Origin of the sequence: Frankia casuarinae (assembly GCF_000013345.1) — a bacterium.
Taxonomy (GTDB): domain Bacteria; phylum Actinomycetota; class Actinomycetes; order Frankiales; family Frankiaceae; genus Frankia; species Frankia casuarinae.
The window spans coordinates 1951929-2065154 of the sequence record NC_007777.1; the positions used below are offsets into that span (position 1 = coordinate 1951929).

Here is a 113226-nt window from a genome sequence, read left to right on the forward strand (position 1 = left end):
GAGGGCCGAGGACAGCAGGGAGCCGGGAACCAGGAAGCGCAGGAACCGGCGCAGCGGGACGTCGCCGGCGCCGAGCGCCGCGTCCACCGCCGCGTTGGTGTTCAGCAGGCAGAACCACAGCAGCGGGCGCTGGGTGCCGCGGCGGGACAGCGCCGCCACGACGCGGCCGGTGCTGATGCGCCGTAGGAGCACCGAGCGGATGTTGTTGCGGGCCAGACCGAAGTAGCCGACGTCGATCAGCCCGCGGAAGAACGCGGCGATCAGTAGGGCGGGAACGAACGGCACCGTGCCGCCGACCAGCAGCAGGATCGCCCACGTGGGTCGCAGCGCAACGAGCAGCAACGGTGCCGAACCGGCGAGCGCCGGTGCCAGCGCGAGGCCGAGGGCACCGAGACCGAGCAGCGTGCCGGTGAGCAGGGCCGGCCAGAGCCGGTGCGCGACCGGGGCAACCTCCATCCGCACAGTCTGCCAAGTACGCGAGCTGCCAAGTACGCGAGCTGCCAAGTACGCGAGCTGCCAAGTACGCGAGGGCGCAGCCGGGCGGACCGGCTGGGTGGCTGGCTCCGGGAGCTGGCAGACTCGGCGATGTGTTCACAGTAGGTCTGACGGGTGGCATTGGTTCGGGCAAGAGCGCGGTGTCAGCGTGCCTCGCGGCCCGGGGCGCCTTGCTGATCGACGCCGACCAGGTCGCCCGGGACGTGGTGGCGCCCGGCACCCCGGGGCTCGCCGCGGTCCTGGCGGAGTTCGGCACCGAACTGGCGAACGCGGACGGCGGCCTGGACCGCGAGGCGCTCGGCCGGATCGTGTTCGCCGATCCCGCCGCCCGCGGCCGGCTCGAAGCGATCGTCCATCCGCTGATCCGCGAGGAGACGGCGCGGCGCATGGGGGAGGTGTCACCGAGCGGAATCGCCGTGCACGACATCCCGCTGCTCGTCGAGGTGCACGCCGAGGGCACCTACGACGTGGTGCTGGTCGTCGAGGCGCCGCGGGAGCTGCGGCTGCACCGCCTCGAGGGCCGCGGCCTGCCCCGCGACCAGGCGCTGGCGCGGATGGCGAACCAGGCCACGGACTCCCAGCGCCGGGCCGCTGCCGACATCGTGGTGGACAACGGCGGGAGCCTGGACGACCTCGACGCCCGCATCGAGGAGGTCTGGCAGGACCTGCTGGCCCGCCGCGACGCCAAGGCCACCGCCAAGGCCACCGCCAAGGCCGAGACCGTCGCCAGCGGCACGGATACTGCCGCCAGCGGCACGGACACCGCCGCCCCAGCCGGCTGATCGTGGCAGGCCGGCGCTCACGGCATCACTGCACGCCGGCGGCGCCCATGCCACGCAGCTCCTTCTTCAGCTCGGCGATCTCGTCGCGCAGCCGGGCGGCCAGCTCGAACTGCAGCTCCTTCGCCGCCTCGTGCATCTGGTCGTCGAGCTGGCGGATAAGCTGCGCGAGTTCGTGGGAGGGCAGGCCGGCGAGTTCGGCGGCGTACCGGCCGACGGCGCCCTCCCTGCCGGCGCGCGACTTCATCCCCGGAACCGGGGCCTTGCCGCGGGACTGCGATCGGCCGCCGCCGCCAATCAGCTCGCCGTCGGCCGACTGGCGAACCATGTCGTCGAGGATGTCGACGACCTTCTTGCGCAGGGGCTGGGGATCCAGCCCGCGCTCGGTGTTGTAGGCGATCTGCTTCTCGCGCCGCCGGTTCGTCTCGTCGATGGCGCGGCGCATCGACGGGGTGATCGCATCCGCGTACATGTGGACCTGCCCGGACACGTTACGGGCGGCCCGGCCGATCGTCTGGATCAGTGACTTGTCCGAGCGCAGGAAGCCCTCCTTGTCGGCGTCGAGGATGCTCACCAGCGACACCTCTGGCAGGTCGAGACCCTCGCGGAGCAGGTTGATCCCGACGAGCACGTCGAACTCGCCGCGGCGCAGCTCGGTGAGCAGCTCCACCCGGCGCAGGGTGTCCACCTCGCTGTGCAGGTACCGCACCCGGATGCCGAGTTCGAGCAGGTAGTCGGTGAGATCCTCGGCCATCTTCTTGGTCAGCGTGGTGACCAGGACCCGTTCGTCCCGCTCGGCGCGCAGCCGGATCTCGTGGACGAGATCGTCGATCTGCCCCTTCGTCGGCTTGAGCACGACCTCGGGGTCGAGCAGGCCGGTAGGCCGGATGATCTGCTCGACGACGCCGACGGACCGGCCCAGCTCGTAGGGGCCCGGGGTCGCCGACAGGTAGACCGTCTGGCCGATGCGCTCGAGGAACTCCTCCCACCGCAGCGGGCGGTTGTCCATGGCACTGGGCAGCCGGAACCCGTGCTCGACGAGGTTGCGCTTGCGGGACATGTCGCCCTCGTACATCCCGCCGATCTGCGGGACGGTGTTGTGCGACTCGTCGATCACCAACAGGAAGTCGTCGGGGAAGTAGTCGAGCAGGGTGTGCGGCGGGCTCCCGGCCTCGCGGCCGTCGATGTGCCGGGAGTAGTTCTCGATGCCCGAGCAGAACCCGACCTGGCGCATCATCTCGATGTCGTAGGTGGTGCGCATCCGCAGCCGCTGTGCCTCCAGCAGCCTGCCCTGCCGCTCCATGGTGGCCAGCCGCTCGGCGAGCTCCGCCTCGATGCCGGCGATCGCCCGCTCCATCCGCTCCGGCCCGGCGACGTAGTGCGTGGCCGGGAAGACGTAGATCTCCTCCGCCTCGCTGACGACCTCCCCGGTCAGTGGATGCAGGTAGGTGAGCCGCTCGATCTCGTCGCCGAACATCTCGACTCGGACGGCGAGCTCCTCGTAGACCGGGAAGATCTCCACCGTGTCCCCCCGGACCCGAAACGTCCCGCGGGTGAAGGCGAGGTCGTTGCGGGTGTACTGCACGTCAACGAAGCGGCGCAGCAGCAGGTCCCGCTCGATCTCGTCGCCGACCCTCAGCCGCACCATCCGGTCGATGTACTCCTGCGGTGTGCCGAGGCCGTAGATACAGCTGACGCTCGCGACCACGACGACGTCCCGACGGGTGAGCAGGTTCATCGTCGCCGAGTGCCGTAGCCGCTCCACCTCCTCGTTGATCGAGGAGTCCTTCTCGATGTAGGTGTCCGTCTGCGCGATGTACGCCTCGGGCTGGTAGTAGTCGTAGTACGAGACGAAGTACTCGACGGCGTTGTGCGGCAGCAGCTCCCGGAACTCGTTGGCGAGCTGCGCGGCGAGCGTCTTGTTCGGGGCCATCACCAACGTCGGCCGCTGCAGGCGCTCGACCAGCCACGCGGTGGTCGCGGACTTTCCGGTGCCGGTGGCGCCGAGGAGGACGACGTCGGACTCGCCGGCCCCGACCCGCCGGGCCAGCTCGTCGATGGCGGCAGGCTGGTCGCCCGACGGGGAGAAGTCGGACACGACCTGAAACGGCGCCCGCGTCCGCTCGATGTCGATGGTGGGCCGTTCGAACGTTGTGCTCACGGCTTCTAGCACACCACAGGCCTCCGACAGTTTCCGAATCTCGATGTTGCCGAACTTCGATGTTGCCGAACCTCGGCAACGAAATCGTCGGCAAAGTCGCGGACTCCCTGCGGTGTCTGCCGGGACGTTGACGGGCAGGCTATGCGTTGAGCATGTATGACACCCGGTCGTGACCGCGGCCCGGTGAAGGCGAAAGGAGCTCTGAGCGGACATGACCACCCACGACGCCACCCGACGGGGACATCTCCCGCCGATCACGGTGCGTCCGGGACTGGCTGTCTCGGTGGCGATCGTCACTGTCCTCCTCTCCGCGATCACGCTGCCGGCCACCGTGCCCGGCCGGCCCGGATTCGCCTACCTGTCCGGCGGTCTGATCGGGGCGGGCTTGCTCGTGGGCGTCCTGCTGGCCGCCGATCTGATGCGGGCCCGGTCGGCCCGTCGGTCGGGGGTGACCGTTCTCGGCATCACCCTCGGCGCCTTCGGAAGCCGGCTGGTCCTGGCCGGTGCGCCCGACCGCTCCGCGGGCGTGGCGGTCGCCCCTCACCCGACAACCCCTCACCCGGCCGCCCACCAGCCGGCACTCCACGGTATCGATCTCGCGCCGCCGCCCGTGGCGGCCCTCGATCCCACGCCGGGGACGGGCACCCAGGTCGGCACCCAGGTCGAGGCGCGGATCGCGCGGGCCGGCCTGCTCGTCACCGCTGCCGCCGGGGCCCTGCTTGTCGTGCTCGGTGCCCTGGCACCCGCCGGCACCTGGGAACTGGCCGGCGAGGTGGCCCTGTGGGTGGGTACCTTCGCGCTGCTGGTGACCCTCGTTGACGTCCTTCCCTCCCCGCGCAGCTCCGGCGGCCGGCTGATCGCAGCCCGGGTGGAGCGCCGCACTGGCAGTCGTGCGCGCGCCGAGCAGGCCGCGGCCCGCGCCGGCGTGATCACTGGCTGGTCACTGATCGCCGTCGGGTTGGTCGGGTCGTTCCTGGTCGGGTTCGTCGCGCTGTGGGCTGTCCTGCTGGGTTGGTTGGCGCTGGGCACCTCCCGGTTCGCCCAGGCGCAGCAGCGGACCTACGTCGCGCTGGAGGGTCTGACCGTCCGGGACGTGATGAGCCCGCCGCCGCCGCCGTTGTCCGCCTGGACGACCGTCGCAAGCGCGCTGGACGAGGTTGTACTGCCGTCGCGGAGGGCGGTGTTCGGAGTCGAGGACTTCGACGGATCCCTCGCCGGGGTGGCGCTGTTGCGTGACCTCGCCGCCGTGCCGATGGACGATCGAGGTCTCGCCCGGATCAACCGGGTCATGATTCCGCTGGAGATGGTTGCCACCGCCCGTCCGGACGAGCAGCTGACGGACGTCACCGGCCGGCTTCTGGAGCGGCCGGCCGCGGGCTGCGTCGCCGTCATTGGCGCCGCCCCGGATGACGGTCGCCTTCGCCTGATCGGAACGGTGGGCCCGGTGGAGCTGAAGCAGGCGGTGGAGACCGCCCCGCTGCGCGGGCGCGCCACCACGGTCCGCCCCGCCCATCCCGGCGGCTTCTGGCGCTGACCGCCCGCCGTGGCGGGCACCCGACTCCGCTGGAGATCATCTGTGTACGTGCCCCCCTGGGCTTGGGCCGCCTTCGTCGGCGTCCTGCTCACACTCCTGACCATCGACCTGCTGGCACATCGTCGGGCTCACGTCATCGGCTTTCGCGAGGCCGCGTGGTGGAGCGTTCTGTGGGTCTCGCTGGGCATCGGATTCGCCGGTGTCATCTGGGCCTGGCAGGGCCCGGGGCCCGCCGGCGAGTACGCCGCCGCGTGGCTGCTGGAAAAGAGCCTGTCCGTCGACAACCTCTTCGTCTTCGCGCTGATCTTCTCTTATTTCAAGGTGCCTCGCGCCTACCAGCACCGCGTCCTGTTCTACGGTGTGCTGGGAGCGCTTGTGCTCCGTTTCCTGTTCATTGCGGCCGGCATCGCGCTGCTCGAACGGTTCAGCTTTGTCATCTACGTCTTCGGGGCTTTTCTGCTCTACACGGCGGTCACGATGCTCCGGGGCGACGGCGTCGAGATGGATCCGGGCCGAAGCAGGGCGGTCGCGCTGCTTCGCAAGGTCATTCCGGTCACCGACGACTATCAGGGGCAGCGTTTCGTGTTTCGGCGTGCCGGGAAGCTGGTCGCCACGCCGCTACTGGCCGTCCTCGTCGTGATCGAGACCGCCGACGTCCTGTTCGCGTTCGACTCGGTGCCCGCCGCGCTCGGTGTGACCGACAAGGTGTTCCTGGTCTACACGAGCAACGCCCTGGCCATCCTGGGGCTGCGGTCGTTGTTCTTCCTGCTCTCCGGTCTGATGGAACGTTTCCACCACCTGGCGACGGGGCTCGCGTTCATCCTGGCCTTCATCGGCGTGAAGATGTTGCTCACCGACGTGTGGCACCCGCCGATCGCGCTGTCGCTCGGTGTCATTGTGGTGACATTGATCGTGGCCATCGTCTGGTCGCTGCGCACCACCCCGCCGGCCCCGCGGTCCGTGGCCGAGCCGGAGGGGGTAACCAAGCCGGAGGGGGTAGCCGAGCCGGGGGGCGTGGCCGAAGGCTCCCAGGAGGTGCCCCGATGACCGGTGGGCGGGTGGCGAACCGGGCCCGGTTCGCCACTTGCCCGGAAACATATCGAGGAATGGTGTCGCGACGCGCCGGGAACGAGGATGCCTGACAGTCCTGGCTCAGCGGTTATGCTGGCTCCGGCGGGTACTGCGGTACATTCGGTGCACATCCAGCCGCCGGAACGTATCTCTCTGACGTGGGCGAGGAGACGCGCGGGCGGGAATACTCGACGTTCCGGGACCGATCGTGTGTACTCGTTCGGTGTGAGTCGTGGTCCTTTCTTGCCGATTCTTCCCGAAATTTCGCAGCTCGTTGCGGGCGTACTAGCCGAAGGCGGATGATGCACAGGCTGTTGGCGGTCGTCGTTTCTCACGGGGGATCGACGTCTCTGTACCGGTTGCTGACCACACTGGATGCCATGGCGGAATGTCGGGTGTTTCTGGTAGAAAATGATGGGAAATCCCGACATGATGCGTTGCCGGACGGTGTGCGCGTGGTCCAGGGGCACGGGAACGTCGGATACGGCACCGCGGTGAACCTCGCTGTCCGCCGTGCCCTGGAGGACGGGCTGCGGCCGGAGTGGATCCTGGTGGTCAACAGTGACGTGACGGTCCCTGCCGACACCGCGACGATGATCCCGAAGCTGCTCGCCTGGGCCCCGTCGTCCGCCGACGTGGTCGGCTTCCCGATCCGCGGCACGGCGGGCGAGCGGGGACGGGCGAGTGCCGTCCTGCCGCGCCCGCGGACGAACGCCTACACGGCGGTACGGGGCGAGATCGCCGCGGTGGAGAGGTGGCCGGAACTGCGCTATCCGGTCGGCGCCTTCTTCGCCGTCCGCTCGGAGATTTTCCTACGGCTGGGCGGATTCGACCCGTCGTACTGGATGTACTACGAGGAGACGGATCTGTTCGCCCGGTTGCACGCCGCGGGTGGGCGCATCGTCTGGGCGGACGACGCCTGGCCGGTCGTTCATGTGGGCGGGGAGACCGTCGGGCGGTCCGGGCTGCTGTACGCCGAACTCGGCCGGTCGGCAGCCACCTATGCCCGGCGGCACCGTCACGACGTGGGCCGGTCGTGGACCGCGGTGCACGCGGCCCAGTTGACCGTCCTCGCCGCGCGCAAATTGGCCGTGGGCCGGTCGCACGACGCGTTGCGCGCGGTCCGGATCCTCTCCGGGCTGGTGAGCGGGCTGGCCCGGCCAGGCTGGGAGCCCGCGGTCAGCTCACGGTGGCACGCCGTCCCGGCCGAGACGCGGCTGCGTCTCGGCCATCTCCGCCCGGTCCCGCGGACGCCGCGGCAGCGGCAGGACGATCTGATCGATGATCTCGCCGACGGCTCCCCCGGCTCCTCTGGCCAGCGGACGTAGCGCCAGCATCACCTCGTGCCGGAGGGGGTCTCGGGGGAGTGAGCGTATCCGGTGGCGTGAGTGCGCGAGCTCGCCGCAGCCGGCCTCACCCCCACCGTCACCAGCCGCGGGCGCGCCATTCCGCCAGGTGCGGGCGTTCGGCGCCGAGGGTGGTGTCGTGTCCGTGGCCGGGGTAGATCCAGGTGGTGTCCGGCAGTGGGCCGAAGATCTTGCGTTCGAGATCGTCCATCAGCGTCGTGAAGGCCTGTTCGTCACCGAACGTGTTTCCAGGGCCGCCAGGGAACAGGCAGTCTCCGGTGAAGAGGTGGGGAGCGGCGGGATCGGCGTCGTAGAGCAGGGCGATGGATCCGGGTGTGTGCCCGACCAGGTGGATCACCCGAAGGGCCGCCGTCCCGACGGCGATCTCGTCCCCCTCGCGCACCTGCCGCGCGGTGGGCACCGGAATGGCCGGGGCGTCGTCCGGATGGGCGACCGTGCTGGCCCCGGTGGTGGTGACCACATCTGCGAGGGCCTGCACATGATCATCGTGCCGATGGCTGGTGACCACCGTTGCCAGCCCCGCGTCCCCGACAAGCCGCAGCAGCGTGTCGGCCTCGTTCGCCGCGTCGACGAGCAGCTGCTCCCCGGTGACCGGGCAGTGCAACAGGTAGGCGTTGTTGTTCATCGGGCCGACGGCGACCTTGGTGATCGTCAGGCCTGGCAGGGTCCGCACGTCGGCCGGACCGCCGACCGTGACTTTCCCGGTGTACTCGGTGTAGCCGGTGCGGCTGGTGTCGCCGCCGTTGGCGTCGCTCATGACGATCCTCTCCGGAGTGGATGGCGCGGATGGGACGGGAACAGGGGATAGCTGCCGGTCGTTACGGTCCGTCGGGTGGCACCGGGAGATCTGACGCCTCTGACGCCTCTGAGGTCTCTGCCGGATGCGACGGATTCGTCCGGCTGATGGTTAGGTGGCCGCCCCCGGAAAAGTGTCGGTCCTCATCCGTAGCATGGCCACACTCGCCCAGGTCCGGTCTTACTGAAGATCATGAGGGTTTGTCGATGGCCGATCGTCTTGTCGTGCGTGGCGCGCGTGAACACAATCTCCGTGACGTCGACCTCGACCTGCCCCGCGACGGGCTGATCGTCTTCACCGGTATGTCCGGGTCCGGCAAGTCCAGCCTCGCCTTCGACACAATCTTCGCCGAGGGGCAGCGGCGCTACGTGGAGTCGCTGTCGGCCTATGCGCGGCAGTTCCTCGGGCAGATGGACAAGCCCGACGTCGACTTCATCGAGGGGCTGTCTCCGGCCGTCTCCATCGATCAGAAGTCGACCTCGCGCAACCCGCGGTCCACCGTCGGCACGATCACCGAGGTCTACGACTACCTGCGGCTGCTCTTCGCCCGCGCCGGCCGTCCGCACTGCCCGAAGTGCGGGCGGCTGATCTCCCGGCAGACCCCGCAGCAGATCGTCGACCGGCTGCTGGAGTTGCCCGAAGGCACCCGCTTCCAGGTGCTGGCCCCGGTGGTGCGTGGCCGCAAGGGCGAGTACGTCGACCTGTTCGCCGAGCTGCAGAGCTCCGGGTTCGCACGGGCCCGCGTCGACGGCACGGTGGTGCCGCTCACCGATCCGCCGAAGCTGGAGAAGCAGCGCAAGCATACGATCGAGGTCGTCGTCGATCGGCTCGCGATCAAGTCGTCAGCGAAGCGGCGGCTCACCGACTCGGTGGAGACGGCCCTGAAGCTGGGCGGCGGGCTCGTCCTGGTTGACTTCGTCGACCGCGACGCCGACGATCCCGAGCGCGAGCGGATGTACTCCGAGCATCTGGCCTGCCTCTACGACGACCTCTCCTTTGAGGAGCTGGAGCCGCGGTCGTTCTCGTTCAACTCGCCGTACGGCGCCTGCCCCGAGTGCACCGGGATCGGGACCCGCAAGGAGGTCGACCCGGAGCTCGTCGTGCCCGACCCCACCCTGTCGCTGGCGCAGGGCGCGGTGGCCCCCTGGTCGGGCGGCCACAACAAGGAGTACTTCGAACGGTTGCTCACGGCCCTCGCCGAGGACCTCAGCTTCAGGATGGACACCCCGTGGGAGGGGCTGCCCGAGCGGGCCCGCAAGGCCGTGCTGTACGGCAGCGGCGACACCGAGATCCACGTCGGCTACACCAACCGCTACGGCCGCAAGCGTTCCTACCACACCTCCTTCGAGGGCGTGATCGGTTTCCTGGGCCGCCGGCACCGCGAGGCCGAGTCGGACAGCAGCCGGGAGCGGTACGAGGGCTACATGCGCGACATCCCCTGCCCGGCCTGCCGCGGCGCGCGGCTAAAGCCGGAGTCACTCGCGGTGACGCTGGGTGGCCGGTCGATCGCCGAGGTTTCGGGTCTGGCGATCGGCGAGTGCGCCGTGTTCCTGCGCGGGCTCGACCTCACCGAACGGGAGCGGACCATTGCCGGTCGGGTGCTCAAGGAGGTCGACGCGCGGCTGACATTCCTGCTGGACGTGGGGCTGGACTACCTCTCCCTCGACCGGGCCGCCGGCACCCTGGCGGGCGGCGAGGCACAGCGCATCCGGCTGGCCACCCAGATCGGTTCCGGGCTCGTCGGGGTGCTGTACGTGCTCGACGAGCCGTCGATCGGCCTGCACCAGCGGGACAACCGCCGGCTCATCCAGACCCTGCTGCGGCTGCGCGACCTGGGTAACACGCTCATCGTCGTCGAGCACGACGAGGACACGATTCGCGCCTCCGACTGGGTGGTCGACATCGGCCCCGGCGCCGGCGAGCACGGCGGTCGGGTCGTCGTCTCCGGGCCGGTCGAGAAGCTGCTCGCCAGCGAGGAGTCGATGACCGGCGCCTACCTGTCCGGGCGGCGGCGGATCCCGGTGCCCGACATCCGCCGGGTGCCGGCCAAGGGCCGGGCACTGACCGTGCACGGGGCCCGGCAGCACAACCTGCGCGACGTCACCGTGTCGTTCCCGCTGGGCTGTTTCGTGGCCGTCACCGGGGTGTCGGGCTCGGGGAAGTCCACCCTCGTCAACGACATCCTCGCCGCCGTCCTGGCGAACAAGCTCAACGGCGCCCGGCAGGTGCCGGGCCGGCACCGCACTGTCAGCGGGCTCGACAATCTCGACAAGGCGGTCCGGGTCGACCAGTCCCCGATCGGACGCACGCCGCGGTCCAACCCCGCCACCTACACCGGCGTGTTCGACCACATCCGCCGGCTGTTCGCCGAGACGACCGAGGCGAAGGTCCGTGGCTATCTGCCGGGCCGGTTCTCGTTCAACGTCAAGGGCGGGCGGTGCGAGGCGTGTTCCGGTGACGGCACCCTCAAGATTGAGATGAACTTCCTGCCAGACGTGTACGTGCCGTGCGAGGTCTGCCACGGCGACCGGTACAACCGGGAGACGCTGGAGGTGCACTACAAGGGCAGGAACATCGCCGAGGTGCTCGACATGCCGATTGAGGAGGCGGCGGAGTTCTTCGCCGCGGTGCCGGCCATCGCCCGCCACCTGCGGACGCTGAACGACGTCGGCCTGGGGTACGTCCGGCTCGGCCAGTCGGCGCCGACCCTCTCCGGCGGCGAGGCGCAGCGGGTCAAGCTCGCCTCGGAGCTGCAGCGGCGCTCCACCGGCCGGACGGTCTACGTGCTCGACGAGCCGACGACCGGTCTGCACTTCGAGGACATCCGCAAGCTGCTCGGCGTGCTCGGCCGGCTGGTCGACGCCGGGAACACGGTCATCGTGATCGAGCACAACCTCGATGTCATCAAGACGGCGGACTGGATCATTGACCTGGGTCCGGAGGGGGGCACGGGAGGCGGCCGTGTCGTCGCGCAGGGGTCGCCCGAGGCCGTGGCTGCGGTCGAGGAGAGCCACACCGCGGTCTTCCTCCGGGAGATCCTCAGTGACCGGGTCGCCGAGGTGGGACCGCTCCCGCCCTCTCAGGTCCGCAGCAGGTCCGCGAGGACGGCGTCCAGCTCCTGTTCGGTGTGCTCCTGACCGGTCGGGACAAGCCGCTCGGTGCGGTCCAGGAAGCTGCGCAGCGACGACGCCGCGACCACTACCACGGACTGGCGGTCGCCGTGCACCAGGTCGAGCCGCACGCCGCGCCGATCCGCGTCGGGACCGATCCGGACGTCCCCGTCGCCCACCGCCGTCTCCAGGCCGGCGCGCAGGGTGTCGCGTGGTGCGACCCAGCTGCCCTGCGGCAGCGCGGGATGCTCCGGCCTGGACACCAGCGTCATGGACACGGCCAACGGGTCGCGGGCGCCCCAGCAGATCTGGAACACGGTGATCCGCCCACGGCTGGACGCGTCGTCCACGACGAACTCCGCCGTGACGTCCTTACCAAGCACGCGCTGGCTCCCTCGGTTCGCTTGCCCGATGTCTCGAGGGTCGCAGCCCTCCGCCCCGGACGCCAACGGGGGCCCCCGAAACAGCGGAAGGTGTGTAATCGGTCACGATGCTGCCGGGTGGCCGTCGCCGCTCGTCACCCTACCGCCACCACCGGAGGGAACCCGCCGCCAAGCCCGCGCGCTATGCGTGATGAAATGGTTACGTGCAGGTGCTGCTTGCTCGGGATGAAGGTCGCCGTAGGCTCGGTTCATGGCTGATCCGGCGTCCTACCGGCCCGCGCCGGGCTCGATCCCCGAGACACCCGGTGTCTATCGTTTCCGTGACGAGCACGGTCGCGTGCTCTATGTCGGCAAGGCCAAGAACCTGCGGGCCCGGCTGGCCAACTACTTCGCCGAGTTGCACACCCTCCATCCGCGTACGCAGCACATGGTCTCCTCGGCGAGCTCGGTCGACTGGACCGTCGTCTCGACCGAGGTCGAGGCCCTCCAGCTCGAGTACACGTGGATCAAGCAGTTCGACCCGCGCTTCAACGTCCGCTACCGCGACGACAAGAGCTACCCGAGTCTCGCCGTGACCCTCCACGAGGAGTTCCCGCGCCTGCAGGTCATGCGGGGACCCAAGCGCAAGGGCGTCCGGTACTTCGGCCCGTACGCGCATGCCTGGGCCATCCGGGAGACCCTCGATCTGCTCCTGCGGGTCTTCCCCGCCCGCACATGCTCGGGCGGGGTCTTCAAACGGGCCGCGCAGGTCGGACGGCCGTGCCTGCTCGGGTACATCGACCGGTGCTCGGCACCCTGCGTGGGACGGGTCGACGCGGCCACCCATCGGGAGATAGTCGAGGACTTCTGCGACTTCATGTCCGGGCAGACGGGCCGTTACCTGCGTCGGCTCGAACGGGAGATGCAGCAGGCGGCGCAGGCCCAGGAGTACGAACGCGCCGCGCGGCTGCGCGACGACATCGGCGCCCTGCGCCGTGCGGTTGAGAAGCAGGCCGTGGTCCTGCCCGACGGCACCGACGCCGACGTCATCGCCTTCGCCGAGGACGAGCTGGAGGCCGCCGTCGCGGTGTTCTACGTGCGTGGCGGGCGGGTACGCGGCCAGCGGGGCTGGGTCGTCGACAAGCTCGACGAGGTCACGACCGCGGACCTCGTCGAGCAGTTCCTCACCCAGGAGTACCTCGACGGCACGGGAGCGGCCTCGACCGGGACCGCCGGTTCGACGGTGCCCACGACCACCGCGGGATCCCAGGGGGAAGGCATCCCCCGCGAGATCCTGGTGCCCGCCCTGCCGCCCGATGTCGAGGCGGTCACCGAACTGCTCGGCGCGGCCCGGGGTAGCCGCGTCGAGGTCCGCGTGCCCCGCCGTGGGGACAAGCGCACCCTGCTCGAAACGGTGGAGCGCAACGCCAAGCAGGCGTTCGCGCTGCACCGGACGAAGCGGGCCAGTGACCTCACCGCCCGCAGCCGTGCCCTCGCCGAGCTTCAGGAGGCCCTGGAGCTGCCCGACGCGCCGCTGCGCATCGAGTGCTTCGACGTCTCGAACACCCAGGGCACGAACGTCGTGGCGAGCATGGTCGTGTTCGAGGACGGCCTGCCGCGCAAGTCCGAGTACCGCAGGTTCGCGATCCGCGGCATCGCCGGCCGGGAGGGTGCCGGCCGGGAGGGTGCCGGGGACGACGTGGCGAGCATGTACGAAACCATCCACCGGAGGTTCTCGCGCTACCTCGCCGAGCGGTCCCGCATCGCCGACATCGCCGACATCGCCGAGCTTGGCGACATCGCCGGCGCGCCGGGTGCCGCGCAGCCGATCGATCCGGGGACCGGGCGGCCGCGCCGGTTCGCCTACCCGCCGAACCTCGTCGTGGTGGACGGCGGGGCGCCCCAGGTGGCTGCGGCGGCCCGGGCGCTCGACGAGCTCGGCATCGACGCCGGCCCCGGCGGGGTGGCGCTGTGCGGGCTGGCGAAGCGGCTGGAGGAGGTCTGGCTGCCGGACACCGCGGACCCGGTCATCCTCCCGCGGACGTCCGAGGCGCTCTACCTGCTGCAACGGGTGCGCGACGAGGCGCACCGCTTCGCCATCGCCTACCACCGGCAGAAGCGGTCCACGGCCATGGTGGCCTCCGCCCTCGACGAGGTCCCCGGCCTGGGTGACACCCGGCGCAAGGCCCTGCTGCGCCACTTCGGTTCGGTGGCGAAGATACGGGCGGCGAGTGCCGAGCAGATCGCGCAGGTGTCCGGCATCGGCCCGCGGACGGCGGCGGCGATCGTCACCGCGCTGGCCCGGTCGGCGCCGGGCCGCGCCGACGCGCCCGCCCCCGTCGTCGACCCGCGCACCGGAGAGATTCTCGACACGGAGACCGTCTCATGACCACCCCGACCCTGGATCTGGCGATCATCACCGGGCTGTCCGGCGCCGGGCGCAGCACCGCGGCGAAGTGTCTGGAGGACCTGGGCTGGTTCGTCGTCGACAACCTTCCCCCGGAGCTGCTGTCCACCATGGCTGAGCTGGGCCGTCGTTCCGGTGGGGCAATCAGCCGCATCGCCGTCGTGGTGGACGTGCGGGGCCGGCCGTTTTTCTCTGACCTGCGCGCCGCGATCGCGGCGCTCGACGCGCGGGGCATGCATCCCCGGATGCTGTTCCTCGAGGCCAGCGACGACGCGCTGATCCGCCGGTTCGAGCACGTCCGCCGGCCGCATCCGCTGCAGCGCGACGAGCGGGTGGTCGACGGCATCGGCCGGGAACGGATTCTGCTCGCCGAGCTGCGCGGCGAGGCCGACCTGGTCCTCGACACCACCGACCTGAACGTCCACGAGTTGCGGTCGAAGATCGACGCCGCGTTCGGGCAGCCGAACGCCAACCGGCTCAACGCCACGGTGGTGTCGTTCGGGTACAAGTACGGACTTCCGCTGGATGCGGATCTCGTCGCCGACTGCCGGTTCCTGCCCAACCCGCACTGGGTGGAGGCGCTGCGCCCGTTCACCGGCCGCGATCCGCAGGTGCGCGACTATGTGCTGGCCCAGCCGGGAGCGCAGGACTTCCTCGACCAGTACTCGGCGCTGCTCCGCCTGGTCGGCGAGGGTTACGCCCGTGAGGGCAAGCGGTATCTCACGCTGGCCGTCGGGTGCACCGGCGGCAAGCACCGTAGCGTCGCGATCGCCGAGCAGCTCGGCATCCGGCTCGCCGCGGGCGGCGTGGGAGTCCGGGTGGTGCACCGTGACCTGGGACGGGAGTGAACCATCCGTGAACCTCAAGGGCGTAGCCGCGCGCTCCGACGGTCCGGACCGGGCACCGGCGGTCGTCGCCTTCGGCGGCGGCCACGGGCTCGCCGCCTCGCTCGCCGCGCTCCGGCAGATCACCTCGGCGCTTACCGCCGTGGTGACCGTCGGTGACGACGGTGGATCCTCCGGGCGGCTGCGCGCGGAGCTCGGCGCGCTCCCCATGGGCGATCTGCGAATGGCCCTGGCCGCGCTGGCCGGACCGGACGGATGGTCGACCACCTGGGCGGACGTGTTCCAGCACCGGTTCGGCGGCGACGGGCCGCTCGCCGGGCACGCGGTCGGCAACCTCGTGCTGACCGCGCTCGCCGAGCGCACCGGATCACCGGTGGCCGCGCTCGACTTGGCCGCCACCCTCCTCGGCGTGCGGGGGCGGGTGCTGCCGCTGTCGACCAGGGGCATCGATATCGTCGCCGACGTCGTGGGGCTGGATCCGGCGGCGCCCACCGCCGAGGTCGAGGTGCGCGGGCAGGCCGCGGTGGCCACGACCGGTGGACGGGTCGCGGGTGTCCGGCTGTCGCCGGCGGCACCGCCGGCCTGTCCGGAGGCGGTGACCGCGGCGGGCGCGGCCGACTGGATCATCCTTGGACCGGGATCGCACTACACGAGCATGCTGCCGCATCTGCTGGTTCCTGAGATGAACCGGGCGATCGCGACGTCCCGGGCGAACCGGGTGATGGTGTTGAACCTGACCGCCCAGCCGGGGGAGACCGAGGGATACACCCCCCAGGCCCATCTCCACTCCCTCGGCCGGCACGTTCCCGGCCTGCGGCTGGACGTGGTGATCGCCGATCCGACCGCCGTGCCCGACCCCGATCTGCTCGCCCGGGCGGCGGCGGACGTCGGTGCCCGGCTCCATCTGGCGCCGGTGCGGATCCCCGGCGCGCCCGTGCACGATCCGGTCCGGCTCGCCGCGGCCTTCCGTGCGGTGTTCGCGGGACTCCCGGAGGCGACCTGCCCGACGCCCGCGTCCCGGCGGCCGGTCACGCAGTACTCATCGTCCGGCGGACCGGTCCGCCGGACCCCATCCGGTGAAGCCAAGGAGTGATCGGTGTGGCGGCGATGACGGCCACCGTCAAGGACGAACTGAGCCGGCTGCGGGTCGCGAAGCCCTGTTGCCGGCGGGCCGAGATGGCGGCCCTGCTGCGCTTCGGTGGGGGGCTGCACATCGTCGGTGGTCGCATCGTGGTCGAGGCGGAACTCGATACTGGCGCGACCGCCCGCCGGTTGCGTCGTGAGGTCGCCGAGGTCTTCGGCTTCCCCTCGACGGTGGCCGTGCTGGCCGCCGGTGGGCTGCGCCGCTCGGTGCGCTACATCGTGCGCGTCGAGCGAGACGGCGAGCAGCTCGCGCGGTCCACCGGCCTGCTCGACCAGCGTGGCCGTCCGGTGCGCGGGCTGCCGCCGCAGGTGGTCACGGGCTCCGCCTGTGACGCCGCGGCGGCCTGGCGGGGCGCGTTCCTCGCCCACGGTTCGCTGACCGAGCCGGGTCGGTCCTGCTCGCTGGAGGTGACCTCGCCTGGTCCAGAGGCCGCGCTCGCCCTGGTCGGCGCGGCGCGTCGGCTGGGGGTCCAGGCCAAAAGCCGGGACGTGCGCGGCGTCGATCGCGTCGTCATCCGCGACGGCGACGCGATCGGCGCGCTGCTGACCAGGATCGGTGCGCACGACAGCCTGCTCGCCTGGGAGGAACGGCGGATGCGCCGGGAGGTCCGGGCGACCGCCAACCGGCTGGCGAACTTCGACGACGCCAACCTGCGCCGCTCCGCCCGGGCCGCGGTGGCCGCCGGCGCCCGGGTGCAGGCCGCGATGCGCATCCTCGGCGACGACGCCCCGGAGCACCTGCTGGCGGCCGGCCGGTTGCGCATCGAGCACGCGCAGGCCTCCCTGGAGGAGCTGGGCGCGCTCGCGGACCCGCCGCTGACCAAGGATGCGGTCGCCGGCCGGATCCGCCGGCTGCTGGCGCTCGCCGACAAGAGGGCCAACGCGCTCGGTATCCCCAACACCGAGGCGAGCGTCTCCCCGGATCTCCTTGAGAACGCCTGAGCAACAGCGGCCCAGGTCAGGCCCAGACATTTCATACCTGCAAGTCATACCCGCAAGTGGACTACTGGCCCAGTAGCACCATCGGGATCGGATGGCTCTTCGGGGCTCTTCGGGGTGGGACCCGCCCTGTGGGGCGCCCGCCTGGGCGGTTCGGCCGGCGTCAGCGCGGGTCCACGGGATCTGCCGGCCCCCGGCCCTGCGCGGAGGCGCACCGGCGGTGCGGCAGCGCAGCCATGTGATGGGATGTAGTTTCCGGGTGGGGCGTGCCCGCACCGTGTGAGGAGACCAACATCGCACGGTTCGGATTCCCGCCGATGATGTGCAAACTCGTTAGGCTCCTGCCTCGACAGCGCCACACGAACGACAGCGCCACACGAACGAGAACGTCACAACCGAACGACGACGTCGCGATGGAACGACGGCGTGACTATCGAAACGACGAGACAAGACGGTAGGGAGTCCTGGACGTGGCTACGCGGGTGGGTGTCAACGGCTTCGGGCGAATCGGTCGTAACTTCTGGCGGGCGCTCGCGGCGAGCAACCGGAACGATCTCGAGATCGTCGCGGTCAACGACCTGACCGACAACAAGACTCTCGCGCATCTGCTCAAGTACGACACCACGCTGGGTACGCTTTCCGCTGCGGTCGGTGTCGTTGACGAGGGTATCCGCGTCGGTGATACCGTGATCAAGGTGCTGGCCGAGCGCGACCCGGCGGCGCTGCCCTGGGCCGATCTGGGCGTGGACGTCGTCATCGAGTCCACCGGCCGCTTCACCAAGGCGGCGGATGCGGGCAAGCACCTGCAGGCGGGTGCCAAGAAGGTCATCATCTCGGCGCCGGCCAAGGACGAGGACATCACTGTGGTGATAGGCGTGAACGACGACGCCTACGACCCGGCCAGGCACCACATCCTGTCCAACGCATCCTGCACGACGAACTGCGTCGCGCCGATGGCGAAGGTGCTCGACGAGGCCTTCGGTATCAGCCAGGGGCTGATGACCACCATCCACGCCTACACCAACGACCAGGTCATCCTGGACTTCCCGCACTCGGACCTGCGGCGGGCGCGGGCTGCGGCGCAGAACATCATCCCGACCACCACGGGTGCGGCGAAGGCCACCGCGCTGGTCCTGCCCCACCTCAAGGGCAAGCTCGACGGACTGGCGATGCGGGTGCCGGTCCTCGACGGCTCGGTCACCGACCTGGTGGCCACCCTGGACAAGAAGGCCAGCAAGGAAGAGGTCAACGCGGCGTTCAAAGCGGCGGCGGAGGGCCCGCTGAAGGGCTACCTTGTCTACACCGAGGACCCGATCGTCTCCTCTGACATCGTCAACACCCCGGCGTCCTGCACGTTTGACTCGCTGCTGACGATGTCCGCCGGCAATCAGGTGAAGGTCGTCGGCTGGTACGACAACGAGTGGGGCTACTCCAACCGGCTGGTCGACCTGACCGCGCTGGTCGCCGCGCGTCTCTAGGCCCGCGCGCCGCTGGTCGCCGCGCGCCGCTGGGCCCGCGCGCCGCCGGCAGGCGAAACCCGTCGGGCGGCGCCGGTCCTCCCCGGCCGTTCCTCCCGACCGGGCCGGAGAGGATCCTCTCCGGCTCTTCCTCGACAATTTCTCTCCCCAATGGAGTAACGAAGCGTGAGGACGATCGACGACCTGCAGGTCGCCGGGCACCGAGTGCTGGTCCGCAGTGACCTGAACGTGCCGCTGGATCGTTCCGGTGACACCCCGCGCATCACCGACGACGGCCGGGTCCGCGCCAGCGTCCCGACCATCTCCGCGCTGCTGGACCGGGGCGCCCGGGTGGTCGTGAGCTCGCACCTGGGCCGGCCGAAGGGCGAACCGGACCCGAAGTACTCCTTGGAGCCGGTGGCGGGTCGGCTCGCCGAGCTGCTGGGCCGGCCGGTGGCGTTCGCCGGCGACGGCAGCGGTGACATCGCCGGTGCGCATGCCCGCGAGGTGGTCGCCGGACTCGGGGACGGCGAGGTGGCCCTGCTGGAGAACCTGCGCTTCGCCGCCGGGGAGACCAGCAAGGACGCGGCGATCCGCGCGGCTTTCGCCGACGAGCTGTCGGCGCTCGCCGAGTTCTACGTCGGGGACGCCTTCGGCGCGGTCCACCGGGCCCATGCCAGCGTCGCCGACGTCCCGAAGCGGCTGCCGCACGCCGCGGGTCGGCTCGTGCTTACCGAGCTGGAAGTGCTCCGCCGGCTCAGCAGCGACCCGGCGCGTCCCTACAGTGTCGTGCTCGGCGGGTCCAAGGTGTCCGACAAGCTCGGCGTGATCCGCGCGCTGCTGCCCAAGGTCGACGCGTTGCTCGTCGGCGGGGGGATGTGCTTCACCTTCCTGGCGGCGCTCGGTCACGGGGTCGGCGGGTCGCTGCTGGAGACCGAGATGATCGAAACGTGCAAGGAGCTGCTCGCCGAGGGCGGGGAGCGGATCGTGCTGCCGACCGACGTCGTCGTCGCGGACAGGTTCGCCGCCGACGCGGACACCGCCGTCGTCGCGGCTGACGCCATCCCCGCCGGCTGGCTCGGGCTCGACATCGGCCCGGCGTCGACGGAGCTGTTCGCCGCGCGGCTGGCCGGAGCGGCCACGGTCTTCTGGAACGGGCCGATGGGCGTGTTCGAGCTCGCGCCGTTCGCCGCGGGCACCCGGGGGGTGGCCGAGGCGGTCGCCGCCGGCAAGGGGTTCTCCGTCGTGGGTGGCGGCGACTCCGCCGCGGCGGTCCGCACGCTCGGCATCCCGGAGGATGCCTTCAGTCACATCTCGACCGGCGGCGGCGCGAGCCTGGAATACCTGGAGGGCAAGACGCTGCCCGGGCTCGCGGCCCTCGATGTCTGATTTCCGCGGGACGTCCGGCCTCCGCGGGACGTCCGGCGTCCGCGGGACCTCCGGGGCCGGGGCCGGCTGATGGCCCTGCTGGGCCGGGGAAGATCTGAGCGAGGTTCCGACAGGGGATCCGGGAAGAACAGGGGATCCGGGAAGGACGAGGACGGCGTGGGCAAGGACAGGTCGGTGAAGGGCGCTGCCGGTTCAAAGGGCGCCGCCGGCGTCAAGGGCACCGGCCGACGGACGCTGGTAGCCGGCAACTGGAAGATGAACCTCAATCACCTCGAGGCGATCGCGCTGGTGCAGAAGATCGCCTTCGATCTCAAGCCCGCCGAGCTGGAGACCGTCGAGGTCGTCGTTCTCCCGCCGTTCACCGATCTGCGCAGCGTGCAGACCCTGGTGGACGGGGACAAGCTCGCCATCGCCTACGGCGGGCAGGACCTCTCCCCCTACGCGTCGGGTGCGCACACCGGTGACATCAGCGGGGCGATGCTGGCCAAGCTCGGCTGCGACTACGTCGTCGTCGGGCACTCCGAGCGCCGGGCCGACCACCACGAGGACGACGCGCTGGTGGCGGCCAAGGCGAAGGCGGCCTTCTCCGTGGGGCTCACCCCTATCCTGTGCGTGGGGGAGCCCGAGGAGATCCGGGCCGCCGGCACCCAGGTCGAGCACGTGCTGCGTCAGCTCGAGCGGTCGCTGGCTGGCATCACCGCCGAGCAGGCCGCGACGATCGTCATCGCCTACGAGCCGGTGTGGGCGATCGGCACTGGCCGCACCGCCTCCGCGCAGGACGCCCAGGACATGTGCGCGGCGGTCCGCGGCCAGCTGGCCAGTCAGTACGGCGATGAGATCGCCGCGGGGATCCGTGTCCTCTACGGCGGCTCGGTGAAGGCAGCGAACGCCGGCGAGCTGTTCACCATGCCGGACGTGGACGGCGGGCTGGTCGGCGGGGCGAGCCTGGTCGCCGAGGAGTTCGTCGGCATCGTGCGCAGCGGGCCGCCGGCCTGACGGCGGACGCGTCCGTACACTCGCCTACCGCGCACTCGCCCTGCCGCCGGCCGTCCCGGTGCCGGACCACCGGACCAGGCGAAGCACTGTCGGTGAGAGCGGATACTGTTGCGTGGCGACGTGTCCGGCCCGCCCGATCCCCTCAAGGCGTGCCGGTTCCACCCACGTTGCTGGAAGGCCGAGGAGGTGTGTAGGACGGTGGAACCGCCCTTGTCGGAGGTTCGGCCTGGGCACCGAGCGGCCTGCCACTTCCCCGAGGAGCGGGAGCTGGTCTAGATGACGATCGGTCTGTCGATCGCCCTGATTGTCGCGAGTATTCTGATGATCATGCTTGTGCTGTTGCACCGAGCCAAGGGAGGCGGGCTGTCCACCCTGTTCGGCGGCGGCGTGTCCTCGTCGCTGGGTGGGTCCTCGGTCGTGGAGAAGAACCTCGACCGGTTGACCATCGCTGTTGGGATCATCTGGTTCACCTGCATCGTCGGTCTCGGTCTGCTGCTGAAGAATTGAACGCCCAGTTCGGCCCGCGCCCTGGTCCCGGCCGCGGGAGTGGTCGCGGCCGTGGAGGCCGGCTGCCTCGCCTCGTGTCCGTGCTCGCCACGATCCTGCTCGCCACGGTCCTGGCTGCCACGGTGACCGCCTGCAGCGGTGGCTCGGGGGACGGATCGCGTGAGCTCGCTGCCAGTCCCACCCCGGCGACGACCACCACGCCCCCTCCGTCCGGCAAGCCGGGCGGCACGCTGCGGATCGTCACCCAGTGGATGCCCAGTGGCGATCCGGGCTGGGCCGACCAGCCCGGCGAGCGGGCGGTCAGCCGGCTCGTGACCCGCCAGCTGTACAGCTATCCCTCCGACGAGGACACGACGAAGTCGACCATCCCGCGGCCGGACCTCGCCGTCGGCGCGCCGGTCGTCACCGAGAACGGGCTGGTCTACACGGTGCGGCTGCGTCCCGCGGCGCGCTGGGACACCCCCAACCAGCGCCGGATCACCGCCAACGACGTCGCCCGCGGCATCAAGCGACTGTGCACGCCCCCGAACCCGTCACCGCTGCGCGGCTACTTCACGGCGACCATCGTCGGATTCCGGGAGTTCTGTGCCCAGCTGGCGGCGACCCCGGTCGCCGACGCCGCGGCCTTCGTCGAGAGCAGCACCGTGGAGGGCATCGAGATCGTCGGCGACGACACGCTCGCGTTCCACCTACTGGCCCCGGTGAACGACTTCGTGGACGTGCTGGCGCTGCCGGCGGCCTCCCCGGTGCCGCTGGAGGCCCTGGCCTACCCGCCGGACTCGCTGGAGTACCTGCACAACCTGGTCTCGGCCGGGCCGTACCGGTTCACGGTCGCCCCCGGCGAGGGGTACCGGCTGTCGCGCAGCCCATCGTGGAGCGCGTCCTCGGACGGGATCCGCCGCGCCCTGCCCGACCATATAACGATCTTCGACGGCCTGAGTCCGGAGGCCATGCAGCAGGAGCTGGAGAGCGGCGACGCGGACATGTCGCTCGACGGGAAGATACCCGACAGCCGGGCCGTGGAGCTCGCCAGGGCGAACGACCCCCGTCTCGTGGTCGACGGGGTCGGGGTCACCCTGGCGCTCACCGTCGGATTCAATGGGCCCTCCGCGGCCGCGCTGCGTGAGCTGTCGGTCCGCCGGGCGCTGCCCTACTGCATCGACCGGGTGAGCCTCGCGGCGGCGCTCGGCGGCCCCGAGTTCGCCGCTGCCGCCACCGGGTTGCTGCAGGAGACGATGACCGGCTACACCGACGCGGATCCCTTCCCGAGCCCGGCGGGACTCGGCGACGCGGCCCGTTGCCGGGAGGCGCTGAGCCATACCCCCGGCGGACCCGTCACGGCGCTGTCCCTGCTCACCACGGACAGCGCCACCGACGTGGCGGCCGCCGAAGCACTGCGGACCGCCTTCGCCCGTTCCGGTATCCGCCTCGACATCCGGATCCGGACCGGCGAGCGCTACCGTGCGGCAGCCGTCCACCCGACCGGGCAGTTCTGGGACCTGGCGCTCACTACTATCGCCCCGGACTGGTACGGCGACGCGGGCCGCACCGTCTTCCAGCCGTTGCTGGACGAGACGTGGGCCGGCCCCAGGCCGGCCGACGGCGGCTACCGGGATCCGGGCGCCCTGCATCTGCTCGCCACGGCGCTGCGGGCCACCAGCGAGGCGACCGCCGCGAGCAACTGGGCCGACCTGGAGCACACGCTGGTCGAGCAGGTCGCGGTGATCCCGCTGGCCGTCGTGCACACCCCGCAGTTCCACAGCACGAACGTCACCGCGTTCACGATCGTGCCGTCGATCGGCACCGCCGATCCGACCGCGGTCTCGCTGGGGTCCGGATGACAGCCGACCTGAACACGCTCCTCCCACCGGGGGTAACGCCAGGGGTAACCAGGCGGGGGTGGCCGGTGCATCCATGGGTGGCTCTCGCGGCCTACACTCCCTCCAGGACGTACCCGGAGGAACATCTGGGGAAAAGCGCCGGGAACGTCAGGTTTACGAAACCGGGTACGAGGTTTCGCGGCACTCGAGGCAGCGAAATCGGCAGGCACGGTTTCCGTGCTACCACCCATGGGACGAGACGAAGGAGCACGCGGGCCGTGGCAGGTGGCAACGCCATCCGGGGGAGCCGGGTCGGGGCAGGACCGATGGGAGAGGCGGAACGGGGCGAGACCGCGCCCCGGCAACGTATCTCCTTCTGGTGCGCTAACGCGCACGAGACGAGACCGTCGTTCGCCGCGGACGCGGCGATCCCCGACACGTGGGATTGTCCGAGCTGTGGTTTTCCGGCGGGACGGGATCGGGACAACACCCCGGCCCCGCCGCGCACCGAGCCGTACAAGACCCATCTCGCCTACGTGCGGGAACGACGGAACGAAAAGGACGGCGAGGCGATCCTCGCCGAGGCGCTCGCCAAGCTTCGGGGCGCATCCTAGCCCGGCCCCGGCCCCGGCCCCGGCCGACGGTCGCCGCCGGCGGCGACCGTCGGCGCACGCGCGCCCCGCCCCCGCTCCCGCAGCCGTTGCGCCGTCGCCGAGGATGCCCCTGTGACTGTGGATGGTGTCGGCATCGGCCCGCTCGTCGCCGGGCGGTACCGGCTCGTCGAACGGATTGGCTCCGGTGGGATGGGCACCGTGTGGCGGGCCCACGACGACGTGCTCCGGGTCGAGGTGGCGATCAAGGAGATCCGGGTCTCCGCCGACCTCGACGACGACGAGCGTGCCGCCGGAGTGGAGACGGCGATGCGCGAGGCCCGCAACGCCGCCCGGCTGCGGGGGAACCCACACGTGGTCACCGTCCATGACGCCGTGGAACACGACGGCCTGCCGTGGATCGTGATGGAGCTGGTCCGGGCCGGCACACTCGCCACGACGGTCAACCGGGACGGTCCCCTGCCGCCCGAGCGTGCCATCCAGGTCGGGCTCGCGGTCCTCGACGCCCTGGTCGCGGGTCAGCGGATGGGCGTGCTGCACCGGGACGTCAAACCATCGAACATCCTGCTGGCCGACGACGGCCGGGTGCTGCTGACCGACTTCGGCATCGCCACCCACGCCGCCGACCCGACCCTCACCGGCGGCATCGGCAGCGGCGGGACGCCCGCTTACATGGCGCCCGAACGCCTCCTCGGCGGCCCCGCGACCCTGGCCGGCGACCTGTTCGCCCTCGGCGCCACCCTCTACTTTGCCGTCGAGGGGGTCTCACCGTTCCAGCGCGACACGCTGCCCACCACTATCGGCGCCGTGCTGCACGCCGATCCGCCACCCTTCCTCCGGGGCGGCAGGCTGTCGGCAGCGATCGCCGGGCTGCTGGCCAAGAACCCGGCGAGCCGGCTGCGCGCGGAGGGAGCGCAGGCGTTGCTGACCTGGGCCGCGTCCCACCCAGCCGATTCCGCCCCGGCATCCCTGGTATCCCCGGCATCCCTGGTATCCCCGGTATCTCCGGCATCTCCGGCATCCCCGGCCGCGTCATTGCCGCCGTCCCCGGCGCCGGACGCGGTGATCCGGCGCCGGCACGGGTCGCGACCCGTGCCGTTCCCGCCGGCCTGGCCAGGGACGGCGCGGCCCCCCGGCGCGGTCGGGTGGGTCCGGTCGTGGCGGGCACCCCGGCTGATGGCCGGGGCGATGATCCTCCTGGTGCTGCTCGCCGCCGTGGCCGCCGGGGCGTACCAGCTGTTCGGCGCGGACGACGGCGGCGACGGCGACCGGCGTCGTGCCTCGCCGCCGACGGTCGCCACGCGGGATCCGGCGGGGGTCGGGTCGCAACCGGGCGCCGAGGCTGGCGAGGCGCTGCCCCCGGGCATGATCGGCAGTTGGAGCGGATCGGTGACGCAGGCGTTCGTGCACTTCAACGCCGAGCTGGTGCTGCGGGGCGGCCGGATCGGCGAGGTGATCGGCACGAGTGCCTACCCGGAGAGTGGATGCGCCGGCGAGCTCGTGCTGCGGGGGGTGTCCGGCGCCTCGGTCCGGCTCGAGGAACGTCTCACCCGGGTCGGGGCGTTGTGCTTCGCCGCCACCTGGCTGGACCTCGTGCTCCACGGCGACGGCACGCTCGACTGCTCGTATCCGGCGACCGAGATCAGTTCGGCGGGGCAGGCGACCATGCGCCGCTCGGCGCCCCCCATGTCCCCATCGTCCCCCGCGCCTCCGGGCTGACCGGGACTGCCGGCTGACCGGACTGCCGGGTGAGCGGGTGAGCGCGCTGGGCGGTCCACCCCCGGCGGGTGAGGCGGCGAGACGGGGGGAACGGCCCGGCGCGGGTATGAACGGACCGGGTCAGAAACCGGGTCCGGGCCGGAACCGGGGCCCAGGACGCCGGGACGGCCGTGGCCCGTCCAGGCCACCGCCCGACCACGGCGTGGACAGGTGGACAGGAGGTACTCCGTGGATCCCGATTTTCCGCTACTCAGTGTCTTCCTCTATATGCTGTGGTTTTTTGCTTTCATCCTGTGGCTGTGGCTGCTGTTTGCGGTGATCATGGATGTGTTCCGCAGCCAGGATCTGTCCGGATGGGCGAAGGCCGCCTGGACGGTCGCGATCGTGGTGCTGCCCTGGCTCGGCGTGATCGCCTACCTGATCGTGCGGGGTGGCAGCATGCACGAGCGCAGCCGCGCCGCGGCGCAGCGCGACGAACAGGCCTGGCGCGCCTACCTCCAGGAGGCCGCCGGGACAACGAGCGACGCCGACGAACTCGGCAAGCTCGCGCACCTGCGCGACCGGGGGATCATCAGCGAGGCCGAGTTCGAGCGGGGCAAGACCAAGATCCTGACCTGATCCGCCGGTGCCGTCCCGTGGGCCCGGCCCACGGGACAGGTCTACGGGACAGGTCGTCCACGGACCGTGTCACTGCCAGCCGGGCAGCCGGGAGGCGGCGGCCCGGTCGGCGAGCCACAGGCTGCGGTCGCGGCCGACGGCTCCCGTCGCCGGGATCGTGATCGGTCCCGCTCCGGAGAACGACGCCGCGACCGCATCGGCCTTCTCCTCCCCGGCGACGATCACCCAGACCTCGTGGGCGGACTGAATGGCCGGCAGGGTCAGCGTGACGCGTTCCGGCGGTGGTTTGGGGCAGTCATGCACGGCCACCACCGGTTCGGTCGCGACGACCGCGGGGGAGTCCGGGAACAGCGAGGCGACATGGCCCTCCGGGCCGAGCCCGAGGAGCACCACGTCGAAGCTCGGCACCGCCGATCCGGCGACGGCACGGGTGGCCAGCAGCGCGGTGTACTCCGCCGCGGCGGACTCCGGATCGGTATAGCCGGAGGCCGAGGCCCGTCCCTCGACGTCACCGCCCGCGGTCGGGGCCGCCAGATGGCCCATCGGGAAGATCCGTTTGGGATCCACCGGGATGTGATCGAGCAGCGCCTCCCGCGCCTGCCGCTCGTTGCGGTCGGGCGAGCCGGCCGCGACGAACCGCTCGTCGCCCCACCAGATGTCGACCTTGCCCCAGTCCACCGCGTCGAGAGCCGGGTTCGATCGCACCGCCCGCAGCAGGGCGATGCCGATGCCACCGCCGGTCAGGACGAGTGAGGCCTCCCCGCGGGCCGTCTGGGCGTCCACCAGCCGGGTGATCAGCCGGGCCGCGGCCGCCCTGGCCAGTACCCCGGCGTCACGATGGAGGACGAGCTCCGGCTCGGCCGTCATGCGCCACCCACCGTCCGTTCGTTGTTCGGGGCACTCGTCATCGGGGCGGTGCCCGGGGCCGCGGTGCTGGACGTCACGGTGCCCGACGTCACGGCGCCCGACGTCGCGGCGCCGGCGGCCAACGCGTCCGTGGTGCCCACGGTCTGGTCCATCGGGTCCCGCCAGATGTGCTCTCGGTGCGGCGAGCGTCTGGTCAGGTTCGGCAGGCCGCTCCAGGTACCCAGGGCCTCGGCGTAGACGGCGTCCTCGTCAAGCCGGCGCAGCTCCTCGGCGAGCAGGTCCCCGACGCCCCGGTCGGCCAGAGGCAGTACCCGGTCCGGGTACCCGGTGCGGGAGATCATCGCCGAGCGGGAGTCGGTGCGGGAGACGGCCAGCCGGTCCCCGTCGAGGGCGACGGCGACCGCGGTGATACCGGGCCGGCCGCCCGTCTCGTCGACCGTCACCGGGACGGCGAGCCTGTTCTGGAGCCAGCCGGCGAACAGCTGGGCGCTCGGATCGGCCCGGCCGGCGGTGATGACGGCCGAGTCCGGCCGCTCGCTGACCACCGCGTCGAAGGCGGCGGCGAGCAGGGTGCGCCAGGGCGACAGCCTGGTCCAGGACAGGTCCGTGTCGCCGGGGGCGAAGTCCGCGGCCCGCTGGAACAGGGCCGACAGCGGATCCGGGCTGGCGGTGACGTCGGTGACCCGCCGGTCGGCGAACACGCCGAGCGGGTCGTAGGCGATCCGGGCCGGCGGCTCGTCGTGCCACCAGGTGACCACCGGGGCGTCCGGTGCGAGCAGGGGAAGCACGACCGATTCCGCGTGCAGCGCCAACCGGCCGGACATCCGCATCACGACCGCTTCGCCCGGGCCGAGCCGACCGCCGATCGAGACCTCGGCGTCGAGCCGGGGATGCGGCACGTCGACCTGCCGGCGGACGACGATCAGTAGCCGGCACGGATGGGCCGAGGCCGCCAGCGTCGCCGCGCCCTCGGCGGCGCTGACGTGCTTTTCGTCGACGACGACGACGAGGGTCAGCGCCAGGCCGAAGGCCAGGGCTCCGGCCGCCCGTCGTTCGGCGGCGAGGGCCTTGACCACCTCAGAACCGGTGGTGTCCCACAATGTGGTCACGAGGGGCTCCTAATCCATGGTCATGGCCGCCGCCACCGGCGACCGTCGTGGGCGAGCATCTCGTCGGCGGCAGCCGGACCCCAGGTGCCGGCCCGGTAGCGGTGCGGGGTGGTGCCCGCCCAGTGCCGCTCCAGCGGATCGACGATCCGCCAGGACTCCTCGACCTCCGCGTTGTTCGGGAACAGCGTCGCGTCGCCGAGCAGCACGTCGAGGATCAGCCGTTCGTAGGCCTCCGGCAGCGCCTCGGTGAACGCCTCACCGAACAGGAAGTCCATCGCGACGTCCCGGACCTCCATCGCCGAGCCGGGGACCTTGGAGCCGAACTTGAGCGTGACCCCCTCGTCGGGCTGCACCCGGATGACCAGCTGGTTGTTGCCGAGCTCGGTGGTGGCGGTCTCGTCGAATGGCAGGTGCGGCGCCTTCTTGAAGAAGATGGCGACCTCGGTGACCCGCCGTGGCAGCCGCTTGCCGGTCCGCAGGTAGAACGGCACCCCGGCCCACCGGCGCGTCTCGATGCCGAGGCGCACCGCCGAGAAGGTCTCCGTCCGCGACTGCGCAGGGATGTCCTGTTCGTCGAGGTAGCCCGGGACCCGCTCCCCGGCGAGCCAGCCCTGCTCGTACTGCCCCCTTACCGCGTAGCGAGTGAGGTCCATGGGCAGCGACACCGCGCGGAGCACCTTCAGCTTCTCGGTGCGGATGGTCTCCGCGCCGAAGCTGACCGGCTCCTCCATCGCGGTCAGGGCGAGCAGCTGCAACAGGTGGTTCTGGAGCACGTCCCGAGCGGCGCCCGTCTCGTCGTAGAAGCCGGCCCGGGTGCCGATCCCGACGTCCTCGGCCATGGTGATCTGCACCGAATCGACGAACTGGGAGTTCCAGATCGGTTCGAACAGCGTGTTGGCGAAGCGCAGCGCGAAGAGGTTCTGGACCGTCTCCTTGCCCAGGTAGTGGTCGATGCGGAACACCCCGGACGGGGTGAAGACGTCGTCGACGAGCGCGTTGAGCTGCCGGGCCGACTCCAGGTCGTGACCGAACGGTTTCTCGACGACGACCCGGCGCCAGCCGCCCGAACCCGCGGCCGAGGAGAGCCCGGTGCGCTGCATCTGCTTGAGCACGACCGGGAAGGCCGACGGCGGGATCGACAGGTAGAACGCCGCGTTGCCACGGATACCGTGGGAGTGCTCCAGGCTCTCCAGCGTGCGGGCGAGCCGGTCGAACGCGGCGTCGTCGTCGAAGGACCCTGGCAGGAACCGCACGGAGCCCGCCAGCCGGTCCCAGACCTCTGCACGGAAGGGGGTGCGGGCGCCCTTCTCGGCGGCCTGCCGGGCGAACTCGGCGAAGTCCTCGTCGGGCCAGTCCCGGCGGGCGAACCCGAGCAGGACGAAACCCGGCGGCAGCAGGCCGCGGTGGGCCAGGTCGTAGACGGCGGGGATCAGCTTCTTGCGGGCCAGGTCGCCGGTAGCGCCGAACACCACCAGGGCGCTCGCGTCCGGCAGGCGCGGCAGTCTGCGGTCACGTGGGTCCCGCAGCGGGTTGGTACTCACCGTGGGCGCCACCCGTTCCCCCTTCGTTCTGCTTGTGGTCTCTCCGAGGTTGTTTCACCGGGGACCGTCGGGTGTCCATGAACGACGCTGAGACGATCATCACGGCCGTGGCGACGGCCGTGGCGACCGCCACGGCCACGGCCGGCGCCAGGCCTTACGCGGACGAACCGGCTGATCCCAGGTGCGCCGCGATGGTGTCCAACAGCTGGGTCCACGAGTCCTCGAACTTCTGTACGCCCTGGCTCTCCAGGGTCTCGATCACGTCGTCGAGATCGATTCCGACGGCTGTGAGCTGGGCGAACACCTCGTGGGCCTCCTCGTAGCGGGGGCGGATCGTCTCACCCGTCACCGACCCGTGGTCGGCGAACGCCTCCAGGGTCGCCTCCGGCATCGTGTTGACGGTTCCGGGCGCGATCAGCTCGGTGACGTAGATCGTGTCCGGCAGGGACGGGTCCTTGGTGGACGTCGACGCCCACAACGGGCGTTGGGGCTTCGCGCCCGCCGCGGCCAGGGCCGCCCAGCGGGGGGTGGCGAACGCCTTCTCGTACCGCTCGAAGGCCAGCCGGGCGTTGGCGACGGCGGCCCGGCCGCGTAGCGCCTTCGCCTCCGAGGTGCCGATCTTCTCCAGCCGCTGGTCGACCTCGGTGTCCACCCGGCTGACGAAGAACGACGCGACCGAGGCCAGGTCGGTGATGTCGCGCCCCGCGGCCAGGGCCTTCTCCAGACCGGTCATGAACGCGTCGATCACGGCGTCGTACCGGTCGAGTCCGAAGATCAGCGTCACGTTCACGCTGATGCCCTGGGCAAGCGTCTCGGTGATTGCCGAGAGGCCGGCCCGGGTGGCGGGAATCTTGATGAACAGGTTGGGTCGGTCGACCAGCCACCACAGGGCACGCGCCTCGGCGAGCGTGCGCTCGGCCTCGTGGGCGAGCCGGGGATCGACCTCCAGGGACACCCGGCCGTCGACGCCGCCGCTGGCGTCGTAGACGCCGCGCAGCACGTCGCAGGCGTCGCGCACGTCGGCGGCCGTGATGGCCCGGACGGCCTCGCCGACGTCCACGCCGCGGATCGCCAGGTCGTGCAGCTGCTCGTCGTACAGGTCGCTCGAACTGATCGCCTTCTGGAAGATGGTCGGGTTGCTCGTCACGCCGACAACGCCGCGGTTCTCGACCAGGTGGGCGAGGTTGCCGGTGCGTAGGCGGTCCCGGCTGATGTCGTCCAGCCAGACCGCCACTCCGGCGGCTGAGAGCTCGGACAGGGGATTGCTCATCGGGCTGACTTCCTCTCCGCGGGCGGTGGCGTCCTCACCATGTCTCCAAGGCCTCCAAGCTGTTCTCGCGCTTCATGGCCGTTCTCGCGCTTCGGATGGGCGCACCCCCTTCAGGGCACTACCCTCTGGGGCCGGCTCCATCCCAGTCTGTTTCCAGTCTGATCCCAGTCTGCGGATCCCCGTGACAGTCGGGTGGCGGTTGGGAGAACAACGCGCACGACGAGTGGAATCCCGGTCCCTGCGGTTCATGCCTGATGCCCGATGCCCGCCGTCCATGCGCCATGCCCACCGTCGCTGTCCGATGCCCCACGCCAGTACATGTCGGTCGCCGCCGCCCGGGGGGCCGCGTGGCGCGGTTGTGAGAGAGGACGCAGGACGGCGGCGGGGGTCCGGGCGCGGTCGACGCGCGTACGCAGCGCCGCGGCGGCTAGACTCCGACACGTCGTAGAACACCGTCCGCTCCGACTTTCGGGGCACCGTCCCGCGTGGGTCGCCCGTCGATCCCGCCGATCGCGAGGTCGCTCTGTCTACCGAGGCCGTCCTTCGTCACCGGCATGTCCCCGCCCGCGGACCGGGGCGGGCGGGCGCCTCCAAGCCAACGACCGCACCGGCGCCGGGGGTCGGCGGCCCGCCAGCCCCCGCAGCCGGCCCGCCAGCCCCCGCAGCCGGCCCGCCAGCCCCCGCAGCCGGCCCGCCAGCCCCCGCAGCCGGCCCGCCAGCCCCCGCAGCCGGCCCGCCAGCCCCCGCAGCCGATCCGCCCGCCGACGGGCTCCCGGGCGCCGGGCACGCGACTCGCGGGGGCTGGGCGGCCGTGTCGGCGAAGGCCCGCGGCTATGTCGCCCTAATGAAGCTGCGCGTGGTCGAACTGCTGCTCATCACCACCGTCCCGGTCATGATGCTCGCCGAACGGGGCGTGCCGTCGCTCCGGCTGATCGCCGTGACCCTGGTGGCGGGAACCCTCGCCGCCGGCAGCGCGAACACGATCAACTGTTACGTCGATCGTGACATCGATCAGATGATGGGCCGCACGAAGCGCCGTCCGCTCGTGCGGGCGACCGTCACGCCCACGGAGGCGCTGACCTTCGGCATCGTGATCGGGATCGTCTCGACGCTGCTCTTCGGTTTCCTGGTCAACTGGCCCTCCGCGCTGCTGGCGGACGGGGCGATCGCCTTCTACGTCTTCGTCTACACCCTCGGGCTGAAGCGCCGCACCCCGTCGAACATCGTCATCGGGGGCGCGGCCGGCTGCTTCCCCGTCCTGATCGGATGGTCGGCGGTCACGGGGACCGTCGGCTGGGCCGCGGTGCTGCTGTTCGCCGTCGTCTTCTTCTGGACCCCGCCGCACTTCTGGGCGTTGGCGATGAAGTTCCGCGACGACTACGCCGCGGCGGGCGTCCCCATGCTGCCGGTCGTCGCCTCCGTCCAGGTCGTCACCCGGCGGATGCTGGGCTACGCCTACGCGATGGTCGCCGCCTCGCTCGCGGTCGCTCCCGTCGCCTCCACCGGCCCGGTCTACCTCGTCGCCGCCGTCGCGGTGGGAGCCTGGTTCCTGGTCGAGTCGCACCGGGTCGCCCGCCGGGCCCGGCACGGCGAGGACCCGAGGCCGATGCGCCTGTTCCACATGTCGATCACGTATCTGACCCTGCTGTTCGTGGCGATCGCCGTCACCGCTCTCGTCTGATCTCGCCCGACCCCACCGACCCCGCCCCGTCCTGATCCCGGTGTCACCGGGCGGGACGGGGCGTTGTTTTGCCGGCGGGCCGCCCGCGAACGGGTCTGGGACGGGCCCACCCGTCCTGGCCAGTTGACACCAGTGCGGCGCGTCTACCGGACGGGCACACCCAGACCCGGCGGACCACCGCGGCTGGTCGTGGCCACCACCGACCCGGCGACCCTGCCATCGACCAGCACCTGGTATCTGGCCACCACCCTGCCCCACCCCGACCTGCCCACCGCGGCGGCATCGGCGTTCCCACCCGCCGCCCACAGCGAGATCGACCGCCTGTACGGGCCGCACGGCTGGGTCGAACAAGACTACAAACAGATCACACACGAACTCGGCTGGGCCGACGTCCAGGTCCGCTCCGCCACCGCGATCGCCCGCCACCCGGCCCTGGTGAACTGCGCGTTCAGCCTGTGCTGGCACGACACCCCCGAACACCCACCACCCCACCCGGCGGCAGCCCGCGTCCGGTCCCGACCCGCACACTGCCGTCCTGGCCGGCCAGCCTCCGCCGGGTCCGCGCCTGCCTGATCCCGTTCCGTCTCCCGCGGCAGCGGAGGCGATCGCGTTATTCGGTTCTGGCGACGATCACGTGATGGCCTGGTTTCCGAGTTGTCTGATCAACACGCGCTTACGCAGGAGATCGAAGTTCGCCCGTCCATACATCTGCCTCTTCACCATCTTTAGGAATCGTAATGAAATAACAAATGCATGTTCGGGAGCATCTTAGCAGGTCACAGGGCCGCGAGAGGCTCAAGTTGCACAGGTTATTTCATTCCGCCTACTTACAGTTACGTGGAATCACGGCGCCCTCGACGGGCCCGGAACTGTGCGGCAGGGTGAGCCCGGCGACGACGGCGTCGTAGTCGTTGCGGAGGTGGCGGGCGAACGACGCCAGCGCTGGCAGGTAGGGCCGCGAAGGCGGGCATGGCCACCGGCATCGGCGAGACCTTTCAGCAGGTTGGTGTCGCCATCGGGATCGCCGGCTTCGGCGCGCTGTTTCAGCAGCTGGTGCTGTCGAAGTACGCTGGACCTTCGGCCGTGGGACGGGAAGTTGCCGTCGGCAACATCACCCGGGCTGGCGACGCCGGTCGGGCCGCGTTCGTGCATAGCTTCACCAGCGTCATGGTCGTCTGCGCCATTGTGTGCGCGGTCGGCGCCCTGGTTGCCTTCTTCTTCATCCGGCAGCGGGACCTGCATGAATCGGCGCAGGTGTTGTAGCGGTCGACCCGGTCCCCGGGTCGCTCCACCCCGGGGACCGGTCTGGTTCACGAGACCGCTGCGGTCAGCGCGGCCAGTGACTTGAGCACACCGGCCCGGATCTGGTCATCGGTGACCACGCCCTGGTCGTTGATGGTCGATCTGTGGACGGGGATGTGCATGCAGGCTTCCTCGACGATCATGGCGCCGGTGTAACGCAGCACCTTGCGCAGGGAATCGTGCGCGTCCGCGGCCTTTGTCGTGGACGGCGATACGTTGATCCATGCCGTGGGTTTGTCCCCGATCTCGATCCCACCGACGGTCCAGTCGAGCAGGTTCTTAAAGGAACCCGGCAGTGCGCCCGCGTACTCCGGCGTGCAGATCAGGATCGCAGCGGCCGATGCAATGCGGGCCCGCAGGTCCACTACCGACACAGGCAAAGGATCTTGGTCGTCGTCAGGGTTAAAGTGCGGCAGCTTGGCCATACCGTCGTAGTCGTCCGCAACGAATCCCGGCGGGGTCAATGCTCGCGTGGTGCGTAGCAGCGCCGAGTTGGACGACCCGGCGCGGAGGCTTCCGCATAGCAGAAGAATTTTTTGGGTGGCATCCACACGGCCGATTCTAGCCGCCGACTTTCACCTGGTCCTTCGTTGGGTGTGCCAGAAATGGAAAATTACTCCTGAGTTGGGAAGGTCAGGCTTGTCCAAGCCTCCATCCATCATAATCGAGCTCCAAATCATCGGTCATCCGGCGAGACCCCCGCAACGGCGCTGTTGCATTGTGAGGAGTCGGGGCAGGGCCTCGACAAGATCACATAAGGCTGTGATCGGTTACACTCGGTAGTGGCGCTGGCGCCCGGTCTGGGGGACGGTCTCCAGACCATGCCCAACCCTCCACACTTGTCCGTCGCGTTTCCGTCGCGACGTCGGCCCCTCGGCGGAGGCCGTGCCGCGGCGGGTCGTCGGACGTCGAGCCGGCCGCCGGGACTGTTTCCCGTCTCAGGAACGGGGCGTGGCCGCCGTGGCCAGGGTGTCGGTGGTCCCAGGGTGTCGGTGGTCCCAGGGTGTCGGTGGTCCCAGGGTGTCGGTGGTCTAGGAGCCGATGCCGGCGCCGGTGGGGGCGGTGGTCCCGACCGGCCCGGCGGGCGCGGGGACCTCGGCGCCGGCCGCCGCGAGCGTGGGCGCCGCGTCCGGTGCCGGCCGGGGGTGCCGGGAGCTCAGGGCGAGCCAGAGCCGCAGCGCGGCGACCCACATCACGGTCGCCCCGGTCATGTGCAGGGCGACGAGGAGGGCGGGAACGCCGAGGAAGTACTGAGTGAATCCGATCGCGGCCTGCGCGAGGACGGTCCCGACCAGGGCGAGGGAGGTCCGCCTGGCCTCGTCGGGGGCCTCGGCGACCCGCACCGCGAACGCCATGGCCGCGACGAGCCCGACCAGCAGCATCGCGCCGTCGGCGTGCAGTTGGGAGACGTTGACGAGGTCGAACCCGAAGCGGGCCGGATGGTCGCTGTCACCGCTGTGCGGCCCGGCGCCGGTCACGACCGTGCCGAGGACGAGCACCCCCGCCGAGACGACCACCAGCAGGCGCGCCAGCCACCGCAGCGCGGGACCGACCCCCGGGGTCGGCGCACCCGCGTCCTGGCGGGCCCGGTGGTCCAGCAGGACCGCGTTCCACAGCAGGACCATGGAGAGCAGGAAATGGGCGGCGACGGTCGCCGGGTGCAGCTTCGTCAGGACGGTGATCCCGCCGAGCACGGCCTGCCCGAGGAAACCCACCCAGAGGCCGAAGGACAGCAGTCGAAGATCGCGCCGCCGTCCGCCCCGCAGGCGGAGCGCGACCAGCGGGGTGATCAGCGTCACGAGGCCGACCACCAGGCCGACGACCCGGTTGCCGAACTCGATCGCTCCGTGCAGGGCGTATTCCGAGTGCGGCACGAACGAGCCGTCCCCGCACTGCGGCCAGGTCGGGCAGCCGAGGCCGGAGCCGGTCAGGCGGACCACGCCGCCACTCACCACGATCAGTGACAGCAAGACCACGTTGAGCGTGGTGAGGAGCCGGAAGGCGCGAAGGCTGATCAGCGGCAAACTCCGACGCTCTGTAGAAGCTGGCACGACTGCCATGGTAACGCCCTGTCCGGCACGGGCCGCTCGGATCCTTCTCCGTTGGTCGGATGGTGCCTGCCGGCCGGATGGTCGCGGTGTCGGCTCTACTCCCAGTCGGCTCTACTCCCAACGGAAGGTGCGGGCGGCGAGCGCCAGACTCGCCACCGCCCAGGCCACGAGCACGATCAGGGGGCGTGCCCCCGGACCGTCGCCCTCTGCCAGGACGGCCCGCAGCCCGTCCGACAGCGCCGCGGTCGGCAGCGCCTCGGCGACCGCCCGCAGCCAGCCGGGAAGCTTCGACAGCGGGAACACCACCCCGCCGATCAGCAGCAGCACCAGGTAGACGCCGTTGGCGGCGGCGAGCGTCGCCTCGGCCCGCAGGGCTCCGGCCATCAGCAGGCCGAGCCCCGAGAACGCGGCTGTGCCCAGGACGAGTAGCGCCAGCACCGCCGGAACCCCGACCGGCCCGCCGGTCGGGTCCCAGCCCAGCGCGAATCCGACCGCCACCAGGAGCACCAGCTGGATGACCTCGACGGCGAGCACCGCCAACGTCTTGCCGGCGAGCAGGACCACGCGCGGCAGCGGGGTCGCCCCGAGGCGTTTGAGTACGCCGTAGGAGCGTTCGAAGCCCGTCGCGATCGCCTGCCCGGTGAAGGCGGTCGACATCACGGCCAGCGCGAGCACCCCGGGGACGAGGAAGTCCACCGGCCGCTCGGTGGAGCTCGGCAGCACGTCGACGGCGGTGAAGAAGGCCAGCAGACCGACCGGGATGATCAGGGTGAGCAGGACGGACTCGCCGCGCCGCAGGGTGAGTACCAGCTCGAGCCTGGTCTGTGCCGCCAGCATCCGGACCCGTGAGGCGGGCGCCGGAGCCGGGCGCAGATCGAGCAGCGGGACGCCGGTCATGAGCGCAGCTCCGATCCGGTCAGTTCCACGAAGACGTCCTCCAGCGTGCGTTGTTCGACCCGGAGATCCTCTGCCAGGATGCCGTTACCCGCGCACCAGGCGGTCACCGCGGCGAGCAGTTGCGGGTCGACCGTGCCCTGCAACAGGTAGTGCCCAGCCGGGCCCTCCTGCACGGTGGTGCCGTCGGGCAGCGCGAGCAGCAGCCGGCCGAGATCCAGCCCGGCGGGGGCCCGGAAGCGCAGCTGCCCCTCGGCGCCGCCCCGGGTGAGCTCCGCGGGGGAGCCGACCGCCACCACCCTGCCGTGGTCGACGATGATCACCTGATCGGCGAGCCGTTCGGCCTCGTCCATGGCGTGGGTGGTCAGCACGACGGTGACCCCGGCCGTGCGCAGCTCCTCGACGAGTTCCCAGGTGTCCCGCCGGCCCTGGACGTCCAACCCGGCCGTCGGCTCGTCGAGGAAGACCAGCTCCGGGCGGCCGACCACGGCCATCGCCAGCGACAGCCGCTGCTGCTGGCCGCCGGAGAGCCGGCGGAACGGGGTACCGGCGGACCCGGCCAGCCCGAGCCGGTCCAACAGCGCCGCGGGATCCAGCGGGTGGCGGTAGTGCGAGGCGACGAGGCGCAGCATCTCGCCGGCGCGGGCGCCGGGATACATCCCCCCGGACTGCAGCATCACCCCGACCCGGGGGCGCAGGGCAACGGCGTCCGCCCAGGGGTCGAGTCCGAGGACCCGCACCTCGCCCGCGTCGGGGCGGCGGAATCCCTCGCAGATCTCCACGGTGGTTGTCTTGCCGGCGCCGTTCGGCCCGAGCAGCGCCGTGACCGTGCCGGTCGGGACGGTAAGTGACAGTTCGTCCACGGCGCGTATCCGACCATCGGGTGTCGTCGACGGTCGAGCGGCGTCGCCGGAAGGGACCGGCGGCGCCGGGGGCGCCTGGCGCACGGGGGGCGTAGGGGACGGCGTAGGGGACGTGGAGAACGCCGCGGGACCGCGCCCGGCCCGACCGGTGCGGGTCCGCCGCCCGGACCCGTGAGGACGACGACCGGAACGCGGGGAAGCGGACCGCGAGGAATACGTCTTCACGAGGTCCGTGACACTGACTGCCAGGATCTCGGCCACCTTGCGATCCTACGGACATCGCGGGTCGGGCGGAGGGCCGGTCCGCCCCGGCACGAGGCCTTCGGCTGGGTGGAACGGGCACCACCGGGCGGCCGTGCCCTAGTCCCGTTGCCAGTCCCGTTGCCAGTCCCGTTGCTAGCCCCGTTGCTGCGGCGGGCGGACGGGCAGCGCCCGGCGGCGCCCGCCGACCGCCACCGGCTCGCCTGGCTCCACCAGCGCTCCCCAGGCGCCCAGCCGCTCGTACAGCATCGCCGGCGTGGTGCTGTAGAGCCGGGACAACGACTGCAGGTCGGAGCGACGCAGCCGCAGGACGTCGCGTGAACTGTCCGACCGCAGGACCTGCACGATGGCGATCCAGCGCCGCAGCGGTCCGGTGCGGGTCGGGGGCAGCTTGCGCAGCCGGCGCAGGTCGATGACCAGCGGCGGCAGATGGTCGGTCTCGCGGCGATCGGCGGCCGGCGGTACCAGCAGCGTCGCGGGAACGTCGTACAGCTCGGCGAGCTCGACCAGTCGATGCACGCGCAGGGTCCGAGAGCCTCGCTCGTAGGCGCCCAGGGTCCCGGCAGTCCACCGGCCATGCGTGCGCTCCTGGACGTCCAGCAGCGACAAGCCACGCCGGTTGCGCGCCGCGCGAAGCCGGCGGCCGAGCTCCAGGGCGTAGTCCGCCTCGGTCACGGTCTCCGTCCGGGTCAAGGTCGACAGGAGACGCCAACCGCCCCCTGTGACAGATTGTCAGGCCTCGGTTCGTCTGGCAGCCGGTTCGACCAAGAAGCCGCGAGGGAACGTGGCCCTGGCGTGGTCCCGCGGTCGCGGGGCGCAATCCGGGAATCGCGACAGTGTTTTTCCGGCCGCGCCAGCCCCGTCAGCCCGGTCGGCCGGTCAGTCCCGGTCGGCCCGGTCGGCACCGTCGGCCCGGTCAGTCCCAGTCGGCGTCGTCGGCGTCCTTGGCCCAGTCCCGGGCCCGGTCCACGGCGCGCAGCCATCGCCGGTAGGACCGGTCCCGCTCGGCCCGGGACAGCCTCGGCCGGTACCGCTCGGCGCTGCGCCGATGCCCGGCGAGCTCCTCGCGGTCGGCGAAGAACCCGGTCGCGAGCCCCGCGAGGTAGGCCGAACCGAGCGCGGTCGTCTCGATGTTGTCCGGGACGTCGAGCTCGACGCCGAGCAGGTCGGCCTGGAACTGCATGAGCCAGTGGTTGCGGGCGGCCCCGCTGTCGGCCCGCAGCTCGCGCACCGGGAAGCCCGCGGCACCCATCGCCTCGACGACGTCCCGGGTGCGGTAGGCGATGCCCTCGAGCACCGCGCGGACGACGTGCGCCCGGGTGGTCCCCCGGGTGATCCCGAGCAGTGCGCCGCGGGCGCGGGGATCCCAGTGAGGGGCGCCGAGGCCGGCGAGCGCCGGGACGAAGTAGACGCCGTCGTTGCCGGTCAGGGAGGCGGCCAGGTCGGCGGTCTCGGTGGCATCCCGGATGATCCCCAGGGAGTCCCGTAGCCAGTCGACGGCGGCACCGGTGGACAGGACCGCTCCCTCCAGCGCGTACCGCACCGGTTCGCCGTCGAGCTGGAACGCCGCGGTCCGCAGCAGCGTCGACTGCGGCGCCGGCAGGGCCGAGCCGGTGTTCACCAGCACGAAGGAACCGGTGCCATAGGTGTTCTTGGCCTGGCCGGGTTCGAAGCAGCCCTGGGCGAACAGAGCGGCCTGCTGGTCGCCGATCACGGCCGCCACCGGGATCCGCACGCCGAGGAAGGCGTCCGGATCGGTCTCGGCGTAGACCCGCGAGCTCGGCGCGACAGCGGGCAGCACCTCGGCGGGAACGCCCAGCAGATCGAGCATCTCCGGGGACCAGGTCGCGGCGGCGAGGTCGAGCAGCAGGGTGCGGGAGGCGTTCGTGACGTCGGTGACGTGCGCGGCCCCGGCGGTCAGCTTCCAGACCAGCCAGGAATCGACGGTGCCGAAGGCGATCTCCCCCCGGCCGGCGCGCCGGCGCAGCCCGGGGTCGTCGTCCAGGATCCAGCCGATCTTGGTACCGGAGAAGTAGGGGTCGAGTACCAGCCCGGTGCGTTCCCCCACCGCACCCGCGTGCCCCTCGGCGGTGAGGCGTTCGCAGACCGCGGCCGTCCGCCGGTCCTGCCACCCGATGGCCGGGTGGACCGGGGCGGAGGTCCGCCGGTCCCACAGCACGGTGGTCTCGCGCTGGTTGGTGATGCCGAGGGCGGCGAGCTCCCCGGCCCGGCGACCGCAGCCGGCCAGGGCCGCGGCGACGGTGTCGACGACGCTGCGCCAGAGCTCGTCCGGATCCTGCTCGACCCAGCCCGGCCGGGGGAACCCGGGCCGGATCCCGGTGTAGCCGCGGCCGACGACCACCCCGTCCCGGTCGAGCAGGCAGACCGTGGTCCCGGTGGTCCCCTGGTCGACCGCCGCCACCAGGGATCCGCGTGCCGGCACGCTCATCTCGTTCCTCCCGCCCACGGGTCCGCTGACGCATGGTAAGGACGCATGGTAAGGAGGCATGGTAGGGGAGCGATGCACGGTAAGGAGAGGGACGCGGGGGAGGAAAGATAGACAAGGGGGAGGTAAGGCGGGCCCGGCGTGCCGGGAACGGCGGCTCAGCCGAGGTTGGACAGGTCGACGACGTCGCCGGGCGGGGTGCCGGTCGCGGGCGTCCCGTAGTCGTCGAAGGTGATCTCGTTGGTGGAGCGGCCGGCGACGACCACCTTCAACGGATACCCGGGTCCGGTGTTGGCCGCCCAGAAGGCTGTTCCGTCGGGGCCCGCGGCCCGGACGGCCTGGGTGCCGGCCAGCTTCTCGGTCCGCACCGGGCCGGACAGCCCGACGACGTAGCTGGTCAGCGACGCGGCGAGCCGGTCGAGGGTAAAGTAGCTGTATTTCGCGGCGTCGGCGGGGGCTAGGCGGACCCAGCGGTCGGCGAGGAGGTTCCCGGCCGCGGCGTCACCGGTCCCCTCGTAGTAGGCGCGGCCGCGGCGGACGTAGGTGTCGTCTTTGATCTTGAAGATCTGGGTCCGTTGACCGTACTCGTCAATGGTGCCGCGGGTGACCGTGCCGGACATCACCAGGTCGTAACCGGCGGGGGCGTCCGAGCGCGGGTCGGCCTCGGTGCCGACGACGTGGACGCCGGTCGCGGTGCGCAACGCCTGCAGGGTGCGCGTGCCGACCTCGCCGGCAGGCAGCTTCTCCAGCCCGTTGCTCTTCTCCCCGCCGCCACTGCAGGCCGCCGAGGTCGCGAGCAGGAAAGTCAGTCCGAGGGAGAGCAGCGCCCGCCGGACCCCGCCGCGCCACAGTTGTGATCGCATCCGCCCGTCGCCTCCCGCCTGAGATCGTCTCCGGGTCGGTGGCGGCCGGGCGCGACCGCGCGTCGCGACCGTCGGCCCGCTGGTGTGCCGACCTGGTGTGCCCACCCGGGGTGCGCGCCCGGGTGGGCGCGCAGGTATGGCAGTGGGCGCAAGTCTGGCATTCCGCCGCCTGCGGTCGTCGGTCGGGTACGGCCCGTGGGTATCCGTTGTGTGCTCACGTCCGGCGGATGTGATCTGCGTCATGGCTGTGGCGAAGATCGCCCCATTGGGCTGTAGTTCCGGCGACCCCGGTTCGACTGCGCCCAGGAAATAAGGCACACTGGCGTTGTGAAATACGACCACGACGGGACGAGCGGGACGGCGGACGGCCGTACCCGCGACCGGGTCGTGCGTCTGCTCCTGGAGGGCGGCTCGGCCACGGCAGCCGAGCTGTCCCGTCAGCTCGGGGTCTCCCCGGCGGCTATCCGCAGGCATCTCGATGCCATGGTCGCGGATGGCATCATCACGCCCACGGAGAGCCGGTCCCGGGGGCCGCGTGGCCGGGGACGCCCGGCCCGGCGTTACGCGCTCACCGAAGCCGGCCATCAGGCCGGTCCCAACGCCTACTCCGATCTCGCGGCCGGTGCGCTGCACTTCCTGGCCGAGGTGGGTGGCGCGAGCGCGGTCACCCAGTTCGCCGATACCCGCGCCGTCGACCTGGAGCGGCGGGTGCGCGAGGCGGTCGTGGCGGCGGAGCCGGCGGATCGCCCGGCGGCGCTCGCCGAGGCGATGACCGCCGCCGGGTACACCGCCAGCGTCTCCGAGCTGCCCACCGGTCTGCAGATCTGCCAGCATCACTGCCCGGTCCAGTTCGTCGCGGAGCGCTTCCCGGCGTTGTGCGACGCCGAGACCGCGGTGCTGGCCCGCGTGCTCGACACCCACGTGCAGCGCCTGGCGACGATCGCGCACGGCGACGGCGTCTGCACGACCCACATCCCCGCGGGTCACCCGCCCGCGGGTCACCCGCCCGCGGGTCACCCGCCCGCGGGTCACACTGCCGTGAGCCACACCGCCGCGGATCATCCGCCCGCGGGCACGGCGCCCGGCATGGCTTCGCGTGCCCGGTCCGATCGGAACGGGTCCGATCAGAGCGGGTCCGGGAAGGACGGCTCCGCTCGGGTGCTGCCCGATTCCGCCGTGGCCGGATCCGGCCCGGCCCGGCCCGCGTCCCTGGCCTGTCCACCATCCTCGTCTTCGGAGGGTTTCGCCCTATGACCACCTCTGCCGAGACCGCCCTGGAAGGCCTTGGTTCCTATCGGTTCGGATGGGCTGACACCGACGCCTACGCCGCCGACGTGGAGCGCGGCCTGTCCGAGGCGGTTGTCCGCGGCATCTCGGCCAAGAAGTCCGAGCCGTCGTGGATGACCGACCTGCGCCTCAAGGGGCTGCGGCTGTTCGAGCGCAAGCCCATGCCGACCTGGGGTGCCGACCTGTCGGGCATCGACTTCGACAACATCAAGTACTTCGTCCGCTCCACCGAGAAGCAGGCCGAGGAGTGGGAGGACCTACCCGAGGACATCCGGGCGACCTACGACCGGCTCGGCATTCCCGAGGCGGAGAAGCAGCGCCTCATTGCCGGGGTCGCCGCCCAGTACGAGTCCGAGGTCGTCTACCACAAGATCCGGGAGGACCTCGAGGAGCAGGGTGTCCTCTTCCTGGACACCGACTCCGGGCTGCGTGAGCATCCGGAGCTGTTCCAGGAGTACTTCGGCTCGGTGATCCCGGTCGGGGACAACAAGTTCGCCGCGCTGAACACGGCGGTGTGGTCGGGCGGATCCTTCATCTACGTGCCGCCGGGCGTGCAGGTCGAGATCCCGCTGCAGGCCTACTTCCGGATCAACACCGAGAACATGGGCCAGTTCGAGCGGACGCTGATCATCGTCGACGAGGGCGCCTACGTGCACTACGTCGAGGGCTGCACGGCGCCGGTCTACTCGTCGGACTCGCTGCACTCGGCGGTCGTCGAAATCGTCGTGAAGAAGAACGCGCGCTGCCGGTACACGACCATCCAGAACTGGTCGAACAACGTCTACAACCTGGTCACCAAGCGTGCCGCCTGCCACGAGGGCGGCACCATGGAGTGGATCGACGGCAACATCGGTTCCAAGGTGACGATGAAGTACCCGGCCGTGTGGCTGCTCGGCGAGCACGCCAAGGGCGAGGTGCTCTCCATCGCCTTCGCCGGTGCCGGTCAGCACCAGGACGCGGGCGCGAAGATGGTGCACGCCGCGCCCCGCACCTCCTCGACGATCGTCTCCAAGTCGGTGGCCCGCGGCGGCGGGCGGACGTCCTACCGCGGGCTCGTCCAGATCAACGAGGGCTCGTCGGCCTCCCGCTCGACGGTCAAGTGCGACGCGTTGCTCGTCGACACGGTGAGCCGCTCGGACACCTACCCCTACGTTGACGTGCGCGAGGACGACGCCTCCATCGGGCACGAGGCGAGCGTCTCCAAGGTCGGCGAGGACCAGCTGTTCTACCTGATGAGCCGGGGTCTGTCCGAGGAGGAGGCGATGGCGATGGTCGTGCGCGGCTTCGTCGAGCCGATCGCCCGGGAGCTGCCCATGGAGTACGCCCTCGAGCTCAACCGCCTCATCGAGCTGCAGATGGAAGGTGCGGTCGGCTGATGGTCGTCATCGACGCCACCGGTCGGCCCCCGGCCGCCTCCGGTGCCGTACCCCGTCCCGTACGGTCCCGTAACCCGCTCGACCACGCCGTGCCCACCGGACGCGAGGAGGCGTGGCGGTTCACCCCGCTGCGCCGGCTGCGCGGACTGCCGACCGGCCCCGAGGCCGACGGCAAGGTCTCCGTGTCGGTCACCGCGCCCGCGGGGGTCGAGGTGGAGCAGCTCGCCGCCGCCGACGCCCGGATCGGTCGGGTGCTGACCCCGGCCGACCGGGTGGCCGCCTTCGCCCTGACCCGGTCGGCGGGCGCGCTCGCCGTCACCGTCCCGGCCGAGGCCGCGCTCACCGAGCCGGTGGTCGTGCACCTGCACGGTGAGAGCCCCAGGTCCCCGGCCGGGTTCGTCGCGACGAGCGGCGACGGCGGGCGGCGCGGCTCCCCGGGCGGGGTGGCCTACGGTCACGTCCTCGTCGAAGTGGGCCCGTTTGCGTCCGCCACCGTGGTGCTCGACCACACCGGCAGCGCCACCTACGCCGGCAACGTCGAGGTGTACGTGGGGCACGGCGCCTCGCTCACCTTCATCACCCTGCAGGACTGGGACGACGACGCCGTGCACCTCGGCGCGCACGCCTACTCGCTGGGGCGCGACGCTCGGCTGCGCTCGTTCACCATCACCCTCGGCGGTGATCTGGTGCGGCTCAACCCGACCGTGGACTACCGCGGGCCCGGCGGCGACGCCGAGCTCTACGGCGTGTTCTTCACCGATGCCGGCCAGCACCAGGAGCACCGGCTGCTCGTCACGCACGAGCCGCGTTCCTGCCGCAGCCGGGTCACCTACAAGGGCGCGCTGCGCGGGGACGCCGCCCACGCGGTGTGGATCGGCGACGTCCTCATCGGCGCCGGCGCCGTGGGCACGGACACCTACGAGCTCAACCGCAATCTCGTGCTCACCGACGGCGCGCGGGCCGACTCGGTCCCGAACCTGGAGATCCTCACCGGTGAGGTCACCGGTGCCGGTCACGCCAGTGCCACCGGCCGGTTCGATGACGAGGCGCTGTTCTACCTGCAGTCGCGGGGGATCTCGCCCGAGGAGGCCCGCCGGCTCGTGGTGCACGGTTTCTTCGCCGAGATCATCGACCGGATCGACGTGCCGGAGCTGCGGGAACGCATCATGATCAAGATTGCCGGCGAGCTGTCGGCCGACCTCCCGGACGAGGCTGCGGAGCCGTCGTCGGCGGAGTTGTCGGTGGAGGTGGGCGGATGACGACCGCGACCGGCGGTTCTGCCGCGGGCGGCTCCTCGGTCGCCCCGCGGTGGCACCGGGTGTGTGCCGCCGCGGACCTCGCCGAGGGCACCGCGATCGGCACCGAGATCGAGGGCGTGCCGGTGTGCGTGGTGCGGTCGGGCGGGGCGGTCTACGCCGTGCGTGACGAGTGCTCGCACGCCGACGTGATGCTCTCCCAGGGCGAGGCCGAGGACGGCAAGATCGAGTGCTGGCTGCACGGGTCCCAGTTCGACCTGGCCAGCGGCGTCCCGCTGAGCCTGCCGGCGATTGAGCCGGTGCCCACGTACGCAGTGACCATCGACGGCGACGACGTGCTCGTCGACGTCACACATTCGAACCCGGAACGAGGGTGACGGCAGCGGTGTCCACACTGGAGATCCGCAATCTGCATGTCTCGGTGGAGACGGACGGCGAGGGCACGCGCGAGATCCTGCGCGGGGTGGACCTGACCGTCCGCAAGGGCGAGACGCACGCGATTATGGGGCCGAACGGGTCGGGTAAGTCGACGCTGTCCTATTCGATCGCGGGCCATCCCAAGTACACGGTCACCGAGGGCAGCATCACGCTCGACGGCGAGGACGTCCTCGCGATGAGCGTCGACGCCCGGGCCCGGGCCGGGATCTTCCTGGCGATGCAGTACCCGGTGGAGATCCCCGGGGTCTCGGTGTCGAACTTCCTGCGCTCCTCGGTCACGGCCGTGCGCGGCGAGGCGCCGAAGCTGCGGACCTGGGTCAAGGAGGTCAAGACCTCCATGGCCGCGCTCGAGATGGACCCGGCGTTCGCCGAGCGCAACGTCAACGAGGGCTTCTCCGGCGGCGAGAAGAAGCGTCACGAGATCCTGCAGATGGCGTTGCTCAAGCCGAAGATCGCCGTGCTGGACGAGACCGACTCCGGCCTCGACGTCGACGCGCTGCGCATCGTCTCCGCAGGTATCGAGTCGGTGCGGGCCAAGGGGGAGACGGGCATCCTGCTCATCACCCACTACACCCGCATCCTGCGCTACATCCGTCCCGAGTTCGTCCACGTCATGGCGGCGGGGCGGATCGTCGACGAGGGCGGCCCGGAACTGGCCGCCGTGCTGGAGGAGTCCGGCTACGACCGCTACGTCAAGGGTGGCGGCGCGGCCACGCCGGCCGGCGTGGGAGCGGTGTCATGACGCTGACCGACGCGGCCGTGCGCCCGGGGTCCGGACCCCGGCTCGTCGGCGGGTTCGACGTCGAGCAGGTCCGCCGGGACTTCCCCGTCCTGGCCCGCACGGTGCACGGCGACCGGCCGCTGGTCTACCTCGACAGCGCCGCCACCTCGCAGAAGCCGCTGGCGGTGCTCGACGCCGAGCGGACCTACTACGAGCTGCACAACGCCAACGTGCACCGCGGCATCCACGTGCTGGCCGAGGAGGCCACCGGGCTGTACGAGGCCTCCCGGGACAAGGTCGCCGCCTTCATCGGGGCGGGCGACCGCCGGGAGGTGGTGTTCACCAAGAACTCCTCGGAGGCGCTGAACCTCGTCGCCTACGCGATGAGCAACGCCGGGGCCGCCGGCGCCGAGGCGGAGCGGTTCCGGGTCGGCCCGGGTGACGAGATCGTCGTCACCGAGATGGAGCATCACTCCAATCTCGTGCCGTGGCAGATGCTGGCCCGGCGCACCGGGGCGACGCTGCGCTGGATCGGGCTGACCGACGACGGCCGGCTCGACCTGAGCAACCTCGATTCGATCATCACCGAGCGGGCGAAGGTCGTCGCCTTCGTCCACCAGTCGAACATTCTCGGCACGATCAACCCGGTCGCGCAGGTGGTGGCGCGGGCCCGCGAGGTCGGCGCGCTGACCGTGCTCGACGGCTCCCAGTCGGTACCGCACAACCCGGTCGACGTCACCGAGCTCGGGGTGGACTTCCTGGCCTTCACCGGGCACAAGATGTGCGCGCCCACCGGGGTCGGGGTGCTCTGGGGACGCTACGAGCTGCTTGGGGTCATGCCGCCCTTCCTCGGCGGCGGCGAGATGATCGAGCTTGTCACCATGGAGGGCTCGACCTACGCGGCGCCGCCGCACCGGTTCGAGGCCGGCACCCCGATGATTGCCCAGGTGGTCGGGCTCGGCGCGGCCGTCGACTACCTGACCGCGCTCGGCATGCCGGCCGTCGCCGAGCACGAGCACGCGGTGACGGCCTACGCGCTGGACGCCTTCGCCGAGGTGCCGGGGTTGCGGATCATCGGTCCGCCGGCGGCGGACGCCCGCGGCGGGGCGATCTCCTTTGTGCTGCACGAGGACGACGGCCGGCCGATCCATCCCCACGACGTCGGACAGATCCTCGACGAGCGCGGCATTGCCGTGCGGGTCGGGCACCACTGCGCCCGGCCGGTCTGCCTGCGGTTCGGGGTACCTGCGACGACCCGCGCGTCGTTCCACCTCTACACGACGACCGGCGAGGTCGACGCCCTGGTGGAAGGACTGCACGGGGTCCGGAGGTTCTTTCTGAGGTGAAACTCGACTCCATGTACCAGGAGATCATCCTGGACCACTACCGCAACCCGCTCCACCGGGGGCTGCGGGATCCCTTCGACGCCGAAGTGCACCACGTCAACCCGACCTGCGGCGACGAGGTGACCCTGCGGGTGAAGGTCTCGGACGGGGTCGTCGAGGACGTCTCCTACGAGAGCGAGGGCTGTTCGATCAGTCAGGCGTCGGCGAGCGTCATGAGCGACCTCGTGATCGGCAAGTCGGTCGACGCGGCGCTGAAGCTCGAACGCGAGTTCCTGGCGCTGATGCAGTCGCGGGGCACCATCGAGGGTGACGAGGACGTGCTGGAGGACGCCGTGGCGTTCGCCGGCGTCTCCAAGTACCCCGCCCGGGTGAAATGTGCCCTGCTGTCCTGGATGGCGTGGAAGGACGCGACCGCTAAGGCGATGGATCCGAGTGTCGCCGTCGCCGGCGCATCCACCTCTGTCGCGTACCCCCGCGTCGCCCCCCTCGACGTACCCGAGCAGGAGAAGCCATGAGCGAGACGGTGACCGAGACGCGCTCGGCCGCGACGGGAGAAACCGCCGAGGCGGCGGATCAGCCCGCCGGGGTCCCGAAGCCGGTGCTGGACCCGGACCCGACGGGACCGGACGCCCCGCCGGAGCTCGCCAGCTTCGAGGACATCGAGGAGGCGATGCGCGACGTCGTCGACCCGGAACTCGGCATCAACGTCGTCGACCTCGGCCTCGTCTACGGCATCCACGTCGCCGACGACAACACCGTCACCCTCGACATGACGCTGACCTCGGCGGCCTGCCCGCTCACCGACGTCATCGAGGACCAGACCCGCTCCGCCCTGGTCGACGGCCCGGACGGGCTGGCCGCGGACGTGACCATCAACTGGGTCTGGATGCCGCCGTGGGGGCCGGACAAGATCACCGACGACGGTCGCGAGCAGCTGCGCGCGCTCGGCTTCAACGTCTGACGTCCCCCCGGCCCACTGGATGAACAACCGGTGGGGTTCGCGCAACGTACGGCTGGCTACCCAGCAACCACCGCTCACTCCGCCCGTATCCGCCCGCCAGGCTTGTAGGGTCGGAACCAGGCGATCGGCGTCGTCATCGGCCCATTTCGGCGGGCTTCCCGCCTCGTGGCGTGGTGTCCGGCCCCGCCGGTCGTTCGGAGATCGAGCCGGAAGACGGGAGCCTGTCTGTGCCGAGCCCGCGGGTCCTCGGTCTGGTGCTGGCCGGGGGTGCCGGACGGCGGCTGGCGCCGCTGACCGCGGACCGGGCGAAGCCCGCCGTCCCCTTTGGCGGGCTGTACCGCCTGATCGACTTCGTGCTGTCCAACCTGGTGAACGCGGGCTACCTGCGCATCGCGGTCCTGACCCAGTACAAGAGCCACAGTCTCGACCGGCACATCACGACGACATGGCGGATGAGCAACCTGCTCGGCAACTACGTCACGCCGGTGCCGGCGCAGCAGCGGCTGGGGCCGCGATGGTTCGCCGGCAGCGCCGACGCCATCCACCAGTCGCTGAACCTCGTCTACGACGACGCCCCGGACATCGTCGTGGTCTTCGGCGCGGACCATGTGTACCGGATGGACCCGCGGCAGATGGTCGCCCAGCATCTCGACAGCGGAGCCGGCGTCACCGTCGCCGGGCTGCGGGTGCCGAGATCCGAGGGCAGGGCGTTCGGGGTCATCCAGACGGCGCCCGACGGCCGCACGATCGAGGCGTTCCTGGAGAAGCCCGCCGATCCGCCGGGTCTGCCGGGTAGCCCCGAGGAGACGTTCGCCTCGATGGGTAACTACGTCTTCTCGACGGACGTGCTGATCGACGCCCTGCGCAAGGACGCCGCGGACGAGGACAGCGTCCACGACATGGGCGGGAACATCATCCCGATGCTCGTGGCCCAGCGGGCGGCGGCGGTGTACGACTTCGCCGGCAACGTCGTCCCGGGCACGACGGTGCGTGACCGCGGCTACTGGCGCGACGTCGGCACCGTCGACTCGTACTTCGAGGCGCAGATGGATCTGTGTGCGCTCGACCCGGTGTTCAACCTCTACAACCGGGAGTGGCCGATCCTCACCAGCATCCCCTCGCTGCCACCGGCGAAGTTCGTGCACGACGGCCTGCAGCGCACCGGCACGGCCGTGAACAGCATCGTCAGCAATGGAGTCATCATCTCCGGGGGCACGGTGCGCTCGTCGGTGCTGTCCCCGGGAGTGCGGGTGAGCTCCTGGGCCGAGGTCGACCACACGGTGCTCATGGACAACGTGCTCGTCGGCCGGGGGGCCGTCGTCCGCGACGCCATCCTGGACAAGAACGTGCACGTGCCGGCGGGCGCCCAGGTCGGGGTGGACAAGGACCGGGACCGCGCCCGCGGCTACACCGTGAGCGAGCAGGGCATCACCGTCGTCGGCAAGGGCGTCACGATCGCCGACTGAACCGGCCGCCATCCGCCCCATCCGCCCGCACCCGCCCCGCTCCTCGCCTCCACCGCCCGCACCCGTCCCGTTTGCACCCGTCCCGTCACGGCACCGTTGGGAGAGACCGCACATGCGCGTCGCCATGCTCACCCGGGAGTACCCCCCGGACGTCTACGGCGGGGCGGGTGTGCACGTCGAGTACCTGAGCCGGGAGCTCGCCCGGCTTGTCGACCTCACCGTCCACCGCGAGGGGCCGGCGCCGGGCGGCGGGTCGGCGGGCGGCGGGCCCGCGGGTGCGGCGCCGTCGACCGGCGCCGTCGACCGACCGGTGGTCGAGAGGGCGGGTGCCCCGGGGGTCGCCGCGGTCGCGGCGCACCGGGGCTGGGCTGCGCTCGCCGACGCGAACGACGCGCTGCGGACCGTGTCGATGGACCTGTCCATGGCCGCCGCGGCGGTCGGCGCGGACGTGATCCACTCGCACACCTGGTACGCGAATCTCGGTGGCCATCTCGCCGCGCTGCTCGGCGGCGTCCCGCACGTGATGACCTCGCACTCGCTGGAGCCCCGGCGTCCCTGGAAGGCCGAGCAGCTGGGCGGGGGCTACCGGGTGTCGTCCTGGTGCGAGCGGGTCGCGATCGAGTCGGCGGCCGCCGTGGTCGCGGTCAGCGCGGGCATGCGCGTGGACATCCTCGATGCCTACCCGGCGGTCGATCCGGCCCGTGTGCACGTCATCCGCAATGGCATCGACACCGACGAGTACCGTCCGGACACCGCGACCGACGTGCTGGAACGTCACGGGGTGGATCCGGCCCGGCCGACGGTGATCTTCGTGGGGCGGATTACCCGGCAGAAGGGGCTGCCGGTGCTGCTGCGGGCGGCTGCGGCGATCGACCCCCGGGCGCAGCTCGTGCTCTGTGCCGGGGCCCCGGACACCCCTGCGCTGCTCACGGAGATCACCGACCTGGTCGAGGGCCTGCGCGCAGGCCGCGACGGCGTGGTCTGGCTGCCCGGGATGCTGACGAAGCCGGAGGTGATCCAGCTGCTCAGCCATGCCACCGTGTTCGTCTGCCCGTCGGTCTACGAGCCGCTCGGCATCGTCAACCTGGAGGCGATGGCGTGCGGCACCGCGGTCGTCGCCTCCCGGGTCGGTGGCATTCCCGAGGTCGTCGACGACGGCGTCACCGGTCTGCTGGTGCCGCCCGGCGACCCCGGCGCGCTGGCCGGGGCCGTCAACGAGGTGCTCGCGGACCCGGTCCGGGCGGCCGCGATGGGCCATGCGGGCCGGGACCGGGCCGTCACCGAGTTCGGCTGGGCGGCGATCGCCGAGCGCACCGCGCGGCTGTACGCATCGCTGACCGGCGGCTGACGCCTCAGCTCGGCTGGAGCCGTCAGCTCGTCCAGGCCGTTTCGGAGACCGGGGAGCGACCGAGCAGCGGACGCCACCAGGCTTCGTTCTCCTTGTACCAGGCGATGGTCGACCGCATGCCCTCGGCGAAGTCGATCAACGGCGTCCAGCCCAGCTCGGTCCGCAGCTTGGTGGAGTCCAGCAGGTAGCGGCGGTCGTGCGAGGGGCGGTCGGGCACGATCGTCTTCAACGACGCGGGCAGACCGAGCTCGGCGAGCACCGTGTCGGCGATCGTCTCGATGTCCGCCTCGACGCCGGATCCGACGTGGTAGGTCTCGCCGAGCCGCCCACGGTCCAGAACCGCGTCGATCGCCCGGCAGTGGTCCATCACGTGCAGCCACTCGCGCCGGTTCGTGGTGGAGGCGTACATCGGGAGCGACTCGCCCTGCAGCGCCCGGGTTACGAACAGGGGGATGACCTTCTCCGGGAACTGGTAGGGACCGTAGTTGTTCGAGCAGTTGGTGATCGTCACGGGGAGGTTGTAGGTGAAGCCGTAGGCGCGTACGGCGTGGTCCCCGCCGGCCTTCGCCGCGTTGTAGGGCGTGCGGGGGAGGTAGGGGGAGTCCTCGGTGAAGGCACCGGGGTCGTTGAGGTCCATGTCGCCGTAGACCTCGCAGGTGGAGATCTGGTGGAAGCGGGCCACCCCGACCGTGCGTGCCGCCTCGAGCAGGGTCTGGGTACCCATCACGTTCGTCGCGAAGAACTCGCCGGGGCGGATGATCGCCAGGCTGTTGTGCGACTCGGCGGCGAAGTTCACCACCACGTCCACGGAGTGCTCCCGCAGCACCGACTCGACGAGCTCCTGGTCACGGATGTCGCCGTGGACGAACGTGACGCGGTCCGCGACGTCGGCGAGGTTCTCCCGGCAGCCGGCGTAGGTCAGGGCGTCGAGCGCCACGACCGCGTCCTCCGGATGCCGCGTCCGCCAGTAGCGGACGAAGTTCGATCCGATGAACCCGGCGGCTCCGGTCACGAGGAGCGTCGACATGGTGTGCCTTTCGATCGGTGCGCCTGCGCGGCGACGCATGCGGCTGGGCGGTGGACGGACGTCGCCCATGTTCTCGTGGCGGGCGGGCAGCGGCCTGGCCGGCGCGCGGCCACCCGGACGACGGCGGGTGACCGTGGGCGCACGGGGCACCTTACGCTCTGGCGCGTGGCGGACCTGTTCGAGGGCTATCCGGCGGCCACGGCGCCCGATGGCTTCCGTACTCTTGAGGTCATGAGCATCGTCGTATCGTGATCGTCGCGCGCCCGACCGTGCCGTCCCTGGTGGGCACGGTGCGCGGTCTACCCCGTGCCCGACCTACCCCGTGCCCGACCTCGGTCGTCCCGGTTCGCCGTGCTCTGGTGGGGTCCCCGCCGTTGTCCGTGTCAACCCGACGTCGCCGGTGTAACGCTCTGACGCTCGCCCGGCGTTGTCTGGAAGCCCGAAAGAGGCCCTACCTCGATGATCATTGTGTCCGAGCTCGAACTGCGTGCCGGAGCCCGCACTCTGATCGAGCCCGTATCCTTCCGGGTGCAGCCGAACGACCGGATCGGTCTCGTCGGGCGCAACGGGGCCGGCAAGACAACGTTGCTGAAGGTGCTTGCCCGGGAGGGGCTGCCGTTCGCCGGCACCGTCGACATCCGGGGTGAGATGGGTTACCTCCCCCAGGACCCGCGTACCGGCGATCTGGCCGACACCGCCCGTGATCGGGTGCTGTCGGCGCGCGGTCTCGACGTTCTCCTGCGCGAGATGGAGAAGCTGCAGCTGGAGATGGCCGAGCTGGTCGACGCCACGGCGCGGGACGCGGCGATCCGCCGCTACGGCAGCCTGGAGGAGCGATTCGGGACGCTCGGCGGTTATGCCGCCGAGGCGGAGGCTGCCCGGATCTGCTCGTCGCTGGGCCTGGCCGATCGGGTGCTCGCCCAGCCCATCGGCACCCTGTCCGGTGGGCAGCGGCGGCGGGTCGAACTCGCCCGCATCCTGTTCGCCGGGTCCGGCAACGCCGACGCGACCCTGCTGCTCGACGAGCCGACGAACCACCTCGACGCCGACTCGATCGGGTGGCTGCGGGACTTCCTGCGCGCCCACACGGGCGGCCTGATCGTGGTGAGCCACGACGTCGACCTGCTCGACAAGTGCGTGAACAAGGTCTTCCACCTCGACGCCAACCGGGCCACCCTCGACGTCTACAACGTGAACTGGAAGACCTACCTCAACCAGCGCGAGCTGGACGAGCGCCGCCGTCGCCGGGAACGCGCCAATGCCGAGAAGAAGATCGACTCGCTGAAGGCGCAGGCCGACAAGATGCGCGCCAAGGCGACCAAGGCGCGGGCCGCCCATCAGATGGACCGGCGGGCCGAGCGGCTCGCGGCCGGGCTCGCCGAGGCGCGCGTCGCGGACCGGGTGGCCAAGCTGCGCTTCCCGGACCCGGCTCCGTGCGGCCGCACGCCGCTGACCGCCACCGGACTGTCGAAGTCCTACGGCTCGCTGGAGGTGTTCACCGGTGTGGACCTCGCGATCGACCGCGGCTCGCGGGTCGTGGTCCTCGGGCTGAACGGTGCCGGCAAGACCACGCTGCTGCGCATCCTGGCGGGCCAGGAGGCACCCGACGTCGGCCAGGTGCATCCCGGTCACGGTCTACGTCTCGGGTACTACGCGCAGGAACACGAGACGCTGGACACCAGCCGCTCGGTGCTGGACAACATGCGGGCCGCCGCGCCGGGGACGTCGGACGTGGAGCTGCGTCGCATCCTGGGCGCGTTCCTGTTCAGCGGAGACAGCGTGGAGCAGCGCGCCGAGACCCTGTCCGGCGGCGAGAAGACCCGCCTCGCGCTCGCCGGACTGGTCTGCAGCTCCGCCAACGTCCTCCTGCTCGATGAGCCGACGAACAACCTCGACCCCGCCTCGCGCGACGAGGTGCTTGCCGCGCTCGCCACGTACCGGGGCTCGGTCGTCCTAGTCACCCACGACCCGGGGGCCGTCGAGGCACTCGACCCGCAGAAGGTCCTGATGCTGCCGGACGGGGTCGAGGACAACTGGTCACCCGATCTGGCCGAGCTCATCACCCTGGCCTGAGCAGGGACCCTGCGCCGGGAACCGAACGGAGAACCTTTGTGAGTACGCAGGGCGGCACCAAGGCGGTAATGGCGGCACTGGCCGCCAATCTGGGTATCGCGCTGGCGAAGTTCGTCGCGTTCCTGGTCACTCAGTCGTCGTCGATGTTGGCCGAGTCCATCCACTCGGTGGCCGACTCCGGCAACCAGGGCCTGCTCCTGCTCGGCCAGAAACGTTCCGTCCAGCCGCCGGACGAGGAGCATCCCTTCGGGTACGGGCGGGCGCGTTACATCGCCGGCTTCCTGGTCGGGATCGTGTTGTTCAGCCTCGGCGGGCTGTTCTCGGTGTATGAGGGCGTCGAGAAGCTGCGCCATCCGCATGAGCTGGAGAGCGGGCTGGTCGCGGTCGTCGTCCTGCTGATCGCGGTGCTGCTGGAGTCCTACTCCTTCGCGACCGCCATGCGCGAGTCGAAGAAGACGAAGGGCGACCGGTCCTGGTGGCGGTTTATTCGGGAGGCGCGGGCCCCGGAACTGCCCATCGTCCTGCTGGAGGACCTGGCAGCCGAGCTGGGGCTGATCTTCGCGTTGCTCGGGGTCGGACTGACGCTGGCACTAGACGACCCGATCTGGGACGGCGCGGGAACGCTGGCCATCGGCGTGCTCCTGCTGATCGTGGCCGTCATCGTGGCGACCGAGGCGTACGGCATGCTGGTGGGCGAGGCCGCAGCCCCGGCAATGGTCGCCACCATCCGCCGCACGCTCGCCGCCGCCCCGGGCGTCGCCACGGTCATCCACCTGCGCACGCTGCACCTCGGGCCGGACGAGCTGCTCGTCGCCGCCAAGATCGGTATCGGGGCGGAACTGGCGATGCCCGAGGTGGCCGCCACCATCAACGGCGCGGAGGCGGCGCTGCGGGCCGCGGTGGCGGTTCCGCTGCGCATCTTCCTCGAGCCCGACATCCTCCGCGACGAGCTGGGTCGACGACGGGATCCGTCAGCCGGTGCCGCCGGCGAGGCAGAGCCGCAGCGCGAGCGCGCTCAGGGCGCCGAGGGACATCAGTACCACCGGCAGGTTTCCCGCCCGTAGCTTGTCCCCAGGCAGTTCCGGTCGGGGACGGGGCGCCACCGCGGCCACCAGCAACCAGGGGAAAACCGGCAGCCAGGACTCTTCGACGTCGCCCTCGGCCAGTCCGAGGACCGTCGCGAACAGCATCGTCGCGCCGGCCCCCACCAGCAGCGGCCAGCCCGGGGTCAGCCGCAGGCGGCGCGCCGCCCGGACGAGAACCGGCCCGCCGACGAGGACGACCACGGTCAGATCCACGGCGATCCAGGCCAGCGTGCCGGCGAGCCCCGGCCGTGGCGCGCTCGCCAGGGCCAGCCCGTCGGGCCAGGAGAAACCCCACGCGTAGAAGAGCCACAGCGGCAGGAGCGCGCCCAGGCCGGTCATGACGTTGAGGATCGGGCGACGGCGGACGAAGTAGGCCGCCGCGACCGCCACGCCAAGCCAGACCGAGGCGTAGCCGAACAGCCCCGCGAGGCCGAGCAGCAGCCCGCTTGCCAGCGCCCACCACATCGAGCGCCGACCCGGTTCGCATCCGACCACCCCCACCGCGACGGCCAGGGTGGCCAGGGTAGCCGTGACGGCGTCCGGGGACGCCGCCATCCATCCGTTCCACGGGGCCAGGACGAGGACGGGGACCAGGCGCCGGGCGGCCGTCTCATGGCACAACGAGCGCACCGCGATCGAGACGGCGGGGACGACCAGCGTGCCCAGGGCGGTGAACAGCATCCCGATCGCGACCGCGCCGTGCATCCCCACCCTGGTGAGCACCCAGACGGTCAGGACGGGGCCCGGAGGATGGGTCGGCAGGACGGCCGTAGTCCCCGCGGCGGCGTGCGTGGTGGTCGCGGTGTAGGAGGCGAGGAAGCCGAGCGGATCGTCACCGACGGCTTTTGCCGCCGCCAGGAGATCCGCCGGGATGCGAAGATCCGCCGTGATCTCCCCGGGTGCGACCAGCGCGAGCGTGCCGCTCCACGCCAGCGATCCGACGTAGCCCAGGACGAGCAGGACGGTCCAGGGCAGCCTGTTCGTCGGGCCGGTCGCCATGGCCGGGGTGTTCGGGGTGTTCGGGGTGTTCGGGATGGCCGGGGTGTTCGGGGTGTTCGGGGTGGCCGCCGGGGGGATGGTCGAGGCCCACCAGGCGGTGAGGGCAATCACGACCACGGCGATCGCGAGCGGGACCAGGACGAGGGAATCGAGACGGGGAGCCCATCCGCCGCGCAGCGGCGGGTCACCGATGCCCAGATCAAGGTCGCCGGTGGAGACGAGGAACATGCCGACGAGACCGCAGGCCACCAGGATGAGCCACAGCGCCGCCTCGCTGGCCTCGGTATGCCCGGCGGACCCAGCCCAGGGCCGGGACAGGCCGCCACGCGGTCCGGGCGACCGGCTGGAGGCGGCGACAGCGGTCGGGTCGGAGGCGCCGTCCGTCGCGCTCACCGGTCCGTACCGAGGCAGGCCGCGTAGCTGGGCACCTTCGGTGCCGACCCGGAGATCATTACGTCACCGACCACCACTGCACGGTAACGAGTCCGGTTCGCTCCCAGCGCCGCAGTTGCTCCCGAGCCGGATGCCGGAGGTGCCGGCGGGGGTGCGACGAGCCGTCCGCGGTCTCGCCGGATCGGGCCTTGGCACGGGAGCGGGCCCGGCCCCGACGAGGTGGACAACCGGTGTCGGATGTGAGGAATCAGTCGAATCGATCGGCCGCGTTCGCGGTCCGTCGGCTCGCTCTGTACAGTGATCGACTGATGGTCGTACCTGCAGCGTTGCATCGAGAGAAGATCTTGATCGCGAAGATGACGATGTTCGTGGCGACGCGCCGATGCTGTTGTCGGGCCGCGTACCGGGGATTGGGGACACTGGTCTCGGTAGCACTGTCGGCCATGCGCGCCTGCTGTGCCAGCGGGTGGGTGCGACCCGTGCCATCGCTGGTGACCGCCGGCATGGAGGAAGGAACGCGAGGGCACGGTCATGCACCGGCGTCGCGTGTGATGGATCACATCTGCTTCGAGTGGCGCGTTTACTCAAGCTGAGTGAAGATCGGTTCGCAGATCATCGAACACGGAGGGGGCCACGTTGGCCGAGCTCAGGAAAGGAACCCGGATCACCGGCGCCGAGCGGGACAAGCTTGCCGCCGAACTTCGGAAGAAGTACGAAGGTGGGCAGAGCATCCGCCTGCTCGCCGAGTCCTCTGGTCGTTCGTACGGGTTCGTCCACCGGATCCTCTCGGAGTCCGGTACGACCCTGCGCGGCCGGGGTGGTGCGACCCGGGGCACCAAGAAGAAAAGCGCCTGAATCATGGCGGTCCCCGCCGCCGCTGTAGCGGCGGCGGCGGCCGGGCTGCGCGTGCGGGTCGCCGGGCCTCTCGTCACGATCGGGATGACGGACCTCGGTGATACCGGCGGGGCCGGTTCGTTCCCGGCTCTCGCGTCGGCGCTGGTCGGCGAACTGCGTCGGTTGACCGGTGAGGTCCGGGTCCTGGTTGTCCGGATAGGTCATTGCCCCCCGCCTGCCGCTGACCTCACCGACCCCGCACCCCGGGTGGGCGAGGGAGGACCTGCGTCCGCCGAGGGGCGGCTGTCCCCGGCCGCGGGCTATCGCGCGTGGCGCGACGCGATGGGGCGGGTCTCCGACCGGTCCGACCTGATCAGTGTGGCCGTCGTGGACACGACGGTCGGCGACCTCGGTCTCGCGGTGACGGTCGCCTGTGACCTGCGGGTCCTCGCCGCGGATGCGCGCTTCCGGCTGACCTGGGCGCGTGACGGCTTCCTGCCCGCGGCCGGTGCCATGGGTCGGCTGGTCGAGCTCCTCGGATACGCGAATGCCCTGGACCTCTGCCTGACCGGCCGTGAGCTCGCCGCCGACGAAGCGGCCAGGATCGGGCTGGCCCAGCGGGTCCTGCCGCGTGAGCTGCTGGACGAGCAGGTCGGCGTGCTGGTCGCGGCGCTCCTCGCGGTTCCCCGCGACATCGCGGCCGAGGTGAAGGCGCTGATGCGCGGCGCGCGGCGTTCCCGTCCCGCCACCCGCTCCGGCCGTCTCAACGAGCGGGCCGAGGACGAGGCCTGGGAACGCGTCGTCATCGCCCGCTCCGCTGCCGGTGACGACCCCGCGGCGGGGTGAGCGGCAGCCAGCACACCCGACGAGCCGCATCCGCTGCGGGAATGCCCGTCCGCAATTCCTGCTTACCTCGTTACACACTAAACACCGCCGCCAGGGAGGGCTGATGCGACCGGGAACGGACGGTTGGTCCACGATGCGTACCTTCCAACAGGACCGTTCGGTCACCCGGACCTCGCTGCGGCCTGGCACCCTGCGCAGGATCGTCGCCTTCGCCCGCCCCCATCGGCGGCAGCTCGCCTACTTTCTCGCGCTCATCGTGCTCAGCTCGGCTGTCGGTGCGGTTGTTCCGATGATCTTCAAGACGATCATCGACGACGGCATCGTGCGCCACCGGGTGGGGTTCGTGCAGGCGCTCGCCGCGGTCGTCGCGGGCCTGGCGTTCCTGGACGCCGGTCTGTCGCTCGCGCAGCGCTGGTTCTCGGCCCGGATCGGCGAGGGTCTGATCTACGAGATGCGCAGCCAGGTGTTCCGGCACGTGCAGTGCCAGCCGCTCGCCTTCTTCACCCGGACCCAGACCGGGGCGCTCATCAGCCGGTTGAACAACGACGTGCTCGGCGCGCAGTCGGCGTTCACCAACACGCTGTCGTCGGTGCTGTCGAATATCCTGTCCGCCGGATTCGTGCTCGCCGCGATGCTGGTGCTGTCCTGGCGGATCACGCTCGTGTCGCTCGTGTTGCTGCCGGTATTTATTATTCCGGCCCGCTTGTTGGCGCCCCGCCTGGCCAGGCTGACCCGGGAGAGCTACGGGTTGAACGCCGAGATGAACACGACGATGACGGAACGATTCAACGTGTCCGGAGCGATGCTCGCGCAACTGTATGGTTCGGCGGAACGGGAGGACGAGAACTTCCGTGTTCGGGCCGGGCGGGTGCGTGACATCGGGGTGACCCAGGCCATGTACGGCCGCATATTCTTCGTCTCGCTCACCCTGGTCGCCTCGCTCGCGACCGCGATCGTCTACGGGATAGGCGGTCGGTTCGCTGCCCAGGGCAGCTTGGAGGTCGGTACCCTGGTCGCGCTCACGGCCTACCTCGGGCGGCTCTACGGGCCGCTCACTCAGCTCTCCAACGTGCACGTCGACGTCATGACGGCGCTGGTGTCCTTCGAGCGGGTCTTCGAGGTGCTCGATTTGGAGCCGGCGATCGCCGACCGGCCGGGCGCTGTCGATCTGCCGGCAGGCGCGGCGACCATCGAGTTCGATCATGTCGGTTTCCGTTATCCGGCCGCCGACGAGGTCTCCCTGGCGTCGCTGGAGTCGGTCGCCGTACTCGACCCGCGGGTGCCCACGCCGGTGCTGCACGATGTCACCTTCCGGGTCGAGCCGGGGCAGGTGATCGCGTTGGTCGGCCCGTCCGGAGCGGGCAAGACGACGATCAGCCAGCTCGTTCCGCGCATGTACGACGTGCGGTCGGGGTCGGTACGCATCGGCGGGCACGACGTCCGCGATCTCACCCTTCGGTCCCTGCGGTCCGCCGTCGGTGTGGTCACCCAGGACGCGCATCTGTTCCACGACACCATCCGCGCGAACCTGGCCTTCGCCCGGGCGGACGCCTCGGACGAGCAGATGTGGACCGCTCTGGACGCGGCGCGGATCGGGCCGCTCGTGCGCTCCCTGCCGGACGGCCTGGACACGGTCGTCGGTGACCGGGGCTACCGCCTGTCCGGCGGGGAGAAGCAGCGGCTGGCCATCGCCCGGCTGCTGCTGCGCGAACCGGGCATCGTCGTGCTGGACGAGGCCACCGCGCACCTCGACAGCGAGTCCGAGGCCGGCGTGCAGCAGGCGCTGACCGCCGCGCTGGTGGGACGGACATCCCTGGTCATCGCGCACCGGCTGTCCACGGTGCGCGACGCCGACCGCATTCTGGTGGTCGACGACGGGCGGATCGTGCAGAGCGGGACCCATGAGGAGCTGCTGGCCCGCGGCGGGCTCTATGCCGAGTTGTACCGGACCCAGTTCGCCCCGGTCACGCCCGTCGGTGCTGATGCGGGGTGGGCCGAAGGGGCCAGTGCCCCACCGGTCGGGGTCTGACTCCTGGGCCACATCCGGGCGCGCCACGTTCGGGCGGCCGGCGTCGCGCCGACCCGACAGGTGGGCGGCGACCGGCCGTGGTCCGCGGCCGGTCGCCGCCCACGGCCGCCCGTCGTGGCGACACTAAGATCCGGGCTCGGCCGAACGAAGCGCTGCGGCCGTGGGGGAGCTCTCGCCGGCCGCGCTGCCGGCGTGCACCTCCGAGGCGACGACGCTGGTCTCGGCGGGAGCCATGACGTCGGCGACGGCGATGTCGATGTCGCCGGACGGCTGGCGGTGGATGGCGGGATTTTGTTTCATATCGGCTCCGGGGGGACTCGATCGTGCCCTACCGACTTCCGCATCCGAGGAAGCGGATCCCAGGAACGTCCGGCGCCCTTGCCGTCTTTCCCGTATCACGCGCGTCAACCGACAGGGGTGTGGCGCGGACGATATGAACGGTACGCCGCCGTGCGACCACGTGCAGCATATAACGGATACGCCTGATCTGACTACTTCTCGGGCCGCCGCGCGCGCCTCCCGGTGGCCCCCGTGTGCAATGACCGACGATCAGTACTTAGGCTCTGGGTGTGCCCCGTAGAGCCAAGATTGTTTGTACCCTCGGCCCCGCGACCAGCTCGCCAGAGAAGGTCCGGGCCCTCGTCGACGCGGGAATGGACATTGCCCGACTAAACTTCTCCCACGGAACACACGAACAGCATGCCGTCACTTACGCGCGGGTGCGCGAGGCCGCGGAGGCGGCCGGCCGCAGCGTCGGCACGCTCGCCGACCTCCAGGGACCGAAAATCCGGCTGGGGAACTTCGCCGACGGCGGGGTCACCCTGCTGCCCGGTCAGCGGTTCACCGTCACGATCCGCGATGTTCCCGGCGATCAGCATCAGGTCGGCACGACCTACCCGGGCCTGCCGGGCGACGTCGCGGCCGGGGATCGCGTCCTGGTCGACGACGGCCGCCTGGTCCTGCAGATCGACGGGGTGACTGACACCGACGTCCACACCACGGTCGTTGTCGGCGGGCCGGTGAGCGACCACAAGGGGATGAACATTCCCAACGCCGCGCTCACCGTCCCGGCGCTCACCGAGAAGGACGCCGCTGACCTGCGGTTCGCTCTCAACCTCGGGGTGGACATGGTCGCACTGTCCTTCGTCCGGAGCGCCGTGGACGCCGCGGCGGTGCATGCGATCATGGATGAGGTGGGGATCCGGGTTCCGGTCCACGCCAAGATCGAGAAGCCGCAGGCGGTCGCCGAACTCGACGAGATCATCGAGGCGTTCGACGGTCTGATGATCGCCCGTGGCGATCTCGGGGTCGAGCTGCCGCTCGAGGACGTGCCGCTCGTGCAGAAGCGCGCCGTCAGCCAGGCCCGGGAGCGGGCCAAGCCGGTGATCGTCGCGACCCAGGTGCTCGAGTCCATGGTCAGCGCGCCGCGGCCGACCCGTGCCGAGGCCAGTGACTGCGCCAACGCCGTCCTGGACGGCGCTGACGCGATCATGCTGTCGGCGGAGACGAGCGTCGGTGCCTACCCCATCGAGGCCACGGCCACCATGGCGCGCATCATCGAGACCGCCGAGGCCGACCTCGGCCGGATACCGCCCCTGCGGACCGAACCGCGCACGCTCGGTGGGGCACTCGCCCAGGCCGCCGCGTCGGTAGGAGCCGCGGTCGGCGCCCGTTACCTCGTGGCCCACACCCTCAGTGGTGACACGGCCCGGCGACTCGCCCGGTACCGTACCGAGGTCCCGGTGCTGGCCTTCACGCCGATTCCGGCTGTCCGCAACCAGATGGCGCTCTTCTGGGGCGTGGAAACCTTCCTCGTGCCGTTCGCGGACAGCACGGACGAGATGGTCCGCCAGGTCGACAGCGCCCTCTTCCATATTGGCCGATGCAAGCCGGGTGAACTGGTGGTCGTCGTCGCCGGGACGCCGCCGGGCGTGGCCGGCATGACCAACATGATGCGGGTCCATCGCATCGGGGAGGCCATCTGACCCCACCGTCTGAACCGACCCCACCGTCTGGTGTCAGCGTCGCATCCCTGATCTTTGATCCCTGACCGAGAACTGGCATACCTCGAGCACCCCGAGCCGCGCCGACGCCGAGTCCGCCGGTCACCGGCGGCCCGCCGGCGCGGCCCCCCGTTGTGCCGTTGCCGTTCTGGCACATGTCAGGCGTGGACCGATGACTGTCATGATGAGGCCCAGCTGGGCCTAGGCGGACAAGCTGGGGGCGTGGTACGGCCCGGGGCCCGGCCGCCTCCGGTCCGTACCGGTCCGTACCGGGTCGGCCGGCGGCCTGTTGCACACGGTGTATGTCAGGAAGTGGTGGGATGGCCGAGCAGGGAAGTGGGACGGACGGTCAGGCGTCCGACGCCCGGTCGACGAACGGCGACGCCGCGGCCAATCCCGAAACCGGAGTACCCCGGACCGGGCAGAGCGGTGGGACCACGGAGAAGACCGCACCGCGCCCGGGGGCCGGGAGGAACGCGGCCGCCACGTCCGCCCGTGCGCCGAATCCGACCTCCTCCCAGAGCGGACGAGCAGCGAGCGCGAGTTCGGCCGATGCGGATCCGGCCGGCCGGAGCGGTGCGGAGCGGGCCGGAAGCCCGCAGGGCACGACAAAGACAGAGAATCCCGGAAAGCCGGGAAACTTCGGAAAGCCGGGAAACCCCGGGAGCGCGGGGAGCGCGGTTGCCGCCCCGCGGCAGGGTACCGGCCGTATCCCGCCGACGTCGGTTCCACCCTTGGGAGGAGCTTCACCGGCGCGGTCCGTGGGCGGCGGGCAGCGGTCGGTGCCGCCGGCTCCCGCCCGGCCAGCCGCGGCGGACACCCCGGAATCATCGAAGCGGTCGACGCCACCGAAGACCGACACACCCGGCCAGCCTGCTTCCGGCCAGGGGCGCGGCGCCGTCCGACGGCCCCCGGCTTCGTGGCCCGGGCCGCCCGTCTCACCCCCGCCCACCCCGGCGGCGGCGCCACCGGCCGCGAGCCGTTCGGGTAGTCCCGCGGCACCGCCTCCCCCGAGTCGCGCGGGGAATCCGGTCAGTTCGGCCGGAAGCGCGCGTTCGACGCCCGGCCGTACGAGTGCCTCCCCACCGCCGGTCCCCGCGCCGCTGCCGGCACCGGCGCCGACCCGGGCTCGCCCGCCGGCGCCGTCCGAGCTGTCCGCCAGCCCGTCCCATCCCGCCGGACAGTCCCCGATCCGGGAACGGATCAGCCCGTCGTCGCCCGACGGTCCACTCCCACGTCGCGGGGACGAGGGCGGCCGCGGATCTCGTCCCGACCGGCCGGTACCGCGATCCGGGGCGTCCGGTTCGCCGACGCCGACGCCGACGCCGACGCCGACGCCGACGCCGACGCCGACACCGACACCGACACCGACACCGACACCAACGCCGACGCCGACGCCGACACCGACGCCATCCCGACCCGCGTGGTTCGAGCGCGACGTCTCGAGGACCTCCGCCGGTTCCGGTGCCAGGGTGCCACCCGTTCCCGGCGTTGAGGAGGGTCCTCGGCCGCGAGGAGTACCGGCGCCCGTTCCCGTCCGGGATCATCGAGAACCTGGAAGGGATCCCCTGGAGGCCGCGGCCGGGCGTCGGATGGCCGCCCGTACCGACGGGGATGATCATGTGCTCGATCATGATCGTGGTCGTCCACGGGCGTCGCGTTCCACCGACCCGCCGACCATGCAGGTGCGCCGACAGCTCAGGCCCGATCTCGAACCGGATCCGATGCCCTCCGGCACGAGGGACGAGGCGTGGCCCCTACCGGTCTCCGGCGCGGGGCCGGGCGGCGAGCCGGTGACCGATGCCTATCCCTACCCCGACCCGGCCTTTGACCGCCGGCTGCACGCGTATCCCGGGCGGAACCGGGGCGCGGGTGACGACCATGACCTGGAGGGTCAGGAACGGCGTGCGGACCCGGGGCCGCGGCCGGTTGTCCCGCGTCCGCAGGCCTTGCCCGAGACGCATCGTCCGTCGACGCCGTCCGAACAACCGACGCCGTCCGAACAACCGACGCCGTCCGAACAACCGACGCCGTCCGAACAACCGACGCCGTCCGAACAACCGACGCCGTCCGAACAACCGACGCCGTCCGAACAACCGACGCCGTCCGCTTTCCCGCCGGCCACCGCGCCCCGGCCGGTCGCCGCGCTGATGGTGGTGCTGGCGGCCGTCGGCGCCGGCATCGGTTCCGTCCTGCCGTGGAGCGAGATGTCCAGCGGCGACGAGACACGTACGTTCAGCGGTCTTGTGGTCGGAGACGGGCGCATCGTCGGTGTCCTGGCGGTCACACTCGGTGCCATCGGGGTGGGACGGTTGGTGCGTCGGCCGCTTGCCGGTGCGATCGATGTCGCCCTCGCCCGAATCATCGCAGTTCTGATCGTGATCATCACCGCTCTGGACCGGGTCTACGGGCCGCCGACCCTCGCATCGTTCCGCGCGATTTCCGCGGATGCAATCTCGATCCGTCCACAGGCAGGGATCACGGTGTGCCTCGGCGCCGGCCTCCTCGCCCTGATCGGGGCGATGCTGCTCCAGCCGAGGACGAAGCCCCCTCGAAGATGACCTGTCCGCATCGATCCGGTCTCGGCGGTCGTGCTTCGAAGTCCTTCCGCTGACCCCTTGACGGGGGACAACGGATTCGGTGGATGTGGGTCATGACCGAATCGTCATTGTCCGCGAGGATGTTCCTGGTCAAGGAGACACGGGGGAGGCAAGGGGACACAGGGAGGACAGGCCGCCGGGCCAGGGGATGTCCGCCGAGGTGTTCCGTTCCTTGATCGGGCGCGCGCTCTCCCGCTGTGCGGGGGGTGGCGCGAGGGCGCGCGCCGGGTCCACCTCCTCGTGATCACTCTGGTGGCGCGGTCAGGCCGTTCCCTCGGCACCGGGGTTGAGATGACCGTCTTCCACCGCGAGTTTGTAGAGGTCGACCTTGGTGCTCGCGTCCCGCCCGGCCTTGCGGTACTTCGACCGGACCCGATCGATGTACTGCTTCGCCGTTTCCGGGGAGACGTTCATCTTGTGGGCAACCGTCTTCATGGGCATTCCGGTCGCATAGAGACGCAGTGCTTCTACCTCTTTGGGCGACAGATCCGGTTTGTCCGTAGCGTCATCGGTGAGCAGCAGGAATGCCAGCTGCGGCGAGATCCACCCCGTTCCCGCGGCGGCGGCGCGGATCGCGGTGGCCAGATCCTCGATGTCGTCGGTCTTCGGGACGAAGCCCGACGCGCCGGCGCGCATCGCGTCGCGAACCGTCGCGGGAGCCGCCGCGGCGCTGAAAACCACGACCGCGCGGTCCACCGCGAGCAGCCGCTGGATGTTATGGGGCGGCGCGGTGCCATCGCCGAGATCGAGATCGAGCAGGATCACCTGGGCGCCGCGCCCCGGACCGGCCAGCAGGGCTTCGATGGAGTGGGCGGTGCCGATCAGCCTGAAGTCCTCGACGTCGTGAAGGAGGTCCGCGAGGCCGCGAAGCACGATCGGGTGATCGTCCACTGCCGCCACGGTGATGGCGCCAGGTACTGCGGGTACTGTGGTTCCGTTCGCTACGCTCATGCTGGTCCAGTCGTTCTCCCGGACTTGCCGGCCACGAGGCGACAGACCTCGTCAGGCCGTACGGGCGTTGGTGCCCGCTGGCGGAGCGTGGGGGCGCCACCGATCGCTGGGTGCGTCGGGGACACCGCATCCAGCGACGCCAACCATTTCAGCAGATCCCCACCGGGTAGCTGGTGGAGCATGGGGAGGGCCCAGCGTGGCGAGCGTCACGAGGGACACGTCCATCAGAAGACGATCGTAGATCGTCGGCCGTCCACGCCCGAGCGCGGCTCGGACGTGCTAGCGGCTCGTGGCGAGTTCGTCGGCGTCGGCGCGGGCAATGGGTGCTACGCCAGCGGCGCGCCTGGAGCCAGGCCGACCGTGCTGTCGCACGACCCCGGCAGCGGGCGCCGACGACGGCTAGCTCGTCCAGTCCTCCCAGCTCAGGCCGGTGACCCGGCTGAACTCCGAGGTGTTCGCCGTAACGACTGTCAGCCCGCGCCGCAGTGCCTGCCCGGCGATCAACAGATCGTAGGCGCCAATCGGCGTCCCGGCCTTCTCCAGGACGGCGCGCACCTCGCCGGCAGCACGGGCATCCTCGTCATCGAAGTCAAGCAGGTCCAGGTCACCGGAGAGCAGTATCCGCAGGCGCTCGGTGTTCTCCGGCACCTGAGCGCTCTTCGCCACGCCGTACCACAGCTCGAACAAGACGACCGACGAGAGCGCGAGATAATCCTCTGACGCTTCGGCCTCCCGGTACCGTTCCCGCACGCCGACGGGCTTGTTCCGCAGCAGTGCGACCACAGTGCTGGTGTCCAGGAGGCAGTTCACCCGAAGAAGTCCTCCCCGGCGGGCGTCGGCGGCTGGTTCCTGCCGTCCTCGAACAGCGGCACGTCCACGAAACGGTCCAGCTCGGCGAACCAGGCGTCGACATCGGACGCGATCGGCTCTAGCAGCACGCCGTCTCCCATGTGCCGGACGCGCACCCGGTCACCGGGCAGCCGGAACTCCTTCGGGAGCCGCACTGCCTGGCTTCTGCCGTGCATGAAGAGCCTCGCGATCGCCGTGTCCGCCACAACGCCTCCCGCACATGATAGCTATCGATAGTATATACCAGGTGTCCGCGGCCGACTCGGTCAGATGGCGGTAGCGCGGGCACGCTGTGGCATGAGGCGGCGGTGCTGGCGGCACGTACGAGGGCGGCGACAGCCGAAGACGCGCTGGCTGGTCGGCCTGCGGGCAGGTGGCCGCCGGGGCGTCAACGATCGTAGGCGATGCGTTCGAGCCCCATGGCCAGCCTTTCGAACTCCGCCGGATCGGTATAGACGTGCGCGCTCGCGCGGAGGACCGGCCCGGTGAGATCCCGGGAGCGCTCCACGGGGATGGCACTGGTGAGCACCCGGTCCTCTCGGTAGAGCCGGTCCCGGACGGCCACCGGATCGGTGCCGGGGGGCGGTTGCATGGTGATGATGCCGCACGGTGAATCTGGGTCCTCGCGCACCCGCCAGCCGCCGGCCCCGTCGAGAAGGCGTCTTCCCTGACCGGCCAGCCGCGCGATGCGGGCGAAGACAAGTGACGGGCCGGAATCCGTCAATTCCGTGACGGCCTGCCCCAGGCCGATGCGGGACACGGTCGCCGCCTCGCCTATCCCGAGCCGGGCCAGTCCGGGGAGAGGAACCGGACGGTCGTTGCGGTCGAAGCGTGCGCTGTGCAGGCTCGGCACGGCGATATCAAGAAGATCGACGCTGCCTTTCCGGACGGCGAGAAATCCTGCTCCTCGTGGCCCGCAGAGCCATTTTCTCGACGTTCCGATATAGGCGCTGGCCGCGGTCTGGCGCACCTCGACCTGGCCGAGGGACTGCGCCACGTCGAGTACCAGGGGGACGCCTTCGGCCGCGCAGCGCGCACCGATCGCGGCTGCCGGCTGAACGATGCCCCGTTGGCTTGGCACCTGCGGAAACACCACGAGGTCGAGGTCGGCGAGACCGATGCGCCCGGGTGCGTCGGCGCAGGCTACTCCGGCCCGGTCGAGCGTCTCGACGTCGATGACCCCGGTCTCGTCGACGGGAAGATCGACCAGCGAGACCGCGGTGCGCAGCGCCCGGGCGGCGAGTACGAGCATGTTGGACCCGTACTCGCTTGGTACCACGCCGATCCTCGCCCCGGCGGGGAGCCGCCAGGCCATCAGCAAGCTGGCGAAAGCCGCGCTCGCCGAATGGTGGAAGCTCAGGTCATCAGCGTCGAGTCCCGGGCCCATCAGGCTGACGAGCCTGGCCCGCGTGGCGTGGAGCCCGCTGCCTGCCTCCACCTCGGCGGCGTACGCGCCGAGTGCGCTCTCGCGCTCCAGGTACGCGGCCTCGGCCGCGATCGTGGCCCGACTGGGGCGGGCCGCGCCGGCCGAGTCGAGATGAACCACCGACGACGGTGACCGGGCCGCACGCCAGCGGTGGAAGAGCCGGAGCTGCTCGGGATCTTCGTTCGGCCCGGGATCGTCGCTGTCGGTGAACCGGCGCTGGCGGGGCTGATGGATCGACGGTGTGTCCACGGGAACAGGGTGACACCTCGACGACGCGTGCGGCACCGTGCCGACGGTATGGACGTCGTGGTTGCGACGGTGTTTCCGTCGGTCGTGGGTTCGAGTCCCACCCGCTCCACCATGTTTGGCATTGTACGAACCGCTCCCTTCGGGGGCGTTGTGGCTGGTAGGGCGGCTGCGGCGGTCTCGCTCGGCTCGGGTCTGGGGACTTTGAAGACCGGTTGGAGCCGTCCGGGGCCGAGGATCTTGACTTCGTGGATGAGGGCTTCGACGAGGGCTTTGCGCTGAAGGTCGGTGCCGACCTCGATGATCGTATCGATGTGGCCTGCGATCTTGCTGAGGGTGGCGCGTGGGGGCATGACGGGTTCGTCGTCGATCTGGGCGGTGAGTTCGGTCTGTCGGCGGCGGAGCTGCTTCTGCTTGGTGCGCAGCGTGGCGAGTCGGGTGGCGAGGGTTTCTTCGTCGAGGGTGCCGCGCTCGAACGCGGATAGGTAGCGGTCGATGGCCTGGTCGGTTTGGGTGAGGTCGGCCTGGACGGTGGCGAGTTCGCCGGTGCGGTCGGCGTGGGCGTCGTGGTGGCGCTGGCGGGCGTGGTGGACGGCGTCGGAGATGAGCTGCTGGTGGTCGCGGTAGAAGGCGGCGAGTGCGGTGAGGACGGCTTGGTCGAGGGCGTCGGCGTCGAGGCGGGGGGCGTCGCAGCGGTCGCGGCTGTAGCGCAGGCGGGTGAAGCAGGTGTAGTAGCGGTAGGTGCGGTTGCGTCCCCCGGCGTTGGAGCCGAGCATCGCTTTGGCGCATTGCGGGCAGCGCATGCGGCCGGTGAGGTAGTAGTCGGAGTCGCTGGCGGCTCGGTGGGTGTGTCCGTCGCTGCGGATGGTGAGGATCTTCTCGGCCTCAGCGAACTGGGCCGCCTCGATGATCGGCTTGTGGGTGTCGGTGACGGTGATCTCGCGGAAGGTCAGCTCGCCGAGGTAGATGCGGTTGTCCAGGACGCGGAGGACCTGGTGTCCGGACCAGGGTCCGCCGGTGGTGGTGCGGTGGCCGCGCTCGTTGAGGGTCTTGGCGATGGCGCGGGTGCCGACCCGTTCCTTGACGTAGAGGTTGAAGATCAGGCGGACGACGGGCGCTTCCTTCTCGTCGACGAGCAGTTTCCAGTTGGCGCGGTCGACCTGGTAGCCGAAGGGCCGGTTGCCGCCCATCCATAGGCCCTTGGCGGCTTTGCGTTCCATGCCGGCGATGACCCGGTCGATGATCGTGTCGCGCTCGAACTGTGCGAACATCGCGAGCATCTGGAGCAGCATGCGGCCCATCGGGGTCGCGGTGTCGAACGGCTCGGTGGCCGAGCGGAACACGACGCCAGCCTGGTCAAGTTCTTCGAGCAGGGTGACGGTGTCGCGCAGGTTGCGGGAGAGTCGGTCGACCCGGTAGACGAGCAGGACGTCGATCAGTCCGTGGCGGGCCGCGGACAGGGCGCGTTGCAGGTCGTCGCGTTCGGTGGTGGCGCCGGAGGCGTCGTCGGAGAACCGGAGGGCGATGGCCCAGCCGGGTTGGGAGTCGATGTAGGAACGGAGTCGTTCTTCCTGGGCTTCGATGGAGTAAGGCTGGTGCTCGTCGTCGGTGGAGCGCCGCAGGTAGATCCCGACCCGGACGGTGTCGAGCGGGTCGACGGCGGGCTGGGGGGTGCGGTTCGCGCTCTTGCGACGCGAGGTCGCACGGGCCATGGCGCGTGTCCCTTTCTCTCGGAACTGGTCGTGTGCGGCGGCCGGGCTTTAGGCGTGGCGCCAGTGGCGCTGGAAAGCGCGACGCCACATCGACGGGAGGGAAAATCGGGCGCGGGCCGGCTCACTGCTGTCGTCGTCGAGCAGGAGGTAGGCCGGGTGATGGGCCGCGAGGTAGGCCAGGGTCTGGGCGTACTGGTCGGTGAGGGACTGCTGGCCGCCGTCGGTGGCGATCCGGCTGTAGAAAACGACCGGCGGGACGGCGGGTTCGGTGATCGCCGCCGTCTTTGTGATGGCTCGTCGGGCTGAAAATGGGCAGGGCATACCGAGGGTTCCTTTCTAGATGATGGGCGGGCGGCCCATCTGATGGGGACGGGCCGCCCGCCCGGTAGAAAGGTGCGGGGTCGTCAGGCCGCCTTTTTCGGCGCGGTGTTCGGCGCGCCCTTCCTTTCCCACTGTAGGACAAGTTCAGCCAGAACGGACACGGCGGTGTCGTATTCTTCGGGGGTCATCCAGACGGTTTCGATGTGCTCGATGGTGATGTCCCTGACCGCGTCCTGACGTCCGGTCGACACAGCCGATGTGTCGTCGCCGCGATCGGCGGGTGCGGTGTCGTCCCGATCCTGGGGCCGCCGGCGGGTCACCGCGACGTCTCCGGCCCGACGGAAACATTTCTCATCCAGGTGCGGTTTCGGTCGTGAAACGGCCGCGGTGGAGTCATGTGATCGGCCCCTGCCCGCCGTTGGTGTTTCCCGGGTCGGTCGGCGGGTCGACGAATTCCCACGGTGGTAGCTGCGCGCTGAAAATCCCTGCGCCGGGGGGCGCGAGGAGCTGTGCGTGGTGGAACGTGCGCCCGTCGATGATCGGCTGGTGGGCGCCGAGGCAGATGACCCACTCATCGGGCGGGACGGGCCGGCCGGCGCGGGTGCGACCCCAGACGGTGGCGCCGGTGTAGACGGGGTTGGCCAGGACGCGGGCGACCGCGGCCGGGGCCCAGGGCCGAGGCAGGCCGCTGGTGGGGTCGACGGGGAGGAGGGTGGGGTCGGGGATGCCGTGCAGCCGGGTCGTGATCGCCCGTGGCGTGAGCCGGTCGTCGATCCGCCAGTGGTAGATCGCCGAGACGACGGACGCGGGCCCGAAATCGACGACGAGCCGGACCCGGCGGCGCCCGCCGCCGGGGGCCGGAACGTGCAACGGCAGGTAGCCGTAGGGAATCGGTCCGAGGTGGTAGCCGCCGCGGACGAGGGCGATCTGCGCCAGGCGGGCGCGTTCGGTGGTCTGAGCGTGGTGGGCGGCGAGCAGCCGCGCCGCGCGCGCCGCACGGCGGTGGACCAGCCGCGACCACCAGCCAGGCGGGCGGGCCGGCTCGGTGGGGGCGGGTGGCAGCACGGGGATGGGCGACAGGTCAGACATGGGGGCTCCAGCCACAGAAGGGCGAGCAGAAGGGAAGCGGGAAGACCGGCCGCGGTGCGCCGGCCGGCGCAGGGCGGGTCTTAGGCGGCGCGGTTCGCCGCGGCGGCGGGCGGGTCGGCGGCGGGCGCCGGGCTGGACGGCGGCAGCTCCGGTGGGCGCGGGGGCCGCGCCGGCTGCCCGCGGGACCGGAAGAGGAGCACGTCGTGGTGGGCAGGCCAGGCACGGCCGGTCGCGGGCGCGGCGTCGAGCGCACGGGTGTAGGGGACGGCGGTGAGCGCGACCGCGCGTTGCACGGGCTGCCAGCCTGCCTTGCGGCCGGCGGCGACGATCCGGCTGGCCAGATCGAGGCCATCGGCGACGTGGTAGGCGGCCACGACCACGAGGCGGCCCGCGGGCCGGGCCAGGTCCCGGTAGCCGGCGAGGCGGGTCGCCAGCCGGTCGCCCCTCAGACCATGCGGGCCGGCCGAGTCGGCGGGCGGTCCGAGGGCGGTCAGAAGCAGGTCGACCGGTCCGAGTCCGGTCCAGGACCACCCGTCGGGCAAGCGGTCCAGAATCGTCCCGTCACCGGGCGCGCCCCGCGCCTTGGCCGCGGTCAGGGCGTGGCGAGCGGTCTGCCAGGCGCGCCGGTCCGCTGCGATGCCGACGGCGTGCCGTCGAGCCAGAACCGCCTCGACGAGAACGGCCCCGTCGGCGCAGTCCGGGTCGCAGACGGTGTCGCCGGGCCAGCTGTAGAGGGCGATGGCATGGGCAGCGACCGCCGCGGGAACCGCCATGTCCGCCGCGGCGCCGCCACGCGGGCCGTCGCCGGCACCGTCCTGGCCGGCGAGGGCGAGCAGGCCCGTCGGCCAGACCGTCGCCGCCCGTCCCCGGCGCCAGCGTTCGGCGTCGCTCCTCACTGGCGCTCCTGTGGGCCAGCGGGCAGTACCGGGGCGAACAGCAGCAAGTCGGAGTGCACTCTGCGGGCCACCGTCGCGCGTGGCAGGGGGGTGGGCGGCTGGTCGAGCTCGTCGAGGGGAACTTCCAGCAGCACGAACCGGTCGAGCAGCGCGAGCCCGTGGCGGCCGGTCGCGGCGGTCAGCTCGGCGGTGGGTTCGATCAGCCAGCCGGCGATGCTGTCGCTGCGGCTGATCACAGCCAGCAGGCCGCCGGAGGTGACCAGACGGGCCCACGGAACACCGTGGAGCCAGCCGGTCCGCGTCGGCTCGACGACCGTGACGACCAGCGAGCGACGGTCGTCGTCCGGACCTTCGCCGGAGGTGGCGGGTCCGGGTCCGGACCCGGACGTCCACGGGCCCGGGGTGGCGGGCGCGGGGCGGACCTGGACGTGCCGGCCGAGTCGGGCCACGGCCCCACCAGCATCGGCGAGCCGGTCCGCCTGCGTCTCGCGGCGGCCTGCGGCGAACCCGTCCGGGGCCGGCGGGGTCAGCAGCAGGACCGGGTCGCCGGGCCGGGTGTGGGTGGCGACGAGCTGTTCGACGGCGCTCTGAAGCCAGCCGGCCGGCGGCCGGGCGGGGCTGTCCGGCGGGCACGGCCAGACGGTCGCCAGCTGCCCGGCGGGGACGACAGCGCCCCTGTCGCGGTCAGGGTCTGATACGGGCATCGAGAGGGTTCCTTTCACGGCGGTGCGTTTTCGCGGCCGTAAAAGGAGACCGTCTGCTGGGCATGCCTCGGACACCAGCCCGGCGACTTTTTTCAAGATTTTTCCCGCTGGGCATTGCCTAGTCCGACCGGACTATTGATCGCTGGCAGCTCGCTGGGCATTGCCCGAACAGGCCACCCGAAACTTTTTTCAAGATTTTTCCCGCTGGCATCATTGCCGACCCGTCGCGGTCCCCGCTGGGATGCCCAGCGATCTTCGCTGGATGTCACAGCGTCGCAGCTCACAGCCCTGCTGTGCAGGCTCGTGCCGCCGCTGGCGTCGGCTCGACTCCGAGGCTGGCGAGAGTGCCGAATAAAGATCGCTGGGATTCTGCTGGGCGCCAGCGATCTTTTCTGTGCATTCACTGGGAGATCGTTCTGGCTTTTTGCTGGGCACGGCGTGGCGTCCTTAGAGCTGTCCGAGTTTCCGTGACAGCAAAGGACGACGGTAATGCCCGACGGAATGTCTTCCTTTCCCGCCCGGCCGGCTGGCCGCGGCGTATCCGCGTTGCCTCTGGCGACCTTGCGGGACTGCTTCGGCCTGCTGGTGGCCGGGCCGGCGCCGTTGGCGCTGGACGGGTCGGTGGTGCCAGGTCTGCCAACCCGGCTGGTGGCGTTGGACGAGCTGCGGAACCTGCTGCTGGCCGGCTCCTGCCCGCAGGCCGTCCGCGACGCCGCGTGGGCGGTGGTGATCCGCCGCTCCCGCCGCTACGGCGGTGCGTGGACGGTCGGCGCCGCCGGGATGGCGCTGCCCGCACTGCACGCGATCTGCGCCCGGCTCGGCGGCTACAGCGACCTCGACCCGGCGGACGTGCAGGCGGAGGTGCTCACCGGGTTCCTCGAAGCGGTGGCCACGGTCCGCCTGGACCTGCCACGAATCGCGGTGCGGCTGCGCTGGGCCGCCTACCGGGCCGGGCTGGCGCTGACGGTCCAGCAGCGGGAAGCCCCTCGTCCCGACCCGGACCTGTTCCAGACCGTCGCCGCGGCCGAAGCCGCGCGGTCCGATCCGAGCCAGGCCGGTCCCGAGCAGGTCTTGGCAAACGCGGTCGCCGCCGGCGTCCTGACCACCACCGAAGCCGATCTGATCGCCGCGACCCGCCTGGATGACCTCCCGCTCAGCGCCTGGGCCGCCCGCCACGCGACGGCACCCCGCCACGCCTCCCGGCTGCGCGAGCGGGCCGAACGACGCCTCGTCGGCCACCTCACCGACCCGGCCGGTACCAGCCAGGCCCCGCAGGCGGCCAGCGAGCCCCCGCCCCGGCCACATCCACCGGCCGGTGTCCTCAGCTTCCTCCCGCCGGCCGGCACGCCGGCACTCGCGGTTGCGGGGGTGCCGGCATGAGCCCGACCCCACCACCCCAGCTCCGCGCCCCACGTCCGAGCCGGCGGGTCGGATGGTGCCGCACAGTCCTGCTCGTCGCCGTCGTGGGCGTGTTCGTCCTGGCCGGAGGCGCGGCGGCGTTCGCCGCGACGGTCCCTCCGGGAGCGCCCACGGCACCGGACCTGAACACGGTCCTGAACAACATCCGCAACTGGATCATGGGGATTCTGGCGCTGCTGGCGACGGTGTTCCTCTCGATCGGCGGCGTGCGCTACCTGATCTCCAACGGCGAGCCGAGCGAGGTCGGCAAGGCCAAGGACTCCTTCCGTAACGCCGGCTGGGGTTATGGGCTGGCCGCGCTCGCGCCGGTCGTCGTCGAGATCCTCAAGCAGATCGTCGGGGGCTAGGCCGTGACCGCCGCCTCGCACCGCCGCACCCTCCCACCCGGCACGCCGGGCTCGTCGTCCGTCCCGACGCGCCGCCGGCTGGGCTTCCCTCGGCGCCGCCACCGCCGGCGGGGCCGAGGGCTGCTGCTGGCCGGGACGGCGGCGTTCGCGCTCCTGCTGGCGGTCGTGGTTCCCGCGGTGGCCTCCGCCGCCACCGCACCACCCGTCCCTTCGACTGCGCCGTCCGCTGGCGCGCCCGGCTCCACCGGCCCCACCCCGGACCCGCAGCCTGGGCCGTCCCCGGTTCCTCCGGGCCAGGAGCCGCCGGCCACGCCAGCTCCCTCGGGCGGAGGTGCCACGCCCGCGCCCGACACTCCGAGCACCCCACCCGACGGCAGCGGCGGCAATGGCAGCGGCGGCACCGGCGAGCCGTGCCCGGCCGACAACCCGGACTGCACGACCACGCCGGAGGTCCCGGCGCCACCGGTGCCGCACACGACGCCCCCGGCGCCGGACACCGGCGGCGACGGCGGCGGGATCGTCGGCTGGATCACCAACGCGATCAACAACGCCATTACCGCGTTTTTCCGCACGCTGGTGACCGCCGCGCTCAACCCGCTGCTGGATCTGCTGGGCCGCACGTTGCTGACCACGCCGGAACCGTCCCAGCTTCCCGCGATCGGTGAAATGTGGTCGACGTCGTGGGCGATCAGTGCCACCGCCTACGGCGCCCTGATCATGTTCGGTGGGATCACCGTCATGTCGTTGGGGACGGTCCAGTCCCGCATCTCGATCAAGGAGATCGCCCCGCGTATCCCGGTGGGTTTCCTCGCGTCCGGGCTGTCGCAGTTCCTGGCCACGAAAGCCATCCAGGGCGCGAACGTGCTGCCCGGCGCGATCCTCGGTCAGGGGCTGAATCCCGACACCGCCGCCGGGCAGCTGAGGAACATCGTCCTCGGGTCGATCGCGCCGACTCCGGGCGGCCTCGGCCGCAGCGTCTTCGTCATCTTTCTCGGCCTGTTTCTCGCCGGCTCCATTGTCGCGCTGCTGTGCACCTACATCGCCCGGATCACCATCGAGGTGGCGCTCATCGGCGCGGCGCCGATAGCGCTGGCCGGGCACGGCCACCCGCTGACCGAGAAGATGGCGTTCTGGTGGTGGCGGGCGTTCTTCGGCTGCCTGGGTATCCAGATCGTCCAGTCGTTCGTTCTCATCGCCTCGTTCAAGGTGTTCTTTACCCCGGGCGGGTTCACCGTGTTCGGCCCGACCCCGGACGGCGTTGTGAACCTGCTGGCCTCGATCACCCTGATCTATTTTCTGTTCCGGATTCCGTTCTGGATGATGCCAAGGATCGGGCACGGCGGCGGGCACGGCATTATCGGCCGGGTCGTGCGCGCCTACATCATCGGCCGGGCGCTGGGCCTGCTCGGGGCCCGGTTCGGACGGGGCGCGGGCCGACGGGCTGGGCGAGGCCGCGGCGGGCGCGGCCGGGGCGGGCGCGGCAGGCCGGGCAGGGGCCGGCCTGGCGGCGGGCCGGGCGGTGGGCCGGCCGACCCGTACGACCACATCGAGGCCGACCCCGACGGGCAGCTGCTCATCCCGCTGACCAGGGTGCCCCGCGTCCGCCGCCCGGGACCGGCGCGCGGGGTACCTCGCCCACCGCGGCAGCCGAATCCGGCCGGACGGTCCCGGCCGCGGCACCGCCAGCTGTCCATCCCGTTCGGCCAGGCCGTCGCCCCCGGCGGGCGTTACCTGCCCCGCGACGGCGGGGCGTGGGTGGACCGCGACGGCCAGCTGCTGCTGCCGTTCGAGGTCGACCAGCCGCACCCACCCAAGGCCCCACAACCCGTGCGGCGTCCGGCCTCGGCGCGGGCCGGCGCGGGCCGGTCTGGTCCCGGCCGGCCGACCCAGCCTCGTCCGGCGCCGAGGGGCCGGCAGCTGGAGCTGCCGTTCGACCCCTACCAGGGCATCCGCCCGGACCGCACCGGCCAGTACGCCCTCCCGCTGGAGGGCCTGCCCCGCACCCCACGCCCCGCCCGGCCGTCCCCACCTGCACCACCGCCGTCGCCATCCCGCCCGACCTCGCCGGCGCGGCCGGTCCCGCCCCTCTACCGGCAGCTGATGTTGCCGAACATGCCCCGCCGCCCCCGCCCACCCCGACCGGAAGGTGATCAGCCGCGATGACGCATCCCGTACGAATTCCCGCCGATGTTGATCGCGAAGATCGGATCATGGCGGGCCTGACCGCCCGGCAGGTGTTGATCCTCGCGCTGACCGCGATCGTGCTCTACCTCGCCTGGGCCGCGACCCGTGCCCTGCTGCCGTTGCCGGTGTTCGCGCTGCTCGCCGTCCCGGTCGCCGCGGGCGCCGGCGTCCTCGTCCTGGGCCAGCGCGACGGGCTGTCCCTCGACCGGATGCTCGTCGCCGCGATCCGCCAACGCACCAGCCCACGACACCGCATCAACGCCCCCGAAGGAGTGATTCCGCCGCCGTCCTGGCTGGCCGCCCGCGCCACGAGCAGCTCCGGTGACCGACGGCCGGCCGCGGGCGGGCAGAGCGCGGCGCCGCTGCGGCTACCGGCCCGCACCGTCACCACCAACGCCGGGGTCGGCGTGATCGACCTCGGGCCGGACGGGCTTGCGGTCGTCGCGGTCGCGAGCACGGTGAACTTCGCGCTGCGCACGCCGGGCGAGCAGGACGGGCTGGTCGCCGTGTTCGCCCGCTACCTGCACTCCCTGACCGCGCCGGTGCAGATCCTCGTGCGGGCCATGCCCGCCGACCTGACCGACCAGATCCGTCAACTCGACGACGCCGCCGACCAGCTGCCCCACCCCGCGCTCGCGCACGCCGCCCGCGAACACGCCACCTACCTGGCCCAGCTCGCCGACGAGATGCAGCTGCTGACCCGCCAGGTCCTGCTGGTCCTGCGAGAGCCGCTCGTGGCGGCCGGCCCGGTCGACGGGCTCGGGGGCGCATCCCCGCTGGCCGCACTGTCCGGCCGACGGGCGGCGGCCCGCGACGCCCGCCGCGCCGGAGCGGCCATCCGACGGGCCGCGCACACCCGGCTCGCCCGCCGGCTCGCCGAGGCGACCGACCTGCTGGCACCGGCCGGGATCGTGGTCACGCCGCTGGACGCGGGCACGGCGACCAGCGTGCTGGCCGCTGCCTGCAACCCGGCCGGCCTGGTGCCGCCGGCCGCGCTCGCGGCCCCCGACGACGTCATCACCGCCGATGTCCCCGAGCCCGTCGACAGCTACTCGGCCTACCAGCCCGACACCGACGACGGCTTCCTGGACGACGCCGGGTTCGACGACCCGGACGCGGCGGTCGGAGCCGGCTATGGCGACCGGTTCGACGACGCCGATGGGGACGGCCCGCTCAACGACCCCGACTTCTGGGACCCGCCCGCCCTGCGCCCGCCGGCCGGGCGTTCCGACGGCGGCTCCCGACGGCCAGCACGACACACGGCGCGCAGGGGACACGCCCGATGAGCAGACGAGCCCGACGCCGGACCTCCGCGCAGGCCCCCAGCCCGTCGACCCGGACAGTGGACGCTGCCGCGGCGGCGTTCGTCCCGGACGCACTCACGATCGCGCCCCGCCACCTGGACGTCGGCGGGGATTACGTGGCCACGATGGCGATCACCGGCTATCCGCGTGAGGTCCATGCCGGCTGGCTCGCCCCGCTGGTGACCTACCCGGGCCGGGTCGACGTCGCCGTGCACGTCGAGCCGATTGACCCGGTCACCGCGGCGAACCGGCTGCGCCGGCAGCTGTCGAAGCTGGAGTCCGGCCGGCAGCTCGGCGACGAGAAGGGCCGGCTGGTCGACCCGCAGGTCGAGGCGGCGACCGAGGACGCCTACGACCTGTCCGCCCGCGTAGCCCGCGGCGAAGGCAAGCTGTTCAGGCTGGGTCTGTATTTCACCGTCCATGCGGCCAGCGAAGCCGAGTTGGCCGACGAGGTCGCCGCCGTGCGGGCGCTGGCGGCCAGCCTGCTGCTGGACGCCAAGCCAGTCAGCTACCGCTCGCTCCAGGGCTGGGTCAGCACCCTGCCCCTCGGCTTGGACCAGGTGCGGATGCGCCGCACCTTCGACACCGCAGCCCTGTCCGCGGCGTTCCCGTTCACGTCGCCCGATCTGCCGCCCGCCGACCCGACCTCTCTGGCTCCGACCGGGGTGCTCTACGGGCTCAACGTCGCGAGCAACGGGCTGGTCCACTGGGACCGGTTCGGCGACGTCGACAACCACAACGCCGTCATCCTCGGCCGCAGCGGCGCCGGCAAGTCCTACCTGGTCAAGCTCGAACTCCTGCGCAGTCTCTACCGGGGCATCGAGGTCCACGTCGTCGACCCGGAAGACGAATACGCCCGGCTCGCCGCCGCGGTCGGCGCCAGCTACCTGCACCTCGGCGCCGACGAGGTGCGGATCAACCCGTTCGACCTGCCGATCCAGACCACCCCCGACGGGCGGCGCACCGCACCGCGCGACGCGCTGGTGCGGCGCAGCCTGTTCCTGCACACCGTTATCGCCGTCCTGGTCGGCCAGCTGAGTGCGGCCGAACGGGCAGCCCTCGACGTCGCGATCACCGCCACCTACCAGGCCGCCGGGATCAGCTCCGACCCGCGCAGCTGGAACCGGCCGGCACCGCTGCTGGCCGACCTCGCCACCACCCTGGCCAGCTCCAACGACCCGGCCGCGGTCGCGCTCGGCGCCCGGCTGCACCCGTTCACCGCCGGGGCGTTCTCCGGCCTGTTCAACGGGCCGACGACCCGCCGCGGCGACGGCCACCTTGTCGTCTACTCGCTGCGCGACCTTGCGGACGAGTTGAAGCCGATCGGGACGCTACTCGTCCTCGACGCCGTGTGGCGGCGAGTCTCCAACCCCGCCGACCGCCGTCCCCGCTTGGTCGTAGTCGACGAGGCATGGCTGCTCATGCGCCAGCCCGCTGGCGCGGACTTCCTGTTCCGCATGGCCAAGTCGTCCCGCAAGCACTGGGCCGGGCTCACCGTGGCCACCCAGGACACCGCCGACGTGCTCGCCACCGACCTCGGCAAAGCGATCGTCACCAACGCCGCCACCCAGATCCTGCTCCGCCAGGCACCGCAGGCCATCGACGAGATCACCGCCATCTTCGACCTGTCCCAGGGCGAACGGCAGTTCCTGCTGTCCGCCGACCGCGGACAAGGACTCCTCGCGGCGGGGGCACAACGAGTCGCTTTCCAAGCCCTGGCCTCGCAGGTCGAGCACCGCCTGGTCACGACCAACCCAGCCGAACTCGCCGCCGACCCCGACAACGCGGCCGACGACGGCTTCCTCGATCTCGCCGTGCCGGACGACCCGACCGATGACAACGGCCAGATCTACCTCGATGCCGCCTGACCAGCACCGCCATCCCGCAGGGAGATCGTAACCATGGATCTGCTCGCCGCGGCGACCACCACGCCGTCGTCGCCGCTCACGATCTATCTGACGGACCCGTGGGGCTTCCTCCACCAGATCTTCGGCCAGCTACGGGGATGGGTGGCGGTGTGGGGCCCCATCGCCGGCCCGCTGCTCACCCTCACCGCCGCCGGCCTGGTTACCTTGCGCCGGCGGCTGCGCCGCCGGTACCAGCAGCAGCTCGCCGCAGGCGCCCGCCTCGTGACCGTGCTGGCCCCGCCCACCGTCGACCCGGCGGGCGCGGGCGCGCTGTGGGCGAACCTGCTCGGCCTGCTCCGGCCCGGCTGGCGGCGCCTGATCGGCCAGCCGCACCTCGTGTGGGAGTACCAGTTCACCGCCGACGGGGTGCGCATCCAGATGTGGGTGCCCGGCGTCGTGCCCGACGGCTTCGTCGAACGCGCGGTCGAGGCGGCCTGGCCCGGAGCGCATACCCACACCACGCCCGCCCGCGCACCATTGCCCGTCGTGGCCCGGCCAGGCCGGCGGCTACTCGCCGCCGGCGGCGAACTGCGCCTCGCCCGCCCCGAAGCACTCCCGATCCGGGTCGACCACGACGCCGACCCGATCCGCGCCCTGCTCGGCGCGCCCGGCAGCCTCGCCCGCAACCAACGGGCGGCGGTCCAGATCCTGGCCCGGCCGGTCACCGGCCGCCGCGTCGCCCGGTCCCGCCGGGCCGCCCGCCGGCTGCGCGCCGGCGGCTCCGCGCACCTGATCGGCGGGCTGCTGGACCTGCTCACCCCCCGCACTGGCCGCACCCGGCAGCGCCGCCGGACGGCTACCACCCCGGTGAAGGTCGACCCGCAGACGTCGCTGGCCCTGTCCGCGGAAGACCGCGCCATCGTCACGAAACAGCGCGGGGCCCAGTACGAGGTCCGTGTCCGCTACGCCATCGCCGCGATCCTCGACGATCACACCGACGACACCACCGCCGCCCAGGTCGCTAGCCAGCTGCGCGGACGGGCGCACGCGATCGCGAGCGCCTACGCGGCCTACGGCGACCACAACTACTACCGCCGCGTGCGGCTGCGCCGTCCCCTGCCCGTCCTCGCTACCCGGCAGTTCGGCCGTGGCGACCTGCTCTCGGTCGCCGAGCTCGGCGCGCTGGCGCACCTGCCGGTCGACGAGGCGACCCCGGGCCTGCAACGCGCCGGAGCGAAGGCGGTCGCCCCGCCGCCTGGCGTCGCCGGGCCCGGCCCGAATGTGCGCCCGCTCGGGCGGACCGATGCCGGGCGTGCGCGTCCGGTCGGTCTGCGGGTCCCGGACGCCCGGCATCACCTGCACGTCCTCGGCGCGACCGGCGCCGGCAAGTCCGAACTGCTCGCCCGCATGACGCTCGACGACGTCGCCGCCCGTCGAGGGGTGGTCAACGTCGACCCGAAGGGCGACCAGATCATCGACATCCTCGCCCGCTACCCGACCGACGCCCTCGACCGCCTCGTCCTGTTCGACGCCGAATCGAACAGCCGGCCACCCTGCCTCAACCCGCTCGACCAGCCCGACCGGGGCCGGGCCGTCGACAACCTCGTCTCGATCTTCTCCCGGGTCTACGCCGACAGTTGGGGGCCGCGCACCGAGGACATCTTCCGCGCCGGCCTGCTCACCCTCGCCGCACAACCCGGCGTCCCGGTGCTCACGGATCTACCGAAACTCCTCACCGACACCGCCTACCGGCACCGGGCATTGGGCGAGATCAACGACGACATCCTCGCCGGCTTCTGGACCTGGTACGAATCCATCTCCGACGCCGCACGCGGCCACGCCGTCGCCCCACTGATGAACAAACTGCGCGGCTTTCTGCTGCGGCCGTTCGTGCGGGCCGCGATCGCCGCCGGACCCTCGACCGTCGACATGGACACCGTGCTGAACGACGGCGGGGTGTGCCTGGTCCGCATCGCCCAGGACGCCCTCGGCGTCGAAACCGCTGCCCTGATGGGCTCGATCGTCGTCTCCGCCGTCTGGCAGGCCACCACCCGCCGCGCCCGCCTCCCCCAAGGGAAAAGGCCCGACGCCAGCCTGTACTTGGACGAGGCGCACCATTTCCTCACGCTTCCGTACGCGTTGGAGGACATGCTCGCCGCCGCCCGCGGCTACCGGCTGTCCCTCACGTTGGCGCACCAGAACCTCACCCAGCTGCCTCGGCACCTGGAAGAAAGCATCGGCGCCAACGCCCGCTCCAAGATCTATTTTACGGTCAGCCCGGCGGACGCGAAGCGGCTCGCCCGGCACACCGAGCCCCGGCTCGCCGAACACGACCTCGCCAACCTCGGCGTGTTCCATGCCGCCGCCCGCCTGGTCGTCGGCGGCGAAGAAGCCCCCGCCTTCACGGTCGTGACCGAAAAGCTGCCGCCGCCGGTTCCCGGCCGCGCCGCCCAGATCCGCCGAGACCTGCGCCGCCGCGCCGCCACCCCCGCCGCACCTTCCCCTGCCGGTCCGGGTCCGCGCCCGACCGCCGACCCGCGCCGCGTCGCCTGACGGCGCCCCGCCGCCTCGAAGGAGCGTCCCCGATGGCCAAGCCCTTGCCGCAACGCGCCCTACGCCTCCCGCAGCGTCCCGCCGCCCGCGTCGTCGCCGACGCCAACCATCTCGCGAACCTCACCCCTCACCTCAGCCCCCGCGACCGCTGGATCACCCGGCTCCTTTACGAACACCGGGTCCTGACCACTCATCAGCTCGTCCACGCCGCCTGGACCAACCGTCGCACCGCCAACGAGCGGCTCCTCCAGCTCTACCGCTGGCGTGTCATCGACCGCTTCCAACCCCTGAGCCCCCTCGGCGAGGGCATGCCCCCGGCGCACTATGTCTGCGACGTTGCCGGCGCCGCGATCCTCGCCGCCGAAGACGGCATCGACCTGGCCGCGACCGGTTACCGGCACGACCGGGCACTCGGCGTCGCCTACTGGCCCCAGCTCGCCCACCGCGTCGCGGTCAACGGCTTCTTCACCCACCTCATCGCCCACGCCCGACAGCCCAACCCGCCCGGCACGCTCACCGCCTGGTGGTCCGAGGCTCGCACCCGGGCCGCGTTCGGCGACATCGTCCGTCCCGACGCCTACGGACGGTGGACCAGCCGCGGCAGCGACCTGGAATGGTTCCTCGAACTCGACTGGGCCACCGAGCCGTACGCCCGCCTCGCCGCGAAGATCGACAAATATGGGCGGCTCGCCTCCGCGACCGGCATCACCACCCCGGTCCTGTTCTGGTTCCCCACCATCGGCCGGGAGACCCGCGCCCGCCGCGCGCTGGCCGACGCCGTTGCCGGGCTCGACCAGCCGCACACCGTCCCGGTCGCGACCACCGCGGCCACCCTCGCCCCGCCCGACGACCAGCTCGACCCGGCCCTCGCCCGCTGGCTGCCGCTCGGCGCCAGCCGCCCCGGCCGGCTCACCCTCGATCAGCTGCCCCGGGCCTGGCCCCGTCTGCCGGCACCCGCGCCGGTGTCGGACCGGCCGGATGCCATCTCCGCCGGGTCGGGCCTGCGCCCGCCTGCTCCGATGCCGCCCGCCAAGTACCGGGGGTGAGCGGCCACGACCAAGTACCTCGCCGGCGCGGTCGCCGCCGTCGTCCTGCTCATCGTCATGATGGGGGCCGCCGCCGCTGGGGTGGCCGAACGCGTCCTGTGCCTGCCCGTCGTCGGCTGGTTCCTCGGCTGCTCCAGCGGCGGCAGCCCCAGCCAGACCGCGCTCGACGACATCCCGCCCGACTACCTGAACCTCTACATGCAGGCCGCCGCGAGCTGCCCCGGCCTGTCCTGGACGACCCTGGCGGCCATCGGGAAAGAAGAATCTGATCATGGTCGCAGTCGGCTGCCGGGCGTGGTCAGCGGCGTCAACGAAGCCGGCGCCGGCGGGCCGATGCAGTTCCTCGCCACCACGTTCGCCGACGTCGTCGCCCACCACCAGCTACCGGCCGGCGGCGCGAACCCGCCGTCTCTCTACAACCCCCAGGACGCCGTCTACGCCGCCGCGGCCTACCTCTGCGACAACCACGTCGCCACCGACCTGACCGGCGCGATCTTCGCCTACAACCACTCGGACGCCTACGTCGCGCAGGTCGTCACCCAGGCCACCCAGTACAGCTCGACCAGCGGCTTCGGAGCCGACACCGCGCCGTCCGACGCCGGCTACGCCGCCGTCCTCTACGCCCAGGGCCAGATCGGCATCCCCTACCTCTGGGGTGGAGACGGCCCGGCCGAGGGCGGCTTCGACTGCTCCGGCCTGACCCGCGCCGCCTACCTGGCCGCCGGGATCGACCTGCCCCGCACCGCTCAGACCCAGTATGAGGCCGGCCCCGTGGTCCCGCCGGGAGAACCGCTCCAGATCGGCGACCTCGTCTACTACGGCACCGCCACCAACATCCACCACGTCGCGATCTACATCGGAAACGGCCAGATGATCACCGCTCCAGGGCGGGGCAAAGTAGTGAAAATAGCCCCATACAGGTGGCAGGGGGACGACTATTTCGGGGCAACCAGGCCGGGCACGTAGGGTGCGATTTATTCGCACGGGGTGCAACGTCGGGCTGGAGCATTCCAGCGCGCTCGCCCAGCGCTGTCCGGGCGAGCACGATAGCCTATTTCTCGGATTCATTTTCCTCGCGGGCTCGTCACCGAGCTGCTGCCCAACCCGGAGCCCGCTCGCGGCGTCAGCAGGGCGATCCGGCCGTCCGGGTCGTGGCGCTGCCGTATCCCTGGGCATCGCCTGGCCGTGCCGCACGCGACCGGGCACGTCGGTCCCGTGACGTCACCGGGACAGGAGGATGCAAGGAGTGCGAAATGGGCAAGTCGACGCCGATGGACCGCGAGGCAGCTGACCGGATCAGCGAGGCAGCGTTGCAGGACCCGTGCTCCGACACCGCGCAGAGTGGCTTCGACGTGCGGGCGCAGGAGGCGGCCGACCGCAACGAACAGGACGACGAGTAGGCCCGAAAGGGCTGCGCGTGGCGGCCGAACTGCTCAGCGATGAGCAGCCGCCAGCGGTTGCCCTGATGGCCGTGGCTCACCGACGGGCATTCCGCCGGTGGGCCACGGCAACGGGATCACGGGTAGTAGACGGGTGAGCCTGCGGCCGGGCCCGACCCTTGCCCAAGGATCTCCGTCGGGGGAAGCGCCATGGAGGTTGTCCGTGTCTGCGCGCCCCTCCCGCCGTGCATGGCGGGGGCACGGCAGCGGACGCGCTGCCGGCTGGATCACGGTGCCCAGGTTCAGACGGTGTCGGAGAGGTCCGGGGTGGCGCTCGTCGGGTCGAGCACCTTCCACTGCTGGAGCCTGTCGAGCAGCTGGCTGCGGTCGAGGGTGTAGAGGGTCGCGAGGGTGCGCAGGTCCCCTTCGCGGATCGAGAGGACCCGGCCGGCGTAGTCGCCGCGTTCTCGCTGGATCTCGGCGACCCAGCGGCGCAGCGGGCTGGCGTCGTCGTCGGGCACGCCGGCCAGGGCGGGCAGGTTGAGCACGACGCGCGCCGCCCGCGGCGGGAGGGGGTCAGGCCGTCCGCCGGGCAGCAGCTCGTGGGCGGGGACGCCGTAGAAGTCGGCGAGCGCCGCGAGCCCCTCCACGCTGATCATCCGGTCGCCGCGCTCGTAGGAGCCGACCGCCGCGGTCTTCCATCGGCCACGGGACAGGGTCTCCACCTGCTGGAGAGAACGGCCCTGCTGGGTGCGGATGGTGCGCAGTCGGGCGCCTACCTCGCGGGCGTAGGCGCGGTTCTCACTCGTCGTGGGCATGGTTTCCCTCCTGCGGATGGGTGGGGATGGAGCGACGGCGCCGGAAGGGCCGGGGGGACCCCGAGTCCGTGTGCCAAGGCCGGATTGCGGCGCTCGGGCTGCGGCCAAGAACCGGCGGCAGGTTCGAGGCAGGCTGCGTGCGTCCGAGCACCGCACGTGCCTGTGATCAGTCCGCCGGTCGGGCCGTGCGGCGCCGACCGCGCGGGGGACGGCTGCCGGCTACGCGCGAGGCCAGACGGGTGCGGCGGCGCGGAGTCCCGGCGTCCCAGCGGACGGTCCTCGCGGAGGGCGCAAGTGATGGTTCGAGGTAGCCGCGCGAGCGGACCGGCGCGGAATGCAGTCCTACGGCCAGCTGGCCACGTCGCGGGTGGTATGGGTGCCCACCGTGTCCAGGCTGCCCACGATGCTCGCGCACGTGGACGCGCTCTCGTCGAAGGGGAGATCGTCGTAGGGGTATCGGGGTGCGGCGGTCGGGTCAATGCCATGGTCGGCGGCGCGGGTGGCGCGGGCGACGGTGAAAACGCTGCCGTCGGGATAGTGGTGCTGGTAGGCGTCACAGTCGATCGGCCGGATGGCGGTGGCGCGCAGTCCGGTGAACGTCGCGTGGTAGCCACACAGCCAGCGGGTAGCGGCGTGACGGCTGCCAGCGCGGCGTAGAACACGGACGCCGTCGAGGACAAGCCATCCTGCGTGGGGCCAGCCATGCACGACGCGGTGTTCGATAATCCAGCGGCGCGCCTGATGGCGGGTACGGAACCGCCGGGGGACGTGGTTCTCGGTGTCGTCGAGGTCAGCGAGGAAGCCGTCGTCCCGGGTGCGGATCGTGCCGGCGGGCCGCCAGCGACCTGTCGGGGTGGCGAGGAGAACCCGCCACACCTCGCGGTCGGCCGAGCCCCGACGCCGGCTGTCTCGGCGCAGGCGCGCGGTCGCAAGCGCGACGGCGTGGGCATGGCACCAGGCGTCGAAGTGGGCCTGTGGGACAGTGCCCGCGGCGCCGATCGTGCGCCCGGCGGGGTCGGTGGCGGTGACCAGGCCGGGACCTGTCGATACGGCGGTCAGGCCGTAGCCCGGCGGGGCCCGGTCGAGCGGGTGCAGGGCCGCCACGCTTGCACAGCGCTCACACACGGCTGCGGCGGGGCCAGTCCGGTCCGGGGACAGCGTCCGCTCGCCGAACCTGCGAACGCAGAGGGTTACCTCCGCATCGGGGAGCGTGCAATGGACGAGCCGGGTACGCGAAGAGACTCGAAGCGTCGTGTACCCATCTGGTAGCGGAAAGTCGTCAGATGCTGGCATGGAGATCTCCGAGAGTTAGCGCAGGTGGCGGACGCCGGCCCCCGCGATGCGTCGCCGTGCGAGCGCGACCCGGTGCCCGGCGCACAACGAGGACCGGGAGGCGGTGTCGCCGACATCGGCGCCCACCCTGCGGGCGGTCGGCGGCATGCGGACCGGGAAGATGGGCAGCGGCTCAGAGACAGCGGCAGAGGACGCCCGCTCGCACACGCTGGGACGTGGGCTCCCAGCGCGCCTGGCTGGCGGGCGGGGCACAGCCGCTCGCCGGCTCGCGTCGTCCGGGAGCGCGCTGGCCGCTCAGCGAACGCGCGGAGGGCGAGCCGGCCGAGGCCGGCGGCCCGGGAACGCCCGGTGGGCGGCCCCGGGACAAGGCCAGGCGGGCGCTGGCCTACTCAGCTGGCCTACTCGTCGTCGGTGAGAAGGCGGAGCAGACGGACGCCGGGGAAGCCGTCGGTGGACAGGGCCCGCAGGTGAAACGTGGTGGGCTCGTCGAAGACGGGCTGGCCGCCTGGCCGGCGGGTGTAGGGGGCCCAGCCGTAGTCGACGCCGTCGTCGGCGTCGTAGGCCGTCCAGACCACGCTCTCCTGCTCGCCGTCACGCAGGGGCCGGACGGAGAACGCGTGGGCTTCGAGGCTGCCAGGGACCGTCTCGATGATCTGCGGGACGGCGAAGGTGAACCGGCGGGCGTGCAGGGTGCGGGCGAGCTCGGCCGCACGGGTCTCGAAGCCGGTCCGAGCGGTCTCACTCTGGACGTAGTCATAGTCGGACAGGATCTGGCGGCGGTCCCCGTCGAGGATGACGATCGCCGGATAGTCGGTCATCCGGATGGACTGCTGGACGCGGTCCACGACGTCGGTCACCAGGCTCCAGGTGGCGTCGTTCATCGCGGCCTCCAGCAGGGTCCGGGGAATTTCCGTTCCAGATTCCTTGGCGGTGGAACGGCGGTTGAGGTGTAGCCGGCGCGCGGGCTTGTCCACCGTATGCGGCCATGCACGTCCCGTGCCGCCGGCCGCTGGCTATGGTCCTGGGTTTGTGGTGCAGGTCCTGGCGGACGCGGACAATCTCGCGGCCCGGTGGATGACGGTGACGATGCGGATCGTCGGCGGCTACGGGTGCGCGGTGACGGCCGCGGGCGCGGCCGGGAGGTTGGCGGCGGTGCGCTGGCCGGCGCAGTGCCGGCTGGTGGCTGCCGAGGGCTGGCAGCGCGCGGACCTCGCGCTCGCGGGTGCCTACCGCAGCGACGAGGCGCCGTTGCTGCTGGTAACAGGCGACGGCGACTTCGCGTACCTCGCGAGCCGGCATCCCGGCCCGGTCGCGGTCGCCGGGGTGCTCGTCGCCCGCGCGCTACGGGACACCGCGACCGTGATCGACCTGGCCCGGGACGGCGCCGCCCCGCTGGTGCGCTGGTTGAACCACGTCAGCCCGCGCTGAACCGGCCACGTGCCTGGCGGGGCAGGTCAGGGGCGGGCGCGTCGCCGTTGCAGGTTCTCGTCGAGCAGTTCCCGCAGCAGGACCAGGCCGGGCCCGCCCCCGGGGTTCAGCGGGATCGAGAAGATGTAGTCCGAGCCGTCGAACGCGTCGAACACGGGTGTGCCGTCGCGCTTGCGCCGGAAGGGCACCATTCCAGACTCGTGGCCCTCCTCCTCGTCCCAGAGCACCCAGAGGATGACGTGCATCTCGCCGTCGTCCTCCAGCACCGGCCCGCCGGTGTAGGGGGACCGCAGCCGGACCTCATCGTCGCCGTCGATCACGACGGGCCTGCTGATCTGCGGGACCGCCAGGATGAGCCGTTCGAGGTCGATGCGGTTCGCCTCGGCGGCGACCTGCCGCTCGAACGCTTCCGCGCGAGCGGGGTCACGCAGGTAGGCCGAGTTACTCAGCGTGCGCGAGGGCTCTCCTTCCAGGACCGCGATCGCGGGCTGGTCTCCTTTCGCCAGGGCGTCCTGGACCTGCTTGACGGTCATATCGACAAGAACATGGGACTCGAAGTTCATCAGCGGTGTCCTCTATGGGGCGCGGGGTCGCAGCGGCGGGCCGGTCCGGGACGGCCGCGCAGGACGTACGGGACGGCCGTCCCCACCTAGTCTGATCGCGCCACGACGTGGGCACCACGCAGCATGCAGCGCGTGCCCTCTGCGACCCCGCCACCCTGCTGCCGCGGGGTTGCGGTGACCGTCCCTGCCGGCCAACTCGACGACGAGGTGCCCCTCGGTCGGGTCTCGGCTCGGCGCCGGAACGCCTCACTGGGGAGAGGTAGGGGCTACCGCTGGCGAGGCAGTCGCGCGCGTCGTGCACGGCGGAAGCCTCTGCTGTGCCGCAGGAACGGCGGTCGGCGTCGCCGGTTGACGGAGGGCGTAGCGTCGTTCAGGACGAGGTCCGCAGGGTTGATACGTCCGACGATCTCCCGGCTGGGCCAGTGGATCAACAAGCCGCAGTCCACACAGCAATAGCGCCCACGCCACCGGGCCGCGCCCGGGGCGACTTCCCGGCGCCGACGGACCGGGACGAACCCGCTGGACGCCGGGGTGTTCCCGCATCGGCACAGCCAATCGTCATCCCCGCCGTCGCACGCGATGTATTCACGCATGCCAGTCCTCTTTTCTCGCGAAGGTGGGTTGGGAAAGGAGCAGGTTCGGACCGGCAGGCGAAGAAACGGTTCTCCTACCGGCGAGAAGTACCGGCGGCTGAGGCGATGCCCGCAGCCAGCCCGGCGGGCCTGCGACGGAGTCCGGGCACCGGGCGCGGTTCAGCGGTCCCAGGGGTCGCGGCGCAGGTGGTCGCGGCGGGTGGCCCTGGCCTGGATGACGACGTCGGTCCAGGTGGCTCCGGCGGCCTCGGCCTGCTCGGCGGTGGTGAGGACCGCGCTGGCGCGTGGGGACAGCGTCCAGCCGAGGTGGCCGAACAGGGCGAGAGCGCTGCTGTCCCCGAGGGCGGAGGCGTGGACGGCGTCGAGGCGCAGGCAGGCGGCCAGGTGGCCGAGCAGCCCGGTCGGGTAGCCGCGGTGGAACAGCGGGACCGCCCGGATCGGGCTGGTCATCTCGGTGGCGTGGCGGGCGGCGATGTGGGAGAGCACGGCCATTACGGCCACGTCGCCGATGCGGGTGTCTTCCGGTTCGTCGTCCACGTCGGTGCGCTGGATCGTGGTGTCGACGGCGTGGCCCCAGGTCCAGCCCTGCATGGTGAGCTGCTCAGCCTCGTTGGCGAGGGCGGCGGCTTTGGCGGTCAGCGGGTAGCCAAGCGCGCCGAGGAGGCTGGCGGCGGGTTCGAGGTTGAGCAGGCTGGCCGGGTCGAGGTGGCCGTCCAGTCCGAACAGGACGTGGGCGAGCAGTCGGCGCGGCCAGCCGTCCCGGTCGAAGTACGGGTGGTAGGACAGTCCGGAGAAGCGGAGGGTGACGGTGTCCTCGCCGTTGACGGTCAGGACGTGGCGGAGCCGGCCGAGGAGTTCGGCGAAGCCGATCAGATGCGGAGTCGACGGCATGGTGGGGCGCTCCTAAGGAGGGCGCAGCACGGCGGACAGGCGGACGTGCGCGAGCGTGGGGGCCGGGGCGCGGGCGGTCGCGCGGGCCCTCGGGGACCAGGGCTGCAACGCGGGTCGGCCCGCCGGGCGAGGTGCGCGGCGGGCCGAGAGGCGTTGCACCGGCCGTCGCGGGCCGGTCGTGTGGGGCGGGCCGTCAGGTGCGGCAGGTCGGAGGCGGCGTACTCGGTTCGGTGCAGGATTCACCGATGCCGACAACGACATGCAGCCGATTCCGGGGAACGGGGTGGCCGTTCACCCTCCCGGTTCGCCTGAGGGATGGCGGGAGGGCCGATGATGAGCAGCCCGATGGGTACGCCGTGGACGGTGGCACGCCCGCGGCGGGCTGCGGGCTGTGGTCACCAGGTTGACGGGCCGATGACCATCTCGTCGAGGCGAAGCCTCCGGATCTCGTGGGGGCCGACGAAACGGCGATGACGGCCGGGGCCGATGTCGACGCAGATTCCGTCGCGGTAAGCCTCGTCCTCGGTGCGCACGCCGAGGACCGCCCAGACCGGGAACGGCCACGTCTCAGGTTCGTGTTGGGGGTCTCCCGCGGTCAGGGCGACCACATCCCCGGGCTTGTAGGCGCGATGGCTGTGTCGCCTCGCCGCCGTCGGGCAGTACAGCCGGCCGCAGGACGGCGTGGCGGGCGGGCGGGCCGCGCGCCGATATTCACCGACCTCTTCCCAAACGGTCGGGTGATGGGCCAGAAGGAGCCGTCGCAAATCATCTTCGATCATGTGTGGGGCCTTCAGGCCGGAGACGTTCTCCATCCGGCCCGCGAGCACCGTGACCGCGGGAAGCATCTCGTCGTGGACCCGCCACAGCACCGTCGACGGATCACTCGGGCAACGCCCGAAGGTCGCATAGTGAATACCCATCAGGGCCCTCTCTTTCCAGGAAACCAAAGCAGAATGGCTGGCAAGGCGATGAGCGGTACGGTTATCCGGTGAGGGCGGCGCCACGGGCGCCTCCTTTGCGGAACGGTCCTCAGCCAGCCGGTTTCCGTCTTCACCGACGCGGCCTGTCCATGCGGGATGCTGGGCGCCGTCCAGCACGCGCCGGAGAGCGGGCGACTAGCTGCATGCGCCTTCTCGGCGCCCCACCACGCTGTCCTGCACGACCCGTCGGGCCGAGCGACGGGGCACTACTCAAGCGGCGGGAGAGAGGCAAGGAACTCCGCGATTTTCACGGCATGCTTGGGGTGCGCGGAGAACTTGAAATCGACCTCGCCGGAGTGCGCAGGCTCGGCGCTGAAGTTCCAGATCATATTGTGGGGGTGGCGCCAGAAGCTGGCGACCGGCTTCCAGCGGTCTCGCTTATACTCGTCGGCCGTTGGATCGAGTCCTTCCCACGGAAGACCGAACGCGCCCATGACCGCGCGGGCGATCTCTTCCGCGCGCTGCTGCGCTCTGCGCCGGTCGTCCAGAATCTCACACACCCGCGCCAGCTCGGCCTCATAGCCCGGCAGTACATATCGTTCGATCTGCCGTGCGATGGCCGGCGCCGACTTGTCCGGCGCGGCGTAGGTCCTGTCCCTGGGCGCGCGACCGGTTCGGTACTCGCTTGCCCGGGTCGGATAAACACCCGAGATCTCAATCTTGTCTCGTTTGCTATAGACCCGACCCATGGTGACGTGTATCTTGCAGGCCGGGTTCGACGTCCTGACCAGGAAGGCGTCCTGCGGCCAGTGACCGGTTTCGGTCTTCCAGTCGTCACCCAGCTCGGCGGCGATGCTCTCGGCTAGCATCAAAAGTGTTCTGCCGGTCTCGGGCATGGCTGTACTCCGTTCCGTCGGCCCATCAGCTACTGGGTTCGGGCGTAGATGCAGTCCACGACGGCACCGTTGTGCACGCCGTCGCAGGTAATGGGGCCGATCTGGCGATCCTTCACGGTCAGGTCCTTGCGGATATCGCCTTCCAACTTGTCGATCTTCGGGCCGAACAGTGCCTCGTAGTGGTTGAGCTGGGAGTCCGGCACGAGCTGCTGGTGGCCGGGGAACGCCTTCGCCCACAGCCGGAAGTAGAGCCCGTGGCCGTACGGTGGGAAAGGCGTGGCCTTGCTGACCTCGGCCAGTAGGCAGCATGCTTCGGCCGCCGTGCCGGGGCGGGTGTCCTGCCCCGTGGCTATCCGTTCGAGGATCTCCCGGAAGTGTCCCCGGTAGACGAACTCGACGGGAAAGAGGATCGTGCTGGGGGCCAGGACCGGATAGCTGTGGAAGAACTGGTCCCGCTTACTCGGGTGGCGGGTGATCGCCTGTGTGATCTCCTCCTCGGCCCAGTCGAGAGCCGCCAGAGCGGTGGTGACCAGTTCGGTGTAGTCCGCCACGAGCTGGTCGAGCTGGTTTTTGGGCATGGCTGTACTCCGCTTTTCTCAGTCGGGTGGCTGGTGTTCGCGCGCCGCGCGGCGCCAGCGTTTCTGGCCGGAGTCGACCGGCCCCAGACCACGCGGACGGCTACCCCGACCGGGGAGGGCCCCGCTAGTCCACGAACGCCGCCCACCCGCTGCCGTCGTCATGGTGGACGAACAAGGCGGTTTGCACGGGAACCTCGGGGTTCAGTTCCCGGGCGATGTTCGCCGCTCGCTCGATGACGTCCAACGCGAGATTGCGATCGTCGAACAGGCGTGGGAAAGCCTCGACCCGGACGTCGGTGGTCCAGAAGGAGGGGTTCTTGTTGTGGGCCAGGGCCACGCTGTAGAGCGGCTTGTTCGCCTGGACTGTCGCGGCCCTGACCGCCTCCGGGTGCGGAACGAGCGTCTCGCGTAGGTGCCGCTCCGGGTCCATGACGTTGCCCCCTTCTTGACGGGTCTGGTCGGCTGTATGCCACATCAGGGCACCTTCCGTGGAGTGGCGCGACCGCGTTTCCGACGTCGAGCATGGGTCATCCGTAGAAGCTGCCATCCTCGTAGAACTCGTAGTCGCTGGCCGCGAGCAGTTCGGTCACGGCTTCTCTGCTGCCTATGTATTCGTATTCTTCCTGGCCCGCTTTCAACGCGGCGGCGATCGCGTCGCGTACCGCCGTTTCGATCGCTGCTATGCCGTCTCCGCCGACGCCGGTGTCGTGGGCCTGGGACTCCCACACGTAGATCTGGCCGAGGCCAGGCTCGCCCAGCTGGACGGCGGAGATGTGCTCTGTCCACGGGAGGGCTGGCGCGTTCTCACGAGTGAGCCGACCGTTGAGGGTGACCTGGTCGTCGTAGCTTCCTATGGACCAGGAGGTGAACTCCACCCCACTGATACCAGGGAAGTCCCCGCAGCCGTAGACGGCCCAACCGGGCGTTTTGAGTTCCTGGGCGAGCGTGTAGACGATCGTCTCCTGTAGCCGATCGTTGTCATGCTGGTCCCACCACGGTCCGAGCAGTCGCTCCGTGATGTCCCGGATTGCGCGTTCCTTCGCCTCTTCGCCCAGGTCGTCGAACGAGTAGCTCTCCGCGTCGTCCGGCTCGGCGACCGAGACGGTCAAGGTGATATTGACATTGATGTCGATCCGACGGTCGGACATAGCCGTGCTCCGTTTCTGGCGACGTCGGTATCTGGCTGACTGCCCCGGCGCGGGCCGCCGCGCTTTGACACCTCCCCGACCAGACGGCCGGGTGGAACTACCCGGTACTACGCGGGGACTGCTCGTCTGCCCTTCCGGGTGAAACGGTCAGGTGGCTGTCCCACGCGGGTGGGCGCGGCTGCGTGCCCGCCGTGTCCGCCGGGCTCGGCGGCGTCGGCGTGTGGTCAGATCGACGCTGATCGCGGCGAGGGTGACCGTCGTGTAGGCGACGAGCATGGTGACGTCGTGCGCGGCGGCGACCCCCAGGAGCCACACCGCCAGCAGCGCAAACGCCCAGAAGCGAGCCCGCCGACGGCGACGGCGACTCAGGTAGACCATCAGAAGTCACGCTCCTTTCCACGTGAGCCGGGGAATGCGCCGGATAGGAGGGATTTCGGCTCAGCGCTCGCGGGTGCGCCAGGGGACGGGATGTCCATGGTCGGGATCGGCGCAGTCGCCGCCGGTCGCGGTGGGGCTGCTATAAAGCTTCCCGCCGTCGACCAGCACCGTGAGCGGTGGTTTCTCCTTGGCGAGGTTCAGGGTGACCGCGGGGTCGATGTGGACGAGGATTCCGCCGGTTTCGTCGAGCAGCGCGGTGATGCGGAGAGGAAAGCTGCCGACGTTTCCCGGTTCCCAGCTCGCGGCGGGATGTGGAGGCAGCGCGTCGTACATGTCGATCGTTCCGTAGCTCACCGACGAACTTTCCATCGATTCTCCCTTCCAGGCGCAGAAGGTGTGCGGCGGCGCGCATCGAGGTCCGTGGGGAAGCGCCGGTCAGTCGATGCAGATGGGCATGAGCAGGTGCCGGTACGGCGGGATGCTCGCCCCCTGTTCGGGAGAGGTGAGCAGTACGGGCTTGGCGACGTCCGCCTGTCCGCTGAACAGGACGGTGTCGCCCGGGAGCGCGGCGAGGGCGGCGCGCAGGTAGGCGGCGTTGAACGCCCAGCGGACGGTCCCGTCGGTGAGCGAGGTCGTCGCGGGCAGGGTCGGGGCGCTGACCCGCGCGCCGTGCTCGGGCAGCAGCGGCGCGACCCGGAGCCCGTCCGGGGTGAGCGTCAGCGTCATGGTCATGATGGGGCGGCGGGTGGTCGGGTGGGCGGTGAGGATCGCGAGGACCCGTGCCACGTGGGCCGCCACCGTCGCCCGGTCGAAGGTGGCGGTGTGCTGGGGGTCGAGCGAGCCCAGCAGCCTGCGCCACGGCGGGTAGGCGCCGCCGGTCTCGACCAGGCTCACAGTGGTCTGCCCGCAGGTGAACGTGACCCGGTCGACGTCGTGCACGGACTCGGCACGACGGCGCCCGATCGTCACCGACGGCCCCGTCCACGTCTCGGCGCACGCGGCGAGGATCTTCGCGGGAAGCAGCAGTTCCTGCACAGCCGGCCCGGTGACGGTCGCGGGCAGGACATCGACGGCCAGGCGGTACCGGTCGGTCCCGGCCACAGTCGCCAGTCCAGGCGCGAACGACACGTACAGCCCGGTGAGGACCCGCAGGGTGTCGTCCCGGCCGACCGCGGGCAGGACACGGTCCACCGCGGCGCGCCACGCGGCCCGGTCGACGGTGGCGATCGTCGGCGCGGGCCGGCAGGCGCCGGGATGATCCTCCACGGGTAGGCCGGTCAGCGGCACCGTGTAGTCGCCGATCGTGACGGTCGGGGCGGGTGGGAAGGACCCGTCGAGCAGGACAGGCAGCTCGTCGGTGTCGCGGCGATGCTCGCCCCGGACCAACGCCTTGCACATCTGCGTTAGCGCCCAGCCATCGACCAGGAACTGGCCGGCGGACCGTGCCGCGCCGGGCAGGCGCACCGAGACCGTCGCGGCGGGGCTAGCGCCGGTGACGGTCAGCCTCCCGTCGAGATCGGCGGTGATCAGAGCGGCATTCCACGGTGGCCGGCTCTTGCGGTCAAGGACGGTGCCGACCGTGGTCAGCGCGGCGAGCAGGTCCCGGTAGGGGACGACGGCGGTCGCCCCCGCGATGGTGGCGGGCGGTGCGGTGACAGTCATGATGATCTTCCGCGTGGGATCGGGGATCGGCCGGTCATCGGCCGGCGCGCATCGGCGGCGGGCGGGCCGGCTGGTGCACGTCGGGCAGACGTGCGAGAGCGGCGTGATGGCGCGCGGCGGAACAGAGATCAGTGGTGCTCGGGTAGCTGGCGGAACACGATCTCGGTGCTGTCGGCGTTGGCGGTGGTCGCCCACTCGTCGAGCAGGTCGGCGAGTGACTCGGCGAGCACGTCGCGAGCGTCATCAGCGGTGCCGTCGTCGGTGAGGACGGTGATCAGCCGGGCACGGGCCTCGCCGAGTTCATCGGTGTAGACCTCGACCTCAAGCTCGCTGGCTGCCGGGCACTCGGTCCGCGTCTCGGCCTCGATGTCGTCTTCCAGGACCATCCGCAACGCGTCACGGGCGTCGAGGAACACATCACGCGCCCGCTCACGCAGCGACCGCGTGTCCGGCGGGGCACACCGGCGTATCCGCAGGACTCGTTCCCGGGGAAGCCGGTGGCCGTTGCGGCTGCGCCGCATCCTCATCGTGATCTCCCCTTTCCAGGAACGGGTAGGCAGCGCCGCCGGGTCAGCCGGTGCCGCCGGGTGTCGTGTCGAACGTTTCGCGGATCTGGCCGTCGGCGGTGTAGGTAAAGGTCCGCAGCCGCGTGTAAGGTGCGGGAAGAAACACCGGAATGGCGTTCACGACAGCCCCACCGAATCCCCGGCAGATCCACATCACCCACCGGTCCGGCTTCTCCGGGGAACTGCCGGCAGGAAGCTCGCCGGTGGAACGCCGATCTGTCAGTCGGCGCATGTCGCGGCGGGCTATGTGAGGACAGAGCCGGGTGGACGCCTCGGCACAGGACTCGTGCATCGGCGGGTCGTGGTAGGCCCTGGCGGCGAGGGCTCCCGGGCTGCCGAGAAAAGCGACCTCCCCGTCGAACGGCCGGGCGCAGATACCGCACCGCCCCTCGGAGGCAAGACGGAAAGCCTCCCGGCCATCGACGGTCGAGAAGTCCGGCTCCCCGTCCGGGTGGCGCGCGGTGACAGCCGGAATAGGCAGGTTGCGGCGCCGGTCGATCGGCAGCGCGTTCATCAGCTCGGAAAACTCGGAGGCAGAATTCACTGCCGCTCCTTTCCGTCACGGACGAAGACCCAGAGAAAAAATGCCGGACGACGGTTCGGCTAGTAGTCGCGGGAGTCCGCCCAGAAATCGGCCTTGACGCGCATCCAGTCAAGCGCCTCGGTCAGGCCGGGAATGTCGTACCAGCTTTGGATACTGTTCTGGTCGTCGCGCACAAGACCGACGTGGAACTCGCCGGGCTCGGCGCTTACCGCGACAACAGCCCACAGCGGCACGTAGTGGCCCGCACGGGGCACGTAGATACCGGCTACCACCGGGCAACCGACAAAGGTCAAGGGCAGGGCAAACTCAGGAGCCATCACCGTCGCTCCGTTCGGATGAGGGTTCCGCGACCCGGCCCGCGCGGCGACGGCGGGCCGCCGGGCGCGGCCGTGCCTCCGCGCGGGGGCGGGGCCGCCAGACGTGCCGACCGGCGTCGGCGACCCGTTCCAGGCCGAGCGCGTCGGCCCAGGTGACGCAGAACGCGCAGGGGTCGACGCAGCCGGAGCAGTCGTCGCGTTCGAGGTGGTGCCGCCGGATCTCCTCGGCACGGGCACGGGAGATCCGGTGGTACGTCCAGGTCTCGATCTCGTCGGCGAGCTGGTCGCGCAACGCGGTCAGGATGCGTACGACCCGGTCGGGGTCGTAGCTGGGCGCGGTGTGGTCACCGAGGTAGGCGGCACGCAGCGCCGTATGCCGGCCGCCGTCACCGCCGGTCAGAGCGGCAAGCAGCGCGCGGGCGTCGAGACGATCGTCGTCGGTCGGCGGGCCGCCCGGGTTGACCGGCCGACGCCGGAGAGCGTCGAGGTCGGCCGCCGTCCGAGATGTCCGACGGCCTGCTGTGCGGCCCATCGGATCAGGCCCGGGACGGGTCGTCGCCGATGGGCGGGGGGTCGAGGCGGATCAGGTGGCCGTGGGTGACGTCCTCGCCGATCGCGCCGTCGACAGCGGCGAGGTCCGTGACCTCGTCGCAGATCTCTCCCCACAGATCCGGGGCGGTCCGCGGGTCCATCGAGATGACGGTGTCGTCGGCGAGGAGCACGCCTTCCGCGGACGCGGTCGGGTAGTCGTCCCAGACCACGTCACACAGCACAGCGACCGCCGTCGGGTACAGCTCGTGGACCTTCGACGCGAACCCGCCGTCAGCGGTGATCCGCCGCCGCAACTCGGCGTTGATCGCGGACAGGGCTGCGCTGAGATCGTCGTCCTCTACGGTCGGGAGCACGGACAGGTCGAACAGCACGGGATCTACCTCCCTCAGGGCATGCGGGTATGCGGGAGTCGCGGACCTGGGGCCGTCTGTAGCGGGCCGGCGCGGGTTGTCATCGCGGGCAGGGGCAACGCCTCGAACGACGATCAGAAGCGGTAGTCGCTGGTGTTGCCGTTGACGTCGACCACGAGGTGGGTGCCTTTCGGCCGGCCGGCGTTTTCGAGGTGGACGTAGACGGTCGGTTCCGCCTCCGCCGGGTCGCCGTCGGTGTCGTCATCGGCCGCGACCAGCCGGAACAGGATCTTCACGCCGTCGATGTCGATCACATACATGTCGCTAGCGTCGTTGGTGTCGGGCGCGGCGCCGTACACGCGCACGAGCGCGTCACGCACCACGTGGACAGTCGGCCGGGGCGGGGCGACGGTCTGACCGGCCGCGCCGAGCGGGCGGATCTCCCCCGCGTATACAGGGAAGCCGTCGCCCGGGTCGATACTGCCTTTGAGGAACTTCGGGTTGGCCTGCTGTTCACCGGTGTAGGTGACGATCAGCATCTGGTCGCCGTGGGCGTCGGCGAGGTCGGCGGCGCGGACCTCGCCCGGATACCAGGTCCCTTCCAGCAGGAACTCGACCGGGCTGCCCGGGACCAAGGCGGCGAGCTGGTCGGCGCTGAGCGCGGCGGGCAGGCTCGTGGTGTCGTCGTGGTCGTGGACGTGCGCCGGTGCCTCGGTCATCCAGGTGACGAAGCCAGCCAGCTGCCCGGCGGCCTCGGCGGTCGCGACGGTGATCTCGGCGTAGGCGTCGAGGCCCTCCGTGATGACCGTCGGTGCGCCGACGGCGAGTTCGGGATGCTGCTGCTTCCATGCGGTGACCGCGAACGTCACGGTGTCGGTGCTGGTCAGTTCAAGGACATCGCCGCGGTGGTCGCGGCGGGTCAGCCGTACGTGCACCAGGTACTGGGTGTCGGATGGCATGCGTCACCTCCATGGCTTGCGGAAGCGGGGATCGCGACAGGAGGCGAGGGCCGGCGGGACGCGCCCGGGACCCGCGCGTCGGTAGCCGATCGGTCGGTGAGGGCGGCCCGTGCGGCGAGGCTCCCGCCGTGCCGGTCTGGAGGGGTCTGGTCAACCCCGCTCGGGTTGGGGAGCGGTCAGCGCCGGTCCCAATTCCTCCGGAGCCTCGCGATCTGCTCGTCGGTGGCGCCAAACCGCCGTAGCTGGTCGTCGGTCAGCCACACCATCGGAATGGTGATCTTGGTGGTGATGGTGGTGCCTGCGGGCAACTCGTCCGTGCTGATCGCGCGGCCCCGCCACCCGGGCAGCTTCCAGCCCTCCGACGTCTTGATCCAGAACTCGTCGCCGCACCGAGCCCACGTGTCCACCGACGCCTCGTGCAGGGCCGCCCGGTGCAGCGGGTCATACGGGTCAAACCCCATGATCATTTCTCCTTCCTCGCAGGCGCACGGCGTGCCACAGATGGCGGCGTGACGGGCATGGTCCGCCTTCGCGGGCGACGTGATCGTGATGCGGATAGCGCAACGTCGCTCAGTTGCCGACGATCTCCCAGGCCCACTCGTAGCCGCCGACGTAGTAGAGGCCGTCCGGGTCGGGGACGACGATGGTTGTGCAGTTCCAATGGCCGCTGTGGACCGAGACGATGCCGTCGTCGCCGATGGTGATCGTGTCGATCTCGTCGGCGTCCACGGTCGCGCCCAGCGCGTCGGTCTCGGCCGCCAACTGGCGGACCTGGTCAAGGGTGAAGCCGGGAACGGCGAAGCCGTTCCAACGGTCGTCGTTGGCCGGTACCTCGTACTCCGAGTAGACGCCGCTGATGGTGACGCGCATGGTGCGGGCAGCAGTCATGATCGTGTCCCTCCCAGGACCGAACGGGGGCCGGGTACGGCCACGGGTCCCGCTTCCGGGCCGGGCACGGGAGCGCCGCCCGTGCCCGGCCCGGTGTGGTGCGGGCTGTCAGGTGGGCAGGCAGCAGCTCAGCGGTACGCCGCGCAGGTCGTAACTGGCCGTGTCGAACGGGACGGGGAAGCGCTTGTTGCTGGGGGTGAAGCGCAGCCGGTCGGTGGACTCGGCGTCGAGGGTGACCGTGGCGTGCTTGCCGTCGATCGCGCCGAGGGTGCCGGTCAGCCCGTTGAGGTAACGGGGCGAGAGGTTGGCGATCCGCACGGGCGTGCCCGTAGTCAGGGACGCGGTCCTGATCGCGGCGAGCGCGGCCCGCCGCTGCTTGACCGTCTCAGTGATGCGGGTCAGGTCCTGCTCGGTCGCGTGCGACAGGATGAAGTCGGTGGCGACCGCGAGCGTCGGTGTCGTGGGCATGCGGGTGCCTTCCTGATCGTGGAGGGGGTAGGCGAACCGCTGGCGCGCGACGGGCCGGCGGGGTGTGTCCGGGGGTCTCCCGCCGCCACGGGTGGGCAGCCGGGCGCACGGTGCCCGCTGTCGGGAGACGGGTGCTCAGGCGGCGGTCAGGTGGGCTCGCGTGGCTGGGGCGGGCCGGCCGATGACGAACGTGCCGGGGTGCAGCGGGTGTAGCTGGTCGTGCGGCATCGGCTGGTCCGGGTAGGGCAGGTGCAGCAGCAGCCGTCCCGCGAGCGGACTGTCGGCGTCGTCGGGCACCCGCCGGATGGTGATCGTGAACGCGCCGCAGGGGTCGCCGGTGGACAGGCTCAGGGTGATCGCGTCGTCGGTCTCGTCGGTGCGGATGCCGGCGCTGTTGCACCACGACAGCGCGACCCGCTCGGGCGTGTGCGGTCCGGTGCCGTCCGCGTCGGGCTCGTCCGACTGGTAGGCGGGGCATTCGTTGTCGCCGTTGTCGTCGTCGAAGCCGCCGGGCGTCTCGGCAAGGTCCGCCCCGCAGGCGGAACAGCGGAACTCGGTGTCGGCGTCGAAGATCAGCTTGATGGTGCTGTCTTCGTCCAGGCTGTTCACGGTCGTGCCGTCGACGGTCAGTCCGGCGAACATCGCGATACCGGGTCCTTTCCTGTGTGCGGGCAGCGCGCCGCCCCGCCCCGGCGGGTGGCCCGTCGGGGCGGGGCGGACGTGGGGTGTCGGGTCAGGCCGGCAGCAGGGTGCGCAGCGTGGCGAGGGTGGAGCCGTCGAGGCTGTCCGCCCCTCCGGTCACGGCCCGCAGCATGTTGCGCTCAGCGCGGGACGCGCCGCGGACGGTCTGCTCGTGGTGGGTGTAGGTGTTGACCGCCTGGATCACGCCCCAGCCGGTGTTGCGCCACGGGGAGACCCGCTCGTCGTGGTTCCACAGCCGGGTCAGGGTGTCGCGGTGCTTCTCGGCGCTGGTCCGCGCCCGCCCCTTCTCGTCCGGCATGGGTGCGTGGGCGTCCAGGAACGCCGCCCACTGCCGGTCCGACACCTCCAGCGCGCACAGCTCGGCGACCTCGGCGGCGAAGTCGTCGGCGATCGTGTGCACGATCGCGAGTGCCTGCCGGGCCTCCCCGAGCCGTAGGTGTGACTTGGCGGAGTGCTTGACCTTGGTCTGCTGGCCCTGCTCCCGCAGGCCGGCCGCCATCGTGTTGTCACACACGACGTTGGTCACGATCCGCTTGTAGGTCGTGGACAGCGACCCGTCGAAGCTCGTGGTCGCCAGCAGGTTCGGACGGAATGCGACCCCTTCCGGGGTGGTGATCGTGTCGGGCACCTCGACACTCACCCAGGCGACCGCTCCGCCGCGCAGCAGCCCGGCCGAACCGATCGCGAGATCGTCATCGAGAAGCTGCCCGACGTTGTCGACCAGCCATTCCTGGTAGGGGTGCGGCTGGTAGCCGTCGCTGAACAGCCCCATCACGCTGCCGGTGTCCGACCGCACGATGGCCTTGCGGTCCGGGACGACGTCCAGGCCGCCGGTGATCGGCGACTCGACGTAGATCGGCAGTTCGAGGGCCTGCCAGCCGAACAGCCGACGCTCCACGTCGTCGACCGGGATCGGCCCCGGGTAGTGGTTGGCCTCGCCCTGCTGCTGGTCGGCGCGGTAGTGCCAGGCGTGGCCACGCTTGTCGGTGAAACCGATCAGCGTGTTGCTGTTCAGCCAGGCCAGGGTTTCCTTCGACATTCGGGCTCCTTCCATCGAGCGGCGAAGGTGGGCAGCGATGTGCGGGCATGCCGACGGGCCGCCGGACACCGTCCGGCGGCAGGCACGCGGCGGGGGTTACGGAGTGGGTGTGCGGGCGGGGGTCAGCGCCGCGCGGGCCTCGGCGAGCGACGCCCACGGGCGGACCTGACGGTGGCCCGGGTAGGTGTGCGCGCGGGCGATCGCGACCGCGCGGGCCGGGTCGAGCACCGACGCGTCGACCAGGCTGGTGATCTTCCAGGCGGTGGTGGCGACGCGGACGGGCCGCCCGCCCGGCCACATCTCCTCGTAGGCGCGTACCCGTCCGTCGCGGGTGACCGAGCGGATGACGATCAGCTCGACATGGACGGCGTCCGGGCCGCCACCGGTCAGCGGCTCCCGATGCGGGGACACCAGCAACGCGACCGTCCCCCGGCGGGCTGGTGCGCCGTTCGCCAGCGGCAGCGACTCGACCCGGTTCACGGCACGTCCCCGGGCAGGGGCAGCCAGCCTGTGGCCGGGGTCGGGTCGTCGCGCTCTTGGGCGATCAGGTCCCGGATCTGCATCGTCAGGTAGTCGGCCGGATTGTCCCGCAGGGACGGGTCGTCGGCCCAGACGATCGACCCGGCCAGCGCGGTCGTCTCCACCACCACACCGCCGAGCACGTCCGTGCTGTACCGGCGGTCGCAGCGCGGGCACTGAACAACCGTCACCAGCAGGTAGGCCGACCACGTGCCGTCCGCGAAGTGCGCCCGCTCCTCGGTGATCACATCGAGGTCGCCGACTGGGGACAGGTAGTAGTCGTGGTCATCGTCGATCAAGACCCCGATCCGAACCGTGGGGTCCGCGAGCACGCCGAGCATGGCACCACCTCGGAAAGATCAGCAGAGGAAAGGGAAGGGGCGGGCGGCACGCGCTGGCTATGCGCCGGTCAGCCGCGCCCAGATGTCGCGGCACTCGGCATCGCTGAACCCACAGGGATGCGCGGAGGTCTCTCGCATCTCACCGGTGTAGTAGTCCAACGTGACCGTGCCGCCCCACCAGCAGTGCGGCCCGGGAAAGTCCGGGCCGCCCGACGGTTCTGTGACCGCCAAGTCCTTCAGCCTGGCTACGGCAAGGTCCACGGCGCTGAGCCCGTCCTCGCGGTCGAAGTCGTCGGGTTCGCAGTCGAGATCCTCGGACCGTTCGCCGTGCGGGTAGATGTCGCCGTCGTGGACCTCGTGGTCGTAGTAGTCGCGATGGTGGACACGCAGATGCCGGCCGGTCACAGGACCCGCACCACCCAACCGTCGCAGTCGTCCTCGACCCCTGAGATCTCCAAGAGGATGTCGCCGTAGACGATCGCCTGTTCGTGCAGATGGTCCCCTTCCGGGCCGTAGCCGCGATCCCACAGGCCCGTACCCTGCCGCTGCCGCGACAGGACCCAGTCCTGGCCCAGCTCCTCGGGCACCGGAGCCCGATCGCCCAGACGCTCGACCAGCGACGACAACTCGGCGGCAGCGCCGTCCAGGAAGTCACGGATCTCGCTTGCGGGATCGCCGCGCAGATACTCGGTCTCTGTTCCGTCGAAACCACTGCCGTACAGATTCGTGATCTCGTCCGGCGACCATTCGACCATCGCCGATTCGATCAGTTCGCGCCACACTCCCCGCTCAAAGCGGCGCACGAACTCATCCGACAGAACCTCACAGGTCACAGACCCTCCCTCCACATGACGGTCGACAGGCTTTGAATTTCCGGCCGTGTAGGCGGCTAACGCCACCAGATCCACAGGTCGCCGCGAACTCCTCGCGCCTTGAGTAGACACGGTTCGTCCATCCATTCCAGACTGAACTTGTAGATCTCGCAGTCACAGCCGTGGTAGATCGACGCTAGACGATCCAGCAGCATCAGGAAGTGATCCAGACCGCGCCGCTGGACGATCGCTAGCGCACGCTCACGATCGGCGAGAATGTCATACACAGACCCACCCCTCGTTAGAACGGCCGAGAACACGCTCACCAGGCAGGCTCGGGCGTTTCCACCCTCTACCTTGTTACGCGCCCGGAAGCGTCCCGACCGTCCAGCCGGAAAGACGCTCACCAGGCAGGCTCGGATGTTTCCACCCTCTACCTTGTTACGCGCCCGGAAGCGTCCCGACCGTCCAGCCGGAAAGACGCTCACCAGGCAGGCTCGGATGTTTCCACCCTCTACCTTGTTACGCGCCCGGAAGCGTCCCGACCGTCCAGCCGGAAAGACGCTCACCAGGCAGGCTCGGATGTTTCCACCCTCTACCTTGTTACGCGCCCGGAAGCGTCCCGACCGTCCAGCCGGAAAGACGCTCACCAGGCAGGCTCGGATGTTTCCACCCTCTACCTTGTTACGCGCCCGGAGGCGTCCCGACCGTCCAGCCGGAAAGACGCTCACCAGGCAGGCTCGGATGTTTCCACCCTCTACCTTGTTACGCGCCCGGAGGCGTCCCGACCGTCCAGCCGGAAAGACGCTCACCAGGCAGGCTCGGATGTTTCCACCCTCTACCTTGTTACGCGCCCGGAAGCGTCCCGACCGTCCAGCCGGAAAGACGCTCACCAGGCAGGCTCGGATGTTTCCACCCTCTACCTTGTTACGCGCCCGGAAGCGTCCCGACCGTCCAGCCGGAAAGACGCTCACCAGGCAGGCTCGGGCGTTTCCACCCTCTACCTTGTTACGCGCCCGGAAGCGTCCCGACCGTCCAGCCGGAAAGACGCTCACCAGGCAGGCTCGGGCGTTTCCACCCTCTACCTTGTTACGCGCCCGGAAGCGTCCCGACCGTCCAGCCGGAAAGACGCTCACCAGGCAGGCTCGGATGTTTCCACCCTCTACCTTGTTACGCGCCCGGAGGCGTCCCGACCGTCCAGCCGGAAAGACGCTCACCAGGCAGGCTCGGGCGTTTCCACCCTCTACCTTGTTACGCGCCCGGAAGCGTCCCGACCGTCCAGCCGGGAAAGTTGCTCAGAAATGCGGAGAGGGCACCGGGAGGTTCTCCCGGTGCCCTCTCCGTGGGGACAGATGGAGCGTCAGTCTTCCTTGCCGTCCCGCGTGGCGCGGTAGGTGAACATTTCCCGTACGGCGTCGGCCCGTTCCGACAGCTCCCGGAACTCCGCCAAGGCAGCGTCACGGGTACGGATCACGGCGCGGCGGGAACCGTAGGCGCCCCCGTGGCGCTTCTGTGCCACCTTGGAAAGGATGCCCGCGCGTCCGATGTCATCGGCCTTGTTTCCTTCGTTGAGCACGTCCGCGAGAACCGGGAATTCCCTGCCGTCACCGAACGCGAGTCCCCAGATGGCCTCACTGTTGGCGGCAAGGTGCGTCGCGACGGCTACGAACTCCATACGGGCGACGGCCTTCATCTGCTGTGCCCCGGGGGTCGCGTCGATCTCGTCAGGCTTCTTGTCGATCTGGTATCCGTTGCGTCGGGCAGCGTCCCGCATGGCGGTGTACTGGATGCTGTCACGGGTGGCAAGGAAGGTCCCGCCTTGCCTCGTGACGTAGAGCCACGAGTCCGGTTCCCGCGTGGCCACGGAGTAGGTCACAGGCTCAAACTTCCGGATGATCTTCCCAAGCAGTTGGGCGAACAGCAACACGGCATCCTGTGTGATGTCGTCGCTCGCGTCCGCTGTGCCGTACCCACGGCCGGTGATGGTCGCGTTTCCGTCCATCCGCTTACGTGAGTGGACGGCGTCCAAGACGCGGCAGAACTTGCGCGCCTTGGTCTGAATCGCGCGCCAGTCGTCCGCCGTCACTCTCGCCATGTCTTCCGGCTGGACTCTCGCGCCCGGAAGAGCGGACGGCGTGTCCGAAGAAAAGGCGCCATTGGTCACGAGGTCTCTCCTCTACTTTGGGGGAACTCCCGGGGGTGTCGTCCCGCTCCCGGTGCCGATATCTAATTCTCCGTCTATGCGCGCCCGAACACAACCCCCAATCGTCCACCAATTCATGATTCTTTGAGTGATGACGCAATGATGGAAACGACATTCGGGAGCGCGAGTGCGGCAATCGGGAGTCGAAAGAGAAAGGGGGAGGAGCGAAAAGCAAAGCAAAAGCCAAGAACAGAAAAGCGCCAGACAGAGCTAAACACGGATCGAAAGGAGCACGCCGCGAACCCCGAGACCAGACCCATCCGGGACCGCACAGCGCCAGCACGCCGATCCCGCATCGACTGTCAGCTCGTTGCCTCGCTATTAAGTCGCGGAGTGCTTGGGTGGGTGGCACGCCTCGTCTGACCTGCGCCAACGGCGATCTGTCCGCCCACCCGCCTTTACGGGCGTGCCGGTGGGGGGTCCGGTGGGGGGTCCGGTGGGGGGTCCGACGGGCTGTAGGGATCGGGTGAGCTTGGCCCCCGAGCACGGACACCTCACCTGAGGTGGCCCCCGGCCACCAGGGAGGATGTCGACCATGCCCGCTCCACACCCGCCCGAGTTCCGCCGGCGTGCGGTCGAACTCGCCCGCCGTGGCGACACGCCGATCGCGGCGCTCGCGAAGCAGCTGACGATCAGTGAGTCGTGTCTGCGTAACTGGATCGCCCAGGCCGACGCGGACGACAACGGCGGCGAGAACCGCCTGACGAGCGTGGAGAAGCGTGAGCTGGCCCAGTTGCGCCGAGACAAGAAGCGCCTGGAGATGGAAAACGAGATTCTCAAGCGCGCGGCCGCCTACTTCGCCCGGGAGAACATCCTCCCAAACTGATCTACCGGCTGGTCCGTGAGCTCGCCGACGACCCGGAACTGGATGTGGATGTCGCGGTGGCCTGCCGAGTACTGGGCGTGTCCCGGTCGGGATATTACGACTGGATCGGCCGGCCACCGTCGTTACGGGAACAGGAGAACACCCTGCTCGCGAAACAGATCGAACGCATTCATCTCGAGTCGCGGGGGACCTACGGCTGGCCGCGGGTCCACGCCGAACTCGCCCTCGGCCTGGGCGTGCCGGTCAACCACAAACGGGTCGCGAGGCTGATGCGAGAGGCCGGCCTGCAGGGCGTCTACCGGCGCCGAGCCCGCCGCGGTCCTGTCGCCGAGGCGACCGCCGAGGACCTGGTCAACCGGCAGTTCGCCGTCGACGCCCCAGACCGGCTCTGGCTGACCGACATCACCGAACACCCCACCGGAGACGGGAAACTCTACTGCGCGGCCGTGATGGACGCCTATTCGAGGCGCATCATCGGCTGGTCAATCGCGCACCACATCCGCACCGAACTCGTCCTCGATGCCCTCGGCATGGCGATCCTTCGCCGACGGCCACCAGAGAAACAGACAATCCTGCACAGCGACCACGGAACGCAATATACATCGTGGGCGTTCGGAAACCGGCTGCGCATCGCCGGACTACTCCCGTCGATGGGCACGGTCGGCGACTGCTACGACAACTCGATGATGGAGTCCTTCTGGGGCACCCTACAACTCGAGGTACTCGACCGACACACCTGGGAGAACCGCGACGAACTTGCCAACGCCATCTTCGAATGGATAGAATGCTGGTACAATCCGAAACGCCGGCATTCCAGTCTCGGAATGCTCAGCCCCATCGACTACGAAGCCGCACACCTGCCCCGATCGTCCCCAGACGACGATCGCTGACCCCACACCGCAGGTGTCCGCCGTAGGGGGCCAAGCTCAGGGCGGGGATGGCCACTCGCCGGGTTATTTGGCCACTGCGTGGCCAGAGTTCGACCTACTTGGCCAATCCGCTGGTCAGAGCCTCGCTGTGCATCGCGCTGGCCCCTACAGCGCTGGCCAACAGCGATGGCTGCCGGTGCACCTGCGCTGGCCAACTACCGTGACTTGGCAGCTCGGAGTGGCCATCTCCAAGCGATTCCTACACGGGCTGTAGTAGGACTTTGTTAGGTGACTCTGGCTGGCTTGGCTGGTAGCGGTTCGTAGGGGCGGTGGCAGGTGTGGCAGGCGCCGGTCCAGACGGCGAGCAGGGTCTGGAGCATGCGGAGGACTCCGTAGAGGGTCAGGCCGGCGCAGGGGCTTTTGGGGTGCGGCGCAGCTGGGTGCAGAGGGCTTGGGCGAGGCAGGTGAGGGTGACGTGGCGGTGCCAGCCGTCGAAGGATCGGCCTTCGTAGTGGTCCAGGCCGAGGCCGTCTTTGAGTTCGCGGTAGTCGTGCTCGACGCGCCAGCGCAGCTTCGCGAGCCGGACGAGTCGGCGCAGGGGGATGTCCGGGGGCAGGGTGGACAGCCAGTAGTCGGTGGGTTCGTTCTTGCCAGGGGGCCATTCGGCGAGCAGCCAGCAGGCGGGCAGGCTGCGGTCATCGTCTCGGGTCAGGGCTTTGGCGGCGGGGCGGACCCGCAGGGCCAGGAACCTGGAGCGCATCAGCGCGGCCGTGTTGCCGGGGGTCTTGTGGGTGCCGCGCCGCCAGGTCACCCACCGCAGCGCACCGCGGCCGGCGGCCAGGACCAGGGCTTTCAAGGTCGCCGGCGGGTCCGGGTAGGCAGGCAGCGGCGGGCGACCGCTGCCCGTGTACGGCGCGGTCACGGGTTCGGCGGCCCCCGGGTGGGCGGTGGCGGTCGGGGTGACCCCGACCGTGTAGACCAGGCCGCGGTCGGTCAGGCCCTGGCGGAACTGCGCGCAGTCGCCGTAGCCGGCGTCGGCGAGTACCGGCCGGGCGGGCACACCCCAGCCGGCGATCTCGTCGAGCATGTCCAGCGCCAGACGCCACTTCTCCCGATGCCGCGCACCGTCGGGAACACCTGCCTTCTCGCGGCGGGCACGCACCACCGCGGCCTCGTCCGGGTCGTCGAGGCCGGTGTCGTCCCAGCTGGCAGGCAGGAACAGCCGCCAGTCCAGCGCCGCCGACGCCCAGTCCGTCGCCGCGTGCACGGACACCCCGATCTGACAGTTCCCGACCTTGCCCAACGTCCCCGAGTACATCCGGGCCACCCCAGGCGACGCCGCCCCGTCCTTCACGAAGCCCGTGTCATCGATGACCAGCGCCTCCGGGCGGACGAACCCGACCGCCCAGCCGGCCAGCCGGGCGCGAACCTCGGCGTAGTCCCACGTCGAGTTCCGCAGGAACTGCTGCAACTGCTGATGATCCACCCCGAGGCGCTCCGCCATCGGCTGCACGCTCTTGCGCTTCCCGTCCAACAGCAGCCCCCGCAGATACAGCTCACCCTTGGCCCGCTGATCCCTACGCGGCAGATCCACGAACATCCGCGCCGCGAACTCCTCCACGACCGGACGCACCACCGCCATCTCCTCCGGCGTCACAGCAAGCAGCCAACCAGACCCGGATCCCCACCCCACAACCACACGATCAACAACCTAACAAAGTCCTAGTAGGGATCGGTCCGAGGCGAGCAGCGGCCACTGGATGTGAGCACTGCATGAGCAGCGATGGTCAGGTCTACGTGACCGTGGAGGCTTACCAGCGCAAACGCCTCACTGGGAGCTCGCTGGGCACCACCGCGGCCGGCCGTCCCACGGCTCGGCTGTCGCGACAGCGCCCCTGGGCGCTGCTCTCAGATAGGCGCGAACTCCCAGGAAAGGCTGCTGATTTTCAAGCGACCTCTACACGGGGTTGTAGGGGTCTGATCTCATTGGCGAGTCGCCGTCGCAGTTGGCGAGGGGACAGCGAGAGGCCCGGCATCTCGACAACTCCACTGATCAAGGACCTGTGGCGCTCCTGCTGGCGATGCCAGCACCCGCCGACTGCGACGGCGGCCGGTGCACTGGCGCTCGCCAACCAGCGGCGACCGGCCCGCTCGGAGTCGCCATCTCCGTCCGATCACTCCAAGCGGGATAAGAATCCTCGATCGGCGGCCCACATGACTATATGGCTGGCCTAAAGGGGTTCGGCGTGCTGCGTGAGATTCCGGAAGAGGCGGTTTTCGCAGTTGTCGAGGCCGCGCAGGCTATTGTTCGTCCGGCAGGGCGTTCCGGGGTGAGGGAGGCGCGGTCGAGTCGAGTTGCGCGCATCGCCGGGGAGCGACGCCGACGTCCAGCCCCCTGACTGGCCGGCGCCCCGCGGCTGGAGGCGGGCTCGTGATACTGGCCGCGATGAGCCGTCCGGAGGCTGGAGGGCCTGCGGGATCGCGCGACGTGATGAGCATCATGCCGGCCACCGCGAGCTGGGCGAGTGATGCGGTCTTGCCGTCAGGTGAGGGCGTTGTCGCAGGTAGCTGGGGATGCGGGGGCGCGACCCGGCCAGCGTCCCCGTACGGCTGGGCAGCGGACGCCCCCTGCGCGGCGCTGGTGACGGCCGTATATCGGATTGTCACCTTGCGGGCAGTAGTGCAGCCTTTGGGCGAAGTGCCCGTCACGCAGAGGGGCTACGGGGGCGTCGAAGGCGGCGAGGCAGTCGCGCTGCGCGGCGGAACGGTCGAGCGGGCCCGGATGGGCCTGCGGATCTTCCGTGGGAGTGAGTGTGACAGGGATTGACGATTTGTCTGGTCCTGATCAGCGCATTCTGTTGCACGATCTGCGCCGCACGCTGAACCCTGGCTGGCTGCCGGACGTGCTGGTCGCGCTGTCGAGCGGTCCGCAGCCGTATACGGGCTTGTTGCGCACCCTGCGCAGCTATGACGTTCCGCGGGGCCGGCGTTGGCCGCAGCCGCTCATCCAGGAGGCTGTGTTGACCCGGACGTTGCGATGGATGCAGCGCCGGGGGCTGGTCGAGCGTGCGCGGGAGCGTGCCTTCCCTTTCGGGACGGTCTACTGGTTGACGCCGGCGGCGAAGGAGCTGGCGGATCTCGTGACGCCGATGGCGCAGTGGGCGGCGGCGCATGAGGATCTGCTGGAGATCGACCGGCGGGCGTGGGCCGAACGGCGGCGCCGCGCAAAGAGCGGCGGCAACCGTCGGCCGCGTTCAGGCTGAACGCGCACCGGGCGGTCCGGGCTGCATTACGGCCTGGAAGATGCGATCGGTGTTGGGGGTGGGCCGCTCGCCGATCTCGGCGAGGGCGGCGACCAGCTGGCGGTAGGTGGCCGCGATGGCGTCGTGCTGGCCGAGACGGGCCTGGGTGGCGGCGATCTGGCAGTAGAGCTGCTCGTTGTAGGGGTCGAGGCGGCGCTGCGCCTCCAACAGCTCCAGGCGCTGCGGGTTGTCCTCGCCGACCGTGGCGGTGATGCTGGCGAGCGCGTCGGAGACCTGGCGGCGCAGGTTCTCGCGGTGGGTTTCGGCCCAGGTACCGGCGATGTCGTCGGACAGGTGGCCGGTGTAGGTGGCAGCCAGCGGGAGGACCGCGGCGAGCTCGTCGGCGGTGGTCGTCGCGCGCCGCCGCGCGGCGAGGGCCTCGTCGACCTGCCAGAGGTCGACAGTGATCAGGTCACGGCGCAGCCGCCAGAGTCGGTCGTCGTGGTCGAACACGTCGTCGATCGCCCCGCCGGTGGCGGCGATAAGGGCGCGGCGCAGCTGGCTGATGGCGGCGTAGAACCGGTTGTCCCGCAGCCGCTGGGACTTGCCGTCCTCGGGCCAGACCGCGTCGATGATGACCCGGCGGCGGGCACCGTCGGGATGGGCGGCGAGATAGGCCAGGATCTCCCGGCTCGGGCCCCCGATGCCGTCCACAGGCTGGTAGTCGCCGTCCGATGCCGGTCGGTACAGCAGCCGCAGCCGGCCGAACAGGGTGAGCAGCAACGGCGTGGTCGCCTGCGGTGGGCGTTGTGCCCCCCGCGGCGCGCTCGCGGCGGGCGCCGGCGGCGGTGCTGCGTCAACGGGCTCCGCTGCGCCTGCTCCACCGCCGCCGGGAGGCGGCGGCTCGACTGGGTCCGGCGGCGTGTCTCGTCTTGGCCGGGCTCCGGGCGGCGTCGCCGCAGACGTGACTGCGGGGTCATCGAGGGGCGGAGCGGAGGTGGGAGGCGGGGGCGGGGGCCCCTGGGTAGGGTTTGCCCGCCGGAACTCCTCCTGGTTGGCGGCCGGTGCATCGGCGTCGGCGAGCAGGTCGAGCAGCTGGGCGGTGTCGTTCTCCGGCAGGGTGAACAGACGGCTGCCGATCAGGGCGGCGGCGATGTCGGGGCTGGCGGCGCCGACCACCCCGTCGGGTCGGACCCGGACGGTCGCTCCGGGGCGCCACTGGCCGT

Annotated in this window: 112 protein-coding genes and 1 pseudogene (2 of these 113 running past the window's edge); 52 read left to right on the forward strand and 61 right to left on the reverse strand. The window is 70.9% G+C overall.

Translation table 11 applies throughout. The features are described 5' to 3' along the window. Positions 1-456 carry the 5' portion of a hypothetical protein gene (locus tag FRANCCI3_RS08160; protein ID WP_011436063.1) on the reverse strand. It extends 216 nt beyond the left edge of the window, so the window shows 456 of its 672 coding nt (coding positions 1-456); it begins with the start codon at positions 454-456; the stop codon falls past the left edge of the window. A gap of 131 nt (positions 457-587) precedes the next feature. On the opposite strand from FRANCCI3_RS08160, the gene coaE reads away from it, so the two are divergent. Next, positions 588-1277: a dephospho-CoA kinase gene (gene coaE, locus FRANCCI3_RS08165; protein ID WP_011436064.1), complete on the forward strand. Its 690-nt coding sequence runs from the start codon at positions 588-590 to the stop codon at positions 1275-1277. 25 nt (positions 1278-1302) lie between these two features. On the opposite strand, the gene uvrB is transcribed toward coaE, so the two are convergent. Continuing rightward, a complete protein-coding gene (uvrB, locus tag FRANCCI3_RS08170) occupies positions 1303-3435 on the reverse strand; it encodes an excinuclease ABC subunit UvrB (RefSeq protein WP_035941897.1) in 2133 nt (710 codons plus the stop codon). Between the two features lie 211 nt (positions 3436-3646). Here uvrB and FRANCCI3_RS08175 point away from each other — a divergent pair, with 211 nt between their 5' ends. The 3 genes from FRANCCI3_RS08175 to FRANCCI3_RS08185 all read left to right on the forward strand — a co-directional run bounded on the left by FRANCCI3_RS08175 (position 3647) and on the right by FRANCCI3_RS08185 (position 7368). Further along, positions 3647-4969 carry an alanine and leucine rich protein gene (locus FRANCCI3_RS08175; RefSeq protein WP_011436066.1) on the forward strand — a complete coding sequence of 441 codons (1323 nt, stop codon included), beginning with the start codon at positions 3647-3649 and terminating at the stop codon, positions 4967-4969. A 42-nt stretch (positions 4970-5011) separates the two neighbouring features. Continuing rightward, entirely contained in the window at positions 5012-6016 is a 1005-nt protein-coding gene (locus FRANCCI3_RS08180) for a TerC family protein (RefSeq protein ID WP_011436067.1), read from the forward strand. Positions 6017-6342: 326 nt separating this feature from the next. After that, a complete protein-coding gene (locus FRANCCI3_RS08185; protein ID WP_023841696.1) occupies positions 6343-7368 on the forward strand; it encodes a glycosyltransferase family 2 protein in 1026 nt (341 codons plus the stop codon). Positions 7369-7465: 97 nt separating this feature from the next. Here FRANCCI3_RS08185 and FRANCCI3_RS08190 read toward each other — a convergent pair whose 3' ends face one another. Next, complete coding sequence (locus FRANCCI3_RS08190; protein WP_011436069.1) at positions 7466-8164, reverse strand: MBL fold metallo-hydrolase; 699 nt, start codon at positions 8162-8164, stop codon at positions 7466-7468. A 245-nt stretch (positions 8165-8409) separates the two neighbouring features. Here FRANCCI3_RS08190 and uvrA point away from each other — a divergent pair, with 245 nt between their 5' ends. After that, complete coding sequence (uvrA, locus tag FRANCCI3_RS08195) at positions 8410-11340, forward strand: excinuclease ABC subunit UvrA (protein ID WP_011436070.1); 2931 nt, start codon at positions 8410-8412, stop codon at positions 11338-11340. Here the strand turns inward: uvrA and FRANCCI3_RS08200 are convergent. Then, the gene (locus tag FRANCCI3_RS08200; RefSeq protein WP_011436071.1) at positions 11283-11696 is read right to left on the reverse strand and encodes an SsgA family sporulation/cell division regulator; all 414 of its coding nucleotides are present in this window, start codon (positions 11694-11696) and stop codon (positions 11283-11285) included. The two genes, uvrA and FRANCCI3_RS08200, sit on opposite strands and share 58 nt — an antisense overlap. A 250-nt stretch (positions 11697-11946) precedes the next feature. On the opposite strand from FRANCCI3_RS08200, the gene uvrC reads away from it, so the two are divergent. The 13 genes and pseudogenes from uvrC to FRANCCI3_RS08260 all read left to right on the forward strand — a co-directional run bounded on the left by uvrC (position 11947) and on the right by FRANCCI3_RS08260 (position 26126). Next, positions 11947-14064 carry an excinuclease ABC subunit UvrC gene (uvrC, locus tag FRANCCI3_RS08205; RefSeq protein WP_011436072.1) on the forward strand — a complete coding sequence of 706 codons (2118 nt, stop codon included), beginning with the start codon at positions 11947-11949 and terminating at the stop codon, positions 14062-14064. Beyond that, positions 14061-14930 carry an RNase adapter RapZ gene (gene rapZ / locus FRANCCI3_RS08210; protein WP_011436073.1) on the forward strand — a complete coding sequence of 290 codons (870 nt, stop codon included), beginning with the start codon at positions 14061-14063 and terminating at the stop codon, positions 14928-14930. The genes uvrC and rapZ overlap by 4 nt, the downstream gene beginning before the upstream one ends. Positions 14931-14937: 7 nt before the next feature. Next, positions 14938-16020 carry a gluconeogenesis factor YvcK family protein gene (gene yvcK / locus FRANCCI3_RS08215; protein WP_011436074.1) on the forward strand — a complete coding sequence of 361 codons (1083 nt, stop codon included), beginning with the start codon at positions 14938-14940 and terminating at the stop codon, positions 16018-16020. A gap of 14 nt (positions 16021-16034) precedes the next feature. Continuing rightward, positions 16035-17012: a DNA-binding protein WhiA gene (whiA, locus tag FRANCCI3_RS08220; protein ID WP_076804536.1), complete on the forward strand. Its 978-nt coding sequence runs from the start codon at positions 16035-16037 to the stop codon at positions 17010-17012. A gap of 467 nt (positions 17013-17479) precedes the next feature. After that, positions 17480-18487, forward strand: coding sequence for a type I glyceraldehyde-3-phosphate dehydrogenase (gene gap, locus FRANCCI3_RS08225; protein ID WP_011436076.1), 1008 nt, complete (start codon positions 17480-17482; stop codon positions 18485-18487). 165 nt (positions 18488-18652) lie between these two features. Beyond that, complete coding sequence (pgk, locus tag FRANCCI3_RS08230; RefSeq protein WP_011436077.1) at positions 18653-19855, forward strand: phosphoglycerate kinase; 1203 nt, start codon at positions 18653-18655, stop codon at positions 19853-19855. A 69-nt stretch (positions 19856-19924) separates the two neighbouring features. Continuing rightward, on the forward strand, positions 19925-20851 hold the full coding sequence (gene tpiA, locus FRANCCI3_RS08235) for a triose-phosphate isomerase (protein ID WP_011436078.1): 927 nt from the start codon (positions 19925-19927) through the stop codon (positions 20849-20851). A gap of 37 nt (positions 20852-20888) precedes the next feature. Then, positions 20889-21127: pseudogene (locus tag FRANCCI3_RS24295) on the forward strand (oligopeptide/dipeptide ABC transporter ATP-binding protein); the annotation flags it as partial. Continuing rightward, positions 21128-21358 (forward strand): preprotein translocase subunit SecG, encoded by a 231-nt coding sequence (gene secG / locus FRANCCI3_RS08240; protein WP_011436079.1) that lies wholly within the window; start codon positions 21128-21130, stop codon positions 21356-21358. A gap of 74 nt (positions 21359-21432) precedes the next feature. Beyond that, positions 21433-23199 carry an ABC transporter substrate-binding protein gene (locus tag FRANCCI3_RS08245; RefSeq protein WP_011436080.1) on the forward strand — a complete coding sequence of 589 codons (1767 nt, stop codon included), beginning with the start codon at positions 21433-21435 and terminating at the stop codon, positions 23197-23199. A 257-nt stretch (positions 23200-23456) separates the two neighbouring features. Next, positions 23457-23792: an RNA polymerase-binding protein RbpA gene (locus FRANCCI3_RS08250; protein ID WP_011436081.1), complete on the forward strand. Its 336-nt coding sequence runs from the start codon at positions 23457-23459 to the stop codon at positions 23790-23792. Between the two features lie 111 nt (positions 23793-23903). Then, the gene (locus FRANCCI3_RS08255) at positions 23904-25508 is read left to right on the forward strand and encodes a serine/threonine-protein kinase (RefSeq protein ID WP_011436082.1); all 1605 of its coding nucleotides are present in this window, start codon (positions 23904-23906) and stop codon (positions 25506-25508) included. Between the two features lie 228 nt (positions 25509-25736). Beyond that, positions 25737-26126: an SHOCT domain-containing protein gene (locus FRANCCI3_RS08260; RefSeq protein WP_011436083.1), complete on the forward strand. Its 390-nt coding sequence runs from the start codon at positions 25737-25739 to the stop codon at positions 26124-26126. 69 nt (positions 26127-26195) lie between these two features. Here the strand turns inward: FRANCCI3_RS08260 and pgl are convergent, their stop codons facing one another. The 4 genes from pgl to tal form a co-directional block, all read right to left on the reverse strand. Continuing rightward, the gene (pgl, locus tag FRANCCI3_RS08265; protein WP_011436084.1) at positions 26196-26993 is read right to left on the reverse strand and encodes a 6-phosphogluconolactonase; all 798 of its coding nucleotides are present in this window, start codon (positions 26991-26993) and stop codon (positions 26196-26198) included. Next, a complete protein-coding gene (locus FRANCCI3_RS08270) occupies positions 26990-28102 on the reverse strand; it encodes a glucose-6-phosphate dehydrogenase assembly protein OpcA (RefSeq protein ID WP_011436085.1) in 1113 nt (370 codons plus the stop codon). Before FRANCCI3_RS08270 ends, pgl begins: the two co-directional genes overlap by 4 nt. A gap of 20 nt (positions 28103-28122) precedes the next feature. After that, positions 28123-29655 carry a glucose-6-phosphate dehydrogenase gene (zwf, locus tag FRANCCI3_RS08275; protein WP_011436086.1) on the reverse strand — a complete coding sequence of 511 codons (1533 nt, stop codon included), beginning with the start codon at positions 29653-29655 and terminating at the stop codon, positions 28123-28125. Positions 29656-29797: 142 nt separating this feature from the next. Next, positions 29798-30913, reverse strand: coding sequence for a transaldolase (gene tal / locus FRANCCI3_RS08280; protein ID WP_011436087.1), 1116 nt, complete (start codon positions 30911-30913; stop codon positions 29798-29800). Between the two features lie 811 nt (positions 30914-31724). Between tal and FRANCCI3_RS08285 the strand changes: the two genes are divergently transcribed. From FRANCCI3_RS08285 to FRANCCI3_RS08295, 3 genes are all read left to right on the forward strand, one after another. Next, on the forward strand, positions 31725-32594 hold the full coding sequence (locus tag FRANCCI3_RS08285) for a heme o synthase (protein WP_011436088.1): 870 nt from the start codon (positions 31725-31727) through the stop codon (positions 32592-32594). Positions 32595-32783: 189 nt separating this feature from the next. Next, on the forward strand, positions 32784-33167 hold the full coding sequence (locus tag FRANCCI3_RS08290) for a hypothetical protein (protein WP_035941788.1): 384 nt from the start codon (positions 32784-32786) through the stop codon (positions 33165-33167). A gap of 396 nt (positions 33168-33563) precedes the next feature. Beyond that, a complete protein-coding gene (locus FRANCCI3_RS08295) occupies positions 33564-33857 on the forward strand; it encodes a hypothetical protein (RefSeq protein WP_011436090.1) in 294 nt (97 codons plus the stop codon). 47 nt (positions 33858-33904) lie between these two features. Here FRANCCI3_RS08295 and FRANCCI3_RS08300 read toward each other — a convergent pair whose 3' ends face one another. The 7 genes from FRANCCI3_RS08300 to FRANCCI3_RS08330 form a co-directional block, all read right to left on the reverse strand. Further along, positions 33905-34447, reverse strand: coding sequence for an NADPH-dependent FMN reductase (locus tag FRANCCI3_RS08300; RefSeq protein ID WP_011436091.1), 543 nt, complete (start codon positions 34445-34447; stop codon positions 33905-33907). Between the two features lie 480 nt (positions 34448-34927). Beyond that, on the reverse strand, positions 34928-35956 hold the full coding sequence (locus FRANCCI3_RS08305) for a COX15/CtaA family protein (protein ID WP_011436092.1): 1029 nt from the start codon (positions 35954-35956) through the stop codon (positions 34928-34930). Positions 35957-36058: 102 nt separating this feature from the next. Then, positions 36059-36844, reverse strand: coding sequence for an ABC transporter permease (locus tag FRANCCI3_RS08310; RefSeq protein WP_011436093.1), 786 nt, complete (start codon positions 36842-36844; stop codon positions 36059-36061). Then, positions 36841-37965, reverse strand: a complete 1125-nt coding sequence (locus FRANCCI3_RS08315) for an ABC transporter ATP-binding protein (protein WP_011436094.1) — start codon at positions 37963-37965, stop codon at positions 36841-36843. The genes FRANCCI3_RS08310 and FRANCCI3_RS08315 overlap by 4 nt, the downstream gene beginning before the upstream one ends. A gap of 135 nt (positions 37966-38100) precedes the next feature. Further along, positions 38101-38640, reverse strand: a complete 540-nt coding sequence (locus FRANCCI3_RS08320) for a transcriptional regulator (protein ID WP_023841558.1) — start codon at positions 38638-38640, stop codon at positions 38101-38103. 241 nt (positions 38641-38881) lie between these two features. Beyond that, positions 38882-40414, reverse strand: coding sequence for a glycerol kinase GlpK (gene glpK, locus FRANCCI3_RS08325; RefSeq protein WP_011436096.1), 1533 nt, complete (start codon positions 40412-40414; stop codon positions 38882-38884). Positions 40415-40569: 155 nt separating this feature from the next. After that, the gene (locus tag FRANCCI3_RS08330) at positions 40570-41274 is read right to left on the reverse strand and encodes a hypothetical protein (protein WP_011436097.1); all 705 of its coding nucleotides are present in this window, start codon (positions 41272-41274) and stop codon (positions 40570-40572) included. Positions 41275-41601: 327 nt separating this feature from the next. On the opposite strand from FRANCCI3_RS08330, the gene FRANCCI3_RS08335 reads away from it, so the two are divergent. The 10 genes from FRANCCI3_RS08335 (at position 41602) to glgA (ending at position 51473) form a co-directional block, all read left to right on the forward strand. Continuing rightward, complete coding sequence (locus FRANCCI3_RS08335; RefSeq protein ID WP_011436098.1) at positions 41602-42528, forward strand: helix-turn-helix transcriptional regulator; 927 nt, start codon at positions 41602-41604, stop codon at positions 42526-42528. Continuing rightward, positions 42525-43937 carry a Fe-S cluster assembly protein SufB gene (gene sufB, locus FRANCCI3_RS08340; protein ID WP_011436099.1) on the forward strand — a complete coding sequence of 471 codons (1413 nt, stop codon included), beginning with the start codon at positions 42525-42527 and terminating at the stop codon, positions 43935-43937. Before FRANCCI3_RS08335 ends, sufB begins: the two co-directional genes overlap by 4 nt. Beyond that, positions 43937-45196 carry a Fe-S cluster assembly protein SufD gene (gene sufD / locus FRANCCI3_RS08345; protein WP_011436100.1) on the forward strand — a complete coding sequence of 420 codons (1260 nt, stop codon included), beginning with the start codon at positions 43937-43939 and terminating at the stop codon, positions 45194-45196. The genes sufB and sufD overlap by 1 nt, the downstream gene beginning before the upstream one ends. Beyond that, a complete protein-coding gene (locus FRANCCI3_RS08350) occupies positions 45193-45570 on the forward strand; it encodes a non-heme iron oxygenase ferredoxin subunit (protein WP_011436101.1) in 378 nt (125 codons plus the stop codon). The genes sufD and FRANCCI3_RS08350 overlap by 4 nt, the downstream gene beginning before the upstream one ends. Positions 45571-45578: 8 nt before the next feature. After that, positions 45579-46373 carry a Fe-S cluster assembly ATPase SufC gene (sufC, locus tag FRANCCI3_RS08355; RefSeq protein ID WP_011436102.1) on the forward strand — a complete coding sequence of 265 codons (795 nt, stop codon included), beginning with the start codon at positions 45579-45581 and terminating at the stop codon, positions 46371-46373. Continuing rightward, positions 46370-47698, forward strand: coding sequence for a cysteine desulfurase (locus tag FRANCCI3_RS08360; protein WP_011436103.1), 1329 nt, complete (start codon positions 46370-46372; stop codon positions 47696-47698). The genes sufC and FRANCCI3_RS08360 overlap by 4 nt, the downstream gene beginning before the upstream one ends. After that, the gene (sufU, locus tag FRANCCI3_RS08365; RefSeq protein WP_011436104.1) at positions 47695-48213 is read left to right on the forward strand and encodes a Fe-S cluster assembly sulfur transfer protein SufU; all 519 of its coding nucleotides are present in this window, start codon (positions 47695-47697) and stop codon (positions 48211-48213) included. The genes FRANCCI3_RS08360 and sufU overlap by 4 nt, the downstream gene beginning before the upstream one ends. Continuing rightward, positions 48210-48659: a metal-sulfur cluster assembly factor gene (locus FRANCCI3_RS08370; RefSeq protein WP_011436105.1), complete on the forward strand. Its 450-nt coding sequence runs from the start codon at positions 48210-48212 to the stop codon at positions 48657-48659. Before sufU ends, FRANCCI3_RS08370 begins: the two co-directional genes overlap by 4 nt. A gap of 227 nt (positions 48660-48886) precedes the next feature. Continuing rightward, positions 48887-50125: a glucose-1-phosphate adenylyltransferase gene (gene glgC / locus FRANCCI3_RS08375; protein ID WP_011436106.1), complete on the forward strand. Its 1239-nt coding sequence runs from the start codon at positions 48887-48889 to the stop codon at positions 50123-50125. A 112-nt stretch (positions 50126-50237) separates the two neighbouring features. Next, positions 50238-51473: a glycogen synthase gene (gene glgA / locus FRANCCI3_RS08380; RefSeq protein ID WP_011436107.1), complete on the forward strand. Its 1236-nt coding sequence runs from the start codon at positions 50238-50240 to the stop codon at positions 51471-51473. A gap of 22 nt (positions 51474-51495) precedes the next feature. Here the strand turns inward: glgA and rfbB are convergent, their stop codons facing one another. Next, a complete protein-coding gene (gene rfbB / locus FRANCCI3_RS08385) occupies positions 51496-52500 on the reverse strand; it encodes a dTDP-glucose 4,6-dehydratase (RefSeq protein ID WP_023841554.1) in 1005 nt (334 codons plus the stop codon). A 3-nt stretch (positions 52501-52503) separates the two neighbouring features. Between rfbB and FRANCCI3_RS26040 the strand changes: the two genes are divergently transcribed. The 3 genes from FRANCCI3_RS26040 (at position 52504) to FRANCCI3_RS08395 (ending at position 55637) form a co-directional block, all read left to right on the forward strand. Then, positions 52504-52752 (forward strand): hypothetical protein, encoded by a 249-nt coding sequence (locus FRANCCI3_RS26040; RefSeq protein ID WP_023841553.1) that lies wholly within the window; start codon positions 52504-52506, stop codon positions 52750-52752. 207 nt (positions 52753-52959) lie between these two features. Beyond that, positions 52960-54573 (forward strand): ABC-F family ATP-binding cassette domain-containing protein, encoded by a 1614-nt coding sequence (locus tag FRANCCI3_RS08390; protein ID WP_011436109.1) that lies wholly within the window; start codon positions 52960-52962, stop codon positions 54571-54573. A gap of 38 nt (positions 54574-54611) precedes the next feature. Then, positions 54612-55637, forward strand: coding sequence for a cation diffusion facilitator family transporter (locus FRANCCI3_RS08395; RefSeq protein WP_011436110.1), 1026 nt, complete (start codon positions 54612-54614; stop codon positions 55635-55637). On the opposite strand, the gene FRANCCI3_RS08400 is transcribed toward FRANCCI3_RS08395, so the two are convergent. Next, complete coding sequence (locus FRANCCI3_RS08400; protein WP_023841551.1) at positions 55545-57050, reverse strand: hypothetical protein; 1506 nt, start codon at positions 57048-57050, stop codon at positions 55545-55547. The two genes, FRANCCI3_RS08395 and FRANCCI3_RS08400, sit on opposite strands and share 93 nt — an antisense overlap. 636 nt (positions 57051-57686) lie before the next feature. Between FRANCCI3_RS08400 and FRANCCI3_RS08410 the strand changes: the two genes are divergently transcribed. The 3 genes from FRANCCI3_RS08410 to FRANCCI3_RS08420 all read left to right on the forward strand — a co-directional run bounded on the left by FRANCCI3_RS08410 (position 57687) and on the right by FRANCCI3_RS08420 (position 60759). Next, positions 57687-57905 carry a helix-turn-helix domain-containing protein gene (locus FRANCCI3_RS08410; RefSeq protein WP_009399485.1) on the forward strand — a complete coding sequence of 73 codons (219 nt, stop codon included), beginning with the start codon at positions 57687-57689 and terminating at the stop codon, positions 57903-57905. Positions 57906-57908: 3 nt separating this feature from the next. Then, positions 57909-58730, forward strand: a complete 822-nt coding sequence (locus FRANCCI3_RS08415) for an enoyl-CoA hydratase/isomerase family protein (protein WP_011436113.1) — start codon at positions 57909-57911, stop codon at positions 58728-58730. Between the two features lie 103 nt (positions 58731-58833). Continuing rightward, positions 58834-60759 (forward strand): ABC transporter ATP-binding protein, encoded by a 1926-nt coding sequence (locus tag FRANCCI3_RS08420; protein ID WP_011436114.1) that lies wholly within the window; start codon positions 58834-58836, stop codon positions 60757-60759. A 123-nt stretch (positions 60760-60882) separates the two neighbouring features. Here the strand turns inward: FRANCCI3_RS08420 and FRANCCI3_RS26765 are convergent, their stop codons facing one another. Then, positions 60883-61059, reverse strand: a complete 177-nt coding sequence (locus tag FRANCCI3_RS26765; protein ID WP_023841550.1) for a hypothetical protein — start codon at positions 61057-61059, stop codon at positions 60883-60885. A 269-nt stretch (positions 61060-61328) separates the two neighbouring features. On the opposite strand from FRANCCI3_RS26765, the gene pyk reads away from it, so the two are divergent. Beyond that, positions 61329-62744: a pyruvate kinase gene (pyk, locus tag FRANCCI3_RS08425; RefSeq protein WP_011436116.1), complete on the forward strand. Its 1416-nt coding sequence runs from the start codon at positions 61329-61331 to the stop codon at positions 62742-62744. Positions 62745-63965: 1221 nt separating this feature from the next. Here the strand turns inward: pyk and FRANCCI3_RS08435 are convergent. Continuing rightward, entirely contained in the window at positions 63966-64175 is a 210-nt protein-coding gene (locus FRANCCI3_RS08435; RefSeq protein WP_035958795.1) for a hypothetical protein, read from the reverse strand. Positions 64176-64354: 179 nt separating this feature from the next. Here FRANCCI3_RS08435 and FRANCCI3_RS23305 point away from each other — a divergent pair, with 179 nt between their 5' ends. After that, positions 64355-65323, forward strand: coding sequence for a hypothetical protein (locus FRANCCI3_RS23305; RefSeq protein ID WP_049760878.1), 969 nt, complete (start codon positions 64355-64357; stop codon positions 65321-65323). A gap of 300 nt (positions 65324-65623) precedes the next feature. On the opposite strand, the gene FRANCCI3_RS08445 is transcribed toward FRANCCI3_RS23305, so the two are convergent. The 10 genes from FRANCCI3_RS08445 to FRANCCI3_RS08490 all read right to left on the reverse strand — a co-directional run bounded on the left by FRANCCI3_RS08445 (position 65624) and on the right by FRANCCI3_RS08490 (position 73556). Next, positions 65624-66313 carry a response regulator transcription factor gene (locus tag FRANCCI3_RS08445; protein ID WP_011436118.1) on the reverse strand — a complete coding sequence of 230 codons (690 nt, stop codon included), beginning with the start codon at positions 66311-66313 and terminating at the stop codon, positions 65624-65626. Between the two features lie 399 nt (positions 66314-66712). Then, positions 66713-67123, reverse strand: coding sequence for a type II toxin-antitoxin system VapC family toxin (locus FRANCCI3_RS08450; RefSeq protein ID WP_011436119.1), 411 nt, complete (start codon positions 67121-67123; stop codon positions 66713-66715). Next, entirely contained in the window at positions 67120-67338 is a 219-nt protein-coding gene (locus tag FRANCCI3_RS08455; RefSeq protein ID WP_035730384.1) for an antitoxin, read from the reverse strand. Before FRANCCI3_RS08455 ends, FRANCCI3_RS08450 begins: the two co-directional genes overlap by 4 nt. 212 nt (positions 67339-67550) lie before the next feature. Next, positions 67551-68660 (reverse strand): aminotransferase class V-fold PLP-dependent enzyme, encoded by a 1110-nt coding sequence (locus FRANCCI3_RS08460; protein WP_236701509.1) that lies wholly within the window; start codon positions 68658-68660, stop codon positions 67551-67553. Beyond that, a complete protein-coding gene (locus tag FRANCCI3_RS08465) occupies positions 68549-70546 on the reverse strand; it encodes a recombinase family protein (protein WP_011436122.1) in 1998 nt (665 codons plus the stop codon). The genes FRANCCI3_RS08460 and FRANCCI3_RS08465 overlap by 112 nt, the downstream gene beginning before the upstream one ends. Before the next feature lie 48 nt (positions 70547-70594). Further along, positions 70595-70867, reverse strand: a complete 273-nt coding sequence (locus FRANCCI3_RS08470) for a hypothetical protein (protein ID WP_011436123.1) — start codon at positions 70865-70867, stop codon at positions 70595-70597. Between the two features lie 83 nt (positions 70868-70950). Continuing rightward, entirely contained in the window at positions 70951-71118 is a 168-nt protein-coding gene (locus tag FRANCCI3_RS26775; protein ID WP_157493277.1) for a hypothetical protein, read from the reverse strand. 142 nt (positions 71119-71260) lie between these two features. Further along, positions 71261-71956 (reverse strand): recombinase family protein, encoded by a 696-nt coding sequence (locus FRANCCI3_RS08480; protein WP_011436124.1) that lies wholly within the window; start codon positions 71954-71956, stop codon positions 71261-71263. Positions 71957-72036: 80 nt separating this feature from the next. Further along, on the reverse strand, positions 72037-72852 hold the full coding sequence (locus FRANCCI3_RS08485; RefSeq protein ID WP_011436125.1) for a hypothetical protein: 816 nt from the start codon (positions 72850-72852) through the stop codon (positions 72037-72039). Continuing rightward, positions 72849-73556: a hypothetical protein gene (locus tag FRANCCI3_RS08490; RefSeq protein WP_011436126.1), complete on the reverse strand. Its 708-nt coding sequence runs from the start codon at positions 73554-73556 to the stop codon at positions 72849-72851. The genes FRANCCI3_RS08485 and FRANCCI3_RS08490 overlap by 4 nt, the downstream gene beginning before the upstream one ends. A gap of 546 nt (positions 73557-74102) precedes the next feature. Here FRANCCI3_RS08490 and FRANCCI3_RS08495 point away from each other — a divergent pair. From FRANCCI3_RS08495 to FRANCCI3_RS26780, 9 genes are all read left to right on the forward strand, one after another. Beyond that, positions 74103-74936 carry a hypothetical protein gene (locus FRANCCI3_RS08495; RefSeq protein ID WP_232234905.1) on the forward strand — a complete coding sequence of 278 codons (834 nt, stop codon included), beginning with the start codon at positions 74103-74105 and terminating at the stop codon, positions 74934-74936. After that, positions 74933-75322 (forward strand): pilin, encoded by a 390-nt coding sequence (locus FRANCCI3_RS08500; RefSeq protein ID WP_011436128.1) that lies wholly within the window; start codon positions 74933-74935, stop codon positions 75320-75322. The genes FRANCCI3_RS08495 and FRANCCI3_RS08500 overlap by 4 nt, the downstream gene beginning before the upstream one ends. 3 nt (positions 75323-75325) lie before the next feature. Beyond that, a complete protein-coding gene (locus FRANCCI3_RS08505; RefSeq protein WP_011436129.1) occupies positions 75326-77485 on the forward strand; it encodes a hypothetical protein in 2160 nt (719 codons plus the stop codon). Further along, complete coding sequence (locus FRANCCI3_RS08510; protein WP_011436130.1) at positions 77482-78792, forward strand: PrgI family protein; 1311 nt, start codon at positions 77482-77484, stop codon at positions 78790-78792. The genes FRANCCI3_RS08505 and FRANCCI3_RS08510 overlap by 4 nt, the downstream gene beginning before the upstream one ends. Continuing rightward, entirely contained in the window at positions 78789-80678 is a 1890-nt protein-coding gene (locus FRANCCI3_RS08515; protein ID WP_011436131.1) for a VirB4 family type IV secretion system protein, read from the forward strand. Before FRANCCI3_RS08510 ends, FRANCCI3_RS08515 begins: the two co-directional genes overlap by 4 nt. Before the next feature lie 33 nt (positions 80679-80711). After that, a complete protein-coding gene (locus FRANCCI3_RS08520; protein ID WP_011436132.1) occupies positions 80712-83210 on the forward strand; it encodes a TraM recognition domain-containing protein in 2499 nt (832 codons plus the stop codon). A 32-nt stretch (positions 83211-83242) separates the two neighbouring features. Continuing rightward, on the forward strand, positions 83243-84256 hold the full coding sequence (locus FRANCCI3_RS08525; RefSeq protein WP_011436133.1) for a replication-relaxation family protein: 1014 nt from the start codon (positions 83243-83245) through the stop codon (positions 84254-84256). 57 nt (positions 84257-84313) lie between these two features. After that, positions 84314-85222, forward strand: coding sequence for an NlpC/P60 family protein (locus FRANCCI3_RS08530; RefSeq protein ID WP_011436134.1), 909 nt, complete (start codon positions 84314-84316; stop codon positions 85220-85222). A 287-nt stretch (positions 85223-85509) separates the two neighbouring features. Beyond that, positions 85510-85656 carry a hypothetical protein gene (locus FRANCCI3_RS26780; RefSeq protein ID WP_023842054.1) on the forward strand — a complete coding sequence of 49 codons (147 nt, stop codon included), beginning with the start codon at positions 85510-85512 and terminating at the stop codon, positions 85654-85656. Positions 85657-85937: 281 nt separating this feature from the next. On the opposite strand, the gene FRANCCI3_RS08535 is transcribed toward FRANCCI3_RS26780, so the two are convergent. From FRANCCI3_RS08535 to FRANCCI3_RS08550, 3 genes are all read right to left on the reverse strand, one after another. Continuing rightward, complete coding sequence (locus tag FRANCCI3_RS08535) at positions 85938-86453, reverse strand: transcriptional regulator (RefSeq protein ID WP_011436135.1); 516 nt, start codon at positions 86451-86453, stop codon at positions 85938-85940. Between the two features lie 342 nt (positions 86454-86795). Then, on the reverse strand, positions 86796-87557 hold the full coding sequence (locus FRANCCI3_RS08540; RefSeq protein ID WP_235609363.1) for a hypothetical protein: 762 nt from the start codon (positions 87555-87557) through the stop codon (positions 86796-86798). Positions 87558-88144: 587 nt separating this feature from the next. Further along, complete coding sequence (locus tag FRANCCI3_RS08550; RefSeq protein ID WP_236701529.1) at positions 88145-88720, reverse strand: hypothetical protein; 576 nt, start codon at positions 88718-88720, stop codon at positions 88145-88147. A 55-nt stretch (positions 88721-88775) separates the two neighbouring features. Here FRANCCI3_RS08550 and FRANCCI3_RS08555 point away from each other — a divergent pair, with 55 nt between their 5' ends. Then, the gene (locus FRANCCI3_RS08555; protein WP_035730229.1) at positions 88776-89174 is read left to right on the forward strand and encodes a hypothetical protein; all 399 of its coding nucleotides are present in this window, start codon (positions 88776-88778) and stop codon (positions 89172-89174) included. A 26-nt stretch (positions 89175-89200) separates the two neighbouring features. On the opposite strand, the gene FRANCCI3_RS08560 is transcribed toward FRANCCI3_RS08555, so the two are convergent. The 27 genes from FRANCCI3_RS08560 to FRANCCI3_RS08690 all read right to left on the reverse strand — a co-directional run bounded on the left by FRANCCI3_RS08560 (position 89201) and on the right by FRANCCI3_RS08690 (position 107024). Further along, on the reverse strand, positions 89201-89737 hold the full coding sequence (locus FRANCCI3_RS08560; RefSeq protein WP_011436139.1) for a hypothetical protein: 537 nt from the start codon (positions 89735-89737) through the stop codon (positions 89201-89203). Positions 89738-90489: 752 nt separating this feature from the next. After that, complete coding sequence (locus FRANCCI3_RS08565; RefSeq protein WP_011436140.1) at positions 90490-91221, reverse strand: hypothetical protein; 732 nt, start codon at positions 91219-91221, stop codon at positions 90490-90492. Between the two features lie 395 nt (positions 91222-91616). Next, positions 91617-92318, reverse strand: a complete 702-nt coding sequence (locus tag FRANCCI3_RS08570) for a hypothetical protein (RefSeq protein ID WP_131728950.1) — start codon at positions 92316-92318, stop codon at positions 91617-91619. An 89-nt stretch (positions 92319-92407) separates the two neighbouring features. Beyond that, positions 92408-93037 (reverse strand): hypothetical protein, encoded by a 630-nt coding sequence (locus FRANCCI3_RS08575; RefSeq protein WP_011436142.1) that lies wholly within the window; start codon positions 93035-93037, stop codon positions 92408-92410. A gap of 29 nt (positions 93038-93066) precedes the next feature. Beyond that, a complete protein-coding gene (locus FRANCCI3_RS08580) occupies positions 93067-93615 on the reverse strand; it encodes a hypothetical protein (protein WP_011436143.1) in 549 nt (182 codons plus the stop codon). A gap of 124 nt (positions 93616-93739) precedes the next feature. Further along, complete coding sequence (locus tag FRANCCI3_RS08585; RefSeq protein ID WP_011436144.1) at positions 93740-94090, reverse strand: hypothetical protein; 351 nt, start codon at positions 94088-94090, stop codon at positions 93740-93742. Between the two features lie 52 nt (positions 94091-94142). Further along, the gene (locus FRANCCI3_RS08590) at positions 94143-94763 is read right to left on the reverse strand and encodes a hypothetical protein (protein WP_011436145.1); all 621 of its coding nucleotides are present in this window, start codon (positions 94761-94763) and stop codon (positions 94143-94145) included. A gap of 147 nt (positions 94764-94910) precedes the next feature. Beyond that, positions 94911-95141, reverse strand: a complete 231-nt coding sequence (locus tag FRANCCI3_RS08595) for a hypothetical protein (protein WP_011436146.1) — start codon at positions 95139-95141, stop codon at positions 94911-94913. A 60-nt stretch (positions 95142-95201) separates the two neighbouring features. Continuing rightward, positions 95202-95510 carry a hypothetical protein gene (locus FRANCCI3_RS08600; RefSeq protein WP_011436147.1) on the reverse strand — a complete coding sequence of 103 codons (309 nt, stop codon included), beginning with the start codon at positions 95508-95510 and terminating at the stop codon, positions 95202-95204. A 66-nt stretch (positions 95511-95576) separates the two neighbouring features. After that, positions 95577-96803, reverse strand: coding sequence for a DNA polymerase III subunit beta (locus FRANCCI3_RS08605; RefSeq protein WP_011436148.1), 1227 nt, complete (start codon positions 96801-96803; stop codon positions 95577-95579). Positions 96804-96931: 128 nt separating this feature from the next. Further along, positions 96932-97330 (reverse strand): hypothetical protein, encoded by a 399-nt coding sequence (locus FRANCCI3_RS08610; RefSeq protein WP_011436149.1) that lies wholly within the window; start codon positions 97328-97330, stop codon positions 96932-96934. 43 nt (positions 97331-97373) lie between these two features. Continuing rightward, positions 97374-97913, reverse strand: coding sequence for a hypothetical protein (locus FRANCCI3_RS08615; RefSeq protein ID WP_011436150.1), 540 nt, complete (start codon positions 97911-97913; stop codon positions 97374-97376). A gap of 59 nt (positions 97914-97972) precedes the next feature. Next, positions 97973-98230 (reverse strand): hypothetical protein, encoded by a 258-nt coding sequence (locus FRANCCI3_RS08620; protein WP_011436151.1) that lies wholly within the window; start codon positions 98228-98230, stop codon positions 97973-97975. Then, positions 98220-98762, reverse strand: coding sequence for a hypothetical protein (locus tag FRANCCI3_RS08625; protein WP_011436152.1), 543 nt, complete (start codon positions 98760-98762; stop codon positions 98220-98222). The genes FRANCCI3_RS08620 and FRANCCI3_RS08625 overlap by 11 nt, the downstream gene beginning before the upstream one ends. A 4-nt stretch (positions 98763-98766) precedes the next feature. Then, complete coding sequence (locus FRANCCI3_RS08630; RefSeq protein WP_011436153.1) at positions 98767-99153, reverse strand: hypothetical protein; 387 nt, start codon at positions 99151-99153, stop codon at positions 98767-98769. A gap of 113 nt (positions 99154-99266) precedes the next feature. Next, complete coding sequence (locus tag FRANCCI3_RS08635; RefSeq protein WP_011436154.1) at positions 99267-100091, reverse strand: hypothetical protein; 825 nt, start codon at positions 100089-100091, stop codon at positions 99267-99269. Between the two features lie 176 nt (positions 100092-100267). After that, on the reverse strand, positions 100268-100552 hold the full coding sequence (locus FRANCCI3_RS08640; RefSeq protein ID WP_011436155.1) for a hypothetical protein: 285 nt from the start codon (positions 100550-100552) through the stop codon (positions 100268-100270). A gap of 109 nt (positions 100553-100661) precedes the next feature. Continuing rightward, positions 100662-100979, reverse strand: a complete 318-nt coding sequence (locus tag FRANCCI3_RS08645; RefSeq protein ID WP_011436156.1) for a hypothetical protein — start codon at positions 100977-100979, stop codon at positions 100662-100664. Positions 100980-101087: 108 nt separating this feature from the next. Continuing rightward, positions 101088-101447, reverse strand: coding sequence for a hypothetical protein (locus FRANCCI3_RS08650; RefSeq protein WP_011436157.1), 360 nt, complete (start codon positions 101445-101447; stop codon positions 101088-101090). A 135-nt stretch (positions 101448-101582) separates the two neighbouring features. Next, a complete protein-coding gene (locus FRANCCI3_RS08655) occupies positions 101583-102089 on the reverse strand; it encodes a hypothetical protein (RefSeq protein WP_011436158.1) in 507 nt (168 codons plus the stop codon). Between the two features lie 91 nt (positions 102090-102180). Then, positions 102181-103188 carry a DUF932 domain-containing protein gene (locus tag FRANCCI3_RS08660; protein ID WP_011436159.1) on the reverse strand — a complete coding sequence of 336 codons (1008 nt, stop codon included), beginning with the start codon at positions 103186-103188 and terminating at the stop codon, positions 102181-102183. Between the two features lie 96 nt (positions 103189-103284). Beyond that, positions 103285-103668 (reverse strand): hypothetical protein, encoded by a 384-nt coding sequence (locus FRANCCI3_RS08665; protein ID WP_011436160.1) that lies wholly within the window; start codon positions 103666-103668, stop codon positions 103285-103287. Further along, the gene (locus FRANCCI3_RS08670) at positions 103665-104048 is read right to left on the reverse strand and encodes a hypothetical protein (protein WP_011436161.1); all 384 of its coding nucleotides are present in this window, start codon (positions 104046-104048) and stop codon (positions 103665-103667) included. The genes FRANCCI3_RS08665 and FRANCCI3_RS08670 overlap by 4 nt, the downstream gene beginning before the upstream one ends. Positions 104049-104105: 57 nt before the next feature. Beyond that, a complete protein-coding gene (locus FRANCCI3_RS08675) occupies positions 104106-104453 on the reverse strand; it encodes a hypothetical protein (RefSeq protein ID WP_035958911.1) in 348 nt (115 codons plus the stop codon). Further along, positions 104450-104956, reverse strand: coding sequence for a hypothetical protein (locus FRANCCI3_RS08680; RefSeq protein WP_236701528.1), 507 nt, complete (start codon positions 104954-104956; stop codon positions 104450-104452). Before FRANCCI3_RS08680 ends, FRANCCI3_RS08675 begins: the two co-directional genes overlap by 4 nt. Continuing rightward, complete coding sequence (locus FRANCCI3_RS08685; RefSeq protein ID WP_035958909.1) at positions 104938-105147, reverse strand: hypothetical protein; 210 nt, start codon at positions 105145-105147, stop codon at positions 104938-104940. Before FRANCCI3_RS08685 ends, FRANCCI3_RS08680 begins: the two co-directional genes overlap by 19 nt. 1073 nt (positions 105148-106220) lie before the next feature. Then, the gene (locus FRANCCI3_RS08690; RefSeq protein ID WP_011436163.1) at positions 106221-107024 is read right to left on the reverse strand and encodes a hypothetical protein; all 804 of its coding nucleotides are present in this window, start codon (positions 107022-107024) and stop codon (positions 106221-106223) included. A gap of 574 nt (positions 107025-107598) precedes the next feature. Here FRANCCI3_RS08690 and FRANCCI3_RS08695 point away from each other — a divergent pair. Together FRANCCI3_RS08695 and FRANCCI3_RS08700 are read left to right on the forward strand one after the other, a co-directional pair. Then, on the forward strand, positions 107599-107889 hold the full coding sequence (locus FRANCCI3_RS08695) for a transposase (RefSeq protein WP_011436164.1): 291 nt from the start codon (positions 107599-107601) through the stop codon (positions 107887-107889). 44 nt (positions 107890-107933) lie between these two features. Continuing rightward, on the forward strand, positions 107934-108779 hold the full coding sequence (locus FRANCCI3_RS08700) for an IS3 family transposase (RefSeq protein WP_011436165.1): 846 nt from the start codon (positions 107934-107936) through the stop codon (positions 108777-108779). Between the two features lie 379 nt (positions 108780-109158). Here FRANCCI3_RS08700 and FRANCCI3_RS08705 read toward each other — a convergent pair whose 3' ends face one another. Continuing rightward, positions 109159-110415, reverse strand: a complete 1257-nt coding sequence (locus tag FRANCCI3_RS08705; RefSeq protein WP_373420611.1) for an IS701 family transposase — start codon at positions 110413-110415, stop codon at positions 109159-109161. Between the two features lie 1174 nt (positions 110416-111589). Between FRANCCI3_RS08705 and FRANCCI3_RS08715 the strand changes: the two genes are divergently transcribed. After that, positions 111590-112021 (forward strand): winged helix-turn-helix transcriptional regulator, encoded by a 432-nt coding sequence (locus FRANCCI3_RS08715; protein WP_236701511.1) that lies wholly within the window; start codon positions 111590-111592, stop codon positions 112019-112021. Here FRANCCI3_RS08715 and FRANCCI3_RS28690 read toward each other — a convergent pair. Next, on the reverse strand, positions 112013-113226 hold the final stretch of the coding sequence (locus FRANCCI3_RS28690; protein ID WP_011436168.1) for a BTAD domain-containing putative transcriptional regulator. The gene runs 1753 nt beyond the window's last position; the window shows 1214 of its 2967 coding nt (coding positions 1754-2967); its start codon lies beyond the right edge, outside the window; the stop codon is at positions 112013-112015. The two genes, FRANCCI3_RS08715 and FRANCCI3_RS28690, sit on opposite strands and share 9 nt — an antisense overlap.

Bases quoted from the DNA above. Each gene is read 5' to 3' on its own strand.
- FRANCCI3_RS08175 (WP_011436066.1), top strand. From the start codon at position 3,647: ATGACCACCCACGACGCCACCCGACGGGGACATCTCCCGCCGATCACG.
- FRANCCI3_RS08185 (WP_023841696.1), top strand. From the start codon at position 6,343: ATGCACAGGCTGTTGGCGGTCGTCGTTTCTCACGGGGGATCGACGTCT.
- FRANCCI3_RS08190 (WP_011436069.1), bottom strand. From the start codon at position 8,164: ATGAGCGACGCCAACGGCGGCGACACCAGCCGCACCGGCTACACCGAG.
- uvrA (WP_011436070.1), top strand. From the start codon at position 8,410: ATGGCCGATCGTCTTGTCGTGCGTGGCGCGCGTGAACACAATCTCCGT.
- uvrC (WP_011436072.1), top strand. From the start codon at position 11,947: ATGGCTGATCCGGCGTCCTACCGGCCCGCGCCGGGCTCGATCCCCGAG.
- rapZ (WP_011436073.1), top strand. From the start codon at position 14,061: ATGACCACCCCGACCCTGGATCTGGCGATCATCACCGGGCTGTCCGGC.
- whiA (WP_076804536.1), top strand. From the start codon at position 16,035: ATGACGGCCACCGTCAAGGACGAACTGAGCCGGCTGCGGGTCGCGAAG.
- tpiA (WP_011436078.1), top strand. From the start codon at position 19,925: ATGGCCCTGCTGGGCCGGGGAAGATCTGAGCGAGGTTCCGACAGGGGA.
- secG (WP_011436079.1), top strand. From the start codon at position 21,128: ATGACGATCGGTCTGTCGATCGCCCTGATTGTCGCGAGTATTCTGATG.
- pgl (WP_011436084.1), bottom strand. From the start codon at position 26,993: ATGACGGCCGAGCCGGAGCTCGTCCTCCATCGTGACGCCGGGGTACTG.
- tal (WP_011436087.1), bottom strand. From the start codon at position 30,913: ATGAGCAATCCCCTGTCCGAGCTCTCAGCCGCCGGAGTGGCGGTCTGG.
- FRANCCI3_RS08295 (WP_011436090.1), top strand. From the start codon at position 33,564: ATGGCCACCGGCATCGGCGAGACCTTTCAGCAGGTTGGTGTCGCCATC.
- FRANCCI3_RS08305 (WP_011436092.1), bottom strand. From the start codon at position 35,956: ATGGCAGTCGTGCCAGCTTCTACAGAGCGTCGGAGTTTGCCGCTGATC.
- FRANCCI3_RS08310 (WP_011436093.1), bottom strand. From the start codon at position 36,844: ATGACCGGCGTCCCGCTGCTCGATCTGCGCCCGGCTCCGGCGCCCGCC.
- glpK (WP_011436096.1), bottom strand. From the start codon at position 40,414: ATGAGCGTGCCGGCACGCGGATCCCTGGTGGCGGCGGTCGACCAGGGG.
- FRANCCI3_RS08330 (WP_011436097.1), bottom strand. From the start codon at position 41,274: ATGCGATCACAACTGTGGCGCGGCGGGGTCCGGCGGGCGCTGCTCTCC.
- sufB (WP_011436099.1), top strand. From the start codon at position 42,525: ATGACCACCTCTGCCGAGACCGCCCTGGAAGGCCTTGGTTCCTATCGG.
- sufD (WP_011436100.1), top strand. From the start codon at position 43,937: ATGGTCGTCATCGACGCCACCGGTCGGCCCCCGGCCGCCTCCGGTGCC.
- FRANCCI3_RS08350 (WP_011436101.1), top strand. From the start codon at position 45,193: ATGACGACCGCGACCGGCGGTTCTGCCGCGGGCGGCTCCTCGGTCGCC.
- FRANCCI3_RS08360 (WP_011436103.1), top strand. From the start codon at position 46,370: ATGACGCTGACCGACGCGGCCGTGCGCCCGGGGTCCGGACCCCGGCTC.
- FRANCCI3_RS08370 (WP_011436105.1), top strand. From the start codon at position 48,210: ATGAGCGAGACGGTGACCGAGACGCGCTCGGCCGCGACGGGAGAAACC.
- glgA (WP_011436107.1), top strand. From the start codon at position 50,238: ATGCGCGTCGCCATGCTCACCCGGGAGTACCCCCCGGACGTCTACGGC.
- rfbB (WP_023841554.1), bottom strand. From the start codon at position 52,500: ATGTCGACGCTCCTCGTGACCGGAGCCGCCGGGTTCATCGGATCGAAC.
- FRANCCI3_RS08390 (WP_011436109.1), top strand. From the start codon at position 52,960: ATGATCATTGTGTCCGAGCTCGAACTGCGTGCCGGAGCCCGCACTCTG.
- FRANCCI3_RS08415 (WP_011436113.1), top strand. From the start codon at position 57,909: ATGGCGGTCCCCGCCGCCGCTGTAGCGGCGGCGGCGGCCGGGCTGCGC.
- FRANCCI3_RS08420 (WP_011436114.1), top strand. From the start codon at position 58,834: ATGCGACCGGGAACGGACGGTTGGTCCACGATGCGTACCTTCCAACAG.
- FRANCCI3_RS26765 (WP_023841550.1), bottom strand. From the start codon at position 61,059: ATGAAACAAAATCCCGCCATCCACCGCCAGCCGTCCGGCGACATCGAC.
- FRANCCI3_RS08435 (WP_035958795.1), bottom strand. From the start codon at position 64,175: ATGGCGTCGGTGTCGGCGTCGGCGTCGGCGTTGGTGTCGGTGTCGGTG.
- FRANCCI3_RS23305 (WP_049760878.1), top strand. From the start codon at position 64,355: ATGGCCGCCCGTACCGACGGGGATGATCATGTGCTCGATCATGATCGT.
- FRANCCI3_RS08445 (WP_011436118.1), bottom strand. From the start codon at position 66,313: ATGAGCGTAGCGAACGGAACCACAGTACCCGCAGTACCTGGCGCCATC.
- FRANCCI3_RS08455 (WP_035730384.1), bottom strand. From the start codon at position 67,338: ATGCACGGCAGAAGCCAGGCAGTGCGGCTCCCGAAGGAGTTCCGGCTG.
- FRANCCI3_RS08465 (WP_011436122.1), bottom strand. From the start codon at position 70,546: ATGGCCCGTGCGACCTCGCGTCGCAAGAGCGCGAACCGCACCCCCCAG.
- FRANCCI3_RS08470 (WP_011436123.1), bottom strand. From the start codon at position 70,867: ATGCCCTGCCCATTTTCAGCCCGACGAGCCATCACAAAGACGGCGGCG.
- FRANCCI3_RS08480 (WP_011436124.1), bottom strand. From the start codon at position 71,956: ATGTCTGACCTGTCGCCCATCCCCGTGCTGCCACCCGCCCCCACCGAG.
- FRANCCI3_RS08490 (WP_011436126.1), bottom strand. From the start codon at position 73,556: ATGCCCGTATCAGACCCTGACCGCGACAGGGGCGCTGTCGTCCCCGCC.
- FRANCCI3_RS08500 (WP_011436128.1), top strand. From the start codon at position 74,933: ATGAGCCCGACCCCACCACCCCAGCTCCGCGCCCCACGTCCGAGCCGG.
- FRANCCI3_RS08510 (WP_011436130.1), top strand. From the start codon at position 77,482: ATGACGCATCCCGTACGAATTCCCGCCGATGTTGATCGCGAAGATCGG.
- FRANCCI3_RS08515 (WP_011436131.1), top strand. From the start codon at position 78,789: ATGAGCAGACGAGCCCGACGCCGGACCTCCGCGCAGGCCCCCAGCCCG.
- FRANCCI3_RS08520 (WP_011436132.1), top strand. From the start codon at position 80,712: ATGGATCTGCTCGCCGCGGCGACCACCACGCCGTCGTCGCCGCTCACG.
- FRANCCI3_RS08525 (WP_011436133.1), top strand. From the start codon at position 83,243: ATGGCCAAGCCCTTGCCGCAACGCGCCCTACGCCTCCCGCAGCGTCCC.
- FRANCCI3_RS08530 (WP_011436134.1), top strand. From the start codon at position 84,314: ATGATGGGGGCCGCCGCCGCTGGGGTGGCCGAACGCGTCCTGTGCCTG.
- FRANCCI3_RS26780 (WP_023842054.1), top strand. From the start codon at position 85,510: ATGGGCAAGTCGACGCCGATGGACCGCGAGGCAGCTGACCGGATCAGC.
- FRANCCI3_RS08535 (WP_011436135.1), bottom strand. From the start codon at position 86,453: ATGCCCACGACGAGTGAGAACCGCGCCTACGCCCGCGAGGTAGGCGCC.
- FRANCCI3_RS08560 (WP_011436139.1), bottom strand. From the start codon at position 89,737: ATGAACTTCGAGTCCCATGTTCTTGTCGATATGACCGTCAAGCAGGTC.
- FRANCCI3_RS08565 (WP_011436140.1), bottom strand. From the start codon at position 91,221: ATGCCGTCGACTCCGCATCTGATCGGCTTCGCCGAACTCCTCGGCCGG.
- FRANCCI3_RS08575 (WP_011436142.1), bottom strand. From the start codon at position 93,037: ATGCCCGAGACCGGCAGAACACTTTTGATGCTAGCCGAGAGCATCGCC.
- FRANCCI3_RS08580 (WP_011436143.1), bottom strand. From the start codon at position 93,615: ATGCCCAAAAACCAGCTCGACCAGCTCGTGGCGGACTACACCGAACTG.
- FRANCCI3_RS08585 (WP_011436144.1), bottom strand. From the start codon at position 94,090: ATGTGGCATACAGCCGACCAGACCCGTCAAGAAGGGGGCAACGTCATG.
- FRANCCI3_RS08590 (WP_011436145.1), bottom strand. From the start codon at position 94,763: ATGTCCGACCGTCGGATCGACATCAATGTCAATATCACCTTGACCGTC.
- FRANCCI3_RS08595 (WP_011436146.1), bottom strand. From the start codon at position 95,141: ATGGTCTACCTGAGTCGCCGTCGCCGTCGGCGGGCTCGCTTCTGGGCG.
- FRANCCI3_RS08600 (WP_011436147.1), bottom strand. From the start codon at position 95,510: ATGGAAAGTTCGTCGGTGAGCTACGGAACGATCGACATGTACGACGCG.
- FRANCCI3_RS08605 (WP_011436148.1), bottom strand. From the start codon at position 96,803: ATGACTGTCACCGCACCGCCCGCCACCATCGCGGGGGCGACCGCCGTC.
- FRANCCI3_RS08610 (WP_011436149.1), bottom strand. From the start codon at position 97,330: ATGAGGATGCGGCGCAGCCGCAACGGCCACCGGCTTCCCCGGGAACGA.
- FRANCCI3_RS08620 (WP_011436151.1), bottom strand. From the start codon at position 98,230: ATGGCTCCTGAGTTTGCCCTGCCCTTGACCTTTGTCGGTTGCCCGGTG.
- FRANCCI3_RS08625 (WP_011436152.1), bottom strand. From the start codon at position 98,762: ATGGGCCGCACAGCAGGCCGTCGGACATCTCGGACGGCGGCCGACCTC.
- FRANCCI3_RS08635 (WP_011436154.1), bottom strand. From the start codon at position 100,091: ATGCCATCCGACACCCAGTACCTGGTGCACGTACGGCTGACCCGCCGC.
- FRANCCI3_RS08640 (WP_011436155.1), bottom strand. From the start codon at position 100,552: ATGGGGTTTGACCCGTATGACCCGCTGCACCGGGCGGCCCTGCACGAG.
- FRANCCI3_RS08645 (WP_011436156.1), bottom strand. From the start codon at position 100,979: ATGACTGCTGCCCGCACCATGCGCGTCACCATCAGCGGCGTCTACTCG.
- FRANCCI3_RS08650 (WP_011436157.1), bottom strand. From the start codon at position 101,447: ATGCCCACGACACCGACGCTCGCGGTCGCCACCGACTTCATCCTGTCG.
- FRANCCI3_RS08655 (WP_011436158.1), bottom strand. From the start codon at position 102,089: ATGTTCGCCGGACTGACCGTCGACGGCACGACCGTGAACAGCCTGGAC.
- FRANCCI3_RS08660 (WP_011436159.1), bottom strand. From the start codon at position 103,188: ATGTCGAAGGAAACCCTGGCCTGGCTGAACAGCAACACGCTGATCGGT.
- FRANCCI3_RS08670 (WP_011436161.1), bottom strand. From the start codon at position 104,048: ATGCTCGGCGTGCTCGCGGACCCCACGGTTCGGATCGGGGTCTTGATC.
- FRANCCI3_RS08695 (WP_011436164.1), top strand. From the start codon at position 107,599: ATGCCCGCTCCACACCCGCCCGAGTTCCGCCGGCGTGCGGTCGAACTC.